Raw genomic sequence first — 115,343 nt, forward strand, 5'->3', positions numbered from 1 at the left:
ATTTTGGCTACGCAAGGCAATGAGGCCGTGATTCGCCCAGTGACAGCACTGTGGTTAATCGCCATTCCCTTAATGGATATGGTAACGATTATGGTACGTAGAGTTCGTAGAGGGGATAGCCCGTTCAAGCCTGACCGAGAGCATTTGCACCATATATTGATGCGCGCAGGCCTAACGCCAAGACAATCGCTCTTGGCGATTATTATTGTCGCAGTGACTTTGGCCGCTATTGGTATTGTTTGTGAGTTAAGTGGTATAACCGAATCCGTTATGTTAAGCGCATTCCTTGTCGTTTTTGTTGGCTATTTTTGGGCGATTACACGCATATGGCGCTTACTGACGTGGATAAGGCGAGCCGATCATGAGACGCTTAGTATTGCGGAGAAAATGGAACAACGGCGCTAACAGATAAATTAACAATTTTTTACGCTTTAGATTGTAGGTTTGCTTCACTAAACGTCCTATATAATGACTTAATATTTTGTAGGGATTTGCACGATTTTTAATCAAAAAGATGGCATGAACAGGATGATAAAGCACAAATTTAAATTGATACCAATGATGGTATCACTCGCTTTGCTGAGCGGGTGTACCTTAATTCCAGGTAGCCATCTTTCTACGAGTGGCAAAGAGGTTATTGAACAGCAAGACGCTGATTTTAATATTAATAAATTGGTCAATGTCTATCCGCTAACGCCTTATTTAGTGGATAAAATGCGCCCGAAACCGCTGATTGCGCAAACTAACCCCGCGCTAGAGCGTGAACTGCAACAGTATGAATACCGTATTGGCATCGGTGATGTCATCATGGTCACCGTGTGGGATCACCCTGAACTCACTACGCCAGCAGGGACATACCGCACCGCCGCAGATACGGGGAACTGGGTGCATTCCGATGGCACTATCTTCTACCCCTATATTGGTAAGGTGAAAGTTGTAGGTAAAACGGTTACTGAGGTACGTGAGGAAGTTACGTCCCGCTTGGCTACTTATATCGAATCCCCACAGGTTGATGTAAGTATTGCCGCTTTCCGTTCTCAAAAGGCGTATGTGACGGGGGAAGTGAAAACCTCTGGTGAACAGTCTATTACTAATGTGCCACTAACCATTCTCGATGCGATTAATAAAGCTGGCGGGTTAAGTGACGATGCAGACTGGCGTAATATTGTGCTGACGCATAATGGTCGAGAAAAACGCATCTCTCTTCAGGCGCTGATGCAAAACGGCGACCTCTCTCAAAATACGCTACTGTACCCTGGCGATATCCTTTACATCCCCCGTAATGATGACCAGAAAGTGTTCGTCATGGGCGAAGTCAAGAAACAAAGCACGTTCAAAATGGACCGTAGCGGTATGACTTTGACAGAGGCCTTGGGAAATGCTGAAGGCATGGATCAAACGCTGGCCGATGCAACAGGCGTGTTTGTTATTCGTCCTCTTCGAGGAACTCAAGGGCCAAAGTTGGCGGATATCTATCAGCTCAACGCTGCTGATGCCACTTCGCTTGTTATGGGGACTGAATTCCAGCTTCAGCCTTATGATGTGGTTTATGTCACCACTGCACCAATTTCACGTTGGAACCGCCTAATTTCACAGCTTGCACCGACGATCTCTGCGTTTAACGATTTGAGTGAGGGTAGTCTGCGAGTTCGCACCTGGCCATAGAGATAACTATGTTTGATTCTATATTAGTTGTTTGTGTAGGTAACATCTGCCGTTCCCCTACGGGAGAGCGGTTATTAAAACAGGCATTGCCTAGCAAAAAAATTTCATCCGCGGGGTTAGGCGCGCTGGTTGGAAAACCTGCAGACGCGGTCGCAGCAGATGTAGCGAACCAGCATAATCTTTCTCTTGATGGTCATGAAGCACAGCAACTGACTTCAGCGCTATGTCGACAATATGATCTTATTTTGGTTATGGAGAAAGGACACATTGATGGTGTGTGCCGTATTGCGCCAGAAGTCCGAGGCAAGACAATGCTGTTTGGCCGTTGGCTTAATCAGCAAGAGATTGCGGATCCATACCGAAAAAGTCGTGAAGCATTTGAATTCGTTTACTTGCAACTTGAGCAGTCTGCCCAGAAATGGGTGCAAGCATTAAGCCGTTAACAAGTCAGGGAAACCCATGGCAGAGAAAATTTCAGTAAAAGCATCCGAAACGAATACGGATGAGATTGATTTGGGTCATTTGTTGGGAATATTGCTGGATAACCGTTGGTTAATTATTGGTGTTACTGCAGTTTTCACAATCATTGGTATTCTTTACGCAACCTTTGCTACGCCGATTTATAAAGCAGATGCGCTCGTTCAGGTGGAACAAAGTTCTGGTAACTCTTTGCTGAAAGATATTTCCAGCGTGTTGCCCGATGCGAAACCGGAGTCGGCTGCTGAAATTGAATTGATTAAATCTCGTATGGTGGTCGGTAAGACGGTTAACGATCTTTCTTTGGAGATTGTAGCACAACAAAAATACTTCCCTGTTTTTGGTAAGGGCTTTGCTCGTTTAATGGGTGAAGAATCTGGAAGAATCGCAGTATCGAGATTGGAAGTTCCCAAATCATGGGAAGATGAGACAATCAACCTTCATGTTATTGATGACCAAAATTATTTAATCGAAGCAGGGGATTCTATAAAATTTAATGGAAAGGTTGGGCAGATAGAAAAAAATAACGGCCTTTCTTTATTAGTTAGTGATATTAAGGCAGATGAAGGCACCGTTTTTCGTATTAAGAAGTTAAATACAATTACAGCAATTAATAATGTATTAACCAGCCTCACCGTCGCTGATAAAGGTAAAGATACTGGGGTTCTGTCTCTAAGTTATGAAGGTGAAGATCCAGAGTTAACTAATAAAGTATTGAATAGCATCAGTAAAAATTATTTGCAACAAAATGTTGAACGTAAATCGGAAGAAGCAGGGAAAAGTTTGGAGTTTCTCAAAGAGCAACTTCCAAACGTACGGTTGACGCTTGATGAAGCGGATAATAAGTTAAACAACTATCGGCAAAAGAATGAATCGGTTGATTTGTCACTAGAAGCTAAAGCAGTTCTTGATACGATGGTATCAGTTGAATCTCAGCTTAACGAATTAACATTTAAAGAAGCCGAAATATCAAAACTATACACCAAAGAACACCCTGCTTACCGTGCGTTGATGGAAAAACGAAAAACGTTGGAAGAAGAGCGAGAAAAAGTCAATAAGCGTGTAGGTGTGATGCCGAAAACTCAGCAGGAAATATTGCGCTTAACGCGTGATGTCAATGTAGGGCAAGAAGTGTATATGCAGTTACTGAATAAGCAGCAGGAACTGAGTATTAACAAAGCGAGTACGGTCGGTAATGTCCGTATTATTGATGCTGCAGCACTTCAGCTTAAGCCTGTAAAACCGAAAAAACTTATTATTGTTTTACTTACGTTAATCATCGGTGCTGTGATATCAACGGTATTTGTTCTATTGAAAACTTTTTTACACAAAGGAATTGAAAGCCCAGAGCAACTGGAGGAGATGGGTATTAATGTTTATGCCAGCGTTCCTTTATCTGAATGGCAGCAGAAGAAAGACAGAGCGTTATTAGGGAAAGGAAAGAAAGGCAATACCCGCTCTACAGAGCTGCTGGCTGTGGGTAACCCTGCTGATATTGCTATTGAAGCGATTAGAAGCCTGCGCACTAGTCTGCATTTCGCGATGATAGAAGCCAAGAATAATGTATTGATGATCTCGGGGGCTAGCCCGGCAATTGGTAAAACGTTCGTCAGTGCAAACCTTGGTGCAGTTATCGCGCAATCAGGACAGCGTGTATTGATCATTGATTGTGACATGCGAAAAGGGTACGCACATGAATTGATGGGAACTCATGGCACGGATGGTCTATCTGATATATTGTCTGGACAGACGGCAGTAGAGAAGAGTGTCCGTAAAACTGCTGTAGAGAATATGGATTTTATCCCTCGTGGGCAAATCCCACCTAATCCTTCTGAGCTATTAATGCATAGCCGTTTTTCTCAGTTTATTGACTGGGCTTCTGAACATTATGATATCGTGTTATTAGATACGCCACCAATTCTAGCTGTTACTGATGCCGCAATTATAAGTCGTAATGCAGGAACCTCTCTTTTGGTTGCTCGGTTTGAAGTAAATACACTGAAAGAGATAGAGGTGAGTGTTCGTCGATTTGAACAGAATGGGACAGAAATTAAAGGTGTTATTCTGAATGCGATTGTAAAACGTGCAGCTAGCTATTACGGTTATGGGAATTATAATTACTATACCTATGACTATAAGTCAGAGAAAAATAGTTAGTAATTTTAAATATGCAGTTATCCGTAGTAAGTGTCGAGTTTATATCTATTCGATACTTACTACCTGACGCTGAGTTTATATAACTGATATATCAATAAATAACTATTTCTTAAATTGATCGTGAAATCGTTTCTCCCGCCGATAATGCAAAACATGATTTAGTTTAGTGTTGGGGTTCATAATAACTCAATTAGCCTTCTATATTTTAGATATAGAAGGAAAAGGCTGAGATGAAAACTGCCTTTCTAGGGTACATCATCTGGCCTGAAATTTTTTGATAAAGTTACAAGTTATCAATCCGTCTAATTAAAAATCAATGTGATTAATATTTAGATATCTTAGCGCAGAATGGTGGAATTGATTTATGCAAGTAAAGATTATACAACTGCAAACATACGGTGACGACCGTGGTGCATTAGTTGCGCTAGAGCAAGGGAAAAACATTCCATTTGAAATTAAGCGTGTATACTATTTGTTTAAAACTAAAGAAGGTGTTCGCCGAGGGTTTCATGCTCATAAAACCTTAGAACAAGTAGCTATTGCTGTTCGGGGTTCATGTCGATTTTTATTAGATGATGGGAATGAAAAAGTTGAATTAGTATTAGACAATCCAGCACAAGGCGTTGTTATTGAGCCCCATTTTTGGCATGAAATGTATGATTTTTCTGAAGACTGTGTACTGATGGTATTAGCCAATCAGCCTTACGATGAATCAGACTATATTCGCGATTATGATGCATTTATTCTTTCTATCACAAAGTGAAGAAATAATATGTTAAAACTCATTGAGTACGATAGAAGTTTTCTAGACTTAAGTTGGATATGGCTAAATGATCCAGAAATAAAAAAAATGACAATGACACCATCTTTTACGAAAGAACAACAAGATGAGTTTTTTAATACATTAAAACAACGTGATGATTATATTATCTATGGTGTTGTGTACGGTGACGAGAAAATTGGTGTTGCAGGGATAAAAAACATTCACAATACTGAAGCTGAATATTGGGGATATATAGGGGAAAAAAAATTTTGGGGGATGAAATTAGGTGAAGTAATTATTGATAAAATGTTAGAGGTTGCGAACGTTAAAAGTATAGAAAGGCTAACATTGAAAGTCGTTGAATCAAATAAAAGAGCTATAGCGCTCTACCATAAAAAGGGATTTGTTGTTTATGATTATAAATGTGGAATTTTTTATATGGAAAGGAGAGTGTTAGCACTATGATCTCACTGTCAAAACTAGACGTAAATAATTATCTTGATTGGGATTTTGTTGTTGAAAATTCAAAAAATGGGACGTTTATTTTTTTGATTGATTATTTTAAATATCATGAAGATAGATTTAAAGATGAATCAATAATCGCATACAAGAATGAAAAACCAATTGCTGTTTTTCCTGCAAATGGAATTGATAATGTGATTTTTAGTCATTCAGGATTGACGTATGGTGGGTTGATATATAATAAATCATTACATGCAAACGATGTATTGGATATATTTTCATTAATCAAAGCATATTATGCTAACAGAGGTTTTGAAAAAATAACATACAAATGTATTCCATCTGTTTTTAGTACGTATCCTGCTGAAGAAGATTTATATGCACTCTTTAGAAATAATGGTACGCTAGTTAGGCGAGATTTATCATCGGTTATTGATTTAAAAAACAGACCTAAGTTTTCTGATTCACGGAAAAATGTAATAAAAAAAGCAATAAAAAATGATGTTGTTATTGAGAGCTCAGAAGACTTTAGTGGTTTTCATTCTTTATTAAGTGATGTCCTTTTGAAATTTGATTCAAAGCCTGTCCATTCTATAAGTGAGTTAAAACTATTAGCATCTAGGTTTAAAGATAATATAAAATTATATGTAGCCTTTAAATCTAGTCAATTGATTGCCGGGTGTATAATTTATGATTTTGGGCATATAGTCCATACTCAATATCTTGCTTCCAGTACTGAGGGAAGAAAGTATGGTGCATTAGATTATATTCTTAGCTACCTGATTACCGATGTATATTCTGAGCGCAGTTATTTTAGCTTCGGTATTTCTACAGAGAAAGCTGGAAGTTATCTTAATGAAGGCCTTGTGGCTCAAAAAGAAGGGTTCGGTGGGCGAGGAATTGTTCATGACTTTTATGAGTGGGATTTGAGAGAATGATAAATTTTTTAGATTTAAAGGATGTAAATGGTAGATATCAAAAAGAATTCATTGAAGTGGCTAGTCGTGTAATTTCATCAGGATGGTATATCTCAGGAAATGAGCTTTCTGAGTTTGAAAAAAAATTTTCAGCTTATTGTAATACAGAACATGCGATCGGTGTTGCTAACGGCTTAGATGCTCTTATTCTTACGCTCAGAGCATGGAAAGAATTAGGGAAACTAAAAGACGGTGATGAAGTTATTGTACAAGCAAATACTTATATCGCTTCTGTGCTTGCTATTACCGAAAACAACTTGACTCCTGTTTTAGTGGAACCAAATCCAGAAACTTACAACTTGTGTCCCGCTACTATAAAAGCAGCAATCACATCGAATACCAAAGTTATTCTACCTGTTCATCTTTATGGTCAGATTAGTCCCATGGATGAAATTATGGAGATTGCTAAAACACACAAACTCCTTGTTCTTGAAGATTGTGCTCAGGCTCATGGTGCGCTTTTCAATGGCAAGAAAGCAGGGGCGTGGGGTGATGCAGCAGGTTTTAGTTTTTATCCTGGTAAGAATCTTGGCGCATTAGGTGATGCTGGTGCTATTACGACTAATAACGATGAATTGGCAGATGCATTAAAAGCTCTGAGAAATTATGGTTCACACAAAAAATACGAAAATCTTTACCAAGGCGTAAATAGCCGACTTGATGAGCTTCAGGCAGCGTTGTTGGCAGTAAAGTTAAAATATTTAGATGAAACTAATAATAGAAGGCAGGAAATTGCTAAAATTTATTGTTCTGGTATCACTAATGAATTGATTTTATTACCTCATTTCCCTGAGCAGATTTCTGAACATGTATGGCACCTTTTTGTAATTCAGTGTGATAGTAGAAATAAGTTACAAAAGTATCTTTCAGATAAAGGGATTCAGACATTAATTCATTATCCTACTCCCCCACATCTTCAGCAAGCCTACCGGGAATTAGGTCTCAGAGAAGGATCTTTGCCTATTACTGAATCTATTCATAATAAAGTATTAAGTTTGCCGATGGGGCCAACATTATCTAATACAGAAGTACAAACCGTTATTACGGCGCTAAATGAGTATCAAGGATGAAAAAACTACTTTCAGTAACTCTTCTTAGTGGGTTATTGACATTGGCAAAAATGGGATGTGGGTTTGTTATTGCCAAGATAGTTGCCATATATACTGGCCCGTCAGGAATGGCTATGTTGGGCCAGATTCAGAGCATTGTGATAAGTCTTAATGGTATTGTGAACGCTCCTGTCAGCAGTTGTGTTGTTCGTTATACTGCTGAGTTTGAAAAAGAAGGAATAGAGGCATGTGCTCCTTGGTGGAAAGCTAGCCTGTGGTGGTTGGTAGTTATACTGTGTATTTTAATGCCTACCTGCTTTTTATTAGGGCATGAATTATCTGGTTGGTTGCTGAATAACTCGAGTTATGCTTGGGTTATTTGGATTATCACCGCGTCATTACCTATTGCAGCTCTTGGTACGTTAGTTAATTCTGTAATTAATGGATATCAGCAATATCGACGTTTTGTGGCATTAGGCGCAATATCGACGGCCCTCTCATGTATATTAATGATAACATTGATAATTAATTTTGGCATAAAAGGTGCGCTATCAGCTGCAGCAGTCCAATCAGGGCTCATTGGATTAATTCTTACTTTTAGTGCTCTACGCCAACCTTGGACTAAATTAAGCTATTGGTGGGGGGAGGTAGATAAAGAACATAAAAAGAAAATCGGTAACTATGTTCTAATGGCTTCGACCACTGCTTTGACAGCGCCAATAGCATTAATTGGAATTAGAAATATTCTAATTAGTCATGTTGGCTGGGAGGCAGCAGGGCAATGGCAAGCCGTTTGGCGGATCTCGGAAGTCTACCTTGGTGTTATTACTATTGCGTTAAGCACTTATTACTTACCTAAATTATCAACACTAAAAGATGTTAAAAGTATTCGAACTGAGATTAACCAGACTGTAAAAATTATGGTTCCTATTGTTTCAGTTATGGCGCTTGGTGTGTATTTTTTTAGAGATATTGCAATCAGTTTGCTTTTTACCGAGGAATTTAGGGCGGCTAGAGAGTTATTTGCTATCCAACTTGTTGGGGATGTAATAAAAATTACCAGTTGGCTATATGCATATCCGATGCTGTCACGTGGCGCTACTAAGTGGTTTGTATCAACTGAGATCGTTTTTTCTGTCACCCTAGTTACCTTAACCTATATTCTTGTACCCTTGTATTCTACTCAAGGGGCGAATATTTCTTATTTTATTAACTATTCCTTTTATCTTTTATTTGTTGTGAGATTTTTTGGCCGTTATTCTCGGTGATGTTAATTTATTATGAGGCCTCCCTTTTTGGGAAGTATTGTACCTCGGTCGTAGTTGAAAATAAATTGTATTGGAAGTATATGGAAAATATAAAAGATGAGAAAAGATGATATATTAAAAATTCCGTTTATATCGGTATTGGCATTAGTGTTATCAGGTGTCGCGGGGAGTAGGTTTTTTGGTCCCGACCCTGATTTTTCAAATTATGTTGATATGCTTACTTATCCAAATTATATTGAAAGGGTTGTGGATTTATTTTTTCAATTTATGATTTTCTTGAATGCTAATGTTTTCCCTAATTATTGGTTTGTCTTTTTTATTTATGCAACATTAGGTGTTTCAATAAAAATTATTGCTATATTTAAATTTTCTGAACATCCAGGTTTGAGTTGTTGTGTCTATGTGATGATGTTTTACCTGCTTCATGAGTATACACAGATTCGTGGTGGTGTGGCTGCAGGGGTTTTATTATTTTCGTTTTATTATATTTATGCTGGGGATTTTAAAAAATTCTTAGCATCACTTTTGATTGCAAGTTTGTTTCATTTATCTTCTTTAATTGTACTTCCTTTTTATTTTCTGGTGAGGAAATATAATCTTCGTTATTTTTTCTTTGTTACTATTATTGTTTTTTTATCTGCCGTTTTCTCCTATGTCTCGGGGGATTTCGTCAGGTCTATTGTCCATGCTTATATGTCTACCAATGATAGTGGGATTAATTTAGGTGCAGTTATTGATTTTAATTTACTGAATAAAATGAACCTGTCACATTTTATTATTTCACTGGTATGTTATTTTTTTTATACGAGAGGAGTAGCCTTTAAACAGAGCGAATTATCAGTTGTATATATAAAGTTGTTGTTTGTTGGTGTTAGTTCGTTTTATTTTTTTGGGGCGTTGGGATTAGTTGCTACGGCATATAGAATTAGTTATATTTTTTTGCCTGTTCTTATTTTTATTATTCCGATGTTAGTCTACGTAATAAAGCCAAGAGTTATACCTTTGGTTATTGTTCTTTTATACCTTTTAATAAATTTATTCTATCTTATAGATAATGTGATTTGGGTAAATCAATGACGTATGATATATGTATTATTTGTGTCCTGTATTCTAAACAACCAATAGAAACTGCAACTGTTAAATCTTTATTGGAAAATCAGCATTACTTAGAATCAAAAAAAGTTACTTTATGTTTCTGGGATAATTCAATACAGGGTTTTAGTGCGTCATCGTTGTCCAATTTTACTGTGCCGACAGAATATTACCATACTGGGGTTAATACATCTTTGTCTGAAGTGTATAATAAAATAATATCTGATATTGATGCTAGTAGTTATATTATTTTTGATGATGATTCTGATTTTAGTATTGAATATTTTACTTGTTTAGATGGTTTTTTTCAGTCTGATGAGAAAATAGCTTGCCCTATTATATATAATGGTGAGCATTTAATTTCCCCTGGAGTTGTTAGAGGAGTTAGAGGTGCTGAAATTACTGAGTCTTGTCTAAAAAAATCTACTGGCAACCCTGATTTGATTTCTATAATGAGCGGCACGGTTATTAAGAAGAGTGTACTTGATTTTATAAAATTTGATGAGAGACTCTCTTTGTATGGAATCGACACTAAATTTTATCTTTCTGCTAAAAAAAATAAAATTAATATCTACATTCTTCCTTATCGTATGAATCATAATAGTGCGTTACATGAAGTTACTGATGTGGAAAATCATATAAAACGCTTGATTGTTATGCTGAAGAGTAAGTGGGTTGTTTTTGATGATGTGCCTTTTTATAAAATCAAATTAGTGTTATACATTAGTGCGTTGAGTCTTTATTTGTCTATTAAAAAGGATGTTAGATATATTAAGCTACTAAAATCCATTTCTTATTTTAAATGACCTCAATGTTGCCGATTGATAATCATCCAGATGTATATGTGAAAAAAATTCCTGCTTTTCTTATTTCCTAGTGCTTTTTTAAATTTTATGTGGCGCAAGTATGGTTGTTTATATTTTCCCTTTTTATGTATAGGAGTTTTGTTTTGAAAATATTGATTCCAATTCTTGGTTTTGGTAAATCTGGCGGAGAGAGAGTTTTATCTAAACTAGCAACAGAGTTGGTGAATAAAAATCATGATGTTATCTTTGTTGTGCCAGAAAAGAAAGCTACGCCGTATTATCCAACAAAAGCTAAAGTGGTTACTACAAAGCAGGTAACTAATAGTAATAGATATATTAATCTAATACTATCGATGTACTATATGCGAAAATGTTGCCGAAATTTAAACCCGGATGTTGTTATAGCCAATTTTAATATTACGGCCTATATAGTTGCTTTTTTACCAAAAAAAATAAAGAAATTCTACTACGTACAAGCATATGAGGTTATATTTTTTAAAAATAAATTTCTCAAGTTTTGCGCTTATATGACTTATTTTTTACCATTAAAAAAAATTGTTAATCATGAGTTCATTTTACCAAGGGAAGTTAATAATTATGTATCTATAGTTCCTGCTGGAATCGATACCGGTGTTTTTTATCCTAATATAAAAAAACAGTATGGAAAAAAAAATGCAATAGGAATTATAGGCAGGGAGGAACGGCATAAAGGAACATCAGATATGATTTCTGCATTGCTAAAATGGAATGGTCGGGAAAATATTCATTTGAATGTGGCTGTATATTTAAGTGATATAGATAAAAGGAAGCTAGAAAATAGTGGTGTCGAGTTTTCATTTTTCCCTATCTCTAATGATGAGGAATTAGGCGAATTTTATCGTAAAAACGACCTAATGTTGGCAGTTGGTCTTGTTGAAGATGGAGCATTTCATTATCCATGTGCTGAGTCGATGGCTTGCGGGTGTATTGTTATATCTAATTATTCACCTTTAGCATATACAAAAAGTAGATTTAAAATAGACACTTTCAACGAAAATGTGATAATCGAGAAATTAAATGAATTTAATCAACTTACCATTTCTGAAGTTGAAAATGAAATAAAAATTAATTCTTTTGAAATAAATAAGATTTCTTGGGAAAAGATAGGAGATAAGTTCAATAAAGCATTGCTTGATTAGAACTGCTAAATGGATTGTAGTTTAAATTCTGTAATTGCATTTTCGATATAAATTGACATTGTTATGACATTAGAATTTGAACTGATTTTTACCAGTGCCACACCAATATTGAAAAGAATTTCACATGACAACAATCTTTTTTGTACATTTATTTAATGACTATAGTGGTAGTCCCAGGGTATTGCGTGATGCAATCGATGCAATACAAGATGAATGTGAAAGTGACGTCCATATTATCAGCAGTGATACGTCTGGTTTTTTGAGTGAAGCTGGTCGTTATCATGTGGTTCCATATCATCCACATGACAATAAATATATGCAACTTTTTCGGTATATAGTTTCGCAGATAGTTACGTTCGTATTACTCTCATATTTGCTGATAAGAGAGCGTTTAAAAGGTAATACTACTATTGTTTTGGTGAACACATTGCTACCGTTTGGTGGTGCTATCGCAGCTAAATTACTGGCACGTCGAACTATAATTTATATACATGAAACACATATTCGTCCTCGTGTATTAATGTCGTTTTTATCAATGATAGCTGATTGGTGCGCAGATCAAGCTTTATATGTATCTCGTTACGTTCAGCAGACGGTTGACCTAAAAAAAACACTAAATAATGTAGTCTACAATGGTCTAAGACGCGATTTTAAAGTGCCTGAGTTACAGCCAATGATGAAATTTGAAGGGAAAAAAGTTCTCTTTGTTGGTTCTCTTAAAGCTTATAAAGGTATTTTTACTTTTGTTTCATTAGCTAAGCGATTACCTACTGTGAATTTTATTGCATTGTTAAATACTTCTGAATCGAGCTTCAAAAAATTTCAGGATGAAATAATAGATATACCCAATTTCTCTGCTTATCGCTCTCCTGAGAATATAAATGACTTTTTTGCTAATGCATTCATGGTTGTAAATTTGAGTAATCCAACCCAATGGGTTGAAACGTTTGGGCTAACTTTACTTGAAGGAATGAGTTTCGGGGCTCCGGTGATCGCTCCACCCTATGGTGGACCAGTTGAATTGGTGAATGATGAGGTTGGACGCTTGATTGAACCCAGCAATTTGGATGAAATCACTGCTTTTATTTCAGAGTTGTCGATTGATTTTGAGCGTTGGAATATTTTGTCAAAAAATTGTCTTCGCCATGCTACTGCATTTTCATCGGATAACTACAAAAAAAATATTCTCAATATTATTCGAAATATTTAAAAGTAACATGGGATTAAAATTGAAAACAAAAAAATTACATATTGCTGTTGTTGGCACTGTAGGCTTGCCTGCCTGTTATGGTGGCTTTGAGTCTTTAGTTGAGAACTTAGTTGATAACTGTTCTCGAGATGTCTCCTATACGGTTTTTTCGTCATCTAAAGCCTATTCTGAGAAAATAACAACGTATAAAGATGCAAGTATTTGTTATGTACCACTTTACGCCAATGGTATACAAAGTATTCCCTATGACATACTGTCGCTGGTGAAGGCATTATTTATTCAACCAGATGTAACGCTTATTCTTGGTGTGTCCGGCTGTATTTTTCTCCCTATTTTTCGTTTGTTTTATCGGGGGAGAATAATTACTAATATTGATGGTTTGGAATGGAAGAGAGAAAAATGGCAGGGATGGGTTAAACGATTTCTACGATTAAGTGAACGCTGTGCTGTACGCTTTTCCGATGTGGTAATTGCGGATAATCAGGCGATTACTGATTATGTGGCTAATGAATATAAAGTTAACGCATTAACTATTGCTTATGGTGGTGACCATGCGTTGGCGGTTAAAGAACAGTATAGTAAAATTAATGTTACTCCTTATTTTTTGTCAGTCTGCCGCATTGAGCCAGAAAATAATGTTGAGATGATATTAGATAGTTTTTCTCGATGCCCTCAATATCGAATTAAATTTGTCGGAAATTGGGATAATAGCGAATATGGTCGTAGGCTGAAGAGTAAATTTAGTTCATGTGCTAATATTGAAATCATTGATCCTATTTATAATGTCGATGTCTTATATGAATTGCGTAGTCAGTGTATTAGTTATATCCATGGACATTCTGCTGGAGGAACTAATCCCTCATTAGTCGAAGCTATGCATTTTTCGAAAATTATTTTCGCTTATGATTGTAGCTTTAATCGTTTTACAACTGAGGATAGTTGTTATTATTTTTCAAGTGCGGAAAATTTAGCACGACAAATCGCCGATATTACTGGTAGTCATCATTGTGCTATGGCTGAAAAAATGAAAAGCATTGCCATGCGTCGTTATACGTGGAATGTAGTGCGGGAACAGTATGAGTCCATCTATGTTCTTCGTAAATCAGGCGCGGAAGGTATAAGTGAAAAAAATAAAGAAACAATTTGATTATTAGATAGTGAGGTTGTATTAAATATTTTCTATTTCAGGAAAGAATCTCCGCTGTGTCTTTCCGCTTATGCGGAAAGACAGGTAGAAATGACCCCATATTAAGACGATAACATAACAGCAAGAGCTTTATTCCAATCGGATAACTTGATGCCCAAACATTGAATTTTTTCACACTTCAACGTGGAGTAAGCTGGTCGATGAGCGGGAGTAGGGTATTGTTCTGTAGAAATTGACGTCAACTCTGGTTCCTTGTTGAATATCGATTCACGCACTGCTGTAAAAAAAATCGCCTGTGCAAATTCATACCAACTCACCTCTTTATCGCCGCTGTAGTGATAGATCCCCCCTGCTGCGTTCCGCTGCAATAAGGCAATAATTGCCTGCGCTAGATCGCCTGCATAAGTAGGGCAACCTCGTTGATCACCTACAATGCTTAACGTATTCCGTTCTTTCCCAAGCCGTAGCATAGTTTTAACAAAATTGTTGCCATATTCACTAAATACCCAAGCGGTGCGAACAATTATTGCTTCTGACGAGGTTTTTATTACTGCCTGTTCACCAGCAAGTTTAGTTTTACCATAAACACTTAGTGGATTTGTCACACTGTCTTCAGCGTAAGGCTCTGTTGCGTCACCATCAAAGACATAGTCGGTGGACACATGGACTAGCTGGATATCTAGTTTGCTGGCGACAATCGCTAAATTTTTCGGGCCTGTAACGTTAATTTTTTCTGCTATTTTAGGCTCTGATTCTGCCTTATCTACAGATGTATAAGCTGCGGCATTAACGATAGCATTCGGTTGGAAATCTTTTACTACTTCTTCAACGCGTTCTAAATTCGTAATATCGAGTTCATTAGAATCGGTTGCTAAAATGTTCCAGTTTGCGGGGAAGCGATCCTGGAAACAGCGCCCCAATTGGCCGTTTGCGCCTGTCAGTAATATTCTCATTTCGTGAGATCCTTGAATAACTTCCCTAATTTATCTTTCTCAGATAGCAACGGATGAGATATTGGCCATTCAATACCAAGATCGGGATCGTTCCATAACAGGCAACCCTCATCGCTGGGGTCATAATAATCTGTACATTTGTATTCAAAATCTGCGATATCAGAGAGTACAACAAATCCATGTGCCAGCCCCGGCGGCAGCCAAAACTGCGCTTTGTTTTCTTCCGATAGTATCAGGCCATGCCATTTCCCGTAGGTAGGGGAATCCTGACGAATATCTACGGCAACATCAAACACCTCGCCGCGTACAACACGGACGAGTTTGCCTTGTGGATTTGTTTTTTGGAAATGTAGACCTCGTAAGACGCCTTTACTTGAGCGAGAATGATTATCTTGAACAAAGTCCAAATCGATATCCAGCATCTCCTGATAGCGTTTCTTTTCAAACGTCTCCAGAAAAAAGCCTCTTGCATCACCGAATACTTTTGGCTGAACGATTTTTGCGCCGTGAATAGCAGTATCAATGATTTGCATGTTATTTCTCTGCGATGAGTTGGGTCAAATATTGTCCATAGGACGTTTTGAACATCACTTTAGCTTGTTCGGCAACTTGCTGGCGGGAAAGCCAGCCTTTGCGAAGTGCGATCTCTTCTAGGCAAGCAACCTTCAGCCCCTGACGCTTTTCGATCGTATGAATAAATTGCGACGCTTCAATTAGACTATCGTGGGTGCCAGTGTCCAGCCAGGCGAAGCCTCTCCCTAGTAGCTCAACTTCCAGTGTGCCTTGTTCAAGATACATTTGGTTCAGTGTGGTAATTTCTAATTCGCCACGGTGTGATGGTTTTACCTGTTTTGCCATCTCCACGACATTTTTATCATAAAAGTAGAGTCCGGTGACGGCCCAGTTTGATTTCGGTTCGGTAGGTTTCTCTTCAATAGATAATGCTCTGAAATCCCGATCAAATTCGACAACACCAAAACGCTCAGGGTCAGTGACCTGATAACCGAAGATCGTTGCCCCTTCTTCTTTTGCCGCCACGGCTTCGAGTTTCTTACCAAAACTTTGTCCGAAATAAATATTATCACCGAGTACTAGCGCACAGCGTTCCCCATTAATGAATTCTTCACCGATGATAAAAGCTTGAGCGAGCCCATCAGGGCTGGGTTGGACCTCGTAGCTAAGTTCAATGCCGAAACGACTGCCATCGCCTAAAAGGCGTTTAAATGCTGGCATATCCTCGGGGGTGGTGATTATCAGTATTTCACGAATACCCGCGAGCATAAGAACTGAAATAGGATAATAAACCATCGGTTTGTCATAAATCGGCAGTAGCTGTTTAGAAACGCCACGAGTAATCGGATATAACCGAGTACCACTTCCACCTGCCAGCACGATCCCTTTCATCAATAACTCCGCTTTTTCATTAGAAATTGTCTTCAAGTAGTCGTTCTAGTATATCACTCTACTCTGACAGAATTTCCTGATGAATCAGAAAAAGTCGATACCTGAGATCGCTTTAGCACTCATTAGGTGTAATCTTAGTGTCATGTGTAGCGTTGTAGCAGTAGGCTACCGAAATAAAAGTGATCGGTCAGATCAAGACTGTTATATAAAACCATCAGATTGAAGAGAGTCAATCCATGACATCATTGAAAGCGATTATCCCCGTAGCAGGCTTGGGGATGAATTTGTTACCGGTGACCAAGGCCATTCCGAAAGAAATGCTACCGCTGGTCGACCGCCCTGTGATTGAGAAGATCGTCAACGAGTGTGTGAGGGCGGGGATTAAAGAAATTGTTCTGGTGACGCATGCGTCAAAAAACGCGATCGAAAACCATTTTGATACCTCCTTTGAGCTTGAATCTTTATTGGAAGAACGTGCAAAGCGACAACTGCTGGCAGAAGTTCAGGCTATCTGTCCGAAAGGCGTGACGATCATGAACGTCCGCCAAGGAGAAACGCTAGGGCTAGGGCATGCGGTCTCCTGTGCTCGTCCAATCGTAGGCGATAATCCGTTTGTGGTGGTATTACCTGATGTCGTGCTGGATGAAAGCACGTCTGATCAGACGCAGGAAAACCTCGCGCTGCTGATTTCCCGTTTTGAAGAAACAGGGCGCAGTCAGGTGTTGGTTAAACATCGACCTTATGAGGTGTTGCCTGAGTATTCTGTTGTTGATTGTGAAAAGCCGTTGGTGAATCCGGGCGATGCGGCCGCGATTACTTCAATGATTGAAAAACCCGAGGCACCTTCCGAAACGGGATCCGACCTTTCTGCTGTAGGCCGCTATGTATTAACTGCCGATGCCTGGGCACTGCTGGATAAAGCGGTACCCGGTGCATGGGGACGCATTCAGTTAACGGATGTGATTGCCGATATGATTGCGACTCAGCAGGTTGATGCGGTGCAGATGTCGGGTAAGAACTTTAACTGCGGCCGTAAGTTGGGTTATGCGCAGGCATTTGTGTCTTATGGGTTACGCAATCCTGAATTTGGTGCCGAATTTAAAGAAAGTATTAAGGTGCTGCTGAAAAAGTAGTATCGAGTGATAACTCGCTGTAAGCCGCAGATCGCTGAATCGTTCTGCGGTTTTTTCTTTTCCTCGCCATATGTTCATGTTGGCGGGAATTTTGCTATCAAACCAATCACTACCCACCCAGGCAAAGCTGAGTTACCATGTTGACCTGTTTTTAAATTGCTTGCGAGGTCGCAACGCGAGACGTTGTCACCGTTGCAGGCAGGTTATCCTTCAGACAGGAGTTGCTTTAATGTCCAAACAGCAAATTGGCGTTGTCGGTATGGCGGTGATGGGGCGCAATCTGGCGCTGAACATTGAGAGCCGTGGCTATAGCGTTTCCATCTTTAACCGTTCTTCCGATAAAACCGATGAAGTTATCGCGGAAAATCCGGGCAAAAAACTGGTGCCTTCTTACACCGTTGAAGCGTTTGTTGAATCCCTGGAAAAACCCCGCCGTATTCTGCTGATGGTGAAGGCTGGTGAAGCAACCGATAAAACGATTGAATCGCTGAAACCTTACCTGGAAAAAGGCGATATTCTGATCGATGGCGGTAATACCTTCTATAAAGATACCATTCGCCGTAACCGCGAACTGTCCGCTGAAGGGTTTAACTTCATCGGGACAGGCGTATCCGGTGGAGAAGAGGGCGCGTTGAAAGGGCCTTCCATCATGCCGGGTGGTCAGAAAGAAGCTTATGAATTGGTTGCACCGATTCTGGAACAGATTGCCGCACGTGCTGACGGCGAAGCCTGTGTGACCTACATTGGCGCGGATGGTGCCGGTCATTATGTCAAGATGGTGCATAATGGCATCGAATACGGCGACATGCAGCTTATTGCCGAAGCCTATGCTTTGCTCAAGCAGGCGCTGAATCTGGACAACGATGAGCTGGCAGCAACGTTCTCTGAGTGGAACAAAGGCGAGTTAAGCAGCTACCTGATTGAAATCACCGCCGATATCTTCAAGAAAAAAGATGAAGAAGGTAAATATCTGGTTGACGTGATTCTGGATGAAGCGGCTAACAAAGGTACCGGTAAATGGACCAGCCAAAGCTCTCTGGATCTGGGCGAACCGTTGTCTCTGATCACGGAATCCGTTTTTGCCCGCTACCTTTCTTCACTGAAAGATCAGCGTGTAGCTGCATCCAAAGTGCTGACTGGTCCAACGGCTCAGCCATTCGGTGGTGATAAAGCTGAGTTTGTTGAGAAAGTGCGCCGTGCGCTGTATCTGGGTAAAATCGTTTCTTATGCTCAGGGCTTCTCACAGTTGAAAGCGGCATCAGACGAGAACAGTTGGGATCTGAACTACGGTGAAATCGCCAAGATTTTCCGCGCGGGTTGCATCATTCGTGCGCAGTTCCTGCAAAAAATCACCGATGCGTACGATCAGAAAGCGGATATCGCTAACCTGTTGTTAGCGCCTTACTTCAAGAAAGTGGCGGACGAATACCAGCAGGCACTGCGTGACGTGGTCTCTTACGCTGTTCAGCAAGGCATTCCGACGCCAACGTTCTCTGCTGCGATCGCCTATTACGACAGCTACCGTTCCGCTGTGCTGCCTGCTAACCTGATCCAGGCTCAGCGCGACTATTTTGGCGCGCATACTTATAAGCGTACGGATAAAGAGGGTGTATTCCATACTGAATGGTTGGAATAATCGTTTCTTATGCCTAAATAATGTAATTGTTTAATAAAACGTCAGATTAGGAAATATCTGGCGTTTTTTATACTATTGAATTAACACATTGATCTCATTGTGATATTTTCGATTTTTTTCCTGATGTACTGTAAGTTTTATTAAAGAAATCTGCTTTTTTACCGAGAACATTGCTGTTTATTACGCTGGGATCTTGCTATTTTTAACTGTGTTGCAAAAATTGAGTTATAGTTTTGTGTCCTGATCTTGCTTATCAGGGGTAGTTTTATCGCCATTGAACTGTAACGCATTACTGGGAGGATCCCGGTAACGGTCATGCATAAGGCAAAATGAATGTGTTTGCTATGCTGCTGGCTGGAATGAAGGACGGGGTATGGCTTTTTTGGCGGTACTCCACCCTGAAGTACTTCATGTTAAAAAGGAAATCGTAATGAAGAAAACGTTAATCACGCTGGCCGCTGTTCTGGCCATGTCGTCAAACGCGTTTGCTGTTGATGGCGTCTCTAGCGCAACGGCTGCGGGTACCACGACTACCAGCGCAAGCGTTGGTGTTGCTGCTGGTGCTGCGGGTGCCGGTGCTGCTGCGGGTACTACTGCTCTGATTGCAGTTGGTGTTGCTGCCGCTGTTGCTGTTGGCGTGGCTGTTGCTGTTGCTAGCAATGACAATGATAACACTGGCACGACATCAGGGACCTGATGTTCCGCTAATTCCAAGGCCACTTCGGTGGCCTTTCTTTATTTCAGGCTACGCTGTTCAACGAGAATTTCATCGCATGACAAGAATAAAACGAATAGCAGAAATGAAAGCGCTGATTGCCGCCCCTCTTTTATCTATTGTGCTCGTCGGCTGTTCCCAAAATGTGGATCAGGTAGGGAAAACGTTCAAACTGGCGTTTTTCGGCCAGGATGATACTCACGTAACGGCCAAACAGGTTGCCAGTACGCCCTATGCGTCTGCCTATCTGAAAGTGGGTAAAGCACCGCAGGCGTTTGTCGTGCTGGCTTTTGCTGAGCAGAATCAGTTGAAATGGATCGGGGCCGATAAAAATATGATCGCGACCCAACATGGCCGTTTAGTGAAAACGCAGGGCTTTGGTGAAGACATTACCTATGTGGATAATCTGCAACAAGATCCCCTGACGTTAGGCCTATTGAAGACATCGACACCGATGACGTGGAAAAGCCGGGTTGAGTGGGCTCAGGTCTTCCGCGGTGGTTACGATACTACGTCCGTTTTCCAGGCCCGTGGCAAAGAGACGGTAAAAATTCTGGATACCCCTCGTGAGCTGCTGCGCTTTGATGAGCAGGTGACCGTCTCTGCCTTGAATGAGTCTTACACCAATAGCTACTGGCTTGATCCGACTAACGGAAGTGTGGTTCAGAGCCAACAGTATATGGGGCCGGGTATGGCACTGGTCACATTCAACGTATTAAAACCCTACGCACAATAAGGGGCTGCAATGTTGGCACTTAATCGTATCGCGACTTTGCTGCTGCTGGTTTCCAGCGTCGCGATGTCTGCACAATTGACGGTGAAATCGCCTCAAGAAACGATCGCCGTTATTAAACAGGGCGACGGTACGCGTCTTGAAAAATTTTACGAACAAGTTTCCTGGCCGCAGAACATTAATTGGCAAACGGCATTGATTTCTGATTTTGCGACGACGCAGAAAGTTCGGGCACAGGGCGATGCCTTGTTGCAAACGCTGGCAGAACTGGAAACACGCTGGCGTAACTCTGGTGATGGCGATTTAGCCATTTCCGCTTGGTTGCTGAGAAAGACGATTAGCCCGATTAATGTTGCGGGTCGCATCCGTACCGATCTGGATCCCGACCGCGTGCGCGTGTATATAGAAAATAATCGTCCTCTGGTGGGGGAATATGCACTGTATGTGGCTCCCCATGATGACAGGCTGTCTCTGATCGGTCTGGTGAATACTTCCTCCGATGTGGGAGAGCTGGAAACGTCGGGGAAAGTGGCGCTGCGTGCCGGATGGTCGGTTGAGAATTATCTCTCTGGGCGGCGGCTTTTAGCGGGAGCGGATAACAGTTATGGCTATCTGATTGGGGGAAATGGCAAGTGGCGTAAAGTACCGCTGGCGCTGTGGAACCGACAGCATAGTGAACCCGCTGCGGGTGAAACGCTTTTTATCGGCTTTGATCCCTCAGCTTTACCTCAGGATATGTCATCACTCAACGATCAACTTGCTGACTACCTTGCTAACCGGATCCCATTCGAATGACAAAGAACAGAAACGTTAAACTAGGCTGTCTGTCGTTAGCGATTGGCGGCATCCTGAGTGCGCAGGCGATGGCGGCTGAAACAGAAAATAGCCGTGCTGCGACGAACCCGAATTTGCGTTTTCAGCCTGCGGGCGTATCGCAGTATGACTTCGGTGGTGTGGGGTTGTTGCAAATGCCAACCGCGCGTATGGCGGAAGTGGGCGAATTTAGCCTGAACTACCGTGATAATGAGGAATATCGGCGCTATTCCATATCCCTCCAGCTCTTTGACTGGCTGGAAACGACGGTACGTTATACTGATACTCGTACAGCACCGTATAGTTTCAGCACTGATTTTAGTGGTAATCAAACCCATAAAGATAAAGGTTTTGATGTAAAAGCAAGACTGTGGCAGGAAAGTTATTGGTTACCGGATGTATCGTTGGGATTACGTGATATTGCAGGGACAGGATTATTTGATAGTGAATACCTGGTTGCCAGTAAACGTTTCGGCCCATTTGATTTCACTCTCGGTATGGGGTGGGGCAATATGGCTGAGAGCGGTAATATTAAGAACCCCGCTTGTTCATTAAAAGCTGGTTTCTGTCAGCGCAGTGAGGGCTATTCTGGTAAAGGCGGGCAATTTGAAGTTGGGAATTTTTTTCACGGCCCAGCTGCATTGTTTGGTGGGGTCGAATATCAGACTCCGTGGGATCCTCTTCGCCTGAAGCTTGAATATGATGGTAATGACTACAGTCGCGAATTTGCCGATCGTTACCGTATTGAAAAGATCAAACAAGACTCTCCTTTCAACATTGGTGCGGTCTACCGAGTGGGGGATGTGTTGGATACCACGCTATCGTGGCAGCGTGGCAATACCCTGATGTGGGGCTTCACCCTGCGCACCAACTTTGACAGTCTGAAGCCGAACTATTTAGACGATGCACCGCCCGTTTATGCGCCAGTGCAGGATGGCAAGGGTACCAACTGGCAACTCGTTTCGAAAGAGCTGAATGATAAGGCCGGCTTTAAGGACGCTGATATTTACGCGGACCAAAAACAGGTTACCATTGTTGCCGATCAGACGAAATACCGTAACAGTGAAGAGGCAACGCAGCGTGCAGCCACGGTGTTGGCGAACCATGTACCGGGCAGTATTGATGAGTACCACTTCGTTCAGCGCAGCCAGCGTTTGCCTATTGCCAGTACGGAAGTGGATGCCAAAGCTTTCCATCAGGTTAAACAGGCTGCCACCCCGCTTGGTCAACCGGAACCAGAAACGCATCGCAAAGAGCCGGTATCCGACGTGCGTGGTCAGCGGGTTCTACTTGCGGAACCCGATCGTCTGACGTATTCATTAGATCCTGCATTGACGCAGTCTTTCGGTGGCCCTGAGTCCTTCTATATGTATCAGATCTCGTTGAAAGGTAATGTGGACTATCGCCTGAGCGATCACTGGAGCATCGGGGGAACCGCGACGCTGAACTTGTTGGATAACTACGATAAGTTCAACTATAAAACACCGCCAGCGGATGGTGCAGCGCTGCCACGCGTCAGAACCTGGGTGCGTGAGTACGTCACTTCTTCCGATCTGTTGTTGACCAATCTGCAATTGACCCGCAGGGATAATCCCGCTCAGGACTGGTATACTCAGGTTTACGGCGGCTATCTGGAAATGATGTACGCGGGTGTTGGGTCTGAGGTGCTGTATCGCCCATTTGGTAAAAGTTGGGCGCTGGGGATGGATGTGAACTATGTTAAACAGCGTGACTGGAACGACATCATGAGGATGACCGACTACGATGTGGTGACTGGCCATCTGACGGCGTACTGGGAGCTTCCGTTTGTGGAAGGTGCGGTAGCGAAGGTCAGCGTGGGTCGTTATCTGGCTGGAGATAAAGGGGTGACGCTCGATCTGTCTCGCCGCTTTGACAGTGGTATTGTTGCGGGTGCTTTTGCCACTAAAACTAACGTCAGTGCGGCGGAATATGGTGAAGGCAGCTTTACCAAAGGCTTCTATGTCTCCATTCCGTTTGATCTACTGTTCACTGAACCAACGGTGAAACGTGGCACTGTCGGTTGGGTGCCGCTGACGCGTGACGGTGGGCAGCAACTGCAACGCCGTAACCCACTGTATGACGTTACCGATCACTAATCGTTCCCCGTTCGTTTAGCGTTAAATCAAGCCCGTCATGGCCGAGTGCCACAGCGGGCTTTTTTGTGCGTCTTTACTTTACAGGTCAGCATTGTCATTTGATAACCAGTGTGAACTATTTCATTTGGTCATTGTTTGTATCTTAATTATCTGATGTCGAGGGTTACGATTCAGGGAGGTGATTCCTAAGCCGCTTGTAATTTAGCGACTTAATAGTGGGTGTCACAACAGATTGGGTAATTTTTAATAAAAAGTGTTTCCTGTGAGTAATGATTGAAATATTTACGTCATGGAAGATTCATATCGCGAAACCTATTATCTCCTGCCGCAGTGGCGAAATAAAAACATAGCCATAGATTTTCATGATAGTACTGACAGGAGTGTGCAACCCGATGAATTTGCCTATTTCCGCTGTTATCTCATTAGTGATGAGTTCTGCCTGGTGTCTTCCTTTGCACGCGGCCGTGCAGGATAACTCTCTTGGTATCTATCAGTTAATTCAGGAGAGGATGGTGCTCATGAAAGATGTTGCGGGGTATAAGGCTCGTCAACATCTGCCGGTTGAGGATCTGAAACAAGAGGAACGTATTTTGAGTAAGGTGCGGGAGCAATCTGTTGCCGTTGGTTTATTCCCTCAGAGTACACAGTTGTTTTTTACTTCATTAATGAATGCCAGCAAAGCCATTCAGTATCGCTACATGGCGGACTGGCTTTCGACACCGGAGAACGGCTGGACGCCCCTGTCGTTGAACGACACGATCAGACCCACGCTACTCACGATTGACGACCAACTCTTAGTTAGTATTAAACGTTACCTCTCGGATGGCGGACATTTTGCGCCTCAGCAAGAGGATGCTTTTCTTTCTTCTATTAATGTTGAGCATCTGTCACAGAACGACAAACGCCAGATTTATGCGGCATTGAGTCACATTGAACCAGACGGCAAATAGCTGAGTGGGAGAGAAGACGATGACTTACCAATTATTGAAAGGGAGCGAGCGCGGAAATATCGCTGATGCCGCGTATCTCGAACGCTGTAATGTTAATGAAAGCGTCAGAGTCATGCTGGTGCTGCGTTTTACTATGCCAGATGATGAGTATTATACCGAACTACACGATAGCATCGATCCGCAGTTTGGCGGGATCAATGCCAATAGACCGCTGTCGAGAGCCAGTTACGCCAGAAAGTTCAGCGCTGACGATGCTGATATAGAACATGTCCGTGCGTTTGCCCGCCATTATCGGTTATCTATTGAACGTGAACATCCTGCCAGCCGTACTGTCTTTTTGACGGGGAGCGTAGGGCAAATGGAGCAAGCGTTTCGCGTGAGCTTAGCCCAGTATGACCATAAGCATGGAGCATTTCGTGGGAGAGTGGGAGGAATTTATCTGCCGGAATATCTACAGGGCGTAGTGATTGCCGTACTCGGCCTTGATGAGCGTCTGGCAACGAACTGCTGCCTGCATGTGAATGACACGTTCTCTAATGCAGCAACGCGTCCGTCAAGTTACACGCCGCTAGAGCTGGCGGAGCACTACCACTTCCCGGAACATGATGGGGCGGGGCAGTGCATCGGTATTATTGAACTAGGGGGCGGATATCACTTACCGCAATTGGAGCACTATTTTAAACGCATGGGCGTCAACCCACCGCAGATTGTCGATATTTGTGTAGGAGGTGCGACGAATGCCCCTACGCCGCCAGACGGTGACAGCGAGGTGAACCCCATTGATATCGAAGTGCAGATGGATATCGAAATTGCGGGTACGCTGGCTCCAGCCGCCAAAATTGTGGTGTACTTTGCTCCGAACACCGATGCCGGATTTTTAGAAGCGATCAACACCGCGATCCATGATGAGAGAAACGCACCCTCGGTGATTTCGATTAGTTGGGGGGGCAGCGAGTCAAAATGGACGGCGCAGTCATTACAGGTGTTCAATCAAGCCTTTCAAACGGCGGCGGCATTAGGTATTACGGTGTGTGTAGCTTCTGGCGATCAGGGGGCGAGTGATGGTGAGCCGCATGGGGCGCATGTGAATTTTCCTGCTTCCAGCCCCTACGTTTTAGCCTGTGGCGGCACGAGATTGCAAAAAGCTCGGGAGGAAACTGCGTGGCACAACCGAGATGGTAGTGCTACGGGGGGCGGTGTTAGCCAGTACTTTGCATTGCCCAGTTGGCAGTTAGGGCTGTCTCTGGTCGATAAATATGGCGGCCAGCACGCCCTGCAATACCGCGGTGTACCCGATGTCAGCGGCAATGCCGATCCCGAAACGGGCTATCTGGTAGAAGTCAACGGACGGGAAGGTGTGGTTGGGGGGACCAGTGCGGTTGCGCCGCTATGGGCCGGTTTACTCGCGCGTATGCTCGCGTTGACCGAGTCGGTATCGTTGTTTATTCCTCCACTGCTTTATCGTAACCGTAATAGCTGCAAGGATATCGTGCGGGGAAATAATGGGGCATTTGTGGCCTCTGAAGGCTGGGATGCCTGTACTGGGCTGGGGTCGCCAGATGGCGTGAAATTGCTGAGGCTGTTGAAGCGGCTTGTCAGGCTTAATGGCGCACGAGAGGACGAAGGCGAAGGTGGGCACTAAACTCGTCGTTAGGTAAAGGCGCTCGTGGACTAAAATACAATGAAACCTGATATGATGCGCGATGTAACCGCATTCATATCAGGTTTTTATCCCCTCAGATCAGCGGTTGTTAAGGTTTAGAGTATAATGCTGTATTAACCTGCGTTTTTCCTCCGATCGGAATATGAATATATGGGGCAGGAAAATCAAACCATGTTGCATTCATGTAATCATCCATATAAGGGAGCCGCGGATTCGACGCCTCGCTGAAATGAAGAAAGAGTAACTCCCAGCCTATATTGGCTGTCTCCAACCCTGCATGCCAGCACTTTGCATTGAAAGCATAGAACGTTCCATCTTCAAATCCATCGAACGAGGGCTCTGCACCCAGCTCCAGAGCATAAGCGCCGCTACCATTCCCCCACAAATGCCTGGAATACGCATCAAAACATCGCATGAACGGAAATCCCTGGCTGTTACGATCGGGGGAAAGGTACTATTGCAGGCTTTGACAGCACGTAAATAACGGGTAAGACCACCGTGGGTTAACGTTCGTGTTACTCTGTTTAGCCGTTACAACGCCAGTTCGTTATGTAACACAATGAATGTAAAAATTACTCATTGTTGCTGACATGCTCTCAGCCATAATATTCTTTTCTCGCTATTAGTTAGTGAACCGCATAGGGGTCGTTATGTCAGCCTTGCCGCCGACGTTTTTGACGGTAGATGTACGTCGCTCAGGGTTACGCTTTTCCCAGCGTGTCTACATTCCACGTATTGCCGGTACGATACTGTGTGCTCTCTTTATATCCTCGGTGCTGATTACCAAGCTTACGCCAGTGTTATTATGGGGATTACTCTTTGTGAACGTTTTTGTCTGGCCTCACCTGGCTTACAGATTATCCCAGCGGTCACGTGATCCTATGCGGTGTGAGAGACGCAATCTATTGATTGATGTGGTTTTTGGTGGTATTTGGATAGGATTTATGGGCGTAAATCTTTTGCCCAGCGCACTGATTGTCGCGATGGTGGGGATGAACGGCACGGCTGGCGGTGGAATCAAGCTGTTTGTTCAGGGCATCGTATTACAGTGTGCCACAGGCGTACTGGTTCTGGTGCTGTTTGCGGTGCCTATCTCGCTGGATACGACGCTGATACAGCTTTATGCCTGCCTGCCGATGCTGTTGATCTACCCGATTTCCCTAGGCTATGTGACCTACACTACCGCGCTGAAACTAGCGGAACACAAACGTATGCTGATGGAAGTTAGCATTCATGACGGTATGACGAATCTCTATAATCGTCACCACTGGGAACACCTGTTGAAGCACGAGTATGACATTTGTCAGCGTTATAAGCGTACTGCGACGTTGGTTCTGTTCGATATCGACCATTTTAAAGCTTTTAACGATAATTTTGGGCACAACGTCGGCGATCAGGCGATATTGCTGTTGGCGCGTGAACTGACGTCTGGCTTTCGGGAAACGGATGTGATTGGGCGGTTCGGTGGGGATGAATTTGCTGTAATTTTACCGCAAACCCGTGCGGGGGATGCGCTGGATGCGGTGAATCGCATTCGAGAGAGTTTATCGCTGAAGTTCCTGAGCCAGACACCCCAGCTCGCGGTTTTTGTCAGCGTCGGTATCGCAGAGATCTCGCTGGACATGGGGCAGTATATTGACTGGTTAAAAGCGGCAGATATGGCACTTTATCGAGCAAAAAATAAAGGTCGCCGCCGAACCGAAGTGGCCTGATCGCGCAAGATAATCGCGTGGTATGTGGCTATCTTTTCGGTGATAGACAAAAGCCCTTATGCCATAGAATGGTGATAAGGGCTTTGTCTTTTTGATTCCACTGTGTTGTGGAATCAATCGGGATCAGACTACAGGTCGTACATTAATGTGGTAATGCTTCTTTTGGATGCAGCCCTAAGTGACCGGGAGAGGGTTCACCTTTCACTTCGCCAAGATACAGACCGATTTGGGTACGGAATGATTCTACCGCCGCACGATCGCTCATGAAATCGGCAAAGGCTTGCGGGCTGGTATTTTTATATTCCCAGATAGGTTTATAGCCAGCAGGTGGCGCAACGTCAGTACGAACCGACCACATATACCAAACATTACTTTGGGTTTCTTTATCCAACAGCCAGCTCAGATACAGCTTGGCGCTTTCCGGATGTTTAGCCTGTTTGAAAATGGCCGCACGCTGTGCCCAAGAGACGAATGGATCGTTTTTAGGCAGAACAAAACGGGAATTGGCATTTTGATCGGGAGCAAGCGCGCCGTCGGTTGAGAATGTCGCCGCAGATTTACCGCTTTCCACATCATCTGCGGGAGCCTGTGTACCACGCACGTAAACGGGGTTCTGCTCTTTGAACTTAGCAACATATTCCCAGCCATATTTATCCACGACCTGCTTGAACCAGAACAGCACGGCGTCGTCATCGTTCGGGTAGGTCAAAACAATGCTGCCTTTCAGATCGGGACGCAGGTAATCATTGGCTTCTGTCGGCCAGGCGTTTTCGGCAATCAGCTTGGTATTGACCACATTGCTGAACGCATCGACAAACACGCCAGTCCAGGCACCATCTTTGTCTTTAAACGCCGGGTATACTTTATCCCAGCCGATGGGTTTGTAATTCAGCAACACGCCATCTTTCTTCCAGCGCGGGTAATCCTGCAAGGTTTGCAACTGCACGACATCTGGCACCAGCGTATTGGTCGCCAACTGGTTATCAATACGGGCATCGTGGAATTTACTGTAGTCCACAATGACGTTGAGTTTCATGCCCGGAAAGCGTTTTTCAAACGCCTGTTTGATGCCATCCTGCTGACCCGGTGTGTCACCGCCTGCATAGACGGTCACAATACCGCCTTCCCGAAGCGCGTTCTGATAAAGCTCATTGATTGGACGCTTATCGGCCTCTACTGCCGCATAGCTAGCCGCTGCCGTCGCCATCAGCGCCGTAAATGCGACCACCTGTTTTATTGTAAACATCGATTCCTCCTGAATGAGAGCCGATACCTACCGACACATTCTTTATTCCTTGAGATTGTTGGTTGGATAAGAATGTGTTGGCGATATTATTAGAATGATTATCAAATTATTTAATTTGTTTGATATTCATTATCCTGCTGAGTTAACAGTTAAATGGCCTGTTGTCAGAGGATTTTTGTATGTTATCTGGTTGTAAAAAATGTTAAACAGGAAAAAATTGAGATTTTAATTCAAAAAAAATGAATTAAATGTGAAGGTGAAAAAAAGCAAAATGAGGAAGGCGTTGTGACGATATATAGGCCGCACGGCGACCTAAAATTAGATTGATTCACACTGTGGGGATGTTGCCGTCAAACGGATCCATCAGCAGAAACGTGCACTCGGCTCGCTGGTGGCTATTTATCATGGGAACCAGACGCTGGAAGTGTTCGGTCTGGCAGTGAATGTCCAGTGCCGCTCTATCCGGCCAGGTTTCGATAAAGGTGAAATGCCCCGGATCTTTCTGATTGATAAAAAGCGCGTAGGAGATGCACAGCGGCTCTTGTCGTGTTTTCTCTACCAATTCGCGGTACAGCGGCATGACGATCTCAATACTCTCAGGCTTAATAAAATCCTGTGCGATGACTTGAAGCATAAAACGGGTCTCCCTATATGTTCATCCTGCTAAGTAAATAGTTCCGGCTAGCCGCGCCGCTGTTTTTCGCTCTGTTCTGTGCCGTTTCCCTGCCGGTAGGCCAGCGATACCATCAGCGACTGTACCAGACACAGCGTAGCGGACTGTGAACGGAATGCATCAACCTGGGCTTCCTTCACCACAAAGCACACATCGCTGAGCGTCGCCAGCGGGCTGATCTGGCTGTCGGTAATCACGATTTGTCGTGCGCCAGCTTTTGCTGCCATCTCGCTGACCATCACGGTTTCCTGTGAATAGGGTGAGAAGCTGATGGAAACCACCACGTCACGCGAGTTGACGCGGCTGAGTTGTTCGCGAAACATGCCACCCAGACCGTTGACCAGAATTGGGCTGCTTTCCAGATGGCTGAGCGCGTAGGTGAGGTAAGTGGCAACGCTAAATGAGCGCCGCAGCCCCACGATATAGATCGTTTCTGCCTGCGCCAACAGATCGACGGCTTTTTGCAGATCGTCTTGAGGCGTGCGTGCCGCTAGTTGTTGCATTGCCTGTGCATTTGAGCGGGCAAACTCATGCAGAATATCCAACGGCGTTTCTGGTACGGCGTCGGCTTCCATCGCCCGAAACAGTCGTGCCCGGTCGGTATAACTGGCAGTTTCCTCCACCAAATTCATGCGGAATAGCTGTTTCATTTCGTTGAAGCCGCTGAAATCAAAGGCGTTAGCGAAGCGAATTAACGTTGAAGGGGGAACGTCAGCCCGTTCGGCGATCACTGCGACGGTATCGAACGCGATGCTGTTGGTATTATCCAGCACATAATGCGCGACCTGCTGTAGTCGCTTGCTGAGCGAATCATAACGCTCGCGGATCTGTTCCTGTAATTCTCTCAGGCTGGTTGCCATGGGCATATCGGGTCATCTCCCAAAGTCTCATCTCACTATTCTGTCTGTCCTTCGTCATGCCTTTCATGATCGGCACCTGAAATGGAACAGAAAATTCATTTCTGAACACCGCTGTTTTATCTGAACGACATTTCCGACGGCACACCTTTTAGGGATGCGGCTATTTTCAGAGGCTGCTCGCCTGTCTTTGAGGACAGTTGTCTTCAAGTTTACATAAAAATTCGCAGCGGATCACAATAATCAATATTTATTTTATTTTTCCATTAAATGGAATATTCATTTCATATACTGTAATTCGGTATCAGCCGTTTGTCTCCTCAAAACCCACAAAGGTGTAAACATGGAAACCGTATCTAGCTTCATTCAGGGGGCGATTGTCTCCAGCCGCAGTCAGCGCTACGCGGCGGTGTATAACCCGGCGACGGGCGAGCAGATTCGCCAGGTTGTGATGTCTGATAAGGCGGACGTCGAGCAGGCGATTGCCAGCGCGGCGGCGGCATTCCCTGCGTGGTCAAAGCACTCTCCGCTACGCCGTGCGCGCGTCCTGTTCCGTTTCAAGGCGCTGCTGGAAGAGCGCATGGATACGCTGGCTCGGCTGATTTCACAGGAGCATGGCAAGGTCTATTCCGATGCCGTGGGTGAGGTGACGCGCGGGCTGGAAGTTGTTGAATTTGCCTGCGGTATCCCGCATCTGCAAAAAGGCGAACACTCGGCGAATGTAGGTACGGGTGTGGATAGCCATTCGCTTATGCAGCCGCTTGGCGTGTGCGTCGGGATTACGCCGTTTAACTTCCCGGCGATGGTGCCCATGTGGATGTTCCCGATTGCCTTGGCGACGGGCAATACCTTTGTGCTTAAGCCGTCGGAAAAAGATCCGTCACTCTCGCTGCTGTTGGCGCAACTGCTGAAAGAAGCGGGCTTGCCGGATGGCGTGTTTAATGTGGTTCAGGGTGACAAAGAAGCAGTGGATGTGCTGTTGACCGATCCGCGCGTGCAGGCGGTGAGTTTTGTGGGATCGACGCCGGTGGCGGAATACATCTATCAGACGGCATCGGCGCACGGCAAACGCTGTCAGGCGCTGGGCGGAGCGAAAAATCACTGCATTCTGATGCCGGATGCTGATATGGGCATGGCTGCCAGCGCGATTATGGGGGCGGCATTTGGCGCGGCGGGCGAACGCTGCATGGCGCTGTCGGTAGTGGTCGCGGTGGGTGATGACACGGCAGAGGCGTTGCATCAGCGTCTGAATGCGCAGATAAACGCGATGCGCGTTGGGCCGGGTCTGGTAGATGGGCAGGAAAATGAAATGGGCCCGGTGATCAGTGCACCGCATCGGGCGAAAATTGCCGACTATATTCAAAGTGGCGTTGAGCAAGGGGCGACGCTGCGTATCGATGGCCGCACGCTGTCCGTACAAGGGCACCCGCAAGGTTACTTTATCGGGCCGACACTGTTCGATAACGTCACGCCGGAGATGAAAATCTATCAGGAAGAAATTTTTGGCCCGGTGCTATCCGTTGTGCGCGTGCCAGATTACCAGACGGCGGTGACGCTGATTAATAACCATGAATACGGTAACGGCACTGCTATCTTTACCCGCGATGGCGAAACGGCGCGCCAGTTCTGTGAAGAGGTGCAGGCGGGCATGGTTGGCGTGAACGTACCGATTCCGGTGCCGATGGCGTTCCACAGCTTCGGCGGCTGGAAGCGATCCATTTTTGGACCGCTGAATGTTCATGGTAGTGACGGCGTGCGCTTCTACACTCGAATGAAAACCGTCACCAGCCGCTGGCCCGCCAGCGTCCGTTTGGAGCACCACACCAGCAACTTCGTCATGCCCACGCTGGAGTGAGGCGCGTAAGTGTTTTGTGCTGCGTTTGTAACGATAACAAGTGCTGAAAATGTGCTGTATCAATAATGTGTAGTTTTAGGGGGAACACGGGGATGAGGTTCCCGTAGGGACGCCTCGCCCCGTGGTATACCCGTGTATCTCGATATTGCAGCAGGGATCAGTCGTTTTAATCCTCCCTTACGTGAAGGAGTAGCTCAATGGATACGTGTCGCATCACCATGGCGCAAGCGCTGGTCAGGTTTCTCAACCAGCAATACATCAGCGTAGACGGTGAAGAATCCCCTTTTGTGCAGGGTGTCATGACCATTTTTGGTCACGGTAATGTGCTGGGCATCGGCCAGGCGCTGGAGCAGGAGGCGAACCGCCTCACCGTCCATCAGGGGTGCAGCGAACAGGGAATGGCGCACATCGCCGTTGGGTTTGCTAAACAACACAAGCGGCGGAAAATCTATGCGGTGACTTCTTCAGTAGGGCCGGGGGCGGCAAATATGGTGACCGCTGCGGCGACCGCCACCGCCAACCGCATCCCAGTACTGCTGCTGCCCGGCGATCTCTTCGCCTGCCGCCAACCGGACCCGGTGTTGCAGCAGGTTGAGCAATACCACGATCTGTCGATTAGCACCAATGACTGCTTTAAACCGGTTTCCCGCTATTGGGATCGTATTAATCGCCCCGAACAACTGATGAGCGCGCTGATTAATGCCATGCGCGTCCTGACCGATCCGGCAGACACCGGTGCGGTAACGCTGTGCTTACCGCAGGATGTACAGGCGGAAGTCTGGGATTATCCGATATCGTTTTTCCGCAAGCGCGTCCATCACCTCGAACGGCGTCCGCCGGATGCCACGCGACTGGATGAAGCCGCGGCGTTGATTGCGAGAAAAAATCGTCCAATGCTGATTTGCGGTGGCGGCGTTCGTTATTCCGGCGCACATGATGCGCTGGCACAGCTTGCTGAGCAGTTTGCGATCCCGTTTGGCGAAACGCAGGCGGGCAAGGGCGCGATCGTTTCATCACATCCACTGAACTGCGGCGGTATTGGCGTGACGGGGGGGCTGGCGGCGAATCGGCTAGCGCACGAGGCAGATCTGATTATCGGCGTCGGGACGCGTTTAACCGATTTTACCACCGGCTCCAAATCGCTGTTTCAGAACCCGAGCGTCGAGTTTTTACTGCTAAACGTTGCCGAGTTCGATGCGTTAAAATTGGATGCACTGCCTCTGATCGCCGATGCCCGTGTCGGGCTTGAAGCGCTGAGTGAACGGCTGGCGGTGGCATCGTATCGTAGCGGCTGGCAGCAGGCTGTTGATGAGGCGCGTGCGGAATGGGAACGCGAGCTACAGCGGCTGTTTACCGTGCAGGATAAGGGGGAACTGGTGCCCGAAGTGGTGGATGGTCTGGAAGACAAGCTGGATGAATACCGCCAGACGCTGAATACCCACCTGACGCAAACGCGCGTGCTGGGCATACTGAATGAGGAGCTGGAGGATAATGCGATCGTGGTGGGTGCAGCGGGCTCACTGCCGGGTGATTTACAGCGCGTGTGGCAGGTGAAGACGCCGGACAGCTATCATCTGGAATATGGTTACTCCTGCATGGGGTATGAGATTGCGGCGGCGATTGGCGCACGCCTTGCGGCACCGCAACAGCCTGTCTACGCGATGGTCGGTGACGGCTCCTATTTGATGCTGCATACCGAACTGCAAACGGCGGTGCAAGAGGGCATCAAAATCACCGTGTTGCTGTTCGACAACGCGGGCTTTGGTTGTATCAACAACCTGCAAATGAGTCAGGGAATGGGCAGCTTCTGTACGGAAAACCGCTACCGCGATGCGGAGTCGGGGCAACTGCGCGGTGCGCTCATTCCGGTAGATTTCGCCAAAAATGCGGAAAGCTACGGCTGCAAAGCGTGGCGGGTGCATGATGAAGCCTCACTCAGGCAGGCGCTGACGGAATCACGCCAGCACGCGGGACCGGTGCTGCTTGATATCAAGGTTCTGCCGAAGACCATGACGCACGGCTATGAATCCTGGTGGCGCACGGGCACGGCGCAGGTCGCCGACAATCCAGAGATTGAGACTGCGGCCAATAGCGTGAAAGCGGCGCTCTCCCGCGCACGGCAATACTAGGTGATCTCCCCTGCATCACTGTCTCTTAGTCGCATTTTTTATGAAAACTAAGAGACGGTTTCGTGCGCGATAGTACCGTCACTTTCATGCTACCCCGTAGCACGCGCCCGACAAGGGACGGCTCAAACGCCGCTCGCCCCTTGACCCCAGGCTTTTTGGCGGAAATTATGCCGCTGACGCGGTTCCTTCGTCGGTATCAGGCTTAACGGACCGCTTGCGACACGTTCCCTACGTGGCGCAAGCTTTCGCCGCGTCCTGCGGCTCATCCTAAGCCTGCTATCTCCTCAGCATAATTTTTTACGCCGGATAAGGGCAAAATTCGTGGTGACACCCTGTAGTTGCATCTCCGAGATGGTTGAATGCAATGGGAGGGAATAAGTTGAAATATTCATTTCATTTTCAAACCGCAGTTTCATTTTTCCTACTGCTATACGCCAGCACCTGACCGATCCCCTGATAGTCATGTCTATCCCCATAAACGTTCTCACGTGATGTGTGATTGGGGTTGCAGAAAACAGCGAAGATGTCATGAAAATGTTAACTGACGCGCAAAAATATAATTTTCAATTTATACAAAATTGAAATAAATGTTTTATTTTATCTATCAGGATTTGCGGTAAAAGTGGGTGATGGGACTGGAGAGAATGAAATTCACCGTTATCCCGTCACTTTATCCGTCTGGCGTTAAATATCACTCAGGTAGCAAGGGAGCATCTATGTTTAACATCGCTTTACTGGGCGCGGGCCGTATCGGTCAGGTCCATGCAGTGAACATTGCGGCACACAAAGAAACCAACCTGTACGCGGTGGTCGATCCCAACCCCGCAAATGCCACCGCGCTGGCCGAACGTTACCATACCAAAGTACAAACGGTTGACGAGGTCATGAACGATCCCGCCGTGCACGCTGTCCTGATTGCCTCCGCGACCGACACGCACGCTGACTTGATTGAGTTGGCCGCCAAGCATGGCAAAGCCATTTTCTGTGAAAAGCCGGTGCATCTGGATATTGCTCGTGTTCGCGACTGCCTGACCGTCGTCAAACAGCAGAACGTGCCGCTGTTTGTTGGGTTCAACCGCCGCTACGACCCACAATTCCGCCGCGTCAAAACGCTGGCTGGCGAAGGCAATATCGGCAAACCGGAATCCCTCCTGATTATCTCCCGCGATCCTTCGCCACCGCCTGCTGAGTATGTCCGCGTTTCCGGCGGAATGTTCCGCGATATGACGATCCATGATTTCGATATGGCGCGCTTCATTATGGGCGAAGAGCCGGTGTCGGTCTTTGCACAAGGCAGCAATCTGGTTGATCCGGCGATTGGCGAGGCGGGCGACATTGATACCGCATTTATCGTGCTGAAATTTGCCTCAGGCGCGATGGCGACTATCGTCAACAGCCGCCGCTCCGGCTACGGCTACGATCAGCGCCTCGAATTGCACGGCGCGAAAGGTGTGCTCACCGCAGGCAATATCCGTGAAAACGTGGTCGAGCAGTGGACAGATGACGGTTGCTTGTCCGCGAAACCTGAATATTTCTTCCTGCAACGCTATCACGCGGCTTACGCGGCGGAATGGCAGCACTTTGTTGATGTGCTGAATGGTCGGACGCAGCCGGAATGCTCCGGGCTGGATGGTGAGAGGGCGTTGAATCTGGCGGATAAAGCCTTTGAATCGCTGGCTCAAGGCAAGGAGGTCGCCGTGTAACCGTATCGGCACTCCGCGTTTTACCTGCTTTCAACCCTACACCGATTCTATAGCAATCGATCCATAACAACAGAAGCAGAGAAAAGACATATGAAAAAGCTCATCAGCGTTACCGCAATCGCCATCGCACTGGGTCTGTCTGGTTTTGCTCAGGCCCAAAATGAACAAATCGTTTTCAGTACGCCGAATCTCGCTATGCCGTTTGAAGTTCACATGCAGCGCACCGCCGTCAAAGCCGCCAAAGAACTGGGCGTGAATTTGCAGGTGCTGGATGGGCAGGGTAGCTCGCCGAAGCAGGCCGCCGATTTAGAGAATGCCATCACGCGTGGTGCGCAGGGCTTTGTGGTGTCACCGAATGACGTTAATGCGGTTTCCAGCGCGGTGACCGAAATTCAGGATGCCAAGCTGCCGGTGGTGACGCTGGATCGTTCGGTGAAAACGGAAAAAGCGGTGCCGCATTTTGGCGCTAACAACTACAAAGGCGGTCAGGCGATTGCCGATTATGTCAAAACCAAATTCCCGAACGGTGCAGAGATCATTCTGCTGACTGGTCAACCGGGCTCTTCTTCCAATATCGAGCGGACGCAGGGGATCCGCGACAGCCTGAAAGCGGGTGGCAGTAAATACCACATTGTGGCTGACCAGACGGGGAACTGGATGCGTTCAGAAGGGATGCGCATCGTTGAAAGTGTTTTTCCTTCGCTGCCTAAACGTCCGCAGGTGATCCTCTCCGCGAATGACGATATGGCGCTGGGCGCGATTGAAGCGTTACAGGGCCAGGGGCTGAAACCCGGTGAGGTGATGGTGACGGGCTTTGACGCTGTGCCGGAAGCGTTGGCTCGTGTACGTGACGGCTGGCTGGCGGTGACCGCCGATCAGCGTCCGGGCTATGCGGTAACCACGGCGTTAACGCAGTTAACTAATAACATCCGCAGTAAAGCGCCGATCACCGGGGCTGACTACCAACCGACCATGATTACCAAAGATAACCTGAACGATGCCGAGCGCATTGGCGAAGCGGGTAAATAAGTCGTTTTCCACACCATTATTAAATCATAAAAGGTATTCAGCAGGCCGCGACTGCGCGGCCTTGCGGGAGGAAGGTACGCATGACGGAACCCCTACTGAACATCACCGATCTGGCAAAGAGCTTCTCTGGCGTCTGGGCGCTGAGTAATGCGCAACTGACCGTACAGCCGGGAGAGATTCATGCGCTATTGGGAGAAAACGGCGCGGGTAAATCGACGCTGTTAAAAGCGCTGGCAGGGGCGCAGCCGCAGACCAGCGGTGATATCTGGTTTGGCGGTCAGCAACTGTTACCGCTCGAATCGCCGGTTGAACGCCAAAAACGGGGAATTATCACCATTTATCAGGAATTCAATCTGCTGCCGAATATGAGCGTGGCGGAAAACATGTTCCTGGGGCGTGAACCTCAGAGCAGTGGATTATTTGTCGACGCGCTGGCGGTCAATCGCGAGGCGAAAGCGGTACTGGATTACCTGAAATTGAACATTGCGCCGACGACGCAGGTGGCGCGTTTGAGTGTAGCGCAGCAGCAGATGGTGGAGATAGCCAGAGCGCTGACGCTGAACGCCAAACTGATTGTGATGGATGAACCATCGGCAGCGCTGAGCGATAGCGAAGTCGACAGCCTGCATCGCGTGGTTCGTGAGCTAAAAGGTCGTGGCGTGAGCGTGGTGTATGTGACGCACCGACTCCATGAAGTTTTCCAACTGTGCGATCGCTTTACCGTGTTTCAGGATGGCCGCTACACCGGTTCCGGGGATGTCGCCAGCACCAACGTGCAGGAGATTATTCGCCTTATGGTCGGGCGTGACGTGGTGTTTAACCGTCGTCCGCCTTCCGAGACGCATCATCAGGATAAACCGGTACGTCTGGCGGTGAAGGGCTTAAGCCGAGAAAAGCCGCCGCTGGATGCACACGGCATCGCGCTGAAAGATATCAGCTTTCAGGTGCATGCGGGCGAGGTGCTCGGCATCGCCGGGCTGGTTGGTGCAGGGCGCACGGAAATCGCACGCTGCCTGTTTGGTGCCGATGCGTTCTCTAGCGGTGAGTTTGTGCTGGATGACGCGCCTTATCATCCGTCCACACCCCTACATGCGCTGTCGCAGGGTATCGCGCTGGTGCCGGAAGATCGCAAGAAAGAGGGCGCGGTACTGGGATTGTCAATCAGGGAAAACATCTCGCTCTCCAACCTCTCGTCGCTCATGCGCTGGCGCTGGTTTGTGAACACCCGTAAAGAAGACGATCTCATCGACGCCTACCGTCAAGCGCTGCACATCAAGATGGTGAACAGCGATCAAGAGGTGCGCAAGCTGTCGGGTGGTAACCAGCAAAAGGTGATTCTTGCCCGCTGTATGGCGCTGAACCCGAAGGTATTGATCGTGGATGAGCCCACGCGCGGCATCGATGTCGGCACTAAGTCCGAAGTGCATCAGGTGCTGTTCGATATGGCGAAACGGGGCGTCGCCGTGATTGTGATTTCCTCCGACCTGCCGGAAATCATGGCGATTTCCGACCGTATTATCACGCTCAGCGAAGGGCGGATCAGCGGGGAAATTCATGGCGATGACGCCACAGAAGAAAAACTGATGACGATGATGGCCATTTGCCACGACGCATTACACGCAGCATAACGGAGGTGACGCATGTCCCAGCAGCCGCTTTCTAAGACCATTACGCCGTCCAATCCGCGCGGACGTTTTGACCCGATTGCCTTTTTTGAACGCTTTGGCGTGTTTATTTTCATGATTTTGCTGCTGATTTTCTTTCAGTCGCAGAATGGCAACTTTCTGTCCGAACGCAACATCACCAACATCCTTACCGAAGTGTCCATCTACGGCATCATGGCCGTAGGGATGACATTCGTCATTTTGACTGCCGGGATCGACCTGTCCGTCGGCTCGATTCTGGCGGTATGTGCGATCACTGCTGCCTCGGTGATTAAAGGCGACAACTTTACTACCGTCGATCCCGATGCCTGGTACGGCCTGAGCTGGCTGGTCGCGTTAGGCGTCTGTCTGGCAATGGGCACCTTTATTGGTTTCCTGCATGGGTTAGGGGTGACCAAACTGCGTCTGCCGCCGTTCATCGTCACGCTGGGCGGGATGACGATCTGGCGTGGATTAACGCTGGTGATGAACGACGGTGCACCGATTGCGGGCTTTGACCCCGGCTATCGCTGGTGGGGACGGGGCGAGATCCTCGGTATTTCGGTGCCGATCTGGATCTTCGCCTTGGTTGCCTTGCTGGGCTATCTGGCGCTGCATAAAACCCGCTGGGGTCGCTTCGTCTACGCCATTGGCGGCAACACCGAAGCTGCGCGACTGGCGGGGGTGAATGTGCAACGTGTATTGGTCAGCGTCTATGTTGTGATTGGCTGTCTGGCCGGACTGGCGGGATTTATTCTCAGCGCCCGTCTCGGTAGCGCAGAAGCGGTCGCGGGGATCACCTTCGAACTGCGCGTCATCGCCTCGGTGGTAATCGGTGGCACCTCGCTGATGGGCGGCTATGGCCGGATCAGCGGTACGATTATCGGTTCGATCATCATGGGTATTCTGATTAATGGACTGGTGTTGATGAACGTATCGGCCTACTACCAGCAGATTATCACCGGGTTGATTATCGTGCTGGCCGTGGCGTTCGACACCTATGCCAAGAGCCGTCGCGGCGCTATCTGATCCGCGCCTGTACCGAATCTTTTTTTACACCGAGGTGGATATGAAGAATGTACGCATTGGGTTAATCGGCACGGGCTATATCGGGCGTGCACATGCTATTGCCTACGCGCAGGCACCAACGGTCTTCCCGCTGAAAGGCAATCTGGTGAAGGCCATGCTGGCGGAAGTGTCGCCAGAACTGGCGGCTAAACGGGCGCAGGAGTTCGGCTTTCAGCGCTCAACCGGGAACTGGCGTGAACTGGTGGCGGATCCCGACATTGATGTGGTGGATATCTGTGCGCCGAACTTTCTGCATAAGACGATGGCGATGGCGGCCATCCAGCACGGCAAGCATGTTTACTCGGAAAAACCGCTGGCACTGAACGCGCGTGATGCCAGAGAAATGGTCGATGCTGCGCAGCGGGCGGGCGTGAAAACGCTGGTGGGCTTCAACTATATGAAGAACCCGACCTCACAGTTGGCCAAAGAGATTATCGCTAGCGGAGAAATTGGCGAGGTGGTGCATTTTTACGGTACGCACAATGAGGATTATCTGGCCGATCCGAACAAACCCGCAGACTGGCACTGCTTTAAAGAAACCGCAGGGCTGGGGGCGTTAGGGGATCTGGCGGCGCACATCGTCAACATGGCGCAGTATCTGGTGGGCGATATCGCCAGCGTCTGCGGCGATCTGCAAACGGTGATTACGCAGCGTCCGACAGCGCTGGGCAGTAGCGAGTGGGTTCAGGTGGAGAACGAAGATCAGGCGCATGCCATGGTGCGGTTTGCCAGCGGCGCACGCGGCGTGATTGAAACCTCACGCATCGCCTGCGGCCGCAAAATGGGCCTGACCTACGTGGTGACCGGCACCAAAGGTACGCTGAGTTTCACACAGGAACGCATGGCGGAATTGAAACTCTATCGGCATGACGAACCGGAAAATCGGCAGGGATTTAAAACGCTGCTGACTGGGCCACAGCATCCTGATTACGCGGCCTTCTGCGCCAGCGCTGGACACGGCATTGGATTTAACGATCAGAAAACGGTGGAAGTACGCGATCTGATCGACGGTATTGCGGCTGACGTACCCATGTGGCCGGATTTTGAAGAAGGCTGGAAAGTCTCGCGAGTTCTGGATGCGATAGTGCAGTCACACGAAACGGCGCGTTGGGTGAACGTGGACGAGGTGGGCTGATTAAGGCTTTTTTACGCGACTTTTTTTACAGGGTTTGCCGCTATGAGTAAGGAAAAGACGTTTGATGTGATTTGCATGGGGCGCGTTGCTGTCGATCTGTACGGGCAGCAAATCGGCGCGCGTCTGGAAGATATGGGCAGTTTTGCCAAGTATCTGGGCGGGTCGTCCGGAAACGTGGCTTACGGCACGGCGCGACAGGGGTTACGTTCTTCGATGCTGGCGCGGGTAGGCGACGAGCATATGGGACGTTTCCTGCGTGAAGAGCTGAATCAGGTCGGCTGTGACACCAGCCATTTGATTACCGATAAGGAACGCCTGACAGCGCTGGTGCTGTTGGGCATCAAAGATCGCGATACCTTTCCGCTGATTTTCTACCGTGACAACTGCGCTGATATGGCGATTTCACCGGAGGATTTCACCGAAAATTACATCGCATCGTCCCGCTGTCTGGCGATTACCGGTACACATCTCTCTCACCCTAACACGCGTGCCGCGGTGCTGACGGCGCTGCAATATGCACGGCGCAACGGGGTGAAGACGGCGCTGGATATTGACTACCGTCCGGTGCTGTGGGGGCTGACGTCGCTGGGCGATGGCGAAACCCGCTTTGTTGAAGCGCAGGCGGTCACGGCGCAGTTGCAGCAGGTGCTGTCGCTGTTCGACGTGATTGTCGGCACCGAAGAAGAATTCCACATTGCGGGCGGCAGCACGGATACCTTGCAGGCGCTGCACTCGGTACGGCAGTACACGCAGGCGGAGCTGGTGTGCAAACGTGGAGCGCTGGGCTGCTCGGTGTTTAGCGATGCCATTCCCGACCATCTGGATAAAGGCATTACGATCAAAGGTGTGCGCGTGGATGTCCTTAACGTGCTGGGCGCGGGCGATGCATTTATGTCCGGCCTGTTGCGTGGCTATCTCAACGGTGAAGGTTGGGAGAAAGCCTGTGCTTACGCCAATGCCTGCGGAGCGCTGGTGGTATCACGCCACGGCTGCGCACCAGCCATGCCAAGCAAGATTGAACTGGATAACTATTTAGCGCGGGCGGCGAGCGTTCCGCGTCCCGATCTGGACGAAGAGCTTAACCATCTACACCGTGTTACGACCCGCCGTAAACAGTGGCATGAGCTGTGCGTGATTGCCTTCGATCACCGCAGCCAATTGGAAGACATGGCGCTGAACTGCGGCACGGAAATCAGTCGTATTCCGGCGTTGAAGAAACTGATTCTGCGTGCGAGCTATGATGCGGCGCAGCAGGCAGGGCTGGAGAGCAAAGCCGGTCTGCTGTGTGACGGTACGTTCGGACAGGATGCGCTCAACGACATCACCGGAAAAGGCTGGTGGATTGGCCGACCGATTGAGCTACCGGGATCGCGCCCGTTAATCATGGAACGCGGCAACATCGGTTCACAACTGGTGAGCTGGCCGCTGGAGCACGTGGTGAAATGTCTGGTGTTCTTCCACCCAGAAGATGCTCATGCGCTGCGGCGCGAGCAGGAAATGAAGGTGATGGAGGTCTATCAGGCCTGCCGTCAATCGGGTCATGAACTGCTGCTTGAAGTCATTCTTCCTGTAGGGATGGCGCACAGCGATGCGCTTTATCTGCGCGCCATTCAGCGCTTCTACAATCTTGGCGTGCGACCAGATTGGTGGAAGTTGCCACCGCTGTCCGCCGAAGGTTGGGAACAGCTCACGCCGCTGCTGGCACAGCGCGATCCTTACTGTCGCGGCGTGGTCATCCTTGGGTTGGATGCGCCGCTGGAAACGCTGCAACAAGGCTTTAGCGCCGCCGTCAATTTCCCGATTGTGAAAGGGTTTGCCGTCGGGCGCACGCTGTTTGCCCAGCCTGCGCAAAAGTGGCTGCGCAACGAAATCGATGACGCCGAATTGATTGAGCAAGTTAAACATAACTACCTGCAACTGATCGCCGTCTGGCGTCAGCGCGGTTAACCCATTTCTCTGTGTTTGAATAAGGGACATAACATGACTGTTCAACTTGGTATAAATCCACTCACTTGGACAAATGACGATCTGCCTTCTCTGGGCGCGGACACACCGCTGGAAACCTGTTTGAGCGAAGGGCGGCAGGCGGGCTTCGTCGGTTTTGAATTAGGTAACAAGTTCCCACGTCAGGCCAGCGTGCTGGGGCCAATCCTGCAAACGCACGACTTGCGCTTAGTTTCTGGCTGGTATTCCGGTGAGCTGCTGACCCGCTCGGTTGAAGAAGAGATCGAAGCGGTACAGGGGCATCTGGCGCTGTTGCGCGACCTCGGCGCGACGGTGCTGGTGTTTGCAGAAGTGACAGGCGCGATTCACGGCGACCAGCAGAAACCCGTTCATCTGCGTCCGCGTTTCCCCGAAGAACGCTGGCCGGAATATGGCAAAAAGCTGACCGAATTTGCGCGCTACACGCAAAGTCAGGGCGTGCAGATTGCTTACCACCACCATATGGGCACGGTGATTGAAAGCGCGCAGGACGTGGATAATTTGATGGAGCACACCGGGCCGGAAGTTGGGCTGCTGCTGGATACGGGTCACCTGACGTTCGCGGGGGCCGATCCGGTGGCGGTGGCGAAACGCTGGATTAATCGCATTAATCACGTTCACTGCAAAGATATCCGCCCAGACGTGCTGAAAGACGTGAAAAACCGTAAAACCAGCTTCTTGGATGCGGTGCTGAGCGGCGTCTTCACCGTACCGGGCGATGGCTGTGTGGATTATCCGGCGGTGTTCAGCATCCTGAAAGCCAATAGCTACAGCGGATGGCTGGTGGTCGAAGCGGAACAGGACCCAGCCGTCGCGCATCCGTTAACCTATGCAACGCTGGGCTACAATAACTTGCAACGTTTCGCCCAGCAGGCGGAATTGATCTGATTTGTGGTGATATAGGAGGCAAAAGATGTCCCGACTCTTATCTCGTCATCGTGATCCTGACGAACACGGACGGACGCAGCACATTACGCCGGAAACGGCGGGCTGGCGATACGTGGGATTCGATGTGTATCAACTGGCATCGAAGCAGGTGCTATCGCTGCCCGCCAGCGATAACGAACGCTGTCTGGTGCTGGTCGGCGGCAAAGCTACCGTTGTCACGCCGAGTGAGCGTTTCGAGCAGATTGGTGACCGAATGAGCCCGTTCGAGCGCAGGAAGCCTTATGCGGTTTATGTCACGACTGGTGAAACGATTACGGTGACGGCTCACTCGGCGCTGGAGCTGGCAGTGTGCGCCGCACCGGGGTTCGGCACGCACCCAACTCGGCTGATCGCGCCGCCGAATATTGATGCCGAGCAGCGTGGCGTCGGCAATAACCAGCGCTATGTACATAACATTTTGCCGGAAAATAAAGCGGCGGATAGTCTGCTGGTGGTCGAAGTGTACACCGACGAGGGCTGTACCAGTTCCTATCCCAGCCACAAGCATGATGTCGATAATCCGCCGCAGGAAACCTATCTGGAAGAAACCTACTACCATCGGTTGAATCCAGAGCAGGGGTTCTGCCTGCAACGCGTCTATACCGATGACCGTTCATTAGATGAATGTATGGCGGTGTACGATCGGGATGTAGTGCAGGTGCCGCGCGGCTACCATCCGGTCGCCACGATTGCGGGTTATGACAGCTATTATCTGAATGTGATGGCCGGGCCTACGCGCCAGTGGCGTTTCACCTGGGAAGCGGATCACCAGTGGATCAATAGTCCGGAATATGCGGATAAGCACAGGTAGGGCAACGCGTTGAATACTGACAAATGTGCTTAATAATGGGCAGTGGCTTATGAGCGTCTGTAGGCTGCTGCCATATTATTCGAGGATGTGTATTGTTGAAAAATATTAAAATTCAATATGTTAGTTTTATTTATCTGTCTGCAAGTCGCTTTCATAATCTTGTCCACCATGCCAAATGCCCAGAACGGTTACTATTCTTTTTTCTTTCTCTACCATAAAAGCGATGAGTGTTCGTTTGCTGTGGTTAGTGACACGCAGTCCAGGCAAGATATCGTTGCGCTGATTTCCTCTTTCAGGGAATAGCTCAAGTGATTCACAGTAACTGATAATGCTTTCTGTATAGCTGAGTGCGGTTTTGGGGGACGCAACTTTCGCTATGTAGCGGTACAGTGCCGCGAGTTGCTCTTCCGCTTCCGGTGCGAACACTACCCTGTAATCCATTACTCTTCTCCGGTCATTTTCCTGAACTCGGTTTTTAATCTGCTTCTGATGTCGTTGCTGCTTAGACTTTCTGTTTCACTGCGTTGTAGCGCATTCCAGGCGGGAACGACTTGTTCCTGTAGCCAGTTCTCTACTGCATTATCACGAGCAATGAGTGCTCGAAGCCCTTCCCGAATGACCTCACTTTCTGACGCATATTCACCGCTGGAAACTCGTGCTTTCACCTGCGCCGCCATTTCATTCGGTAGCGTTATACTCATCTGTTGTGTTGTTCTCATTGCTTACCCCTTTAACATGCTGATAGGATTTAATCATACTCACTATTTCCCATCTTGTCAGGGGTGAACCACCGAATCAGGCGTCTCAGTTCACCGAAATATTGTCGAGTTTGCCTTCTTTCAAATAACCAATGTGATTGGCCATGAGTTCAGCTTCCTGCTCGCTATGCGTAACCAGGAGTGCGGTTTGTCCGGCGTCTCGCAGGATATCGCGGACTTCCTGCCCGAGTCGTTTGCGGCTGTCGGGGTCGAGGCTGGATAGCGGCTCGTCGAGCAGCAGCACGGCGGGTTGAGGCGCTAATGCGCGTGCTAGCGCGATTCGCTGCTGTTGTCCGCCGGACATTTCATGTGGGTATCGCTGTGCCAGCGCGGTGAGATCGACCAACTCAAGCATGGCGCGAACGCGCGATTGTTGCAGATCCTTCGGCTGTTTTCGCAGGCCAAAGGCAATATTCTGCGCGGCGGTCAGGTGGGGAAACAGCGCGTAGTCCTGAAACACCATCCCGACGTTGCGCTGTTCCGGTGGCAGATGCAGGTCTGGGCTTGCTACACAGCATCCGCCAACGTGAATCGTTCCCTGACTCACGTGCTCGAAACCTGCAATGGCGCGCAACGCTGTGGTTTTGCCGCATCCAGATGCACCCAATAGACAGGCGAGTTCCCCCGCGACAACCTGCATGGAAAAACCGTTCAGCACATGATGGAAATTATGCTTGTGCCCGTAGGCGACGTGGACATTATTCAGAACGAGTGTAGCCTCAGACACCTTGACTCTTCCTCATGTTTTTCATTCTTTCTCAACCGACGTTTTTAACTGGCTGCGTGCCAGCAGCACCACCGGAAGCGTGCCGGCCAGCACGATCAGCAGTGCGGCAATCGCGCCTTCCTCATAGGTGCCTCTGGCCGCTTCGGCATAGAGGACGGTCGCTAGCGTCTCGAAATTGACGGGCCGCAGCAGCAATGTCGCGGGGAGTTCTTTCATCGCATCAGCAAACACCAGTAGCGCACTGGTCACCAGCGCTGGGCGCAGCAGGGGAAGATGCACGCGGAAAAAAGTGACCAGCTCGCTTTCACCTAGCAGACGCGACGCCTGTTCCATTACGGGGGGAATTCGTGTCAGCCCAGCATCAAGCGCACCTATCCCAATCGCCATAAAGCGAATAGCGCAGCAGATAACCAGCAGGATCCCAGCGGAAAGTAGGGGCAATCCCTTATAGCCGCTCAACTCGGCGAGAAAATTATCTGTCGCCATACCGGGCGTTAGCAGGCCAATCGCCAGCACCGTACCGGGAACGGCGTAACCTAGCGAGGCGATTCTCAATACGGCGCGGCGTCGTTCTGGCGATCGGTCGGTGATGGCCGAATGACGGGCATACCACGCAATAATCAGGCTAACGACGGTGACGACCAGCGTGACGCCAACGGCCAGCAGCAGCGAGTTTTGTAATGACCGTATCAGACCAGCGGAGATCGTCACGCTATCCCCCAGCCGTTTGGTGCTTTCCCATGCGAGAAAGAGGGCAGGGGCGATGAAGCCGAGCAGAATCGGCAGCAGGGTTGCGCAGGTCGCCAGCCCAGCGCGAACGCCTTTCAACGGCGCGGGTATGATGCCGCGCATCTGTCGGCTGGTGCCGTAACGCTGGTTTTTTCGGCCGTAATATTCCAGCGTCAGCAGCAGAATGACCACTGTTAGCATCGTGCAGGCAATCTGCGCCGCGGCGGGCAAATCCGAACGGGTGACCCAAGTGGTGTAGACTGTCACGGTCAGCGTATTCACCCCAAGGAATTCAGACGCGCCAATATCATTTAACGTTTCCAGTAACGCCAGGCTGGTGCCGACCGCCAGCGCAGGGCGCGCCATCGGCAGGGCAACGTGCAGGAAGGTGCCTGTGGCGCTCAACCCTAGTGTGCGTGCCGCTTCCAGCAGGTGTGCGGGTTGACTGATAAACATGGCACGCATGGTTAGGTAAACGTATGGATAGAGCACCAGCCCGAGTAGCAGAATAGCGCCTGTCATTGAGCGCAGATCCGGCAGACGGAACTGACGAGGGCTGTCATAGCCGAGAAGACTACGGATCACTTCCTGAATCGGGCCGATGGGGTGCAGTAGATCGAGCCAGGCAAAGGCAACAATGTAGGTTGGCATCGCCAGCGGTAGCAGTAGTGCCCAGCTAACGAACTGTCTGCCAGGGAAATCAAATGCGGTGACCAGCCAGGCGCAGCCCGCGCCAATCACCATCACTAATGTGCCGACGCCGATCAGCAGAATCAATGTATTGAGCGCGGCATCGGGTAGCACATAGCGCATCAGGTGATCCCAATGGCCGACACCTGCGCCAGCCGCTAGCCACAGCAGGGAAACCAGCGGAGCCAGTACGCCAAGCGCAATGACAACGGCAGTGATGCGAAGTGGAGAAAAAAAGAGGCGCGGCCGCCTGAAGGCGCCGCGCAGGGTTGACGAACCGGTCTTATTGATCGAATCCAACTTTATCTACCAACTGACTAGCCTGTTTACGGAATTTAACGATGTCAGTCAGCGGAATACTATCCACATTAACTTCACCAATCGCGCTGCCGATAGTGGAATCCAGCGTGACGCCTTTGCGTACTGGGTATTCATAGTTCGCCTGAGCGTAGAGCTGCTGGGCTGGTGCAGAAACCAGATATTCCATCAGCTTCACGGCCTGATCTTTATGCGGTGCATGGCGTGCCACAGCAGCACCAGTGATATTGACGTGCGTGCCGCCGTTTTCAAAGTTCGGTTGAACCACCTTGATGGCATCGCCCCATTTACGGGCATCGGTGCCTTCTTTGGCATTCTTCATGTGGCCGACATAATAAGAATTCGCCAGACCCACATCACAGATACCGCCGAGGATATCGCGTGCGACGTCGCGGTCACCGCCAGTGGCCTTACGTGCCAGATTGTCTTTCACACCACGCAGCCAAGTTTCGGTTTTAGCTTCGCCATGGTGTGCGATCATCGCGGCAACCAGTGCGGTGTTGTAAGGGTGTTGACCCGCACGGATACACACTTTGCCCTTCCATTTCGGATCGGCCAGATTTTCGTAAGTAATGCTGGTCAGCGGCAGTGATTTTTCCGCATAGAGCACGCGGGAGCGCATCGACAGGCCAAACCACTGGTTGTCTTTATCGCGCAGCGCGGCTGGGATGACATCGGTTAACGTGCTGGACTGAATCGGCTGGGTTATGCCAGCTTCCACCAGATCGATCAAGTTGCCGGCATCGACGGTCATCAGCAGGTCAGCCGGTGAGTTTTGGCCTTCCGCCTTCACACGCTCCAGCATGCCATCCTTGATGAACACGGTATTCACGTTGACAGATGTCTCTTTAGTGAAGGCATCAAGCAGTGGCTGAATGAGTCCAGGCTCGCGCGTGGTGTAGAGGGTCAGAGAATCCTCTGCGGCGGCAGGCAATGCATAGGCCACCATCAGCGATGAGGCCAGCGTGAGCAGGCGCGCTTTTTTGCGCAGAACAGACAGCGTTTTTGACATGTTATTATCTTCTCCAGAGTGAATGTGATGCGTAAATTAATAAAATAAGGAGATATTTTCGGCAGGTAACTAAAACAGTATATGATAATAACTCTTGTTTGCAATCTCATTGACGCAGTTTGTTCACTATCGTGATGGGAGTCAACATACCGGCTCCTCTGGAGAGATCGCGGATCTCTGTGTCGGTATATCGTGGTGGTTGGTGGCTTTGAGTAGGGCTATTGCTACGGCGTCTGGCTTACGGATAGCCTGCTGATATGAATAGTTAATCCGGTAAACTATTCTTTCGGTAAGGATCGTGGATTTGCCATTCTCAACAATAAAATGTTGCTTCTGGTCACGAGCGTAAAGTTCCAGCAGAGAAATTTTCAGCCCGATGTTGTCAATTCTACCGACTAACGTAATGACTGTTTCTGCGCCAATGTATGTCAGCGAAAAAAAGATCAAATCCGCATTTTTGACGTCATTACCGCACATTAGTGAATTCTTATGCTGGTGTAATCATCTGGTTATTATCTGATGAGCGCGATCCGGCATTTTTGGCTGTATCCAGAGTGAGTTTGCCATCTTCTAATTTCAGTCCAGTAATGGGAGAGAGTAGATCAAACAGGGGTTTTAGCGGATCTGAATTTTTTCCTGATTCCCCAGTCATAAAATTGAAATCCATTTCTATCATGTACTTCAGGCGGGGACATAACCTTCAGGTGCCTGTGCTTGCTCGATTAATGGCAGGCTTTCATGGTGTGCTAACACCATTTTAAAAAATTCAGTTTGTTTAAACTCACCGCGATTCCACTCCATCTTACTTTGGGCTATGGCCATTGTGCGCCAGACTTCTTCTTGATCGTAAGCTTCGCTCCAGGCTGCTCTTCGCTCATTTACGGTAAAAGTTCCACTGTTGTCATAAGTAATCAGCGCTAGTTGTTCACGAGATAAGCCTCTGAAAGGGTTGCTTCCTTGGCGGTTATTATACGCCGTAGCTTGTTTCGCTCTGGCTAATCGCTCAGGATCATCGCTATCAGGTATTTCTGCATCGTGCGCTTTTTTGTTATTGGCGTAATTCTCGCCGAGGATCTCATTATTCGCGCTTTTGGCTTTGGCTGCCAATGTACTGCGGTCACTAGTGGCATCTCTGGCCTCGGCTCTGATGGCGGCATCGCTCAATTGCCTTGCGAGTGTTGATATTGAGCTGGTTTTACCCGATTTATCTGGGTCTACGGAGGATGAAAACAACTGAGCGTTTGTTGAGGGGGCTTTTGCTTTAGCGGTACCCGCTTCTGTCAGTTGATTAACAGTGGATGTTGTTGATGCTTTCTGTATATCAATCATTTAGTGCCTCGTTGTTCTCGGAGGACGGGATAACCCCATCATGCGGAATACGAAGCTGCATTCTGTCGCTGTAAAAGCTAAGTAAACCGATTCTCGTATAGCAAATCGGCATTTTATTGAGAAAGTTTAATTGTTTATGGTTATTTTGATGATGGTCTACGGCTGATGAGGAGGTATCCTCCAGCGTGTTTTAATCGCGAGTGACATTGCTTAGCTTGGTAATTACTTGTTGCTGTAAACAGTTACGCTGAGTAATCAAATGTAGGGTACAGGGGCGCTTGTTAGGTCAAAAGACATCCAGCGCCTGTTTTTTAATTAGAATGGGTACTAAAATCCTAGGTTAAATAATTCGAATCGCGGAAAAATCGCACGGATTTATCTTGAATTATTTAAAGTATATATTGATTTACCAGCCGCAGACGTTGGTTTCTTCATCTGCATCGTAACCACGGACGATATTAACCAATTCCTTCACCGCTTCAGCAGAATTTGTTTTGTCTTTTAATTCATCAAGCGTGGAGAAATCTTTGTCAACGGATACACCATTATTATTATTTGTTACCGTCAGTAAAAAACCTTTTTTATTTTCACTGGCTAATGGCAGTTCATTAATCAGTTCTGCGACTGCGCCTGCGGCAAAGTCTGGCACATAAAAAGCCATCGGTTTAAGATAAACTTTCTCTTTTTTTTCATTATTATCGCAGTTCAGCAGTGTTAATGAGTATCCTTTGTTTTCACTTGTCATGATATTTACCTCAACCTTCTATCAGGATTTTTGGATCGACATAAAAATCTACATTGAATAGCGTATCATCAGATAACGCTTCAATCCTATGCCATTTTTCCGCAGGAAATACGCCAAATTGTCCGGCTTCGATCGTTAGTGTTTCGACGGGCTCAGAGCTTGTCTCATCAGCATACCCATAATAACGAATCGTCCCTTGCATCACACACAAACGCGGGTAAACACCTTGACGTGTTCCTGCGTCTAAATGGCGCTGCCAGATCGACGCTGGTGCCGTCTCTTTTGTCCAAAAAGGCGTTGTACGGGTATGAACATAATTTGCGGGTATGACAATTCGTTCCATGTTTAAACCTCATGCTTTACCCAGTCACACTGTGGACTGGAAGGAAAAAACCATATAGTGCATATCATATACCTCTTTTGAAACTTGTGAATTATTTTTTGCTAATTAATTTTTTACAATACCGAAACACTTCGTAAAAAGGCTCTATTATCAGGGATCGGTGTTTCGCATTCCGGTTATTTTTCTCCGTTGCTGAGTTGAGAGGACGCTCACACTAAGGAATAGTTACATTAAGTTATTTATTAATGACCTACTTATTTTGGATAGTACATTAGCAAAATACCCTCATCGCTACTCAATTGTAGTTATTGTTAAGTGTAAATCAAAAGAGTAAGAATAAGAAAGTATAACGCTAGTCTATGATGAGGTTTTAACTCAAATGAAAAAGAACGTGAAACTCAGTTCATTTTATTACGGCTTCCCTGTTTTTCTTGTTACAACGACGGATAATAGCAACGGGAATATTAATGTCGCTTCTATCTCATCGTCAATTTCTCTCGGTGATAAAATTATTATCGGTGTCAGTAAAGGAAGCAAAACATACGATAATTTATTATCTGGATCTGATGTTGTTATCAATATCCCTGATTACAAACTTTGGGAGAAGGTTGAAGCACTCGGTAAGTTGACCGGAAGCGATACGCTATCTGAAGGCCAGATAAAATGGGGTGTTCAGATATGTCACGATAAATTTTCCAAAGTTGGTCTTCATACTGAATCCTCTACAGATATTACGCCACCTCGGGTTATTGAATGTCCTATCCAGGCAGAGTGTAAGACGGTTAGCACGACAGATAAAGGTCGTTTCATTCTTGTCGAACTGGATATCGTTAATGTTTGGGTGGACAGTGAGTTATTAGGTTCAAATGATGTTATCGACTCGTCGAAATGGAAACCCCTGATATATAACTTCCGCGAGTACGATACTACGGGTGATGCATTAGGCTTTAATTTTAAATACGGCCATTAATGTCCTAAATAACTTTGCATATTATCGCTCCACTTTAGCCAGACCATGATGATTGCCGGGGAACGGTGAGGCCGCATTCATAAATTGATTTACCCGACCCAGCAATTGCCACATATATCGGCACTGATGGTTACGCGTTATGGTTTCGTGCAACGACAGCCACAGCAATTCTATTGGATTCAGCCACGGCGAATACGTTGGCAGGAACAACAACCGGAACTTCTTATTTTTCTCCAGCCAGCGCTCCACCTTGTGGCTTTTATGGATAATGTAGTTATCTACCACTATCGTGAGCGTTTTTGCTCGCCGGTATGTGCGCCGTAATGCCTCTAACAGGTTGATAAATAAATCAGTGCACTTGCTGTTACCGCCGACATAATGGACTCGCCCCGTGTCCGAATGCAGTGCACCTGCCAGATAATGTTTTTGGTTATGTCCCGGCGTAGTAATACGCTTCTGTTGTCCTTTGAGCATCCAGTCCGCGCCGATTTTCGGGTTCAGGTCGATATCGACTTCATCCTGATAGAATACCGGATGGTCTGTCTGCTTCCGGGCGACAGCGTGTTCGATAGCGAGTCGCTTTTCCTCATAGTGCGGGTCTTTGATTTTCAGTGTCGGTGCGGCTCTGCGCCAGACAATACCCGCTCGTCTCAGGTAGCGGTGCAACGTGGCGGGATGAAGCGCTACATTAAAAAGCCGATTAACGATAAGTGCCAATAACTCAGTGCTCCAGCGGGAACGCAGCCAGCCAAAGTCCTGAGGGGAACGCTGAACCAGAAGCGGCAAAATATGCAGGATATCCGCGACTGGCCAACGTGGTTCTCGTCCAGACCTGAGGCTCTTTAATCCTTCAACGCCATGTAAAGTAAACCAATTTATCCATCTTCCGACGGATGAGCGAGCGGCACAGAGCAGTCTTGCGACGTCGGTGACGGTCATTCCCCGATGCAGCATCAGTATGGCGATGAGTCGTCTGGAATGGTTTTTATCGCGAGTCTGCTGGGCTTCTTTACGCATTAGTCGTCGTTCTTCATCAGGGATTGCTGCTATGATCGGCATCGCTCAGTCCGGTTGGTGATTTGTTTTGATTTGGCGATTGATCAGATCGCATAACTCGGACTGAGTTCCCTTCAAGTGATCTACTATTTGGCGAAGCTATTTAGAGTACAGGTTGTCGCTGTGTTAGCAGTAGGCAACCGCTCTATTGGCTGGAATAGCTTTGCTGAATAAATCGAATTTTTGTCGGATTGCCGGTTCAGATCGTTAGGTTGTACTTTAATAATTCTAGGTTCCTGCCAGATCCACGATGGAAAAATAAACGTTTTAAATCACCCACTCTTACTGTCTGAGTATCATTAAATGCCCATGTTTGTCATTCTGTGAATGTCGCTGTATTCGTCATACTTCAACCTGTTTGTGCATTAGCTGCGTTACCTGACACACTTCTCCCTAACGAGTCAGCGCATAGCGTTGTTAAAAATGCTAACGTTTTGTCATGCCACCCGGATTATTTTGGGCATAGGTGAAGTATGGCACAATAGTATAGGGTATGATAACGTTAGGAAAAGCGTCTGTGTTGTTCGCTATATTATGTGGTAGAAATAAACCACACCGAATATTGATGAACTTAATTATCAATAAAAATATCGAATTAATGCATTGCGGATATTATTTTAATTATTGTTAATAATCACTGCCAAGGATGAGAATGATGAGTTGGGATATATTTTTACAAGCGCATGAAGATGGCGGGGTTGGGTATTTTCCTCTATCGATTTTTTTTGAGTCATTCGGTACTGCTATTACCTATTCTAAGATAGAAGGAAATGGATGCTGTATCGTTTTAGAATACCACAATCCAGATGCGGAAAAATATAACATTGTACCAATCAGTAGCGCGGAAATTGATATTGAAATTGAACTTATTGACAATATCCAGATGCTATCTGCTTTTTCCGTGAATCGTCCACCGGGGCATGATGATTTTTGGCAAGGATTATGTAATATATTAAAAGTAACATCGTCTGCGCTTTTCTGGGGCGGTGATGGTAACTGTTTAGCTGTTGGGAGAGAAGAGACGATTAAACATCTTCCAGAGTCGATGATTGAGGCATTAGGTGCACCAACCGTTGTATCAAATTATCAAGATATTTTTAGAATGATACGATCGTGATGCGGATAAACCTCGTTGACGTTCTTCTTGACCGATTAAAGCCAGATTTGAATTGTTAAATCTGGCTTTAATCATCACTGTCAGGAGAAGAATATTCTTATTTCTGATCGCTATTTCACAATAACATCGCGGAAAGTAAAGCGTTGTTTCTGACCTGATTTTTGGTAGCCGATACGCACGAAGATACCTAAATTTTCGATGTAGGCATAATCACTGCTCATTGGCACGCCATCTCCACGGTTATCTGTACAAATGATTTCAAGATAACGCCCTGTGAACGCTGAACTCATATCTTTAGCATTGGACCATTTTTTATCAGCCTGACACTGCTGACTTGTTGATTTATTGTCGCTGCCCATGCTTTTCCATTGATATTCAGCCCCTTCTTTTGGGGGAAGGGAGAAGGTATTCTCGAGTTTTTGGCTAACAACGGGGGAGGGGGCGATGGAATCCCATTTCTTTAATTCAACAATATTAAATAAGCGTTGATGTTGTGTATAAAATGGAACACCACCAAGCGTTAATTTATCCAGCGTCAATGTTGTCCCATCCGGTTGACGAGCGATTATCGTGGCTGAGTGCATGCTAATATTCATTTCTTCGTCGTCGGGTGATACTTGAGTATAAGCCAGTTGCTGGAAGGCCTTAGGTTGGGGAGCATTGGCTAACGCTTTCTCAATGACCGTCGTTACTTCTTTGGCGAGAGGATAATTTTGTAAGTACGTAGGATCATTTTTTTCAAAATTGGGTAACGTGAGTTGATTATCCGCCAGTGCTTTTTCGCGAAGCATTAATGTCCCTGTGCTTTTAAGTTGATGAATATCGCGAATGGCACAAAGTTTTTTTGATATTTCAACCTTTTCTTGACCAAGGGGGATGAAATTATCTTCAGCCGTAGCTGTGTAGTCTGTAATCAATCCTTGGTTATCTATGAAATAACTGTTTATCTCTTTACCTTGGTTGTTTTTACAGTTCAGGATCATGTCCTGAATCTTGATAGAATATGGCGCGGCATATTTTTTATCTTTATAGGTTAAGGCATAGTCGGTTGCCAAACGTATTTTCAGGATTTCCCCTTCGCGTTTACTCTTGCTAACGTCAACAAAATATTGATCTTGTAAGTCATTTTTAATGGAAAGATCAACCCATTGCGGGGCTGGAATAGTTTGATGGCAAACATCCAATTCGGGCTTTGTCTTGAGTAAACTGTTTTCATCGGGCTCAAAAGGTACACCGGGGATGTAACGAAGAAGGGAGTTTGTCCCATAAACTCGAATATCCGATCGGGTTGATGAGGTCACTGTAGAAAATAATAGCGTTTTCTTATCCGTTGTACAGTCAGCGTTCAACCATGATTCGTTAACTTCGCCTGTGTACATTGCTATGCGATAAAGCACATTAATGCTTTTTCCTACCTGAACCGTGCTATCGGGGACCCAGTCTACGCTTTTTAACATTTCTTGTGGCGAGGGAAGGGCGAAAGCCGAGGAAGATAGCATCAACCCGACAGAAATTGCGGTTAACCGATTCATTTTTAATTCCTTTTCACTAACCCATAGACGCGAAGATGTTACCCGAAGAGTAAATTTGAAAGCCAGTCATTCATCCACTTCACAGTAATATACCCAATTTCAGGTGCACATACGCTGAGCGAGGGAGCCTGTGAAGGCGAGTTTCATTTGTCCCATTGAGTACAATAGGGTAAGTGTGGAACCTTTCCAGAATCCCTACTCTTTTTACGTAGCTGAACATTTGAGCAAGCTGAAAATGACGACGCTATTCCATCAATTAAAAAAGGATGTTTTCATCGAAAATCCTATGTTAGGGCGTTTTTGCCTAGAGGCATTGAATGTTTGCAACGACAGAGAGGGAAAGATATGAAAATTGAGAGTGGAGAAAATAACCTTTTTACGCATCGTTCTTCGATGGCTAATTCAACGGTTCAGACCGGTAGTCGAGCCTCGTTTGCTGCTATTTTGGCGGGGAAAACACAGGAAACGAGCGTAAATAACGCCCCTGCCTCTTCTGCTAAGACTAAGCAATACGATTTCACAAATATGACGCCACAAGAGCTGAATGAAACGGTCAATAGCCTGATTCAGAGTGGGCAGATGGATCTTGATGAATCATCATCACTATTGGGTTTTATGGCTCCAACGGCATTGTCTAAAGTTGTTTACGACGGCACTGCACCCGCTTCGCCACGCCAACCGATGAACGTGTTCTCCAAAATTCAAGAAGGCATTGATGGGGCGTTATCGCGTAATGAAAAGGCGAGCGCAGAAAGCCTGCAACGAGCTGCTGATGCTTTGCTTCGTTTTCAGGATAAAGCCGTAAAAGTTACTCTTTCCGCGTAATGAATAAGGCCAAATGTAACAATTTGGCGGCGAGTGCGATACACTTCGGCTATCTTATCAATGGAGTACGATAGCGAATCATTCGGCGTGAGCGTTAAACGAGTAGCCGCCTGGCTGGCCATTTTTTCTATGATGATGCTGTTTATTGCTCCTCTGATTTCAAAATCACTGGTGCAGTTATCAGCCTGTCAGGTATCGACTCACGCTATGCCTATGTCGCAGCAGCATCATGCCGCACATGAGCATGATGCATGCCATCACGGCGGTACGCCACATAATCTGATGATGTCTAGCGTTGGGCTTTCGCCGATGGAGGATATTGCCTGCGGATATTGCCAACTGTTGGTGCATTTGCCGCTTATTCTTTCGGTCGTATTGCCGCTGCTTTGGCTGCTATTGTCCGCTCACCGACCGACGTATTTCCCTGATTTTGTTTGCCCAACGTTATTCCGACCTTATTGCTCACAACGTGCTCGTGCGCCTCCTGAGGCGGTTTCTTTGTTTTGACTTTTTTTAATTAACGATATTTGTCGGCGTACTCCCTTATGGTCGAGCGATCTCCCCATAGGTGTTTTGCCGTGCGTCGTTATGGCATAAGAAACCGTAAGGCAACACGATGAAAAAAATTGAACTGATATACACGCCCGCCGCTTCTCTAGTGCTGGTGGCGTTATCTTCTTTACCTGTGATGGCACAGGGCGATCACGATCATTCCGCGTCTCACGCCACGCTAAATGAGGATGCCGTGATGGTGGTAACAGCCCCTGAAATTTCTCCGCTCACGCTGGTGACCTCACCGAAAACACCGCGCCAGCCAGTACCTGCCAGCGATGGTTCGGATTATCTGAAAACCATTCCTGGATTCTCACAAATACGCAACGGTGGAACGAATGGCGATCCTGTTTTCCGGGGTATGTTTGGATCACGACTGCGTATTCTTTCCAATAATGGTGAGATGTTGGGCGCCTGTCCGTCACGTATGGATGCACCGAGTTCGTACATCTCACCCGAAAGCTATGATCTGTTAACGTTAACCAAAGGGCCGCAGACCGTATTGTGGGGGGCGGGAAACTCAGCGGGAACCGTGCGGTTTGAGCGGACGCCGCCGCGTTTTAATGAGCCAGGAATACAGGGCAATGCCAGCGTGTTGGCGGCATCAAACGATCGTCATGATGAAAATGCCGATATTAGCTTCGGGAGTGAAGAGGGCTATGTTCGACTGATTGGTAATAAATCACAGTCGGGTGATTACAAAGATGGCGATGGAAAACGCGTGGCATCAAAGTGGGATAAATGGAATGCGGATGTGGCGCTCGGTTGGACGCCAGACAGCGATACCTTGTTGGAACTGACCGCAGGCAAAGGCGATGGGGAAGCACGCTACGCCGGACGTGGCATGGATGGTTCGCAATTTAAGCGTGAGAGTTTGGGTATCCGCGCCGAGAAATCAAATATAGGGAGCGTGTTCGAGAAGCTTGAGGCGAGTGCGTACTATAACTATGCCGACCACGTTATGGATAATTACACGCTGCGATCACCAAGCGGCATGGGGATGATGGGGATGCCTATGGCCAGTCAACTGGATAGAAAAACGGTTGGCGGACGGATGATGGCGACGTGGATATGGTCCGACTACGAGCTGAAAAGCGGAGCGGATATGCAAACGAATACGCATCGCCGCTGGCGAAATGATAGCTGGAAGAAAGATGCGCAATTTAACACCTATGGCGTCTTCAGCGAGCTCACCTGGCAGGCCACTGGTCAGAGTAAGGTCATAGGAGGAACGCGCCTTGATAAAACCAAGGTCGAGAATGACACGGGCACTGGTGCGAGCGAACGTCATGATACGTTGCCAGCAGGTTTTATCCGCGTTGAGCATACGCTGGCCGATAGCCCGATAATGCTGTACGCAGGTGTTGGTTACACCGAGCGTTTTCCTGACTATTGGGAGCTTTTCTCGCCGACCTACGGGCCAGGCAGAACGCAGAGTGCATTTGATCATGTTAAAACCGAGAAAACGACTCAGCTCGATATCGGCGCACAGTACAGCGGCGAACGACTGAACAGTTGGGTTTCTGCCTATGCGGGACGGGTTAATGATTTTATCCTGTTCCGCTATGATCCGATGAATGCCAGAGTCAGCGAGGCGGATAATGTTAATGCGACCATCATGGGGGGAGAAACGGGATTCAGCTATAAATTAACGGATAGCTGGAAAACGGACGCCAGTCTAGCGTATTCCTGGGCGAAGAATACCGATGACCATCGACCGCTACCGCAAATTCCGCCGCTGGAGGCGCGGTTGGGATTATCGTGGGAAAAAGGGAATTGGAGTAGCACGGGTTTGCTACGTCTGGTGAGTCAGCAAAATAGGGTCGCGATTAGCGAAGGTAATGTTGTCGGGAAAGACTTTGATAATAGTCCTGGCTTCGCGATTTTTTCGGCCAATGCGACGTATCGCGTCAACCAATACGTTAAATTGAGTACGGGTGTCGATAACCTATTTAACACCACTTACAACGAACACCTCAACCTTGCTGGTAATAGCAGTTTCGGTTATTCGGCCAACACGTCCGTAAATGAACCGGGTCGAACCTATTGGGCGAAGGTGAATGTCACCTTCTGATTCGTTGTAGCATTCGGATAAACTGCACCGTAATCATTCTCTGACGGATTACGGTGCGGTTCGGGTGGCGATACGCCGCGTGAAACATGCACTTTCATTCTCTCTGCGAAGATTAGTCTCAATTATTTCGACACATGCTGACAAATCCCGGGTGCTGAACTATTTTCATAAGTAATTATCACGTTACGGAGGTTGATATGGGATTTTGGCGCATCGTACTGACTATTCTTCTGCCACCGCTGGGCGTGTTATTGGGGAAAGGGATTGGTTGGGCATTTATTCTGAATATTATTTTGACGCTGTTAGGCTATTTTCCCGGTTTGGTGCATGCGTTTTGGGTGCAGACAAAAGACGATGGGATTTAATGGCTGAAAAAGCTGAACGACGATTGTGACGAAATAATGGGGAGGCATGTTGGCCTTCCCATTATTTTTTACGTACGTGCAAGATTGGCAATTAATAATAACCAATCAGTTTCCACCACACTAAGCCGACGATAAAGATCAGAGCGACGTTAAACGTGACGATGCAGAAATTGATTTTATAGAAACGGTGGCGTTCAAAATATCCCTGAGCAAAGTAGATAGGGCCGGGGCCGCCACCGTATTCGGTATTTCCCCACATCAGGTTACTAAAAATCCCAAAACAGATGGCGACCATCATGGGCGGTGCGCCTGCGGCTATGGCGGTAGCGGCGAAGGGCGCATAAAGCGCGGCGACGTGACCAGAGGCGGTAGCAAACAGATAATGCACATAGATATAGAGAATGCCGAGAATAACAAAGGTTTCCATCGCGCCGAAGCCCTGTATGGAATTACCCAGCTTGACGGTCATCCACTTAATGAAGCCAAGGTCAGACAGCCCCGCGGCGAGGCTGATAATGACGCTGAACCAGATTACAGTATCCCAGGCTGCGCGATCGCTTAGAACCTCTTTCCACTGGACGGCCTGAGTGACGAACAGATAGGCAACTAGTGCCAGCCCGACGGATGTAGCAGAGAAGCCCGTGATTAGGCTGGTGCCCCAGCCAAGCAGCGCAAGCACAAAGCCAAACGCCACTTTTTTCTCTGCCGATTTCATGTTCCCCAATTCCGTCAGTGACCGGCGTCCCATCTCCTTGGCTTCTGGCGTTTTTTTCAATTCCGGGTTCAGTATTTTGTAGACCAGCAATGGCATCAGACAGAAGCAGCACATGGCTGGCACGACAGCCGCAATAAACCAGCCGCCCCAGGTAATATCCACGCCTAATGAGGTTTTTGCCAGGCTGCCAACGAGCGGGTTGGCGGCCATGCCAGTGAGGAAAATCGCGCCAGTGATCGGCGTAAACTGAAAGCAGACCATGATCAGAAAATCCCCGATCTTTTTACCGCTAACGCCGGGTGTTGAGCCTAATACTTCATTAATTGAACGTGCGATGGGAAAGATAATTCCGCCCGAACGCGCGGTGACGGATGGCATGGCAGGCGCCATGATCAGGTCGGATACGCCCAGTGAATAAGCGATCCCCAAACTGCTTCCACCGAATAGCGACAGCATTTTGTAGGCGATACGTTTTCCCAACCCGGATGTGACAAAGCCCAGCGAGAGGATATAGGCGCAGAAGATGAGCCAGACGGTGCCGCTGGAAAAACCGGCTAGTGCTTTCGCTTCTGTTAATGTTCCCGTGAAAATGGTGATGCAAAGGACAAGTAGCATAATCGCGCCCGATGGCAGAGGCTGCGTCAATATCGCTGCGATAGTGGCGGCAAAAATCGCAAACATATGCCATGCCTGTGGCGTAAGGCCATCAGGAACCGGAGAAAACCAGATAATCAGGCCCAGCAGGAGAGGAATAATAACCGCGACTATTTTTTTCTTGGTGGAGGATTCGGATGACATAGCGTCTCCTTAATCGTGCAAGCAATGGTTATCCGCCATCGTTCCCGGCAACAGAGAGCCTGCCCAGACGCGTTATTATCTTGCGTCTGGGGGATATCGATCTCAGCCTGTGAATTAGGGAGATACCGGATAATTACCGGTGATGACTATTTTCTTTCCGTTTTATTTACTACCTGATCAACCATTTGAGGGGCACTCCCCAAGTAATTGACGGGGTTGGTCAGGTCTTCGATTAATTTGGGATCGAGGCGACTGGCGACGCTTGGCATTGCATTGAGAACATCGGCCAGCGTGCCGCCTTTCTCATTTACGATACGGCAGGCATCGTAGACGATGTCATGCGCTTCCTGACGACCAATATACGGTGCCAGCCCCATCATCACGGCTTCTGCCACAATCAGGCCATTGGTCATATTGAGGTTTTTCAGCATCATCTTCTCATCAACAATGAGACCATTTAGCATGAACTTAGCCTGATGAAGTGCGCCCGCGGAGAGAATGAAACTTTCCGGGATGGCGATCCACTCTGCATGCCAAGGGCCTGTGGCGCGTTCCAGATCTTGCACCATCGCATCCAGCATTAACCCAGCCTGTTGGCGAACGCCTTTAGAACAGGCCAGCATTAGCTCGCTGGAAATGGGGTTACGCTTTTGCGGCATGGTGCTGCTGGCTCCACGGCCTTTGACAAACGGTTCATACAGTTCGCCGAATTCGTTGGAGGCCATCAGCATGACGTCATAGCCAATTTTCCCTAGCGAACCGGTGATGACTGCCAGCAGGTTGACGGCTTCGGCAAAGCCATCACGAGCCACATGCCAGGTTGAGGTTGGTACGCCCAGACCCAGTTCTGCCATCAGTGCTTTTTGCACCGCGAGTCCTTTGTCACCCAGTGAGGCCAATGTTCCAGCGGCACCCGCGAACTCACCCACCAGCACGCGAGGGCGCAGTTGGGCGAGGCGCTCGGCATGACGGTCAAACATATCCAGCCAGATGGCCGCTTTGTAGCCGAAGGTAATCGGTAGTGCCTGTTGTAAATGAGTACGCCCAGCCATTGGCGTATTACGGTAACGCACGGCCAGTCCGGCCAAAATAGAACGCAGTGCCTCGATGTCAGCTTCAATTAACGCGAATGCATCACGGATTTGCAGCACTACGGCGGTATCCATAATGTCCTGAGTCGTTGCGCCCCAGTGAACATAACCGCCAGATTGACCAGCCTGCTTGGAAATCTGGTGCACCAGCGGCAGGATAGGGTAGCCCACAATTTCTGTTTCGTGGCGCAGTAGCTCAAAATCGAGTGTGTCGGCGTTACAGCGGGCTGTGATTTCTGCAGCAGCCTCTTCTGGAATCACGCCACAACGCGCTTGCGCATTGGCCAGTGCGATCTCTACTTCCACATATTTACGAATAAGTTCCCGGTCATCGAAGATCGCCCGCATTTCCGGGGTACCAAATGAATCACGGAATAGAACTGAATCAAGCACATTCGAAGCCATAACGCCTCCTGAAGCGGATGTATTGGTGATAAGATGCAGACCATATCCGCGATAAGATGAAGCGTGCTTACCTTGATGAGCGGCATGGCCTGAAAAATCAAATATACGGACATGTTTAAATGTCCGGACATGTTGTATTTATAACATCATGTCCGGACAAGTTAGGGAAGCAGTGAAATGTTATTTTGTGATGCAGGGCATCAATATTGATTAAGAGCGTGAGCCGATGAAAGAACCCTTGTATAAGCGCATTGCCCGTGAACTCAGCCAGAATATTACGCTAGGCCAGTATCCGGCGGGTTCGTTGATCCCCTCCGAGCTGGAACTCTGTGAGCAGTATCAGGTTAGCCGTCACACCGTTAGGGAGGCGCTGCGCGATCTCACGGAGGCGGGTTTGCTATCCCGTCGCAAGGGGGTGGGTTCCGTTGTTGTCGATAATGATGAAAAGCGGGAACGCAATCATCCTCTGGCTAGCCTTGAGGATCTGTTCGTGCTGGCAAAAACCAACCTGCGCGTAGTGAAGAAGATTGATGAAGTCGTGGCGGATGTTGAGCTGGCACAGATTATCGGTGGCAAGCCGGGCGACCGCTGGCTGCATATTGCCAGTATTCGTGAAGACAGCCAGAAAAAGGACTCCCCGATATGCTGGACTGATAGCTACGTTAGCCCGGATTATGCCAAGGTCAAAAGTCTGGTACGCAGCGATCCGTTTGCTTTGATTAGCGATTTGATTGAAAAGCATTACGGCGTGCAGGGGGAAGAAGTACGTCAGACGATTTCTGCCGTTGGCGTTCCAGCCAAAATAGCGAAAACGCTGGGTGTTGACGTCGGTTACCCGGCATTAAAAATCGTACGTCATTATCTTGATCGCTCGGGAAATGTCTTTGAAACCACGGTATCGATCCATCCGGCAGACCGATATACCTGTTCCATTACGCTGAAGCGCCAAACGGGCAACCGAACGTAATCCGCTTGATGCCTTCGTGAAGTCTGTTGGTTTCCCGTCTACACGTGCCTGCGTGAATAACGCAGGCACAACCCTTGTTGTTCGTGTTTCTGTTGTCATTGCTGTTGTTACGCACGCACTACCTGATTGCGTCCTTGCTGTTTGGCCTGATAAAGCGCGATATCGGCGCGGTTTATCAGCATGCTGAGTGTTTCACCAGCCCGATATTCAGCAACACCACAACTAACGGTCACCTGAATGGTTCCTTCACGGTAGGGAAGGTGGGCTATTTCTATACTCTGGCGTAGTGCCTCGGCGCGCTGTTGGGCGGCGTTGATATCGCAATCATCGAGCAGAATAACGAACTCTTCACCTCCCCAACGGCAGGACTGATCGCTGGAGCGGGTATTGGTGGACAAGAGAGCGGAAATTTCTTGTAAAACCAGATCTCCCACATTGTGCCCATACTGGTCATTGATTTTCTTGAAGTGATCAATATCAATGAGAAGAATGGAAAGCGATTTGTGCTGTAAGGCACTTTTCGTACCAAGACGATGGAATAAATAATCAAATGCCTGACGGTTCATGAGGCCGGTTAATTTATCCGTTGTCGCCATTTGTTCTAGGCGGCGTTGGTATCCGCCAATGGTCAGCCACAGCAGAAATAAGAAAAGGACACTGACGAACGTGCTGATACCCAGGTTTTTTAGCAGCGTGGAGAACAGTCGCTTTTCACTGGGGTGGCTGATTTGTTCTACCATCAAATACCAACCGAATTCGGGGAGTAGTCGGGTGTTAAGGAAAATATGCTCCCCGTTTGATTGATATTCATAAGCGCCACCGGGAGCGGTTAGGATCATGGTCGCAATATTGCTCAACCCCGGTTGTTGCTGGATCTTGAGCGGACGGCGATAGGTTTCGCTATGTAAGGTAATGTTGCCTTCCTTATCAACGAAATAGATCGTTCGGTTATAGCGTTGCTCATATTTATCAATGAGGTGTTTAACCCGCTCCACGGGAATACCTACGCCAGTAATACCGATAAAATTGCCGTCATAATCCACGACTTTGTGATTGATTAAAATATCAAGGCGCGTGCGATTCTCAGGATCGAACGAGATATTGATGGCATAAGGCATCTCGTCCGATAGCGTTCGGTGTTGAAAATACCACTGATCGTCTGGTGAATCCTCTGAGACGGTTTTCAGGATGCGTAGTGGGTCGTAGTAGCGCTTGGATTTATCAGAAATGAAGAAAGAAAATACGGTATCGAAGCGACGATCGATTTCTCGCAGGTAGCGAAACATGGCTTGCGGATCGTTTTCATCGTTTAGCACCCAGTCGCGTAAAAAGGTATCGTGTGCCATCAGCGACGAAATAAAGATAGGTTTTAACAAGTCTTGTTGGATTTCTGAATAGACGTTATCACTGGTCAGCGGCAGGGTATTTTCTTCAATTTCTTCTTCCAGTGATTCCTTAGCCACTTCATAACTGGTCCAACTGATAACGAGAAAGGCGGCGAGCAGCATGGAGCCAAGTATTATGATTGCGCGCGTTTTGTCCAGCCAGCGTGCATTATTGATGAATCCAGTCTGCAAAATAATCTCCCCAGAGAACCCTTTATGAGGTAGGTGAATAAACCTCTGTTTTCACCTAAAAATAGTGGTGCAACATTTTACTGGAATGACGGTGTGGCACAATCGGGTGAGTGAATCACTGACGCATCGGGTTCAGTATAGTGGTTCCGCGGTGGAAGTATTAGAGCGGATTGCTGAAACGTCAGGCTTTGGATTGTGGACGTGCCTTTGTCGGTTTGATTCTCCTTCCCACGTTTTCATGCTGTACATAGGTTTGTAAACAAACAGGGCACCATGTGGTGTCCTGTTTGTTTATAAGGATGATTCAGCGGATTACTTAAATACGCGGAAACGCTCTTCAAAGGCGATATAAGTTTTCTCACCCGCAGGCTGCTCGATTGAGCCGAATGGCATTTGAGCACGCAGCTTCCAACTGGCGGGCAGATCCCACTGTGCTTTGACGTCATTGTCGATCAGCGGATTGTAATGCTGGAGTGAGGCACCGATTTTTTCCTGCGCCAGCGTGGACCACACGGCGGACTGAGCGATACCGGTTGAGTGTTCTGACCAAACCGGGAAGTTATCGGCATAAAGTGCGAATTTTTCCTGCAGCGCTTCAATTACGCTGGTGTCTTCAAAGAACAGGACGGTTCCCGCACCGGCAGCAAAGGAGGCCAGTTTGTTTTCTGTCGAGGCAAACGCGTCCGCAGGCACAATTTTCTTCAGTTGCTGTTTAACGATATCCCACAGCTTGTGGTGTTGCTCACCGAACAGAATGACAACGCGGGAGCTTTGCGAATTAAAAGCGGAGGGGCTTTCATTAACGGCTTCAGTAATGAGTGCGGTAACCTGATCTTCTGGTATCGGCAATTTGTTGCCGATGGCATAGATTGAACGACGGGCCTTGATTGATTGCAAAAAAGCATTACTCATGGTGTGTTCCTCAGTTTACGTGATGACTAACCTTGATACTGTGTCACTGATTTTTCTTGTGTTCAACGGTTTATGTGCCGGACATGAATCTTTCCCACTTCGCGGTTACCCGCCGCAGACGTCGCAGCGTGGGTTTTTTGGCAGCGTTATTTCACGAAATTGCAGCGTCATCGCATCAAACATCAGCAACCGTCCGGTGACGAGTTTACCGTAACCTGTTAGCCATTTAATGGCTTCCATCGCCTGCAAGCTCCCGATGGTGCCGACCAGCGGCGACATGACGCCCGCTTCGACACAGGTCAGCGCATTGGCACCGAACAAACGGCTGAGGCAATGGTAGCAAGGTTCATCAGGCTGATAGGTAAAGACGCTGATTTGGCCTTCCATCCGAATTGCTGCACCGGAGATCAGGGGTTTCTTGAGCTGAAAGCCAATACGGTTCAGGCGGTTGCGAATGTCGACGTTGTCGGTACAGTCCAACATGGCATCATGCTTGCTAACCAGTTCCTTTAACGCCTCGTCATCAAGATTGCCATCAACCGTGTCGAGCGAAAGATGCGGATTCATGTCGGATAGCGTCAGGCGTGCTGATTCGACTTTTGCCATCCCGATACGGGTATCGCGGTGTAGAACCTGACGTTGCAGGTTAGACAGAGATACGGTATCAAAATCCAGCAGCGTCAAGTGGCCTACGCCCGCCGCAGCCAGATATTGCGCGGCGGCACAGCCCAGACCGCCCAGCCCGACAATCAACAGGCGCGATGCTTTTAGTTTTTCCTGTCCGTCAAAATCAAAGCCGCGCAACACAATCTGTCGATTGTAGCGCAGCATTTCTTCATCGCTCAGTTCCGGCAACATACTTAGTGCCCCAGCAAGGCGTTGAAGGGCTCGATTTCTACCCATTCGCCAGCGGCGACGCGGCCTCGATCTTGTTCAAGCACGATGAAACAGTTCCCGAGACTGAACGAGCTGAAAACGTGCGAACCTTGATGTCCGGTAGTTCTCACTTCCAGCTCTCCCTGCGCATTTCTGCTGAAAATGCCGCGCTGGAAATCGGTGCGCCCCGGCGTCTTTTTCAGTGCGCTGGTGGTCTTGACGCGCACTCGTGGCGGCTGGTGCCATTGTGTATAGCCAGACAGACGCGCTAACAGCGGCTGAACCAGTTGATAGAATGTCAGCGCAGCGGACACCGGGTTCCCCGGCAGGCCGCAGAACCAGGCGTGGTGTAACTTGCCGAAGGCGAAGGGTTTGCCAGGTTTGATTGCCAGCTTCCAGAAATGGATATCACCCAGTTCATCCAGCATTTGTTTGGTGTAATCCGCTTCGCCAACGGAAACACCGCCGCTGCTAATCACCAGATCGGCACGTTGGTCTGCCTCATGGAATGCGGCACGTAGCGCGTCTGGATCGTCGCGGATGATGCCCAGATCGTGCACGTCGCAGCCCAGTTGTTCCAGCATCAAACGGACGGTGAAACGGTTAGTGTCATAAATTTGGCCGTCTTCCAGCGGTTCGCCAACCGGTTGCAGTTCATCTCCGGTTGAAAACACCGCGACTTTCAGGCGGCGTACCACGTCAACCTGCGCAATTCCCAGCGAAGCCAGCAGCGGCAATTCTGCTACGCCCAGTTTGCAGCCAGCGGGTAGCACAGTGGCACCCGCCTGAATATCTTCTCCTGCCAGACGAATATTCTGACCGGGTTTGACCTCATGGGAAAAACGGATGCCAGTCTCGCTAACGTCGGCCTGTTCCTGCATGATCACGGCGTCGGTTCCTGCGGGAATCGGTGCACCGGTCATGATGCGAATGCAGGTTCCCGTGGGCCATGCGCCAGTGAAGGGCGCGCCAGCGAAGGCCTTTCCTGCTAGCGGCAGCGGTGTGGTAACCGACAAATCGGCGCAGCGTACCGCATAGCCATCCATTGCGGAATTAGCGAAAGGCGGGACGTTAATCGGCGAGGCGATAGCATGGGCGGTGATCCGTCCTGCGGCGTCGAACAGGGATACGCGCTCTGTCTCGGTAAGGGAAGGAACCTGAGAAAACATGTTTTCCAGAGCTTGTTCAAGAGTCAGTAAACCTGAGTTAACGCTTTCCATCTTCACTCCACCGTTTTTTCATCAATACAGATTGTTTCATTCATATGGCGTGTTTCATTAGCACGGTATGTTCCACCAACATGTCGCTCATGAGCGGAAACCCGTTTCTTATGCCAGTATTAATTATGTCAGAGTTCGTAACGTGGGTGAATGTATGCAAGTCAAGGAATCCGGCTTTTGGCATGTGAACTCCGATTAGAGGCTAAGCCACCAGATAGGGTTCAACGCAGTCATTTTTTCTTCAACTCGACTCATTTCGGGTGAAAGTGATCGCATCTGCGGGAGATATCGTGCTTTATTAAGTTGCTTTATAGTGATTAACTTAATGTTATAAAAAGAAATTTTTCATTGCACGGATTTCAGTTTCCGCTTTACATCATACCTTGCGCTAAATATAGTCGAAAACCGCTGATAATTTGTTCCTGACCGCGTTGCGCTGATTCCAGCCGCATTTATAGGGAGATTCGCCGTTCATGTCGCTCACACAGGATCATTATGCCTCGCTGTCTTCCTCTGTTCCGGGGCTGGTTTTGCCTGAAAAACGGGTAGTGGAGGTGCGCAACCTGAGTGTCTATTTCGAACAACAGGGGCAGCGGACGGACGCTGTACGCAATTTGACGTTCTCTGTCGATCGCGGTGAAACGCTGGCTATCGTCGGGGAGTCGGGATCGGGTAAATCAGTGACGTCTCTGGCGCTGATGCGTCTGGTCGAACACGCGGGTGGGGTGATCCATCAGGGGGATATGTTCTTTCGCCGCCGCGATGGGCACGTGCTGGACCTTCGTGGTGCCCGTCAGCGGGTGATGCGCAGGTTACGCGGTGCGGATCTCGCGATGATTTTCCAGGAACCGATGACGTCGCTCAATCCAGTTTTCCCGATCGGCGAGCAGATAGCCGAGTCGATTCGTTTACATCAAGGTATGAACCGGCAGGCTGCGCGTGCAGAAACCTTGCGCATGTTGGATCTGGTCAGAATACCGGAAGCGCGCAATGTGCTGGATCGCTACCCCCACCAGCTCTCTGGCGGAATGCGCCAGCGGGTCATGATTGCAATGGCGCTCTCCTGCAAACCGTCGCTGTTGATTGCCGATGAACCGACGACCGCGCTGGATGTCACCATTCAGGCGCAAATCCTGCAACTTATCCGTGTGCTACAGCGTGAAATGGACATGGCCGTGATCTTCATCACCCACGACATGGGGGTGGTGGCGGAAGTGGCTGAACGCGTATTGGTGATGCATCGTGGGGAAAGCGTTGAAGCGGGAAGCGTGGGACAGATCTTTACCGCGCCACAGCACCGGTATACGCAGGGGCTGTTGGCGGCAGTTCCGGCATTAGGATCCATGCGCGGGCAACCGTTCCCGGCAAAATTTCCGCTACTGGATCAAAACACGGCACGCCTTGCGGACAATGTGCCGCAGGACACAATTCCCGCGCAGGCGGGACCGATCTTGCAGGTTAATAATCTGGTGACGCGTTTTCCGATTCGTAGTGGGTTATTGAACCGCGTGACCCGGCAGGTGCATGCGGTAGAAAATGTCAGCTTCGATCTCTGGCCGGGCGAAACGCTTTCGCTGGTTGGCGAATCGGGGTGTGGCAAGTCCACCACGGGCCGGGCGCTGCTCCAACTGGTTGAAAGCCAGAAGGGCAACATTATCTTTAATGGTCAGCGTATCCATCAGTTGAAAGGGACTGCATTACAGCATTTGCGGCGTGATATTCAACTGATTTTTCAGGATCCTTATGCGTCTCTGGATCCTCGTCTGACGGTCGGCTTCTCAATTATGGAACCGCTGCTGGTACATAACATTTGCCGTCGGCAGGAGGCAGAAAAGCGGGTTGAATGGCTCTTGTCGCGCGTGGGGTTGGAGCCGGAACATGCCCGACGCTATCCGCATGAATTTTCCGGTGGTCAGCGTCAGCGCGTTTGTATTGCCAGAGCGTTGGCGCTGAATCCTAAAGTGGTGATTGCGGATGAGGCCGTATCCGCGCTGGACGTGTCGATTCAGGCGCAAATCATCAATCTGATGCTGGAACTACAACGTGAGTTTGGCATTGCATTTTTGTTTATTTCACATGATATGGCGGTGGTTGAGCGTATCAGCCATCGCGTAGCGGTGATGTACATGGGGCAAATTGTCGAGATTGGCTCACGGCAAGATGTGTTTGAACGTCCCCGGCATCCTTATACCCGCAAACTGATGTCGGCAGTTCCTATTGCCGATCCCTCGCGCCGCCAGCGTGAGCAGGTTCTGCTGGTTGATGAAATACCCAGCCCGATCCGGGTGATTGGCGATGAGCCAACCACAGCGCCCTTGGTTCAGGTTGGTGAGCGACACTTTGTTGCTCACCATCCGATAGCCGGTGCTTATTAACAAGGATTCACAAGGAGAACGTAGCATGAGCGTAATGACGATAAAGCGGCGCTGGTTCGTGGCCGCAGGGGTAACCGCAGTCATGGCAGCCTCACCCGTCTGGGCAGCTAAAGATGCGGTTATCGCCGTAGGTTCCACGTTTACCAGCCTGGATCCGTATGATGCCAACGATTCACTATCGCAGACGGTGGCGAAGTCATTTTATCAGGGGCTTTTTGGCTTCGATAAAGACATGAAGCTGGTAAACGTACTGGCGGACAGCTACGACGTCGGCCCGGATGGCCTGACGTATACCGTCAAGCTGCACCCTGGCGTCAAATTTCACGATGGATCGGCGTTTAATGCCGCCGCTGTCAAAGTGAATCTGGATCGTGCCAGTAACCCAGACAGTCGTCTGAAGCGGTATAACCTGTTCAAAATGATCGACAAAACCGAGGTGGTGGACGATCTGACGGTGAAAATCACGCTGAAGACGCCGTTCTCGGCGTTTGTTAACAATCTGGCGCACCCGGCGGCAGTGATGATCTCTCCGGCGGCATTAACGCAGTACGGCAAGGAAATTGGCTTCCATCCGGTTGGTACGGGTCCGTACCGCTTTGTGGCCTGGAATCAGACCGATTTTGTCAAAGTTGAGAAGTTCAACGGCTACTGGAAGGCTGGCTTGCCTAAGCTAGACAGCATTACCTGGCGTCCGGTAGTGGATAACAACACGCGTGCGGCACTACTGCAAACGGGTGAAGCGCAGTTTGCTTACCCGATACCGTTCGAACAGGCCAAGGTGTTGGAGAAAAATGACAAGCTGGCGCTGGTGGCATCACCATCGATTCTGCACCGCTACATCAGTATGAATGTCACGCAGAAACCGTTCGATAACCCGAAAGTACGACAGGCGCTGAACTACGCCATTAACAAAGAAGCGCTGATTAAAGTGGCATTCTCCGGTTACGCGACGCCAGCCGAAGGGCCACTGCCGGGCAGTATCGATTATTCGGTAAAATATCACCCGTGGCCTTACGATCCAGCCAAAGCGCGTGAGTTGCTGAAAGAAGCGGGCTACCCGGATGGTTTTACTACCACGCTTTGGTCGTCACATAACCACAGCACGGCGCAGAAAGTCTTGCAGTTCACGCAGCAACAACTGGCACAGGTTGGCGTGAAAGTGCAGGTGACTGCGATGGATGCGGGGCAACGCGCGGCTGAAGTGGAAGGTAAAGGCGTGAAAGAAACGGGCGTCCGCCTGTTCTACACCGGCTGGTCGGCATCGACGGGCGAGGCAGATTGGGCGCTGTCGCCACTGTTTGCTACCGCTTCCTGGCCACCGGCGCAGTTCAACACGGCGTTTTACAGCAACCCGCAGGTTGATGCGGATCTGGCTGATGCGTTGAAAACGACGGATCGAGCGGAAAAACAGAAACTGTATAAGGATGCACAGGACAAAATCTGGGCCGATGCGCCGTGGATTTTTCTGGCGACCGAACGCTTAGTGTCGGCTAATAGCAAGAAATTGACCGGATTTTATGTGATGCCGGATACCTTATTTAGTTTTGATGATGCCGACCTGACGGAATAATCCAGTGCGAAAGTATGACCAGGGAGTCGGGTGGCCGCGAGGCTACCCGCAGTGGTCAATGCAGGTTCACTCATAGGAGAGTTTGACGCATGTCTGTGGAAAATCGTTCATGCTGAATTATTTTATTAAACGGCTACTGGGGCTGGTCCCCACGCTCCTGATTGTTATGGTGCTGGTGTTCCTATTCGTTCATCTGTTACCCGGCGATCCGGCGCGTTTAGCCGCCGGGCGCGAAGCCGATGCCGCCGTTATTGAGATGGTAAGGCAGGACTTAGGATTGGATAAACCGCTACCCTACCAGTTCTGGCACTTCTTCACGAATATCCTGCAAGGGGATCTGGGAACGTCGATAGTGTCGAAACGGCCCGTTACGGAAGAGATCGCCATGCGCTTTATGCCGACGTTCTGGCTGACGGTTTGCAGCATGGCGTGGGCGGTAATTTTTGGCATGGCGATCGGCATCGTGTCTGCCGTATGGCGCAACGGCTGGCCGGACAGGATCGGGATGACGCTGGCGGTATCTGGCCTCTCTTTCCCCGCCTTTGCGCTCGGTATGCTATTGATGCAGATCTTCTCCGTTGAGTTAGGCTGGTTGCCGACAGTTGGTGCGGATACCTGGTTGCACTACATCTTGCCCTCGCTGACGTTGGGGGCCGCGGTGGCTGCGGTGATGGCGCGGTTTACCCGTGCGTCGTTTGTTGATGTATTGCAGGAAGACTACATGCGCACGGCGCGGGCAAAAGGCGTGCGTGAGTCGCTGGTTGTGGTGAAGCACGGGCTGCGCAATGCGTTGATTCCGGTGGTCACGATGATGGGATTGCAATTTGGTTTCCTGCTCGGTGGCTCCATCGTCGTGGAAAAAGTGTTCAACTGGCCGGGCTTAGGGCGGTTGCTGGTGGATGCGGTGGAGATGCGCGACTATCCGGTAATTCAGGCTGAGGTGTTGCTGTTTTCACTGGAATTTATTCTGATCAATCTGCTGGTTGACATGCTGTATGCCGCGATTAACCCAGCTATTCGTTATAAATAAGGAAAGGGAATGAGACACTGGCGACGTAAAGCGATGCTGGCGACGCTCCCTGTCATGAGGGATAAACCGGTTCGTACGCCGTGGCGTGAATTCTGGCGGCGTTTTCTTCAGCAACGTGTGGCGGTCGCCGCTGGTCTGTTTGTGCTGCTGTTGATTGTGGTCGCGTTTCTGGCCCCGTATCTGGTGCCCTATGATGCCGAGAACTATTTCGATTATGAACGCCTGAACGAAGGTCCCTCTTCGGCACACTGGTTGGGTGTCGATTCATTAGGGCGTGATATTTTTAGTCGAATCCTGATGGGGACGCGGATTTCGCTGGCGGCGGGTATTCTCTCGGTGCTGGTCGGGATGATTGTCGGCACGACATTAGGCCTGTTGGCGGGGTATTACGAAGGCTGGGCGGACCGGATCATCATGCGCATAGGCGATGTGCTGTTTGCCTTTCCCGGTATTTTGCTGGCCATTGCCGTGGTGGCGATTATGGGCAGCGGAATGGCGAATGTGGTTGTCGCCGTCGCGATTTTCAGCATTCCGGCATTCGCCCGTCTGGTGCGGGGCAACACGCTGGTACTAAAGCAACTTACCTACATCGAATCTGCTCGCAGCATCGGTGCTAGCGACCGGACGATCCTCTTTCGGCACATTTTGCCCGGTTCAGTGTCTTCCATCGTGGTGTTTTTCTCGATGCGCATTGGGATGTCGATCATCACCGCCGCCAGCCTGTCATTTTTAGGACTGGGTGCTCAGCCGCCAATGCCTGAGTGGGGCGCGATGCTGAACGAAGCACGATCGGATATGGTGATTGCCCCGCATGTTGCCATCTTCCCGAGTCTGGCGATCTTTCTGACGGTATTGGCGTTTAATCTATTGGGTGACGGTCTGCGCGATGCGCTCGACCCGAAATTGAAAAGCTGAATAAAAAAAGCGCGACAACGAGTGCCGCGCTTTTCAACAGTCAGACCGTTAGCGTTTAGAACGAAGTTCGTTTGTAGCTGCGGTACTGTGGCTGCCAGAAGTTATGGTCAATCGCTTTTTGCAAGGCATCGGCAGAGGTCACAACCGCCACACCTTGTAGCTGCGCGGCCTTACCCACTTCCAGAGCAATACGCTTGGACACCTGCTGGATATCGGACAGATCCGGCAGCAGAGCGCCTTCACCGTTATTCGCCAGCGGCGAGCAGTCAGCCAACGCACGGCTAGCGGCCATCAACATGCCGTCAGTGATACGCTTGGCACCCGACGCCAGTACACCTAACCCGATACCTGGGAAAATGTAGGAGTTGTTGCACTGCGCGATAGGGAAGACGTTATCCTGATAGTGAACCGGAGAGAACGGGCTACCGGTTGCAACCAGAGCGGTGCCCTCTGTCCAGCGAATGATGTCTTCTGGACGCGCTTCCACACGAGATGTCGGGTTAGACAGTGGCATCACGATAGGGCGAGCGCAGTGTTTGTACATTTCACGGATGATTTCTTCCGTGAACAGACCCGGCTGGCCGGATACACCGATCAGGATGGTCGGCTTGGCATTACGCACCACTTCCAGCAGTGAAATTGCATCGCTGCTACAATCCCAATCAGCCAGCAGTTCGCTTTTCTGTACCAGCTTGCTCTGGAAATCGAGCAGGTTTGGCAGTTTGTCCGTCAGCAGACCGAAGCGGTCAACCATGAAGACGCGTGCGCGAGCTTCTTCTTCACTCAGCCCTTCGGATTTCATCTGTGCGACGATTTGCTCAGCGATACCACAGCCTGCGGAGCCCGCACCCAGGAAGGTGACGGTCTGATCGCGTAACTGTGTGCCTGCTGCACGGCTGGCGGCAATCAGGCTGCCGATAGCGACGGCGGCGGTGCCCTGAATGTCATCGTTAAAGCTACAGATTTCATCGCGATAGCGGTTCAGCAGCGGGGTCGCATTTTTCTGTGCGAAGTCTTCAAACTGCAACAGCACGTTCGGCCAGCGGCGTTTTACGGCCTGAATGAACTCGTCAACGAAGGCATAGTATTCGTCGTCGGTGATGCGTGGATGACGCCAGCCCATGTATAACGGATCGTTTAGGCGCTGCGGGTTGTTAGTACCCACGTCCAGAACGACGGGCAGGGTGTAGGCTGGGCTGATGCCGCCACAGGCGGTGTACAGCGACAGCTTACCGATTGGAATTCCCATCCCGCCGATACCCTGATCGCCCAGACCGAGAATACGTTCGCCGTCGGTGACAACGATGACTTTCACGTTCTGCTTGGTGGCGTTTTGCAGCATATCGTCGATATTGGCGCGGTTAGGATAGGAGATAAACAGGCCACGGGCGCGACGATAGATATCAGAGAAGTGTTCACAGGCTTCGCCGACGGTCGGGGTGTAGATGATGGGCATCATCTCATTGAGGTGACCGTCCAACAGGCGGTAGAACAGCGTCTCGTTGGTATCCTGAATGTTGCGTAGGTAAACGTGTTTTTCAATATCGTGTTTGAATTCCTGATACTGACGCCAGGCGCGTTCTGCCTGTTCTTCGATGGTTTCAACGGCTTCTGGCAGCAGACCTGCGAGATTAAAATCAGCACGCTCTTCTTCAGTAAACGCGCTGCCTTTATTCAGCAGGGGAAATTCGAGCAAGATCGGACCAGCATAGGGGATGTAAAGAGGACGTTTGCTTTCGTATTCTAATTCCATGACTTTTTACTCTTCGGGTAACAGAAAAGAAATTCAGGTGTTGTCGATGAGAAACTGCTGCGGATCTTAAATTACCCAGAGAATATGTACAGGGAATGTTAATTTAAATAGTTACAGATGGCTTGCATATTAAGCAAAAGACAGGCTTTATCGATTCACCTCTCTTTTTTTCACCTTCACGGCGCCGATTTTTTGCGCTTCTCGCCGCCATCATTCCTCAATAAAGTGGTGCTCAACGTCGGTGCAACCCAGTTCGGCCAGCATGATTTGTGAGATCGCCCAGTGGCTGACAGTCGCATTGCGGCGTTCAACGATAGCGGCATGTGTAATGGTACGAGGATCTTCGCCGGCAAGGTTCATCAGATTTAACGCGGTTTGCAAGGGCGGTAGGCTGGGATTGAATGCTGCATTTTCTGCATAGCGGCCGGTATAAAGGTTGCCACTCGCGGTTTCCAACGCTATTCCGCTAATCGCTTTGCTGTAAGGCGCGTGGCTACGGTTAGCGGCATCCAGCGCCTGACGCGCTAGCGTATTCACATTCTGCAACGTCGTGCCGTGGTTGATGTCATCCATCAGCAGGGTGTCAATATTCAGATCGACAGGGCCAAAGGCATCGGGCAGATAGTGACTAAGCACCGCAGGCTGGCGACCCGGCAGTTGAATACGCAGCGATGCCGCATTGCGCAATTCATTCATGAACTGGCGACAGTGGCCGCATGGCGTATAGTTCACGGTCACTGCCCGCAACCCACGTTCATTGCGCAGCCAGGCGTGGCTGATGGCACTCTGTTCCGCGTGAACCGTTTGTTGAAGCTGAACGGCGGTGAACTCCATGTTTGCGCCAAAGTAGAAATTCCCGCTGAGCCCTTGTGCAACCGCACCAACCTGAAAATGCGAGATGGAGGCTTGCGCGCAGGCGGCTGCCAGGGGTAATAGCGCAAAGGCTAACGTGTCGGTATCTATTTGGCTGGCTTCGCAGATTGCATTCACGTCGTCAGCGGTTAGCATCGCGGCAAAATCGGGTTTATCGAGCACGGGACCGAGTGCGGTTTGCAGGTTGGTAGGTAATTGCTGAAAGGCGTTTTCAAATCGTGGATGCATGTCGGTTTACTCTTTTTTGCCCGTCAATGACGTCATGTTAGAAAGCAGAGTAACAATAAATTGTGATCAAAGTCTCTTTGTTGAATGAAATGACTGCAACTTGATCATTAAATGCGAGATGTATCTCAATTTTTATCCCTGTGCTGCTCCCTTATATCGGTTTCCTCTCCTACAACTGCAATCGGTGAGACAAAAAAGCGTACAACCGGGGGCTTGTTATGCTCTGTTGTACGCTTTTGTATCGTTGGACTCGCAGGTTTAATTAAGAACGATCTTTTTCTCTCTGGCTGTTTCCAGCAGTTTTCCAATCTTTTGGAGAAACTTCACCGTTTCCTCGGCAATAGTTTGTGTTGAGATACCTTCTTTTTTGGCCGCAATTTTCCACTGTCGGCGCTGTTTCTTTTCCAGATTGGGATAATGAGAGCGCAATAACCGATGTAGTTCTGGAACATCGCACAATTCTTTCGATATGTTGTCTTCGTAGTAAACCAGCGAAAGGGTAAACGGAGAATTAGGGCCATTTTCGCGGACGACACTGACATAAATTGGCCAATAGCCATTATCTGGGTGCCTCAGCGCGAGTATGGCGGGCATCGTGACATTCAACCAGGTTCTGCCTATTTCCAAATGATCTTCTGCCAACAGTGGGAATGATTTGCGCAGAGTAACCAAAATACCGGAAATGCCTTTAGCCTGAATGAGTTGATCGCACAGTTGATCGTTTTGCTGCATAAAAAGCAGGGCTTCACCCTCAACCCCTTCCAGGTGCGTCGGTTTCCACTCTGTTGGTTTTAATTTTTTTAGCTCAGACAGACGATCAATCACCGATTCATACTGTGCGGCTAGTTGAGCGGACAATTCAGAAATATGTTTTTCATTTGGATCTTGCCACTGTGCCTGTTTCTGACAGTAGGCCATGAGTAGCTGTGCCGCAGCGTTGTTATTTTGCAATTGCAGACGAGCACGCCGAGCGGCTTGCTCCAGCCATTGGTAGCTTAATAATGCCCATTTATCGCCCAATTCTGCCAGTTTCTCTTCGCTGTAGGTTTCCAGCTTTTTATCCATAACGATATAGGCAAAATCGTAGCCTTTGAACACGGATTTACGTGAGAACGCTGTATTGACCGCATCGCAATAATCATCGAGTTGCTCACAAGATAGCGATGCTTCCACTTTGTTCTCAATGGTAACAATGAACTTATTTGCCATATCGATTAAAAAAAGATCGAGGCGGCGTTTCGAACCTGCACTGTCATTAATACCAAATTCACGCGTCATAAAAGCCGAGCCAAAACTTGTCGACTGGATACGGCCCGGCGTCCATTTTGCAAAGAACTTTTTATTGGCGGATTTATTTGTTTCATGACCAGCCTGATAAGCCGCGGTCAGAAAATCTTTGATGACGGCATCGCCCTGACAGTGTCCTTCATTGGGGTTCAGGCACCACGCGAGCATGCTGGAATTTTGATTTTCGGTAAGGTTGATGACATCAAGGATATTATCTGAAGTGCGTAGTTTTTCTCGTAACTCGAGTAACCGATCGTCCATGAGAAAGTCGTAAAATTCCTGCATTTCCATATCTTGTTTCTCCGTTTTCATTTATGAAAAATTCAATAACCAACAATATTCAGTAACAGAGGGAATACCAATGGTGCAATCAGCGAGGTGATGATCCCACATATCACCAGCGCCAGTGAACTGAACGCCCCTTCCTGATAATCCATTTCAGCGCAGCGTGCCGTGCCGAGTGCGTGCGAAGCGGTGCCCATCGACAACCCACGTGCGGCTTTGGTTTTGATGCCCACTCGATTGAACAGGCTGTGGCCGAATACCGCACCGAGAATACCAACAAAAATCACGCAGACGGCGCTGATAGCAGGAATGCCGCCGATGGAACTGGCTACCGCCATCGCAATCGGTGTAGTGACGGACTTCGGCAGTATTGAGGCCGCAATTTCCGGCGATGCTCCCATCCACAGCGCCACCAGCGTACCGGAGATTATCGCCGTCAGGCTACCGATGAAGCACACGCTGATGATCGACTTCCAGCGGGCGCGAATTTGGTGCAACTGTTCATAAAGTGGAAACGCTAGCGCGACGACTGCGGGTTGCAGCAGGTCGTTAAGGACTTTGCTGCCTTGAAAATAATGCTCGTAGGGGATTTTCAACACCAGCAGCAGCGGAATAATAATCGCCATCGACACCAGTAGTGGATTCAACAAGGAGAGCTTGGTCAGCACGGCCAGCTTACGCGCGGCGAAAAAAACCAGCAGAGTCAGCGGCAGTGACCACCATAAATAGCTGAACATTATTCATTATCCTTCGGGGGCGAGCGATCGCTGGCTAGGGCGCGTTCACGCTGCATAATCTGGGTACTAAAACCGACAACCAACATCACAATAAAGGTACTAATCAGACAGGAAACCACGATAGGGCCAAACTGTTGGCTGACCAGATCGTAATAATTCATGACGCCGACCCCAATGGGAACGAATAGCAATGCCATATGGCGAATAAGAAGGTGGCAGCCCGGTTTCACCCACTGCGCGGGCAGAACCTGTGAGCAGAGCAGGGTGAACAGGACCAGCATACCGATGATACTGCCGGGGATAGTGAACGGAAGTAACGCGGATACCGCATTGCCTGCCAGCAGGCAGAGATAAATCAATGCGAAAGCGCGTAAATACTGCCAGCAAACGATGAACGTATTACGCATGGGAAATTCCTGATTAGCCGAGGGGATTATCATAACGCTAATGAAATTTACGTGCCACAGCTCACGAATTTTGTTGTGGGGGGAAGGTGTTCCTGCCTAAAGAATAGGCAAAATCGGTCTGAACTGAAAATGAAAAGAGAACGTTGATGAGACCAATCCGGTTCAGCCCTACGTTAACGTATTTATTGCGGCTGGGCGGGGAGGAATAGTAACGCCAGAAGCTCTATTTTACGTCTACACGCCATTCGGTGATGTCGATCTGTCCATCGCCGCCAAAGATCTCGGTGCCAAACTCAACGCTGCTGATGTATTTTTCATCGCTCATCCATTGCTTTGTCTCCACTAAATAGTCGGTGAAGTGACGAATATTGAGTGACGCACTGTTGGTGCTGGAAGTATGGACAAAGGAAAAGACATTCCACCCTCCACCATTATCCGCGTTGATCCAGCCTTTGAATACGTTCCAACTGCTACCGCCGATGAAAACGGTTTCAATATAATCACCCGCAGGGCCTGCATTGGTATCATTGAGCCAAATCATCAATTCGTCGGTAGGGGGCGAGTCCCAGTTAGCTTTATCGGTAGTATGGAACCAGATGTCGTAAGCGGCGTTGTAAGTACCCATAGCCTGGATAGAATAAGTGACGTTGCTGGTGATACTTTTATTACTGGATAATTGTATCGGCAATCCGCTATTTTCCGTATAGCCCGCCGTCCAGTGCCAGCCGCTCACCAGTGAAGGATAGGCTTTAACACTGTGGGTGCTGCTTGGCCAGTGCCAGTTCCACCCCATGCTGGTTGGACTATTATAGAAAATCGTTTGCTGCCATCCTTTTATTTCATCTTTTCCCCATACGTTATTGAATAGGTAATATTTATTATTCTCGAAATAGAATTTATCCGCATCGTTTGATGAACTGGCGGCAGACGCCGTTAGTGATGAGAGTAGCAACGAAGAAAATACTGCGGGCAATAATACGCAGAAAATACGGTGTGGCTGGGTATTCACAGTCTGCATAATGAATCTCTTTTTAAATATATCATTGAGATATTTTAATCTAAAAGTTAACACATCGTTATCGCGTGTCTATGATTAAATCTGAGATGGAGTGAGTTTAACCGTTTATGTTATTTCTACTCTGTCGGAATAATCCAATTCATGGGAAAATGATTAAAATCGTAATAAATATAAATAATGTGAAATAAAATCAGGGCGTTATTTTAAGGCGCACGTAAGTGTGCGCCTTAGTTTACTGATTATTCAAATAACTGTGCGTTGTGGATGGCCGCGCAGACGGCATCGGTCAGTTTACGCAGTTCATCAGGCTGAATGATAAACGGCGGCATCAGATAAATGAGCCGACCAAAGGGGCGGATCCAGACGCCGCGTTCGACGAAGAAGCGCTGTAGCCGCGCCATATTGACCGGGCGCTGCGTTTCTACCACGCCGATAGCACCGAGTACGCGAACGTTCGCCACCAGCGGAGATTCTAAACAGGGGCGCAGTGCTTCTCGCAACTGCTGCTCAATATGTTTTACCTGATTTTGCCAACGGTTTTCCGCCAACAGCGACAAACTGGCGTTGGCTGCCGCACAGGCTAGCGGATTACCCATAAATGTAGGGCCGTGCATAAAACAGCCTGCCGGACCGTTGCTGATGGTTTCAGCCACGATCCGGGTGGTCAGCGTGGCGGAGAGTGTCATGTAGCCGCCAGTCAACGCTTTTCCCAGGCACATAATGTCGGGGGAAATTCCCGCATGTTCGCAGGCAAACAGTTTGCCGGTGCGGCCAAATCCGGTCGCGATTTCATCGGCAATCAACAACACGCCGAATTGATCGCACAGTTCCCGCACTCGGCGCAGATAGGCCGGATGGTAAAAACGCATTCCACCTGCGCCCTGCACGATGGGCTCCAGAATGACGGCGGCGATCTCACGAGCGTGTGCCGACAGCATCGCCTGTAATGGCGCGATATCGGCTTCCTGCCACCTGTCGGCAAAACCGCCTTCGTTGATAGCATCACAGGGTGGCGCATCGACAAACAGGTGGGTGGGCAGATAGCCCTGATACAGGCTGTGCATTGAGTTCTGTGGATCGCAAACGGACATCGCCCCGAAAGTGTCACCGTGATAGCCGTGGCGCAGGGTGAGAAAGCGCTGGCGAGTTTCACCGCGCGCTTGCCAATACTGTAGTGCCATTTTCATCGCCACTTCTACGGCCACCGATCCGGAGTCCGCCAGAAAAACACATTCCAACGCATCCGGTGTGATGTCCACCAGTTGACGACACAGCGCCACCGCCGCCGGATGGGTGATCCCGCCGAACATCACATGCGACATCTGGCTGAGCTGAGCCTGCACCGCCTGATTGATTACCGGATGGTTGTAACCGTGGATCGCCGCCCACCACGATGACATCCCATCAATCAGGCGACGTCCGTCATCCAGATGTAGCTCGACTCCGCTGGCTGATATGACCGGATAGCAGGGTAGCGGTGTAGTCATCGACGTGTAGGGATGCCAAATATGGCGCTGGTCAAAAGTGAGGTCTTCCGGGCTCATGATGATCTCTCGTAAACCAAAATGGATTCTATTTGGTTGACAGTATATCGGGTTAATTTACACTGGCGAAACGTTTTTAGTTTGGAGATGCCGAGATGGCTAGCCGCATTTACTGGACGCTTGAGCAAGCGCAAGACTTATTTAATAAACCTTTTCTGGAACTGATGTTTGAAGCCCAGCAGATCCACCGGCAGCATTTTGACCCCCGTCAGGTACAGGTCAGCACGTTACTGTCGATAAAAACCGGTTCCTGTCCTGAGGACTGTAAATATTGCCCGCAGAGTTCCCGCTATCGGACAGGGATTGATACTGAACGGTTAATGCAGGTCGAACAGGTTTTGGATTCGGCCCGTCAGGCGAAAGCGGCGGGATCGACGCGCTTTTGTATGGGGGCCGCGTGGAAAAACCCGCACGAGCGCGACATGCCTTATCTGGAACAGATGGTACAAGGCGTTAAAGCGATGGGGATGGAAACCTGCATGACGCTGGGGACACTGCACCACGATCAGGCGGAACGTCTGGCTTCTGCTGGGCTGGATTTCTATAACCATAACCTTGATACCTCGCCGGAGTTTTACGGCAGCATCATCACCACTCGCACCTATCAGGAGCGTCTGGATACGTTGGATAAAGTGCGCGGTGCAGGTATTAAAGTCTGTTCCGGCGGCATTGTTGGGCTGGGGGAAACTGTGCGTGACCGCGCCGGGTTACTGGTGCAACTGGCTAATCTGCCGACGCCGCCGGAAAGTGTGCCGATCAACATGTTGGTGAAAGTAAAAGGAACGCCATTGGCGGAGAACGAGGATGTCGATCCGTTTGATTTCATTCGTACTATTGCCGTCGCACGTATCATGATGCCTGCTTCCTATGTGCGTCTGTCCGCCGGACGCGAGCAGATGAGTGAACAAACGCAGGCGATGTGTTTTATGGCCGGTGCGAACTCCATTTTCTACGGTTGCAAACTGTTAACGACGCCAAACCCGAAAGAAGACAAAGATCTGGCGCTGTTCCTGAAGTTAGGTCTGAACCCACAGCAAACAGGAACCGAATTTGGAGACAACCAACAGCAGCAGCGCTTGGCAGAACAGTTGATTAACGCCGATAGTGAGCAGTTTTATAATGCTGCGGTATAACGTGCGGTGTGTAAACCGCGGGATAAGGCGTGTTGAATTATGAGCTGGCAGCAACGTATTGATGCCGCACTGGTACAGCGTCAGCATGATGATGCTTATCGCGTGCGGCTGGCTAATCAAGGCGGTAGCGGACGCTGGCTGATGCAGGGCGACCGCTGCTATCTGAATTTTTCCAGTAATGATTATCTGGGGCTGAGCCATCATCCCGAGATTGTGCGTGCCTGGCAGCAGGGTGCTGAGCAATTCGGCATAGGCAGTGGCGGTTCCGGGCATGTGACGGGGTATACCAATGCGCATGCCGCGCTGGAAACTCAGCTTGCCGACTGGTTGGGTTACCCGCGTGCGCTGCTGTTTATTTCCGGCTATGCCGCGAATCAGGCCGTGGTGGCTGCGCTAGCACAGGCGGAAGACCGGATTTTTGCCGATAAACTCAGCCACGCTTCATTGCTGGAAGCAGCCGCACAGTCACCCGCAACGTTGAGACGCTTTAAACACAATCAGGCCAATAGTCTGCAAGCACTGCTGGAAAAACCTACGGACGGTCAGACGCTGGTGGTGACCGAAGGTGTTTTCAGCATGGATGGTGATACTGCGCCGTTGCCTGCGCTACAGGCACAGTGCCGCGCGCACCATGCCTGGCTGATGGTGGACGACGCACACGGGATTGGCGTGCTGGGTGATGAAGGACGCGGGAGCTGCTGGCAGCAAGGCGTTAAACCGGAGCTGCTGATCGTCACGTTCGGCAAAGCATTTGGCGTCAGCGGTGCGGCGGTGCTATGTGCGGAGCCGTTGGCCGAGTACTTTCTGCAATTTGCCCGTCATTTAATTTACAGCACCTCGATGCCCGCGGCACAGGCCTGTGCGCTGAGCGCGGCAGTCAATTGTGTCCGGCAGGGAGACGCGCGGCGTGATGCGCTACGGCGCAACATCGCGCAGTTTCGCGCGGGCTTTTCCAATTCGTCGTACCAACTGATGGATTCACAGAGTGCGATTCAGCCGCTGATTGTCGGTGAGAATGCGCGGGCGCTGGCATTGATGAGCCATCTGCGTGAACAGGGCGTGTGGGTCAGTGCGATGCGGCCGCCGACGGTGCCGCCGGGCAGTGCGCGTCTGCGAATTACGCTGACGGCGGAACATCAGTCGGAAGATATCAGCCGCTTGCTTACGGTGTTGCACCATGCTGACAGAAAACTATAACAAGCAGGCGATTGCACAGGCGTTTGGGCGGGCGGCGGGGTGCTATGACCGCTTTGCCGAACTGCAACGCACTAGCGGAGAACGTCTACTGACGCTGATGCCAGCACACAGCGGTGTAGCAGTATTGGATGCGGGGTGCGGAACAGGGCACTTTAGCCGCCACTGGCGTCAGATGGGGAAAACGGTCACCGCGCTGGATTTGTCGGCGGCGATGCTCGCACAGGCGCGTGAGCGGCACGCTGCGGATCGTTATCAGGAAGGGGATATCGAAAATCTGCCGCTGGCGGATCGCTGTGTGGATATCAGCTACAGCAATCTGGCCGTGCAGTGGTGCAACTCGTTACCGCGTGCGTTGGCAGAGCTATATCGGGTGACGCGGCCGGGCGGCGTGATTGCGTTTGCCACGCTGGCGGACGGCTCCTTAAGCGAACTGTCGCAGGCATGGCAGCGGTTGGACGACACGCAACGGACGAATCGCTTTCTACCGTTCTCCGCGATTAACGCGGCCTGTCAGCCCTATCGACATGATCTGGTGCAGGAGCGTGAAGTGTGCCTTTTTCCCGATGTGCTAGCGCTGATGAAATCATTAAAGGGGATCGGTGCGACCTGGCTGCATGACGGGCGCACGCCGGGACTATTGAGCCGGGCACGTTTGGCGGCACTGTCTGCCTGTTACCCGCAAGCACAGGGCGGCTATCCGCTCAGCTATCAACTGGTTTATGGAGTGATTTATCGTGACTGAACGCTGGTTTGTGACGGGCACAGATACTGAAGTTGGGAAAACGGTCGCTAGCATGGCGTTGCTCCAGGCCGCTCATCAGGCTGGATATCGTACCGCAGGCTACAAACCTGTGGCGTCTGGCTGTGAGATGACGGCTGACGGCATTCGCAACAGCGACGCGCTGGCGCTTCAGGCTAATAGCAGTATCCATCTTGATTACCCGATGGTAAATCCGCTGGCGTTTATGGAACCGACGTCACCGCATATTATTAGTGCGGTGGAGCAGCGGCCTATTCATCTCTCGGTCCTGTCGGCAGGGCTCCGCGAATTAGAAATGCAGGCTGATTGGGTGCTGATTGAAGGCGCTGGCGGGTGGTTTACGCCGTTGTCGGAGCAGGATACGTTTGCCGACTGGGTGGTGCAGGAACAGCTTCCAGTGATTTTAGTGGTCGGTATCAAACTAGGCTGCATTAACCATGCGATGCTTACCGCCCATGCGATTCAACATGCAGGTTTGCACCTTGGTGGCTGGATCGCTAATGACATCATGCCGCGAGGAAAATGGCATCAGCCGTATCTACACACTTTGCAGCAACGCTTGCCTGCGCCGATGCTGGGTGAAATTCCTTATTTATCGACTCTTCATCAGCATAATCTGGGGCAGTATATTGATATTGGGTTATTAGCCTATCCGTAGGCCTCTTAGGGCCTATCCCAATAACGTTTATTCCAGACAACAATGCCGCAGGAAAAATGTAATATCGCTTCATCGTTTCCAACTTTTTGATGGTGATCGTAATATGTACAGTGTAGATAAGAAGATAACACCGCCTAAAACAATTTATAGTCATTATGTCTTGTTTACCTTTTTAGCCTTGTCTCTATTGTGTCCCCCTGACGCCAAAATCCTACCACTATTTATCCTCATAATTACGCTGATTGTTATTTCAATTTTTATGTTTCCTCGTTTCTGGATAATAAGCAATATGTCTAGAGTTGGGGCGAGTAGAAGAAAAAGAGTGAGAAGGTGGAGTAGATATAAAACGACTCTTGTGTTGATATATGTGGCAGGAATTTTAACACTGTTCTTCTTGTTTTTCACAGAAGTGGTTGGTAATTATAACATTGCAATGTCATTTCTTATTGCTTCTGCTTCTTTAATGTTCATTTCAATTTATTTTTATATCTCTAACTCTAATTGGTATTTCGAGAAAGATAAAGGGGGAGTTATTTGGGGGGCTCGATTTATATCAATTTTCATCGCCTATTGTATACTTTTTTTTGCGAAAAATAGTACGATGAATTATATGGATTTGACTTATGGTGACGCTTCTTCTCGAACTATAATATATGCTTATTTTATTATATTAATGATTGTCTTATCATTTGTTTTTTCTGGTTTTATTTATATTTTCATAACTTTCTTTGAAAGTAAAGTGATTGATAGGAAATTTAATTCGATCGTTGGGGGAAATGTTAAGTTATGTATCAGATACGATTCAATGCCCGTTGCCATTCCTTTTATTTTATTTATTGCCATGATTTTCTTTTGTTATTCTAAACACCGTATGGCTGTTGATAGTTATTTCATTAGGCAATCGATAGAATTTGATTCTTCAGAGGGGTTCTATTGTGCCGGTGGATACAAAACATTTGGTAGTGACAAAGAGGCCAGGTTTATTAAAGTCTCGGATAATGATTACAGAGCGTTTATTTTCGATGGTTACAATATAAGTTCATATCGTTTGTCATGTATGGATGCATATCCTTATTATAAAATGAATTTTATTTTAAATACGGCTGAAAGTATAAGAGTAAAAATGAAGCTTGATGAGCTTAATGATGATTTAAATCATATTATTAAAATAAAGAGATGAATTTTCAGTAATGCCTACTAATTAGTAGAGCATGTACTTTTCAATGAAGGCTCCGATGACCTTTCGTGTCGCTCTACATAACGTGAGAAACAGAGAGGTTACGGGCCAACCCTTTTATTTTGGTTCTCAGCGTCAGCAGTTCATGACAGGCTTCATCCGTTCGTGGACCAACGGTGTAGGCCAGTACGCCACCCGTTTTTGTACTAGAAGGAGGTTGATCGCGTTTTTTCCTGGATACAGGTATAGATCAATAGATAAAACCTTCTTGAGTTTTTCTCTACCCCACGAGGTGCCTGAATGGTGGCATGGGAGCCTCCGGCTGTTTTTAGTCTTTTTCCGTCTAATACTTATGCGATAAATCACAGAAAGCGTGTGAAGAAAATCCATATCAGGAGGGATCGTGAATGAAGCGGGTATTTCCCTAACTCAGGGCTGATGCGGGGTTGTGGGAGTTATCCACCATTTCTGTGGATAACTATGTGCATTATGGATAGACAACGCGTCCTAAGCGAGAGTTGGCGCGGGTTGACGCTAGGTTGGCGCTATTCTCCACGCTTTTGTTAATCTATTTATTATCATATGGTTAAGTAAAATCAAGCATCTTGAACATCAACAGTGCGTCGTTGCATAAATTAACATCGCTGGTCATCCCTGTATGTTACATCTTTATCCAATCTGGGGATAAATCATGATTATTTTATCTGGTAGATTCCAGATGGATGTGCTAGCAAATTGATTTGTCGATTAATCATCCAATCCAGCGATAATTTTCTTGATGCTGTTTTTATATCCAGTATCATGACGGTGGCAAATTTCATCATTGGCATTCAGAATAAAGCATCGTGCGTCACAGGTAGTGAGTACGATAGCTGTACTTCTGACGACATCATTGCCGTGCCAGAAATCGTCAGCCTGTATCTTTTACCTGCCTCCGTGCGTCCATCCACGAACATCGTATTTAGCGATGAGTAATAACGATAAGTAGCGTGCTTAACGATGAGTAAAGTATTTACACTGCATTCCGACTTTAAACCGGCAGGCGATCAGCCTGAGGCTATTCGTCGTTTAAAAGAAGGCCTGGAGGACGGGTTAGCACACCAAACGCTGCTCGGAGTAACAGGTTCAGGTAAAACGTTCACGATAGCCAACGTGATTGCCGACCTCAATCGGCCGACGATGATGCTGGCGCCGAATAAAACGCTAGCCGCTCAACTGTACGGCGAAATGAAAGAGTTCTTCCCTGATAATGCCGTCGAGTATTTCGTCTCTTACTATGACTACTATCAGCCAGAGGCCTACGTTCCAAGTTCGGACACCTTTATTGAGAAGGACGCGTCGGTTAACGAACATATCGAGCAGATGCGTCTTTCCGCGACAAAAGCGCTGCTGGAGCGGCGTGATGTGATCGTCGTGGCCTCGGTGTCCGCTATCTATGGTCTGGGCGATCCCGATCTCTATCTGAAAATGATGCTGCATCTGACACAGGGGATGCTGATCGACCAGCGTGCTATTTTACGGCGTCTGGCAGAATTACAATATGCCCGCAACGATCAGGCATTTCAGCGCGGTACGTTTCGCGTGCGTGGCGAGGTGATCGATATTTTCCCTGCGGAGTCTGACGAAATCGCGCTGCGCGTTGAATTGTTCGATGAAGAAGTGGAGCGGCTGTCGCTGTTTGATCCGTTGACGGGTCATGTTCTCCAAACGGTGCCGCGCTATACCATCTACCCGAAAACGCACTACGTCACGCCGCGTGAGCGTATTTTACAGGCGATGGAAGACATTAAAGTTGAATTGGCCGATCGCAAAAAGGTGCTACTGGCCAACGATAAGCTGGTGGAAGAGCAGCGATTGAGCCAGCGCACGCAGTTTGATCTGGAGATGATGAACGAACTGGGTTACTGCTCCGGTATCGAAAACTACTCACGCTATCTTTCAGGTCGTGGCCCCGGTGAGCCACCGCCGACGCTGTTTGACTATCTTCCTGCGGATGGGCTGCTGGTGATTGATGAATCCCACGTTACTGTGCCTCAGATCGGCGGGATGTATCGCGGCGACCGTGCGCGTAAAGAGACGTTGGTTGAATATGGTTTCCGGCTGCCTTCGGCGCTGGATAACCGACCGATGAAGTTTGAAGAATTTGAATCACTGGCCCCGCAGACGATCTACGTGTCTGCGACGCCGGGTAACTATGAGCTGGAAAAATCGGGCGGTGAAATTATCGATCAGGTGGTCCGGCCCACCGGATTGCTCGACCCGCTCATTGAAGTACGGCCTGTCGCGACACAAGTGGACGACCTGCTTTCCGAAATTCGCCTGCGTGCGGCGATTAACGAACGCGTGCTGGTGACGACGCTGACCAAGCGGATGGCGGAGGACCTGACGGAATATCTGGAAGAGCACGGCGAGCGGGTGCGTTATCTGCACTCGGATATTGATACTGTCGAGCGTGTGGAAATCATCCGGGATTTACGCCTTGGTGAGTTCGATGTGCTGGTCGGTATCAACCTGTTGCGTGAAGGTCTGGATATGCCTGAAGTGTCGCTGGTGGCGATTCTGGATGCTGACAAAGAAGGCTTCCTGCGTTCCGAACGTTCCCTGATCCAGACGATTGGCCGCGCGGCACGTAACCTGCGTGGCAAGGCTATTCTTTACGGTGACAGAATCACAGCGTCAATGGCGAAAGCGATTAGCGAAACAGAGCGGCGTCGCGAGAAGCAGGAAGCGTACAACACCGAGCATGGGATTGTGCCGCAGGGAATTAATAAGAAAATCTCCGATATTCTGCAACTGGGCCAATCGGCGAATAAAGGCAAAGGGCGAGGTAATCGTAAAGCGGCAGAACCCGCAGCGCGTTATGAACTCATGACGCCGAAGGCGCTGGAGCTGAAAATCCGCGAGTTGGAAAGTAAGATGTTAACGCACGCGCAGAATCTTGAATTTGAAGAGGCTGCCGCCTTGCGCGATGAGGTGCAGGCATTACGCGCACAATTTATTGCCGTCTCTTAGTGCTCGCTGCCTCCTCGCGATCGCAGCATGATAACGACGTAGCACACTGCTAAGGAATCATGATGACCCCTATTATACCGGGCGTAGAGGTATTGTTTGTGGCAGGTTTCGGGCCGATTGTGAAATCACTATCGGCCAGCCACGCACTCTATGTCGATACGCTGAAGTTACCGCTGAAACCGGTAGCGGAAGGGAGTGACTATCTGGTGACCGATGCGATGGATGGGGTGAAGCATTTCGCCCTGTGGCCGCTGTCACAGGCCAGCGAATCCTGTTTCGGGCAGGGAAGTTGGCCAGTGGATCTTCCTGAACCGCAAAGTTGGTTGGAATTTGAAGTAGCGGATATGGCGCAAGCGACGGCGGCACTGAAAGTGCAGGGCTATGCGCTGCTGGTCGAAAACCGTCTTGAACCTTGGGGACAGCAGGTAACTCGTTTCCTGAGTCCAGAAGGGATGCTGATTGGCGTGACTTATACGCCGTGGCTGCGAGATTGAAGGGGCGCACGATTAATGATTTCTTTTTGATGTGATGCCTCATTGTCAGGGGGCACGAGAAAATACGGCAGTCGTGAACGACATTTGAGAACGGCTGGCTCCTGAAGTAAGACGAGGTTTACGGGATGATTGATAGGGAATTGATCAAAAATAACGCCAAAACATTTCTTATTGTTGTTGCAGCGCTGTCTGGCTGGACGATATACAACTATCAGCAAAAAATGCAGTTTGAGGATTATCGCAATGAGCAGCTTAATCAAATTCGCGAAAGGGAACTCGCGCTGGTGAAGCAAACGTCGGTTGTGGATTTCCGTGAACAGCAGTTGGCAACGCGTGAAGAGACATTTAATAGCCAGATTCGACAACTCGCTGAGCGTGAAGGGCGGCTTGACTTGCGTGAGCAGAACGTTGCGCTTTCGGTTAAGTCGCTGGAGCCTGAATTAAGAATCAACAAAGTACGCGATGAGCTTTCTGCTTTGATGAGTAAGTTCTCCGATTTAGGCGTAAACCTTGCTCATCTTCCACCGTGCAATGACGCTGATATGTTGAAACGCTATTTTCAGGCTGAGGCAGTTCTGCATGAGATTGGCAGCCGTGCTCAGGCTGCGAAAATATACGAGGAATACCGTCCGTTCATCAGCATGAATACCCCAATGCTGGTGAACATAGAGCGCTGTGAAAGCCCGAAAGTCTTGCGGTAGTCGGTGCCGAAATATTCTATCCTAGCTGTTGCAACACGACGTCTATGGCTTGACGCAGCAGTTCGCGATCGTGATGGTGTGGCACATCATCAGCGGCCAGCGGCTGCTGTATAACCAGACGGTTATTAATCTGGCTGACATCGACTTTCGGACCGACGATGACGGCATCAACCACCGGTTTCCCCACTTTGTGTTCGATCCAGGACAGCTTCTCCACCAGCGTCAAACGGGCAGCCGGATTGCTTTGTTCACTGCCCAGGTTGCCGATATATACCATGGGCGCGGGCGTGCGGCGGAGTGCTTGTGTTAGATCTTCCAACAGAAGCAGCGGCATGAGGCTGGTCAGGAAACTGCCAGGGCCGATCAAAATGAGATCGGCTTTGGTGATGGCGTCAATGGCTTCGCCCGTGGCCGGTACGGTCGGGTAGAGTTGCAAATCTTGCGGTAAGGCCGCCAACTGATCGATCTCAACTTCGCCATAAACAGGGTTGCCCTGTTCATCAATCGCCATTAAATCGACAGGATGCTCGGACATCGGAATTAAAAAGGCGTCCACCTTGAGCAGATTGCGAATCAGGTTGATGGCTTCCAATGGACGCACGCTCAGGTGATCGAGCGCTTTTAGCATCAGGTTACCCAGATTGTGCCCGGCAAGTTCGCCGTTACCGTTAAACCGATACTCAAACATCGCCGATGCCACGCTGGGTGTAGTGATCAGTTGGTTCAGACAGTTGCGGGTATCGCCCCAGGCAATGCCGCCTTCGGAGCGACGGATACGGCCAGTAGAACCACCGTTATCCGTGGTCGTGACAATGCCAGTCAGCCGTGAATCTAGGGAAGAGAGCGAAGACATAACACGACCTAAACCGTGTCCGCCTCCTAATGCGACAACCCTGTCAAGGTCGGCCAACGTGCGATTGCGCATAGAAACCTTATGAATAAGCCAGAGGAATATAAATAACGTGTGACGATCGCCGCTAAGGTAGCCGATTTCGCTTTAAAAGGCGAAAAATCCTCACACAGGCATGACCTAAGACAATTTCTGTCGCGTATTTTTCCGTATGCTGTGCAACATAAGATATTGAAAATACGTTATATATTTATTTATATACCGGTTTTGAGAGTGGTTAGCTGTGCTTTTTCGCAGTAGACTACTCAGTGAAATCACGATTCTTCACCGGTTATTCCGCCACGGTTTAACGGATAAACGATGAGAATCAAACTCCTAGCCTTGGTGCCTAAGTGATGCGCTTATTGCGCGTGATACGGTACTTTGGCCGTGGCCTTCGCGGTCACCAGGGTGCGAGGTAGAAATGCCTGCATCTCCCGTATTTGGAAAGGTGTTTATGGTGAGTCAACTGACTGATGCGTTTGCGCGCAAGTTTTACTATTTGCGTCTGTCTATCACAGACGTCTGCAATTTTCGCTGCACCTACTGCCTGCCTGATGGCTATCAGGCCAATGGCACCAATCCACATCGTTTTTTGTCACTCGATGAGATTCGTCGTGTCAGCCGCGCCTTTGCCGAATTAGGAACGGAAAAAGTCCGCCTTACTGGTGGTGAACCGTCTCTGCGTCGTGACTTCGTCGATATTATTGCTGCAATTCGAGAAAATCCGGCGATCCACACGCTGGCGGTGACCACTAACGGTTATCGTCTGGCGCGGGATGCTGCGCAATGGCGTGAGGCCGGACTCACGGCGCTGAACGTGAGTGTAGACAGCTTGGATGCACGCCAGTTTCATGCGATTACCGGGCAGGATAAATTCCGCCAGGTAATGGATGGTATTGATGCGGCATTTGACTGCGGTTTTGCCAAGGTAAAGGTCAATACCGTGTTGATGCGCGATGTGAACGCGGGCAGCCTGCAAACCTTTCTCGACTGGATTAAACACCGCCCGATTCAACTCCGCTTTATTGAACTGATGGAAACCGGTGAAGGAGGAGAACTCTTTCGTCGCCACCACGTTTCCGGCGAGGTGATTCGTCAACAACTATTGCAGCAAGGGTGGCAACAGCAGCAACGTGCACGCAGCGATGGCCCAGCCCAGGTGTTTTACCATCCTGATTATCAGGGGGAAATCGGGCTGATCATGCCGTATGAGAAAGATTTCTGCCTGAGCTGCAACCGTCTTCGTGTGTCTGCCATCGGTAACCTGCATCTGTGCCTCTTCGGTGAACAGGGTATTCCACTGCGTGATTTGCTGGCTGACGATCGCCATCTTGATGATTTGAAAATGCGTATTTCGGGCGGGTTGTCGACGAAGAAGCAGACTCACTTCCTGCATGACGGCAATAGTGGCATGACGCAAAATCTGTCATTTATCGGCGGTTAATCCGCGACATCACTGATTATTAAAGGAACCTGACATGAGCAAAGTTAGCAGCGAATTCGTTTCTCTCAATCTTGCGGTTCTGACCGTTTCTGAACGCCGTTCGGCGGAAGACGATACCTCCGGCGATTATTTGCGCGAAGCGGCACACTCTACAGGACACCGCATTGTCGCCAGCGCCATCGTGAAAGAGAACCTGTACCAGATTCGAGCACAGATCTCGGCGTGGATTGCCAGCGACGAGGTGCAGGGCATTCTGATTAATGGCGGGACGGGTTTTACGGCGGGGGATGTGGTGCCGGAAGCCATTAGCGTCTTGTTCGATCGGGAAATTGAAGGTTTCGGCGAACTGTTTCGCATGGTGTCGTACGAAGATATTGGTACTGCGACACTGCAATCCCGTGCGCTTGCCGGTCTGGCTAATCAGACGGTGATTTTTGCGATGCCGGGTTCGACGCGCGCCTGTCGAACGGCATGGGAACGTATCATTCAGGAACAGTTGGATGCGCGTCAGAAGCCGTGCAATTTTTATCCGCACGTGAAAAAACCCTCTTAACGGTAAGCCTTATTTATTATGTCATCATCTAAGCCACAACTGACCCACATTAACGCCGCTGGCGAAGCCGCGATGGTGGATGTTTCCGCCAAAGCTGAAACCGTGCGCGAAGCGCGTGCGGAAGCCTTCGTTGAAATGGCACCGCAGACGCTAGCGATGATTATTGCCGGCAGCCACCATAAAGGGGATGTGTTCGCTACCGCGCGCATCGCCGGGATTCAGGCCGCAAAACGTACCTGGGAGCTGATTCCGCTCTGCCATCCGCTGTTGTTGAGCAAAGTTGCTGTCGAACTGGAAGCGCAGCCTGAGCACAATCGGGTTCGCATCGAATCCGTCTGCCGCCTGACAGGGAGAACCGGCGTGGAGATGGAGGCGCTGACGGCCGCCTCTGTTGCTGCGTTGACCATCTATGACATGTGTAAGGCCGTACAGAAGGATATGGTGATTGGTCCGGTGCGCCTGCTGGCGAAAAGCGGTGGCAAATCCGGCGACTTTACAGCGGAGGGATCATGATTAAGATTCTGTTTTTTGCACAGGTGCGTGAACTGATCGAAACAGACAGCCTGTTACTGCCTGCCGATTATGCCACCGTGGAGGACGTGCGACAGGCGTTGTGCCAGCGTGGCGCGCGTTGGGAATTAGCATTGGAATCCGGCAAGTTGTTGGCAGCGGTAAATCAAACACTGGTTGAGTTGTCGCACCCGCTACAGGACGGTGATGAAGTCGCCTTTTTCCCACCGGTAACAGGAGGTTGATCGTGGCAGAAACGCGAATTCAGGTCGGCGAAGAGAATTTCAACGTAGGTGATGAATATCAGTGGCTAGCGCAGTGTGATGAAGACGGTGCGGTGGTGACGTTTACCGGTAAGGTGCGTAATCACAATCTGGCAAAAAATGTCAGCGCGTTGACGCTGGAGCATTATCCCGGCATGACGGAAAAGGCGCTGGCGGAGATTGTCGATCTGGCTCGCGAACGTTGGGAATTGCCGCGCGTGAGCGTAATTCATCGGGTAGGCGCACTCTATCCAGGGGATGAAATTGTGTTTGTCGGCGTCAGTGCTGCCCACCGCAGTGCCGCATTTGATGCCGCCGAATTCATCATGGATTACCTGAAAACGCGCGCGCCGTTCTGGAAGCGGGAAGCGACGCCGGAAGGTGAACGCTGGGTCGAATCGCGCGACAGTGATAAACAGGCTGCGCAGCGCTGGTAGTCGATTTCTGTGTTAGGATAAAAGGATGGCGGGGAGAGTATTTTCAGCCTCGATCCCCCAAACAGGCGGTTCGCGCCGCGTTAATCAGATAACTTTATGCAAAGGTAACATCATGGATAGATATCCACGCTCGGGTTCAATCGTTGAACGCACGCAGTCTGGTCTTCAGGCTTATATGGCACAGGTTTATGGTTGGATGACCTGTGGCCTGCTGCTGACGGCGTTTGTCTCCTGGTATGCGGCGCATACGCCAGCCGTATTTGATTTTGTTTTCTCCAGCCGCGTTACGTTCTTCGGACTGATCATTGCCCAATTGGGGTTGGTCTTTGTCATTTCCGGCATGGTACAGCGCCTGAATGGTGCGGTTGCCACATCACTATTTATGCTTTATTCCGCGCTGACGGGACTCACACTTGCCAGTATTTTTTTTCGTTACTCTGGCGCATCCATAGCCAGCACCTTTGTGATTACGGCGGGGATGTTTGGGGCGATGAGCCTGTACGGCTACACCACCAAGCGTGATTTGAGTGGCTTTGGCAGCATGCTGTTCATGGCGCTGATCGGGATTATTCTGGCCTCGCTGGTGAATCTGTGGCTGCAAAGCGCAGCGCTAATGTGGGCTGTGACCTATATCGGCGTGGTGGTGTTTGTCGGCCTGACCGCGTATGACACCCAGAAGCTGAAAAACATTGGTGAGCAGTTGTCTGTCGATGATAAAGATAGCTTTCGTAAATACGCCATCGTAGGCGCGTTGACCCTGTACCTCGATTTCATCAACCTGTTCCTGATGCTGCTGCGTATTTTCGGTAATCGTCGTTAAGGACAAGGCTGTAGCCTAAATGCCTCACTGCTTTATGTTAATGAGTGCAAAGATTTCGGGCGTGTCAAACACCGTGTTTTTTGTGCCTCATCACACGCCCGACAAGGAGCGCTCAGTCGCCGCAGCTCCTTGACCTATGGCTCTTTGGCGTTAATTGTGCCGCTACGCGGTGCCTTCGGCGCTTGTGTCCGCTATTCGTGCCGCCAGTGACGCGTTCCCGACGCGACACTGGCTTTCGCGGCGTCCTGCCGCTCACACGGCGGCCACGTCACCTCAGCACAATTTTTTACGCCTCTAGCTATCTGTTTCCCTTACTTATCTGCTATTAAGCGATATTCCGTCGGAAAATCGCGTAGGCCGCTGAACCGGTGGTTAGCGTGATGATAAGCAGCGGCCATAAACTGCCCCAGATAATGCGGAAATCTGCGTCCTTGAGGTAAATCTGCTTGGTGATATCCGTGAAATGGCGGATGGGGTTAATCCAGGTGATGTGCTGTAACCAGACTGGCATATTCTCGACCGGTGAGACATAGCCGGAAAGCAGGATCGCGGGCATCAGGAAGACGAACACCCCGATAAACGCCTGCTGCTGTGTGGCACAGAGCGAGGAAATCAGCAGACCAAAGCTGACCAGCGACAGGCCGTAAATGAGCATCGTGGTGTAAAACAGCAGCAGCGATCCGGCGAAGGGGATATGAAAAATCAATATGCCCGCCAGCAACACGATTGTGGCCTGAAATGTGGCGACAATCAGCGCGGGTACCGCTTTTCCAATGAAGATCTGGCTAGTAGAGAGCGGCGAAACCAGCAACTGTTCCAGTGTGCCCTGTTCCCGCTCGCGCGCGACGGAGAGCGCCGTAACAATCAACACGCCGATAGTGGCGATCATGGCAATCAGCGACGGCACCACAAACCATTTATAGTCCAGATTTGGATTATACCAGTGGCGTACCACCAGTTCGCTGTTGTTATGAAATGAACTGCTCTGGTTAGCGCTGTTTTGAGCCGGTCTGGCTGCCAGTAATTCCAACTGATAATCACGCACAATGTGCTGCACGTTGCTGGCGGCGATTTGGGCGCTGTTGGAGCGTCTGCCGTCCAGAATAAGCTGAAGTGAGGCGCTGTTCCCGCTGGCAATATCACGCGAGAACTGCGATGGGAAACGTAGAATCAGCAGTGCCCGCTGATTATCCAACGTCGGTGCCACGTCCTGCGGGCTATGTAGCATCAACACGTGAGAAAAGGATTTCGCCTTGGCAAAGCGCTGCGTCAACTCTACTGCGTGAGGGCCGCTATCTTCGCTGTAAATCGCAATGGTTGCATTGGTTACGTCGAGCGTGGCGGCGAAGGGGAATAGGGAAACCTGAAGGATAACGGGCAGCACCAGAATGGAACGCGTTTGCGGATCGCGCAGCAGCGATTGTAGTTCCTTGATAATCAACGTCCACAGACGATGTAGCATTGTCGCTCCCTAATCCAGCCTGCGCCGGGTTCGCCAGGCCGTCAGACCAATAAAGATAATCGCAGAGAGAATAAGGAACAGCAGGTTAGTCATTAGCACTGTACCGATATTTCCCGCGAGAAACAGCGTTTGCAGCGTGCTGACAAAATAGCGTGCCGGAATGATGTACGACACACCACGGACAAACTCCGGCATGCTGTCGATTTCAAAAATAAATCCGGACAGCATGATAGCCGGCAGAAATGCTGCATTCAGCGCCACCATGGCGGCGTTGAACTGGTTGCGGGTAAGGGTGGAAATCAACAACCCCATGCCCAGCGTGCTGGCAAGAAACAGGCTGCTGATAATAAACAGTAAAATCAGTGAGCCGCGATAGGGCACCTGCATGATGAAGGTGGAGACCAGAATGCACAGCGTCATGGCGATCATCCCAAGGACGTAATACGGGATGAGTTTGGACAGCAGCAGTTCTGCACGGGTGACCTGCGTAGAGAGCAGGGCTTCCATCGTCCCGCGCTCCCACTCACGGGCAATCACCAGCGAGGTGAGGATAGCCCCAATCACCGTCATGATGATGGTAATTGCGCCGGGAATGATGAAATGCTGGCTGATGGCGGCCGGATTAAACCAGTAGCGAGATTGTATTTCAATAAGTTGCTCGAACGTATCGCCGCGATCTTCCGCTCTCTGCTGTTGCCAAAGCAGCCAGATGCCTTCTGCGTATCCCTGAACAAAGTTTGCCGTATTGGGTTCGCTGCCGTCGGTGATGACTTGTATCGGCGCACGATCGCCCGGCCGCGCCAGCCGCTCGGCAAAATCAGTTGGGATCACGATCAGACCACGGATGCTGCCTGCCTGCATTTGTTGAATCAACTGCTGGCGGTTATTGCTGATAGTCGGCGTGATAAACGGTGAGGCTGCAAAGGTATTCGCCAGATCGTGCGCCTCTTCACTCTGCTGTTCCAGCAGGATGCCAACGTGTAGGCGGCTGGAGTCCAGATTGATGCCGTAGCCAAAGATAAAGAGCAGCATTAGCGGAATCACGAACGCAATCAACCCGCTGCTGGGGTCACGCAAGATTTGACGCGTTTCTTTCAGACACAGCGCCCGCAGACGACGCCCGGAAAAATGCGTGCTGCCGTGCTGACTCGCGCTGTCCTGTTTAACGCTATTCTGTTCAACCATGTCCGGCTTCCCCGTCGTAAGCCTGAATCAGCGTAATAAACGCCTCTTCCATCGTCGGTGATGGTGTTTGTTGGCTGGCGGCCTGATGCTTCAGCTCGTCCGGCGTACCGCTGGCAATCAATTTGCCGCGATACACCAGTCCAATGCGGTCGCAGTATTCAGCTTCGTCCATGAAGTGGGTGGTGACCATGACGGTGACGCCGCGATTGACCATACCATTGATGTGTATCCAGAATTCGCGTCGGGTAAGCGGATCGACTCCAGAGGTGGGTTCATCGAGAAACAGAATATCGGGTTCGTGCATCAGCGCACAGGCCAGCGCCAGACGCTGTTTGAACCCTAATGGTAGGGCATCTGGCGTTTGGCGGTAAATCGGCTGAAAGTTGAAGGCGTTGGTCATACCGGCCATTTTATCGCGTTGTGCTTTGCCCTTAAGTCCATAGACGCCGGAGAAAAACCGCAGATTCTGTTCGACGGTCAGGTTGCCGTAGAGCGAGAATTTTTGTGCCATGTAGCCTAAATGCTGGCGTGCTTTACCGGAGCTGGTTTTCAGATCCATATCGAGCACCAGTGCTTTGCCGTCGGTCGGCACCAGCAGGCCGCACATCATCTTGAAGGTAGTTGATTTTCCCGCACCGTTCGGGCCGAGTAGACCGAAGATTTCACCTCGCTTCACCTGAAAGCTGACATGATCGGTTGCGGCGAAATCGCCAAATTTTTTCGTCAGCGCCTGTGCCTCAATAACCGTTTCACCGCCGCTGACGTCAATCTGCGGCATGATGCTCGCCAGTGATGATTCGCTGGCTGGGCCGCCGCCTAACAGGTCAATAAACGCATCTTCAAAGCGCGGATCGATATCGTGCAGACTACTGGCTTCCAGATGCAAGGCGGAGAGCAGTGCTGTCCGATCGGCGTCGGGTGTTAGCATCAGTCTAACGTACTGCCCCTGAATCACGCCGTCGCTGACCTGCGGTAGACGCAGTGCTTCCTGCAACACATCCCGATGTCGTCGCGTTCCGGTGTCAATCAGAATACAGCGTCCCGCCATGCGTGCGGTCAGATCGCGCGGCGCACCGCGATATAATAATTCGCCCTCGTTCAGCAGTAGCACATCCCGGCACTGTTCCGCCTCATCGAGATAAGACGTGCTCCACAGGATCAACATGCCATCGTCGGCCAGCTCATGCACCATGTGCCACAGTTCACGGCGAGAAATGGGATCGACGCCCACGCCTGGCTCATCCAGCAGGAGCACCCTAGGTTGCCCCAGCAGCGTACAGGCCAGCCCCAATTTTTGTTTCATACCGCCGGACAGCTTGCCTGCTAGCCTGTCGGTAAAGCGGGTCAGATCGGTAAATGACAGCAAGCGGTCAAAGGTGTCTTTGCGTACATCGCCAGTGATACCACGTAAGTCGGCATACAGCGTCAGATTTTCCATCACCGTCAGATCTTCATACAAACCGAATTTCTGCGGCATATAGCCCAAAATGGCATGGAGCTGACGATCCTCTTTAATAGGGTCAAAATTGGCGACGCGTAGTGAGCCGTGGCTGGGCGTTAATAGTCCCGCCAGCATACGCAGCAGGGTGGTTTTCCCCGCACCGTCAGGGCCGACCAGTCCGGTCACGGCACTGCTGTGTATTTCGGCGGTGAGGCTGGCAAGCGCGGGCTTTTCCTGTCCGGCAAAGCGCTTTTCCAGCCCGTTCAACACGATGTGTGCGAGTGAATCAGTCATGGCGAGCGGGCTCAGTAGCGCGATTGGCCTCCTCGCTGCGCACATCCTCAAAACGCAGTGTGACCGGCATCCCTTGCCGTAAGCCGTCATCGGGGTCGTTAACCACAATACGCAGGCGATAAACCAGATCGGTGCGAAGATCTTCGGTTTCGACACTCTTTGGTGTGAATTCGGCACTTGGTGAAACAAAACCAATTTTGCCGTGATAAGGCTGGTTTGGGCGAGCATCGGTGTAAATCAGCATGTGGTTACCGGGCACGACGCGACCGAGATCCTTCTCGCTCACATAGGCGCGAACCCAAACGGGGCGAGTCAGGGATAGCGTGAAAACGGGACTACCTGTCGCCAGCATACTGCCTTTTTCGGCGGCGCGGGTGAGGATCACGCCGGGAGACGGCGCAAGCAGTTCGGTGTCCTGTCTATCCAATGCCGCTTGTGCCAGTCCGGCTTCGGCCTGTGCTACCGTTGCCTGCGCGGCGGCAATTTCCTGCGGTCGGTTGCCGCGTTCAAACTGGATTAATTTGTCTTTCGCGGCCTGTAGTGTTGCAAGCGCCTGATTACGTGCTGTTCTAGCATCATCCAGCATGTCGGCGGAAATAGCGCGTTTGTCCCACAGTCCCTGTTGACGCTGATAGAAACTATTCGCGTAGTCATAGGCAGCCTGACTCTGAACAACCTGAGAGCGCACCTGCGCGATCTCTTCCTGGCGGTAGCCTTCCTGTGCCAGTTGAAGCTGTGCCTGCGCACTGGCGAGATTCGCCTGCGCCTGATGTTGTGCATTCACGTAAGGTGTGGCGTCGAGCATTGCCAGCGGTTGGCCTGCCTGTACGGTATCCCCTTCGTCAACCTTCAATTCAGCGACTCTGCCGCCGACGCGGAAGGCCAGATTGACGGTGCGGATATCCACATTGCCGTAGAGCGTGAGCGGTTTTTGCTGCTGTTGTTGGTGGTGATAAAAACCGTAACCTGCACCGAGCAGGACGAGAACGAGGGCGGCGAACGCCAGTTTTCTCTTGTTCATCACGCATAATTCCTTGTTTATCAGCGGTGAGCTTGTCAACGGTAGCGATCCCGCAGACCGTTCAAAAGACGCGTCGTTTCTTATTTCTATAAGCTCTTAATCATATGACGGGTTACAGAGGTTTATGGTGATTTATAGCGATCTGTCTCACAAAAATACATGTCTCCAATCGATGGCTCCCACGTATTACCGCGTGTATCCGGCATAACACCTTATTTTTTTTAAGGAATTGAAAATGAGCTGTAGCTATTGTAATTAATTTAATTGAATGATAATAATTGTTATTAGCAATTACATTTGTATTGGTGCTGATATCGTGGCTTGGCAGCATTGAGGTTATGCCACAGGGGATAACTCCAGCATTCATTGTCAGAACCAATAGCAATCCGCCAAAGTGTTTCGCGTAAGGCGAAGCATTTTGGCGTTTTTTTGTCTGTGCTGCGGTGAATGGTCGCCACAGATGATGGCTTTTATTCACGGTGGATACTTAACCAAAGGGGGAAGGATAGTGAACCAGATGCGCACTTTACTTGCATTGATGCCATGCGTGCTGATTGCTCCGACGTATGCACAGGATGACACGACGAAAAAGGGTGAGGCGAGTGGCGATGAGATGGTGATAACCGCCTCACGTTCGAATATCCAGCAGCAGAAAGCGCCGCAGGTGGTTACGGTGATTACCAAGGAGCAAATCGAGCAGCAGATGCAGGTTACCTCCGATTCGTCGCAAATCCTGAGCAATCTGCTGCCTTCGTTCTCCCCTAGCCGTCAGAAAATGAGCGGCAGCGGCGAAACCTTCCGCGGTCGTGCGCCGCTGGTGATGATCGACGGTATCCCGCAATCTAACCCGCTGCGTCCGACTTACCGTGAGATGCATACGATAGATTACTCGATGGTGGAACGTATCGAAGTCATTCACGGTGCCAACGCCACCAACGGAATGGGCGCGACGGGCGGGGTGATCAATATCATCACCCGTCGGCCGGAAAACGGTTCGTTTAATCAGTACGTCAACGTACAGACGACGCTTCCGACTGAAAAAATTCGTGGTGAAACCGCCGGTTATAAAACCACCTATCGGGTCGACGGACGTCAGGACTATCTCGACTACTTGTTCTCGATTGGCTATGAGAATCAGGGGTTATATCTGGACGGTAATAATCGCCCCGTCGGCGTGGATAACACCCAGGGCGATACCATGGACTCCCGTTCCTACGACCTGTTAGCGAAAGTTGGGTACTGGCTGGATGACTATCAACGCATTCAATTGAGTGTGAATCGCTATAACATTAAAGGTGAAAATAGCTACCTCAGCGTGGATGGTGTGCGCAGGCTAGGTATTCCGACAACGTCGGTACGCGGCACGCCGCCGGGTGACGCGCCACATAACAGCGTATGGACAACGGGGCTGACTTATGAGCACCACGATCTGGCAGGGATGAAGCTATCGGCGTTGGTGTTTAATCAGCGTTATGAAGCGTTGTTTGGTGCAACTTTGTCGGATACTTTTCAGGATCCGTCTATTGCGCCAATGGATACGCTTTACGATCAGTCGCGCGCGATTTCCAATAAATACGGCACCAAGCTGGCGCTGACCAAAGATGATCTGCTGGATGACACGCTGAAAGTCACGGTCGGTTTCGATACGCTTTACGATAAAGGGAAGCAGGATCTCTACCTGACCAAGCGTACCTATGTGCCGGAGATGGAATACACCAACTATTCACCATTTATTCAGGGTGAATATCAACTGCTGGATAACGTCACATTGCACGCGGGCGTCCGCCATGAAATCGCTAAGCTTCAGGTTAACGATTACCAAACGCTGGCGTACTACAAAAATGTGACTGTACAAGGTGGTAGCCCGAAATTTAATGAAACGTTGTATAACGCGGGTATCGTCTATGCGGCAACGGACTCCCTGAGCCTGTTTGCCAACTATTCGGAAGGATTCGGTATGCCAGATGTGGGGCGTACGCTACGTTCCATCAACCGTGCGGACGTTAGCCTGAAGAATTTTGACGGCTTTAAGCCGATTGTGACAGATAACGTAGAAACGGGGTTCCGGTTCAAGAAAGATCGTTTCGATCTCGAAGCCAGCTATTACCAATCCAACGCGAAGCTGGGTGAACGTGTGGTGCAGAGTGGGGATGTCTTTACTTCCCAACGTCAGCGAACGCGTATTCAAGGCGTAGAGGTCACGGCGGGTTATCAGATTAATGAGCAGCATAAAGTCAACGCGTCTTACGCCCATATGGAAGGAAAATATGACAGCAATAGCGACGGTAAGCTGGATAAGAAGCTTAACGGTTTGAACAATGTTGCGCCGGATCGCGTTATCGCCAGTTGGTCTGCGAACTGGAACGATAAGTGGAGTTCATTCGTGCAGGCGAATTATGCCTTCGGCCGCAGCTTTGACGATGCGGGATTGGCGTTTGATGGCTACCTGCTGATGGATGCGGCTGTGGGGTACAAGTTGCCGTATGGTCGCCTCAATGTGGCGGTGGCGAATCTGCTGGATAAGCAGTACATCACCTACTATTCGCAGGCGGCGCAAGCCAATGATACGCGCTATTTCTCCGGGCGCGGCCGCACGGTGACGTTGGGTTATTCGATTGATTTCTAAGTTTACCCTGTTTAGCGATGTCCAAAAATCAGCAATACGGCAACGTTTTACGCTGGCTGTGTTGTGGTCTTTTCTGCTGGTGACGCTGGCGCAGGCGGCAGAACCGTCGCGTCAGATTCAGCATGCGCTAGGCGTGACCACCGTGACAGGGACGCCGCTGCGTATTGTGACGCTGTTTCAGGGCGCGACCGACTCCGCTGTCGCGTTGGGAATCAAGCCGATTGGCGTGGTGGAATCATGGACAGAGAAGCCGATTTATCGCTACCTGCGCCCCGCTTTGCGGGGCGTAACGCTGGTCGGGCTGGAAACGCAGCCCAGTCTGGAAACCATCGCGCTACTCAAGCCCGATCTCATCGTGGCGTCTACGTTTCGGCATGAGAAAATCTACGGCCTGCTGTCGCAGATCGCACCGACGATTGCGCTGGACAGGGTGTCTGAATTTAAGGATACGGTCCAGATGATGGGCGTCGCGCTAAACAGGGAAGATAAGGCGAACGAGATGTTATCCCACTGGGATCGGCGGGTGGATGTGCTGCGTGACCAGTTGAAAGCCCGATTCAGCGCACGCTGGCCGCTCAGCGTGTCTATTCTCGAATTCCGTGAAGATCACATGCGCACTTATCTGCCCGCTAGCTTTGCTGGCTCGGTGCTGTCGGAAATCGGCTTTGTCTGGTCGCGACCGGAAAGCGATACGGCAGGCGTGATGCAAAAACTTACTAGTAAGGAGAGCATTCCGGTGGTGGATGCCGATCTGTTCTTCGTTTTGCTGCGTTCGGACAAACCAGCGGTGGCGCAGAACTACCGGAATTGGCAAGCTCACCCGCTCTGGCAGCGGCTGCGGGCACCTCGGCAGCAACAGGTTTATCCGGTGGATAACGTTGCCTGGAGCCTGTCTGGCGGTATTTTGGGGGCGAATCAGATGCTGGACGACATCGAACGACAGTTTGCCGATCCTGCGGGTAAAAAAAGTGATATTGCAAGGGAGAGCACGACACGATGAGACAGAGCATCGTGACGGCTGCGGGTATCGCATTATTGCTGCTGAGTATCGTCGCCAGCCTGATGCTAGGGCAAACCACGATTTCGTTGGGGGCCGTGTTCAGCGCGCTGTTCCATTACGATCCGCAGCAGATCGACCAGATACTGGTGTTAACGACCCGCCTGTCGCGGACGGTGATTGCGATCGTTGTCGGTGCCAGTCTTGCGGTTGCCGGAGCGTTAATGCAGGCGTTGACGCGTAACCCGTTGGCCTCGCCGGGAATATTCGGCATTAACGCGGGAGCCATGTTTTCCGTCGTATTGTTGTCCTCGCTGTTGACCTTTTCCTCGCAGATCGCACTGGCGTGGACAGCCTATTTGGGCGCCGCTGTTGCTGGCATCATGGTGTATGTGCTGGGAACGTTAGGGAATGCGCGTTCGAGCCATTTACGCATTGTGCTGGCTGGTGCCGCGATTAGCGCGCTGTTTATCTCGTTTACGCAAGCGCTGCTAGTGATCAATCAGGACGGGCTGGATAGCATGCTGTTCTGGCTGGCCGGTTCGGTATCTGGGCGCAGCCTGTCGATGCTGTTATCGCTGCTGCCGTACTTTGTTATCGCACTCTTCCTTGCGCTGCTACTGGCGCGTCACCTGAATATTCTGGTGGCGGGTGATGAGATCGCCAAAGGGCTGGGACAGCGTACCGCGCTGGTGCGTTCGCTATCCGGGCTGTGCGTGATCGGGCTGGCTGGCGGCGCGGTGGCGATAGCCGGAAATATCGGTTTTATCGGGCTGATCGTGCCGCATATTGTGCGTCGCGTACTGTCTGCCGATCACCGTTGGCTGTTGCCCGGCTGCGCGATTTTCGGTGCTACGCTGTTGCTGCTGGCTGATGTTGCTGCGCGCTTGCTGATTGTGCCGCAGGAAGTGCCGGTTGGGGCAATGACCGCGCTGCTGGGCGCGCCTTTCTTCATTTATCTGGCGAGAAGGGGAATGCGGCATGGGTAAGGTGTGTACCGTGCGCGTAGGGCGTTTTTCGCGCCAGATTGATCTGCACACGTCTGTGGTGGCGCTCTCGCTCCTGCTGGTGCTGTTAGCCGTGGTGTTCCTCTCGCTGTCGCTGGGACAGGTGGTGCTGTCGCCTACGCAGGTGATGTCGGCGCTGCTGGGAAAGGCAGACAGCGGCGTGCATTTTATCGTCAACGACCTGCGTTTGCCGCGTGCGCTGCTGGCACTATTGGTCGGCGGCGCGCTAGCGATATCGGGCTTGATTCTGCAAAGCATTGTGCGCAATCCGCTGGCCTCGCCGGATATTCTGGGGATTACCAGCGGCGCATCGGCGGCAGCGGTATTCTTCCTCTCGTTTCTGGCGGCGGTGATAAGCCAGCGTTGGCTTCCGCTGGCGGCAATGGGCGGGGCGTGGGTTACCGCGATTGCCATTTATCTACTGGCCTGGAAGCAAAGCGCATCGCCACTGCGCTTGGTGCTGGTTGGGGTTGGGCTGTCCGCTATTATGGGGGCGGCGGTCACGATGATGCTGGTGTTTAGCCCGATTGGAACGACGTTGACGGCGTATGTGTGGCTGACGGGCAGTATTTACGGCGCACAGTGGCAGCATGTATCGGCGCTGGCGGGCTGGTTGCTGCTTGGTGCCCCGTTTCTGGTGGGGCTGGCGCGGCATGTCAACGTGCATGAGTTGGATGATGCGCTGGCCTGCGGCGTCGGCCAGTCTGTCGGGCGTATCCGGTTTGCGCTGTTAACGTTAAGCGTTGCGCTGGCAGGGGCGGCGATTGCCTATGCCGGTGCGATGGCATTTGTCGGCCTGCTGGCACCGCATATTGCGAAAAAGCTGGCAAACCGTTCATTCTCCGGCTTGGCGCTGGTGTCGGCGCTGACGGGCGGTTTATTGGTGATGGTGGCTGATTTGATTGGCCGCACGGCGTTCCTGCCGCTGGATCTGCCTGCTGGCATTTTTATCTCCGTGCTCGGAACGCCTTTCTTTATCTATTTATTGCTTCGGCAACGTTATTGAGATCGCAAGATTATGCCAGAGAATGTGCAGCCAACACACGTCCCCCCAACTGACCGCGAGGCGATTGCCAGCCAGTCGCTGACGCTGAGTTACGAAAAACAGGTCGTGATTGATGCGCTGGATATCACGCTGCCAGCCGGGAAAATCTCGGTGCTGGTGGGGAGTAACGGCTGTGGCAAGAGCACGTTACTGAAGTCGTTTGCCCGTCTGCTGAAACCGACAAGTGGGACGATTATTGTCAACGGGGCGGATATCCATCGGCAATCCACCGTTGAGGTGGCGAAATCTTTGGCGATTTTGCCGCAAACGCCAACCGCACCGGAAGGGCTAACGGTGTATCAGTTGGTGAAGATGGGGCGCTACCCGCACCAATCGTGGCTGAAACAGTGGTCGGCCACGGATGAAGAAAAAGTGCTTCAGGCGTTGCGCAGTACCGGTGTGCTGGCGTTAAAGGATCGCGCGGTGGATTCGCTATCCGGTGGGCAGCGTCAGCGCGTCTGGATCGCCATGACGCTAGCGCAGGATACCGATATCGTCCTGCTGGATGAGCCAACGACCTATCTCGATCTGGCACATCAGATGGAGGTCCTGGATTTGCTACGGGCACTGAACGCTCAGCAGCAGAAAACCATCGTCATGGTGCTGCACGATCTGAATCTGGCGTGCCGCTACGCGCATCACATGGTGGCCGTGCATAACCGGACGGTGTTTGCACAAGGCAATCCACGCGACATTCTCACCGAAGCTACGGTAAAAACGGTGTTTAACCTGAACTGTCGCATCATCGACGATCCATTTTTCGGTACGCCGTTGTGCATTCCGTTTGGGCGCGAGGCGGTGGAGGTTGCGACTGATGTCGGCTAACCACCTGACGGCACCGCAGTGGGCGATGCTGTCCGGCACGCTGCAACTAACGGATGCTTCGCAGCGGGTAGGCTCTGACCGTTGCCCAAGCTGTAAGGTGCTGGAACCAAACTATTGTCGTTGGCTGCTGGATACCCTGACGCCGCCGCTATTGTCGCCATCGATCAAGATTACCGCGTCACTACTGGCGAAGCGGATAGGGTTCTTAACCACGGCCGCCAGCCTGTACGCAATGTCGGTGTATAACAAAGGGCTGAACATGACGCTGGATAACAGCGTATTGGAATTCGGACACCAGCGTTTATGGACATCGACCATGCCACTTTACGATCTCACGGTGTCTCAACCAGAAACCGGGTTGCGAGAGGTATGGCGCGATAGCCTGTTCGACACGCTGTTTGCTCAGCACCTGTCGCCGATCTTACATTCGCTGTCTGCGGTGTCGGGTGTGCCGCTGCGTATCCTGTGGGAGAACGTCGCGGTGCGGGTGTTTTCGTTATATGAACAGCGCATTGAGTGGGACGATCCGGCGGCGGAGTGTTCACCAGGAATGACGTTAGCGCAGCAGGTACAACAGGATTTCGACGCCTTGCTGGCTGCACCTGGCGAGCGTTTTGGCTGTGATGATAATCCGTTAAGGCCGTTCTTTCGTGCGAAAACGCGGGTTCCTGCGGTGGGGAGTGCTGTGAGCTTTCGCAACATACGTTTTCGCCGCACCTGCTGTTTTTATTACAAAGCGTCGCAGCCACAGGAATATTGCAATAACTGTCCCTTATTGCGCCCTACCAGAGAAACGGGCTGACACAGATAAAAATCCCTTAGTGGTCAGAATCTCTGCTACAATCGTCGGCAGTCATGCACCGTAGTTGTGCTCGTTCATCGTGGTTGTTGCGTATGTCGTTGTTACGTGAAGTGTTACGTGAGTTGTTACGTAAATAGTGGCCCAGCAAACCCGTCTTATTGACCCTCTGAAAACTACACCGGCTGCTGTCCGGTCAGAGCGGATCTGGAGTTGTTCTTTTTATGTCATTTGATTCTCTCGGCCTGAGTGCCGATATTCTGCGCGCGATTGAAGAGCAGGGTTATCGCGATCCTACCCCTGTTCAGCGTCAGGCGATCCCTGTCGTGCTGGAAGGGCGCGATTTAATGGCCAGCGCCCAAACGGGAACGGGCAAAACGGCAGGTTTTACGCTGCCGCTATTGCAACTGCTGACCAGCCGTGAAGCGCAGCATAAAGGGAAAGGTCGCCGTCCAGTACGCGCGCTGATCCTGACGCCAACCCGCGAATTGGCAGCGCAGATTGATGAGAACGTGAAGGCGTATAGTAAATATTTACCCCTGCGTTCACTGGTCGTATTCGGCGGTGTGAGTATTAACCCGCAGATGATGAAGCTGCGCGGCGGTGTGGATATTCTGGTGGCGACGCCGGGGCGTCTGCTCGATCTGGAACATCAGCGCGCCGTTGACCTGTCACAGATCGAAATTTTGGTGCTGGATGAAGCGGACCGTATGCTGGATATGGGCTTCATTCACGATATTCGTCGTGTATTGGCGAAGCTGCCGGCTAAACGCCAAAACCTGCTGTTCTCCGCGACCTTCTCGGACGAGATCAAAGCGCTGGCGAACAAACTGCTGGCTAATCCAGCCTCGGTTGAAGTCGTGCGTCGTAATACACCGTCTGAACTGGTTACGCAGCACGTACATTTTGTCGATAAGCGCCGCAAGCGTGAACTGCTATCGCAGTTGATTGGTGAAAATAACTGGCAGCAGGTGCTGGTCTTTACCCGAACCAAGCACGGGGCTAACCACCTGGCTGAACTGCTGGAAAAAGACGGTATCACCGCTGCGGCTATCCACGGTAATAAAAGTCAGGGCGCGCGTACTCGTGCGTTGGCAAACTTCAAAGACGGCAGCATTCGCGTGCTGGTCGCGACGGATATTGCTGCGCGTGGTCTGGATATCGACCAACTGCCGCACGTGGTGAACTATGAGTTACCGAACGTGCCAGAAGATTACGTTCACCGCATCGGCCGTACCGGCCGTGCAGAAGCGACGGGCGAAGCGCTGTCGCTGGTGTGTGTAGATGAACACAAACTGCTGCGTGACATCGAACGTCTGCTGAAGCGTGAGATTCCACGTATCGCTATCGAAGGCTACGAGCCGGATCCGTCCATCAAGGCCGAGCCGATTGTGAATGGTCGTCAGGGCAACCGTGGCGGTGGCGGCGGTGGTGCGCGCAACGCCTCTCCTCGCGCACAGTCTGGCGCGCCACGCGGTCAGTCTGAGCGTAGCCAGGGTCAGGGCGAACGCCGTCCGGCCGATGGCAATCGCCAGCCGCGTAAAGCGGGCGGTAATAGCGATAGCCCGTGGGGTACTGGCGGAAAAGGGAATGGCGGCAAGAGTAGTGGCGAAGGCCAACGCCGCGCGCCGCGTCCGCAAAACCGCAGTAAGCCAGCGGACAAGTAACAGCGAAAGGGAGCCAGCGGTTCCCTCAGACCGTTGACAAACCTATTTGCCGAATGAAAACGGGAGTAACGGAATAGAAGAGTAAAGCGTTTGCGCCAGGGATGGCGCAAGCCGAGCTTACATGGACGTACTTGCAGCGTCTTTACGATCTATCCGTTACTCTCGCTCTACGGACTTTGTCAGCAATCTCAGGGAACCAGCGGTTCCCTTTTTTATCGCGTTATTTCGCCGTGGCAGGCTGTGCGGTTAGATGGCGTGGCCGATAGAACATCACCGCGTTGCCCGCCAGAATCAGCAGCAGGCCGATAAGCGCGTTGGGTCGCCAGTGATAGTCTTCAAATAGCGTCGAAATCGACAGCGCCACCAGCGGAAAGAGCAGCGTGGTGTAAGCCGCCTGACTGGCACCAATGCGGCCGATCAGGGTGAAATAAGCGCCGAAGCCGATGACTGAACCAAAGATAGCCAGATAGAACAGTGAACCCAGATAGCTGGTGCTGTACTCCGGTGCGAAGCTATATCCCTGAATCAGACTAAACAGCCCCATCCAGAGCGCCCCATATCCCATGCCCCAGCCGTTGGTCGTCAGAACATCTCGCCCTTGTCGCTGATGCTGGGCGCTGATCATATTGCCGAGCGAGAAGCAGTATGTGCCCAGAATGCTCAATCCCACACCCCACAGCAGATAGGGTTGCGCGTCGATTAGCGTCAGGTCATGCCAGAACAGCGCAATGATGCCGATAAGCCCTAGCGGTGTGGCGATCGCCACGTTGCGTGTTAACGGCTGTCCGAAGAAAAGACGGCTGTTAAAGGCATTAAACAGCACCGCCATCGAGAAAATGATGGATTCCAACCCGCTCGAAATCCAGGCGATGGCGTGGTAAAAACAGAGAAAGTTGACGCCGAATACGCATAGTCCTTGTACCATACACAGCAGATGTGCGCGTGGAGAAAGTGAGTGTAGGCGGCGCGTTAGGGTCAGGAACGCCAGTAAAACAGCCGATGCTAGCGCAAAGCGCCAGAAAACGGAAACTTCAGCCGCGACGTTGCCTTGTTGCAGGCTAATCGCGATCCAGGTCGTCCCCCAAATCAGGACGATAGAAAAGTAGAGTAGGGTATTCATTGAGTGATTCCGCATGAGTTCATGTCGGCAGTATGGCGCATGCGTTTGTTGCGGGCTTTCAGCACATTGCGGTGAATAACAGAATCTTGCGGCTAAATGAAAAACGGAGGCAGCCATGCATCGTTATAAAGCGTTCGATACCATGCTGCATCACAAAACCGAGTTGCGTGACACCGTCGAATTGACATCCGGCGTGCGGCTGGCTGCATGGTTTAACCGCCACGACCGCGTCACGATGGAAAATACGGAGCACCATACGCTCAGCCTTTATATTGCGGGTGGCTATGAGAGCTACCATCAAACGGCAGACGGCTGGCATAACGGCGGGGGCCGGATCGTTTCTGCCTGATGCCGAAACAGAGCGCATCGACCTGGGATATCCGTGGCGATCTTGATTTTGTGCATCTGTATTTTGACGATGCGCACCTGCGACAGTTAGCTGAGCAAACCTGGGATCGCAGTCCGGCATCGATCTGCACAGAAGAGCGTATATTTGGTGACGATCCGCTGATTACGTCGCTGTATCGACAGTTTCTGCTCAGCAACCGCTGGGACGATCCAGCAAATCAGCTTGTTTTGGGCAGCGCTGCAACGCTGCTGATGATTCAGGTGCTGCGCGGTTACACCCAATTACAATGGGAACTGCCGACGGTGCGTGGCGGGTTGGCACCCGCAGTGCTGCGGCGTAGCAAGATGCAAATTGACGCCAATCTCGATCAACCGCTAACACTACAGGCGCTGGCGGCAGAAGCAGGGCTTAGCGAGTTTCACTTTGCGCGCATGTTTCGTCAGAGTGTGGGGATGGCACCGCATCAGTATGTTCTCAAGCAGCGGCTGATCCGAGCTGAAGCGCTGGTGCGGCAAGGTGCGTTGCCGATCACAGACATCGCGCTGGCCTGCGGGTTTAGCTCCGCCAGCCACCTGAGCCACCAATTCAAAAAGGAATATGGCCTGACGCCATCGGCACTGCGTCTGGCGCAGAAATAGAGCGGAAAACGTAGACGGGCAAACAGTCAGTGAGGCGTTATTGAGGCGGACGAGTGTCCGCCTCACGCTTTTCTGGATGCGATTATTTCGCCGCCAGTAGGCATAAATTCAATGCCACTTCATACGATTTCACAAACGATGGCACAGGAAGAAACTCAAAGCGTGAGTGGAAATTGTGTGCGCCAGTGAAGAAGTTCGGCGTCAGCAATCCCTTGGCCGACAGCGCCGCGCCGTCCGTGCCGCCACGCATTGGTGTCACTTTGGGTTCAATGCCCAGCGTGTCTAGTGCGGCAAACAGCAGGTCGATAGCCCGCCGATCGTCGGTAATCGCATTGCTGATATTGCTGTAGATATCGGTGAGACTGTAGGTCACGCCGCCGGTCGGGTACTGCGCGGCAATCTTCTCTGCGATCGCTGCGATCTGCTGCTTCCGCTGTTCAAACGTGGCTAAATCGAAATCGCGAATGGACGCTTTAAGCTTCGCTTCATTGGCATTTGCCGTCAGATCGTTAAACCAGACATAGCCTTCGCGTCCTTCCGTATGTTCCGGCGTCTGCTGGCGATCGAACTGACTGATAAAATCGTGCGCCATCAGTAGCGGGTTGACCAGCACGCCTTTCGCCGACATCGGATGTGCTGGCACGCCGGTAAAGCGAATTTCCGCTGAGGCCGCATTGAAGTTCTCATACACCACTTCACCCAGCTCGCAGCAGTCGATGGTATAGGCAAAATCAACATCGAAGCGTTTGAGATCGAGCGCTTTCGCACCGCGCAGCCCAATTTCTTCATCCGGCACGAAAGCCACCACGATATCGCCGTGTGGTGTCGCGTCGGTCAGATTCTCCATCAGCGTCATCACTACGGTAACGGCGGCTTTGTTGTCTGCACCCAGTACGCTGGTGCCATCGCTAAAAATAATGTCCTGCCCGACATATGGCCGTATTTCCGGGTGTTTTGCCGTGCGCAGCCAGATGTCCTGTTCGACATTCAGGCACAGGTCTTCACCGGTAAAGCGCAGCGTTTGCGGGTGAATATGCGGTGACAGGCCTACGTCAACCGTATCGATATGGGTAATAAAACCGATGCGCGGTGCGGACGGACAGTTGCCCGGCTTTACGGCTGTCACGGTGGCGTGCTCATCAATCACGATATCCTGTAGACCCAACTCACGCAGTTCGTCCGCCAACAGACGCGCCATCTCATGCTGTTCCTGTGTGCTGGGTAACGTTGTCGAGCTGGCATTGCTTTGGCTGGTGACGGCGAGATAACGGTAAAAACGGTTACTGAGTTGATGAGCCAGATTGTCTGTCATAACGAATCCTTTTTGTTCTGCAATGCCGATGATGGCTATCCTAACGTAGAAATTATTTCATTTGAGGGTTTTATTTGTCATTTTATCGTCATGATTTTTATAGCGGTGTGGTGGAACATAAATAACAAGCGAGGACTGGGATGAAAAAAGCAGGAATACGATTCACATTGGCTGCGTTGACGCTGGCGGTTGCCTCTGCGGCATCGGCGAATACCTTGGTGTATTGCTCTGAAGGATCGCCGGAAAACTTTAACCCGCAGCTTTATACCTCCGGCACCAGCGTGGATGCCAGTGCGGTGCCGATTTATAACCGTCTGGTGGATTTCAAGGTCGGCACCACAGAACTGGTGCCGAGTCTGGCGGAACGCTGGGACATTAGTGCGGATGGTCGTGTGTATACCTTTCATTTGCGCAAAGGGGTGAAGTTCCAGAGCAACAAATCTTTCAAACCCTCACGTGATTTTACCGCCGATGACGTCATTTTCTCTTTTATGCGGCAAAAAGACCCGCAGCATCCTTACCATAATGTTTCGAAAGGGACTTATGCCAATTTTGAGAGTTTGTCCTTCAGTTCACTGATTCAGAATATCGAGAAAGTGGATGACCACACGGTGCGCTTTACGCTTTCCCATGCGGAGGC

Annotated in this window: 106 protein-coding genes, 3 pseudogenes and 1 riboswitch (2 of these 110 running past the window's edge); of the genes and pseudogenes, 69 read left to right on the forward strand and 40 right to left on the reverse strand. The window is 49.8% G+C overall.

Annotated elements, in window-relative coordinates:
* The 14 genes from wecA to A7983_RS15715 form a co-directional block, all read left to right on the forward strand.
* Nucleotides 1–405, forward strand: partial view of a UDP-N-acetylglucosamine--undecaprenyl-phosphate N-acetylglucosaminephosphotransferase gene (gene wecA, locus A7983_RS15650; RefSeq protein WP_005974048.1) — the final stretch only. Its footprint begins 675 nt before the window's first position; only the last 405 of its 1,080 coding nucleotides appear in the window; the start codon falls outside the window, past its left edge; it ends in the stop codon at nt 403–405.
* A gap of 123 nt (nt 406–528) precedes the next feature.
* Nucleotides 529–1,665, forward strand: a complete 1,137-nt coding sequence (locus A7983_RS15655; RefSeq protein ID WP_039477464.1) for a polysaccharide export protein — start codon at nt 529–531, stop codon at nt 1,663–1,665.
* Between the two features lie 8 nt (nt 1,666–1,673).
* Nucleotides 1,674–2,108, forward strand: coding sequence for an arsenate reductase/protein-tyrosine-phosphatase family protein (locus A7983_RS15660; protein ID WP_005974054.1), 435 nt, complete (start codon nt 1,674–1,676; stop codon nt 2,106–2,108).
* A 16-nt stretch (nt 2,109–2,124) separates the two neighbouring features.
* A complete protein-coding gene (gene wzc / locus A7983_RS15665; RefSeq protein WP_005974055.1) occupies nt 2,125–4,299 on the forward strand; it encodes a tyrosine-protein kinase Wzc in 2,175 nt (724 codons plus the stop codon).
* A 364-nt stretch (nt 4,300–4,663) separates the two neighbouring features.
* Nucleotides 4,664–5,062: a sugar 3,4-ketoisomerase gene (locus tag A7983_RS15670; RefSeq protein WP_005974056.1), complete on the forward strand. Its 399-nt coding sequence runs from the start codon at nt 4,664–4,666 to the stop codon at nt 5,060–5,062.
* Nucleotides 5,063–5,071: 9 nt separating this feature from the next.
* Complete coding sequence (locus A7983_RS15675) at nt 5,072–5,527, forward strand: GNAT family N-acetyltransferase (RefSeq protein ID WP_005974057.1); 456 nt, start codon at nt 5,072–5,074, stop codon at nt 5,525–5,527.
* A complete protein-coding gene (locus tag A7983_RS15680; RefSeq protein WP_005974058.1) occupies nt 5,524–6,462 on the forward strand; it encodes a GNAT family protein in 939 nt (312 codons plus the stop codon). The genes A7983_RS15675 and A7983_RS15680 overlap by 4 nt, the downstream gene beginning before the upstream one ends.
* Entirely contained in the window at nt 6,459–7,571 is a 1,113-nt protein-coding gene (locus tag A7983_RS15685) for a DegT/DnrJ/EryC1/StrS family aminotransferase (RefSeq protein WP_005974059.1), read from the forward strand. The genes A7983_RS15680 and A7983_RS15685 overlap by 4 nt, the downstream gene beginning before the upstream one ends.
* Nucleotides 7,568–8,818, forward strand: coding sequence for an O-antigen translocase (locus A7983_RS15690; protein ID WP_039477462.1), 1,251 nt, complete (start codon nt 7,568–7,570; stop codon nt 8,816–8,818). The genes A7983_RS15685 and A7983_RS15690 overlap by 4 nt, the downstream gene beginning before the upstream one ends.
* 96 nt (nt 8,819–8,914) lie before the next feature.
* Nucleotides 8,915–9,895, forward strand: coding sequence for an EpsG family protein (locus A7983_RS15695; protein WP_005974067.1), 981 nt, complete (start codon nt 8,915–8,917; stop codon nt 9,893–9,895).
* The gene (locus A7983_RS15700) at nt 9,892–10,716 is read left to right on the forward strand and encodes a glycosyltransferase family protein (RefSeq protein WP_005974071.1); all 825 of its coding nucleotides are present in this window, start codon (nt 9,892–9,894) and stop codon (nt 10,714–10,716) included. Before A7983_RS15695 ends, A7983_RS15700 begins: the two co-directional genes overlap by 4 nt.
* A gap of 143 nt (nt 10,717–10,859) precedes the next feature.
* A complete protein-coding gene (locus A7983_RS15705) occupies nt 10,860–11,894 on the forward strand; it encodes a glycosyltransferase family 4 protein (RefSeq protein WP_005974074.1) in 1,035 nt (344 codons plus the stop codon).
* A 124-nt stretch (nt 11,895–12,018) separates the two neighbouring features.
* Nucleotides 12,019–13,104 (forward strand): glycosyltransferase family 4 protein, encoded by a 1,086-nt coding sequence (locus A7983_RS15710; protein ID WP_005974077.1) that lies wholly within the window; start codon nt 12,019–12,021, stop codon nt 13,102–13,104.
* Between the two features lie 7 nt (nt 13,105–13,111).
* A complete protein-coding gene (locus tag A7983_RS15715; protein WP_005974080.1) occupies nt 13,112–14,251 on the forward strand; it encodes a DUF1972 domain-containing protein in 1,140 nt (379 codons plus the stop codon).
* 101 nt (nt 14,252–14,352) lie between these two features.
* On the opposite strand, the gene rfbD is transcribed toward A7983_RS15715, so the two are convergent.
* The 3 genes from rfbD to rfbA are packed head-to-tail and all read right to left on the reverse strand — an operon-like array spanning nt 14,353 to nt 16,608.
* Entirely contained in the window at nt 14,353–15,204 is an 852-nt protein-coding gene (gene rfbD / locus A7983_RS15720; RefSeq protein WP_005974082.1) for a dTDP-4-dehydrorhamnose reductase, read from the reverse strand.
* On the reverse strand, nt 15,201–15,737 hold the full coding sequence (gene rfbC, locus A7983_RS15725; protein ID WP_005974084.1) for a dTDP-4-dehydrorhamnose 3,5-epimerase: 537 nt from the start codon (nt 15,735–15,737) through the stop codon (nt 15,201–15,203). The genes rfbD and rfbC overlap by 4 nt, the downstream gene beginning before the upstream one ends.
* A gap of 1 nt (nt 15,738) precedes the next feature.
* Nucleotides 15,739–16,608, reverse strand: coding sequence for a glucose-1-phosphate thymidylyltransferase RfbA (gene rfbA / locus A7983_RS15730; RefSeq protein WP_005974085.1), 870 nt, complete (start codon nt 16,606–16,608; stop codon nt 15,739–15,741).
* Between the two features lie 236 nt (nt 16,609–16,844).
* On the opposite strand from rfbA, the gene A7983_RS15735 reads away from it, so the two are divergent.
* The 8 genes from A7983_RS15735 (at nt 16,845) to A7983_RS15770 (ending at nt 26,347) form a co-directional block, all read left to right on the forward strand.
* Nucleotides 16,845–17,741 carry a sugar phosphate nucleotidyltransferase gene (locus tag A7983_RS15735; RefSeq protein ID WP_005974087.1) on the forward strand — a complete coding sequence of 299 codons (897 nt, stop codon included), beginning with the start codon at nt 16,845–16,847 and terminating at the stop codon, nt 17,739–17,741.
* A 229-nt stretch (nt 17,742–17,970) separates the two neighbouring features.
* On the forward strand, nt 17,971–19,377 hold the full coding sequence (gene gndA, locus A7983_RS15740; RefSeq protein WP_005974091.1) for an NADP-dependent phosphogluconate dehydrogenase: 1,407 nt from the start codon (nt 17,971–17,973) through the stop codon (nt 19,375–19,377).
* Between the two features lie 430 nt (nt 19,378–19,807).
* The gene (locus A7983_RS15745; protein ID WP_039477461.1) at nt 19,808–20,074 is read left to right on the forward strand and encodes a hypothetical protein; all 267 of its coding nucleotides are present in this window, start codon (nt 19,808–19,810) and stop codon (nt 20,072–20,074) included.
* 76 nt (nt 20,075–20,150) lie between these two features.
* Entirely contained in the window at nt 20,151–20,828 is a 678-nt protein-coding gene (locus tag A7983_RS15750; protein WP_005974096.1) for a YjbF family lipoprotein, read from the forward strand.
* 9 nt (nt 20,829–20,837) lie between these two features.
* Nucleotides 20,838–21,620: a capsule biosynthesis GfcC family protein gene (locus A7983_RS15755; RefSeq protein WP_005974098.1), complete on the forward strand. Its 783-nt coding sequence runs from the start codon at nt 20,838–20,840 to the stop codon at nt 21,618–21,620.
* Complete coding sequence (locus tag A7983_RS15760) at nt 21,617–23,755, forward strand: YjbH domain-containing protein (protein WP_005974101.1); 2,139 nt, start codon at nt 21,617–21,619, stop codon at nt 23,753–23,755. Before A7983_RS15755 ends, A7983_RS15760 begins: the two co-directional genes overlap by 4 nt.
* A gap of 392 nt (nt 23,756–24,147) precedes the next feature.
* Entirely contained in the window at nt 24,148–24,705 is a 558-nt protein-coding gene (locus tag A7983_RS15765) for a chorismate mutase (protein ID WP_005974104.1), read from the forward strand.
* Nucleotides 24,706–24,724: 19 nt separating this feature from the next.
* Nucleotides 24,725–26,347, forward strand: coding sequence for a S53 family peptidase (locus A7983_RS15770; RefSeq protein ID WP_005974107.1), 1,623 nt, complete (start codon nt 24,725–24,727; stop codon nt 26,345–26,347).
* A 109-nt stretch (nt 26,348–26,456) separates the two neighbouring features.
* Here the strand turns inward: A7983_RS15770 and A7983_RS15775 are convergent, their stop codons facing one another.
* Nucleotides 26,457–26,783 (reverse strand): hypothetical protein, encoded by a 327-nt coding sequence (locus A7983_RS15775; RefSeq protein WP_005974110.1) that lies wholly within the window; start codon nt 26,781–26,783, stop codon nt 26,457–26,459.
* Nucleotides 26,784–27,018: 235 nt separating this feature from the next.
* On the opposite strand from A7983_RS15775, the pseudogene A7983_RS24885 reads away from it, so the two are divergent.
* Nucleotides 27,019–27,291 (forward strand): annotated as a pseudogene (locus tag A7983_RS24885) (MASE2 domain-containing protein); the annotation flags it as partial.
* Between the two features lie 21 nt (nt 27,292–27,312).
* On the forward strand, nt 27,313–28,080 hold the full coding sequence (locus A7983_RS15780) for a diguanylate cyclase (RefSeq protein WP_235778029.1): 768 nt from the start codon (nt 27,313–27,315) through the stop codon (nt 28,078–28,080).
* Nucleotides 28,081–28,222: 142 nt separating this feature from the next.
* Here the strand turns inward: A7983_RS15780 and A7983_RS15785 are convergent, their stop codons facing one another.
* The 3 genes from A7983_RS15785 to A7983_RS15795 all read right to left on the reverse strand — a co-directional run bounded on the left by A7983_RS15785 (nt 28,223) and on the right by A7983_RS15795 (nt 30,865).
* Nucleotides 28,223–29,326 (reverse strand): ABC transporter substrate-binding protein, encoded by a 1,104-nt coding sequence (locus tag A7983_RS15785; protein ID WP_005974116.1) that lies wholly within the window; start codon nt 29,324–29,326, stop codon nt 28,223–28,225.
* 328 nt (nt 29,327–29,654) lie between these two features.
* Entirely contained in the window at nt 29,655–29,960 is a 306-nt protein-coding gene (locus A7983_RS15790; protein WP_005974118.1) for a putative quinol monooxygenase, read from the reverse strand.
* A gap of 47 nt (nt 29,961–30,007) precedes the next feature.
* Nucleotides 30,008–30,865 carry a MurR/RpiR family transcriptional regulator gene (locus tag A7983_RS15795; protein ID WP_005974121.1) on the reverse strand — a complete coding sequence of 286 codons (858 nt, stop codon included), beginning with the start codon at nt 30,863–30,865 and terminating at the stop codon, nt 30,008–30,010.
* Between the two features lie 334 nt (nt 30,866–31,199).
* Between A7983_RS15795 and A7983_RS15800 the strand changes: the two genes are divergently transcribed.
* The 10 genes from A7983_RS15800 (at nt 31,200) to iolB (ending at nt 45,139) form a co-directional block, all read left to right on the forward strand.
* On the forward strand, nt 31,200–32,711 hold the full coding sequence (locus A7983_RS15800; RefSeq protein ID WP_005974124.1) for a CoA-acylating methylmalonate-semialdehyde dehydrogenase: 1,512 nt from the start codon (nt 31,200–31,202) through the stop codon (nt 32,709–32,711).
* A 197-nt stretch (nt 32,712–32,908) separates the two neighbouring features.
* Nucleotides 32,909–34,840, forward strand: coding sequence for a 3D-(3,5/4)-trihydroxycyclohexane-1,2-dione acylhydrolase (decyclizing) (iolD, locus tag A7983_RS15805; protein ID WP_005974126.1), 1,932 nt, complete (start codon nt 32,909–32,911; stop codon nt 34,838–34,840).
* Between the two features lie 716 nt (nt 34,841–35,556).
* A complete protein-coding gene (iolG, locus tag A7983_RS15810; protein ID WP_005974129.1) occupies nt 35,557–36,543 on the forward strand; it encodes an inositol 2-dehydrogenase in 987 nt (328 codons plus the stop codon).
* Nucleotides 36,544–36,633: 90 nt separating this feature from the next.
* Entirely contained in the window at nt 36,634–37,572 is a 939-nt protein-coding gene (locus tag A7983_RS15815) for a substrate-binding domain-containing protein (protein WP_005974132.1), read from the forward strand.
* Nucleotides 37,573–37,652: 80 nt separating this feature from the next.
* The gene (locus A7983_RS15820) at nt 37,653–39,200 is read left to right on the forward strand and encodes a sugar ABC transporter ATP-binding protein (protein ID WP_005974135.1); all 1,548 of its coding nucleotides are present in this window, start codon (nt 37,653–37,655) and stop codon (nt 39,198–39,200) included.
* A gap of 12 nt (nt 39,201–39,212) precedes the next feature.
* Entirely contained in the window at nt 39,213–40,244 is a 1,032-nt protein-coding gene (locus tag A7983_RS15825; protein ID WP_005974138.1) for an ABC transporter permease, read from the forward strand.
* 40 nt (nt 40,245–40,284) lie between these two features.
* Entirely contained in the window at nt 40,285–41,418 is a 1,134-nt protein-coding gene (locus A7983_RS15830) for a Gfo/Idh/MocA family protein (protein WP_005974141.1), read from the forward strand.
* A 42-nt stretch (nt 41,419–41,460) separates the two neighbouring features.
* A complete protein-coding gene (locus A7983_RS15835) occupies nt 41,461–43,365 on the forward strand; it encodes a bifunctional 5-dehydro-2-deoxygluconokinase/5-dehydro-2-deoxyphosphogluconate aldolase (protein WP_005974143.1) in 1,905 nt (634 codons plus the stop codon).
* A 33-nt stretch (nt 43,366–43,398) separates the two neighbouring features.
* Nucleotides 43,399–44,289: a myo-inosose-2 dehydratase gene (gene iolE / locus A7983_RS15840; protein WP_005974145.1), complete on the forward strand. Its 891-nt coding sequence runs from the start codon at nt 43,399–43,401 to the stop codon at nt 44,287–44,289.
* A gap of 25 nt (nt 44,290–44,314) precedes the next feature.
* Nucleotides 44,315–45,139, forward strand: a complete 825-nt coding sequence (gene iolB, locus A7983_RS15845; RefSeq protein ID WP_005974148.1) for a 5-deoxy-glucuronate isomerase — start codon at nt 44,315–44,317, stop codon at nt 45,137–45,139.
* A gap of 126 nt (nt 45,140–45,265) precedes the next feature.
* On the opposite strand, the gene A7983_RS15850 is transcribed toward iolB, so the two are convergent.
* The 10 genes from A7983_RS15850 to A7983_RS15895 all read right to left on the reverse strand — a co-directional run bounded on the left by A7983_RS15850 (nt 45,266) and on the right by A7983_RS15895 (nt 51,790).
* Entirely contained in the window at nt 45,266–45,580 is a 315-nt protein-coding gene (locus tag A7983_RS15850; RefSeq protein ID WP_005974155.1) for a type II toxin-antitoxin system RelE/ParE family toxin, read from the reverse strand.
* Entirely contained in the window at nt 45,580–45,858 is a 279-nt protein-coding gene (locus tag A7983_RS15855; RefSeq protein ID WP_005974158.1) for a ribbon-helix-helix domain-containing protein, read from the reverse strand. Before A7983_RS15855 ends, A7983_RS15850 begins: the two co-directional genes overlap by 1 nt.
* A gap of 85 nt (nt 45,859–45,943) precedes the next feature.
* On the reverse strand, nt 45,944–46,624 hold the full coding sequence (locus A7983_RS15860) for an ABC transporter ATP-binding protein (RefSeq protein WP_005974163.1): 681 nt from the start codon (nt 46,622–46,624) through the stop codon (nt 45,944–45,946).
* Nucleotides 46,625–46,645: 21 nt separating this feature from the next.
* Nucleotides 46,646–48,343: an ABC transporter permease gene (locus A7983_RS15865; protein WP_039477457.1), complete on the reverse strand. Its 1,698-nt coding sequence runs from the start codon at nt 48,341–48,343 to the stop codon at nt 46,646–46,648.
* Nucleotides 48,327–49,373: a Fe(3+) ABC transporter substrate-binding protein gene (locus A7983_RS15870; protein WP_005974168.1), complete on the reverse strand. Its 1,047-nt coding sequence runs from the start codon at nt 49,371–49,373 to the stop codon at nt 48,327–48,329. Before A7983_RS15870 ends, A7983_RS15865 begins: the two co-directional genes overlap by 17 nt.
* Before the next feature lie 141 nt (nt 49,374–49,514).
* On the reverse strand, nt 49,515–49,850 hold the full coding sequence (locus A7983_RS15875; protein WP_005974171.1) for a hypothetical protein: 336 nt from the start codon (nt 49,848–49,850) through the stop codon (nt 49,515–49,517).
* 10 nt (nt 49,851–49,860) lie between these two features.
* The gene (locus A7983_RS24755) at nt 49,861–50,049 is read right to left on the reverse strand and encodes a hypothetical protein (RefSeq protein ID WP_322788152.1); all 189 of its coding nucleotides are present in this window, start codon (nt 50,047–50,049) and stop codon (nt 49,861–49,863) included.
* A gap of 5 nt (nt 50,050–50,054) precedes the next feature.
* The gene (locus A7983_RS15885) at nt 50,055–50,702 is read right to left on the reverse strand and encodes a hypothetical protein (RefSeq protein ID WP_069704150.1); all 648 of its coding nucleotides are present in this window, start codon (nt 50,700–50,702) and stop codon (nt 50,055–50,057) included.
* Nucleotides 50,703–51,108: 406 nt separating this feature from the next.
* Complete coding sequence (locus tag A7983_RS15890) at nt 51,109–51,447, reverse strand: DUF1869 domain-containing protein (RefSeq protein WP_005974176.1); 339 nt, start codon at nt 51,445–51,447, stop codon at nt 51,109–51,111.
* Nucleotides 51,448–51,457: 10 nt separating this feature from the next.
* Nucleotides 51,458–51,790 carry a DUF1971 domain-containing protein gene (locus A7983_RS15895; RefSeq protein ID WP_005974178.1) on the reverse strand — a complete coding sequence of 111 codons (333 nt, stop codon included), beginning with the start codon at nt 51,788–51,790 and terminating at the stop codon, nt 51,458–51,460.
* A 379-nt stretch (nt 51,791–52,169) separates the two neighbouring features.
* Between A7983_RS15895 and A7983_RS15900 the strand changes: the two genes are divergently transcribed.
* Nucleotides 52,170–52,760 (forward strand): flavin reductase family protein, encoded by a 591-nt coding sequence (locus tag A7983_RS15900; RefSeq protein WP_005974181.1) that lies wholly within the window; start codon nt 52,170–52,172, stop codon nt 52,758–52,760.
* A 21-nt stretch (nt 52,761–52,781) separates the two neighbouring features.
* On the opposite strand, the gene A7983_RS15905 is transcribed toward A7983_RS15900, so the two are convergent.
* A complete protein-coding gene (locus A7983_RS15905; protein ID WP_005968447.1) occupies nt 52,782–53,819 on the reverse strand; it encodes an IS630 family transposase in 1,038 nt (345 codons plus the stop codon).
* Between the two features lie 649 nt (nt 53,820–54,468).
* Between A7983_RS15905 and A7983_RS15910 the strand changes: the two genes are divergently transcribed.
* Complete coding sequence (locus A7983_RS15910) at nt 54,469–54,933, forward strand: hypothetical protein (RefSeq protein ID WP_005972924.1); 465 nt, start codon at nt 54,469–54,471, stop codon at nt 54,931–54,933.
* A 110-nt stretch (nt 54,934–55,043) separates the two neighbouring features.
* On the opposite strand, the gene A7983_RS15915 is transcribed toward A7983_RS15910, so the two are convergent.
* Nucleotides 55,044–56,465 carry a hypothetical protein gene (locus A7983_RS15915; RefSeq protein WP_005972915.1) on the reverse strand — a complete coding sequence of 474 codons (1,422 nt, stop codon included), beginning with the start codon at nt 56,463–56,465 and terminating at the stop codon, nt 55,044–55,046.
* A gap of 345 nt (nt 56,466–56,810) precedes the next feature.
* On the opposite strand from A7983_RS15915, the gene A7983_RS15925 reads away from it, so the two are divergent.
* The 4 genes from A7983_RS15925 (at nt 56,811) to A7983_RS15940 (ending at nt 60,281) form a co-directional block, all read left to right on the forward strand.
* Nucleotides 56,811–57,290: a hypothetical protein gene (locus A7983_RS15925; RefSeq protein WP_005972910.1), complete on the forward strand. Its 480-nt coding sequence runs from the start codon at nt 56,811–56,813 to the stop codon at nt 57,288–57,290.
* A gap of 87 nt (nt 57,291–57,377) precedes the next feature.
* Nucleotides 57,378–57,797 carry a DUF2946 domain-containing protein gene (locus A7983_RS15930; RefSeq protein ID WP_235778023.1) on the forward strand — a complete coding sequence of 140 codons (420 nt, stop codon included), beginning with the start codon at nt 57,378–57,380 and terminating at the stop codon, nt 57,795–57,797.
* Between the two features lie 109 nt (nt 57,798–57,906).
* A complete protein-coding gene (locus A7983_RS15935; protein ID WP_005972904.1) occupies nt 57,907–59,916 on the forward strand; it encodes a TonB-dependent copper receptor in 2,010 nt (669 codons plus the stop codon).
* Between the two features lie 197 nt (nt 59,917–60,113).
* Complete coding sequence (locus A7983_RS15940; RefSeq protein ID WP_005972902.1) at nt 60,114–60,281, forward strand: YqaE/Pmp3 family membrane protein; 168 nt, start codon at nt 60,114–60,116, stop codon at nt 60,279–60,281.
* Nucleotides 60,282–60,372: 91 nt separating this feature from the next.
* Here the strand turns inward: A7983_RS15940 and A7983_RS15945 are convergent, their stop codons facing one another.
* On the reverse strand, nt 60,373–61,794 hold the full coding sequence (locus A7983_RS15945) for a DASS family sodium-coupled anion symporter (protein WP_005972900.1): 1,422 nt from the start codon (nt 61,792–61,794) through the stop codon (nt 60,373–60,375).
* A gap of 146 nt (nt 61,795–61,940) precedes the next feature.
* Entirely contained in the window at nt 61,941–63,290 is a 1,350-nt protein-coding gene (locus tag A7983_RS15950; RefSeq protein ID WP_005972898.1) for a class-II fumarase/aspartase family protein, read from the reverse strand.
* A 226-nt stretch (nt 63,291–63,516) separates the two neighbouring features.
* Here A7983_RS15950 and A7983_RS15955 point away from each other — a divergent pair, with 226 nt between their 5' ends.
* Entirely contained in the window at nt 63,517–64,257 is a 741-nt protein-coding gene (locus A7983_RS15955) for a GntR family transcriptional regulator (RefSeq protein WP_005972896.1), read from the forward strand.
* A 107-nt stretch (nt 64,258–64,364) separates the two neighbouring features.
* On the opposite strand, the gene A7983_RS15960 is transcribed toward A7983_RS15955, so the two are convergent.
* From A7983_RS15960 to moeA, 4 genes are all read right to left on the reverse strand, one after another.
* Nucleotides 64,365–65,834, reverse strand: coding sequence for a sensor domain-containing diguanylate cyclase (locus A7983_RS15960; RefSeq protein WP_005972893.1), 1,470 nt, complete (start codon nt 65,832–65,834; stop codon nt 64,365–64,367).
* A 312-nt stretch (nt 65,835–66,146) separates the two neighbouring features.
* Entirely contained in the window at nt 66,147–66,746 is a 600-nt protein-coding gene (locus tag A7983_RS15965; RefSeq protein WP_005972890.1) for a nitroreductase family protein, read from the reverse strand.
* Nucleotides 66,747–66,851: 105 nt separating this feature from the next.
* Entirely contained in the window at nt 66,852–67,604 is a 753-nt protein-coding gene (moeB, locus tag A7983_RS15970) for a molybdopterin-synthase adenylyltransferase MoeB (RefSeq protein WP_005972888.1), read from the reverse strand.
* Between the two features lie 2 nt (nt 67,605–67,606).
* A complete protein-coding gene (moeA, locus tag A7983_RS15975) occupies nt 67,607–68,842 on the reverse strand; it encodes a molybdopterin molybdotransferase MoeA (protein WP_005972885.1) in 1,236 nt (411 codons plus the stop codon).
* A 473-nt stretch (nt 68,843–69,315) separates the two neighbouring features.
* Here moeA and A7983_RS15980 point away from each other — a divergent pair, with 473 nt between their 5' ends.
* The 4 genes from A7983_RS15980 to gsiD all read left to right on the forward strand — a co-directional run bounded on the left by A7983_RS15980 (nt 69,316) and on the right by gsiD (nt 74,732).
* On the forward strand, nt 69,316–71,217 hold the full coding sequence (locus tag A7983_RS15980) for a dipeptide ABC transporter ATP-binding protein (RefSeq protein WP_005972880.1): 1,902 nt from the start codon (nt 69,316–69,318) through the stop codon (nt 71,215–71,217).
* A gap of 25 nt (nt 71,218–71,242) precedes the next feature.
* A complete protein-coding gene (gsiB, locus tag A7983_RS15985; protein WP_005972878.1) occupies nt 71,243–72,787 on the forward strand; it encodes a glutathione ABC transporter substrate-binding protein GsiB in 1,545 nt (514 codons plus the stop codon).
* Between the two features lie 109 nt (nt 72,788–72,896).
* Nucleotides 72,897–73,817 (forward strand): glutathione ABC transporter permease GsiC, encoded by a 921-nt coding sequence (gene gsiC / locus A7983_RS15990; RefSeq protein WP_005972876.1) that lies wholly within the window; start codon nt 72,897–72,899, stop codon nt 73,815–73,817.
* 9 nt (nt 73,818–73,826) lie between these two features.
* Nucleotides 73,827–74,732: a glutathione ABC transporter permease GsiD gene (gsiD, locus tag A7983_RS15995; protein WP_005972874.1), complete on the forward strand. Its 906-nt coding sequence runs from the start codon at nt 73,827–73,829 to the stop codon at nt 74,730–74,732.
* Nucleotides 74,733–74,787: 55 nt separating this feature from the next.
* Here gsiD and A7983_RS16000 read toward each other — a convergent pair whose 3' ends face one another.
* From A7983_RS16000 to bioA, 7 genes are all read right to left on the reverse strand, one after another.
* Nucleotides 74,788–76,485: an NAD-dependent malic enzyme gene (locus A7983_RS16000; protein WP_005972871.1), complete on the reverse strand. Its 1,698-nt coding sequence runs from the start codon at nt 76,483–76,485 to the stop codon at nt 74,788–74,790.
* A 210-nt stretch (nt 76,486–76,695) separates the two neighbouring features.
* Entirely contained in the window at nt 76,696–77,586 is an 891-nt protein-coding gene (gene cdd, locus A7983_RS16005) for a cytidine deaminase (RefSeq protein WP_005972868.1), read from the reverse strand.
* 258 nt (nt 77,587–77,844) lie between these two features.
* Complete coding sequence (locus A7983_RS16010) at nt 77,845–79,185, reverse strand: PDDEXK-like family protein (RefSeq protein WP_235778022.1); 1,341 nt, start codon at nt 79,183–79,185, stop codon at nt 77,845–77,847.
* 11 nt (nt 79,186–79,196) lie between these two features.
* On the reverse strand, nt 79,197–79,895 hold the full coding sequence (locus A7983_RS16015) for a CidB/LrgB family autolysis modulator (protein WP_005972860.1): 699 nt from the start codon (nt 79,893–79,895) through the stop codon (nt 79,197–79,199).
* On the reverse strand, nt 79,895–80,302 hold the full coding sequence (locus A7983_RS16020) for a CidA/LrgA family protein (RefSeq protein ID WP_005972858.1): 408 nt from the start codon (nt 80,300–80,302) through the stop codon (nt 79,895–79,897). The genes A7983_RS16015 and A7983_RS16020 overlap by 1 nt, the downstream gene beginning before the upstream one ends.
* A gap of 223 nt (nt 80,303–80,525) precedes the next feature.
* Complete coding sequence (locus tag A7983_RS16025) at nt 80,526–81,320, reverse strand: GH12 family glycosyl hydrolase domain-containing protein (protein WP_005972856.1); 795 nt, start codon at nt 81,318–81,320, stop codon at nt 80,526–80,528.
* 239 nt (nt 81,321–81,559) lie between these two features.
* Nucleotides 81,560–82,864: an adenosylmethionine--8-amino-7-oxononanoate transaminase gene (bioA, locus tag A7983_RS16030; protein ID WP_005972854.1), complete on the reverse strand. Its 1,305-nt coding sequence runs from the start codon at nt 82,862–82,864 to the stop codon at nt 81,560–81,562.
* A 95-nt stretch (nt 82,865–82,959) separates the two neighbouring features.
* On the opposite strand from bioA, the gene bioB reads away from it, so the two are divergent.
* The 5 genes from bioB to A7983_RS16055 all read left to right on the forward strand — a co-directional run bounded on the left by bioB (nt 82,960) and on the right by A7983_RS16055 (nt 87,792).
* Complete coding sequence (bioB, locus tag A7983_RS16035) at nt 82,960–83,997, forward strand: biotin synthase BioB (protein ID WP_005972852.1); 1,038 nt, start codon at nt 82,960–82,962, stop codon at nt 83,995–83,997.
* Between the two features lie 39 nt (nt 83,998–84,036).
* Nucleotides 84,037–85,194, forward strand: a complete 1,158-nt coding sequence (gene bioF / locus A7983_RS16040) for an 8-amino-7-oxononanoate synthase (protein WP_005972850.1) — start codon at nt 84,037–84,039, stop codon at nt 85,192–85,194.
* The gene (gene bioC, locus A7983_RS16045) at nt 85,175–85,936 is read left to right on the forward strand and encodes a malonyl-ACP O-methyltransferase BioC (RefSeq protein ID WP_005972849.1); all 762 of its coding nucleotides are present in this window, start codon (nt 85,175–85,177) and stop codon (nt 85,934–85,936) included. The genes bioF and bioC overlap by 20 nt, the downstream gene beginning before the upstream one ends.
* Nucleotides 85,929–86,612, forward strand: coding sequence for a dethiobiotin synthase (bioD, locus tag A7983_RS16050; RefSeq protein ID WP_005972847.1), 684 nt, complete (start codon nt 85,929–85,931; stop codon nt 86,610–86,612). Before bioC ends, bioD begins: the two co-directional genes overlap by 8 nt.
* Before the next feature lie 289 nt (nt 86,613–86,901).
* On the forward strand, nt 86,902–87,792 hold the full coding sequence (locus tag A7983_RS16055) for a hypothetical protein (RefSeq protein ID WP_235778021.1): 891 nt from the start codon (nt 86,902–86,904) through the stop codon (nt 87,790–87,792).
* A 21-nt stretch (nt 87,793–87,813) separates the two neighbouring features.
* On the opposite strand, the pseudogene A7983_RS23530 reads toward A7983_RS16055, so the two are convergent.
* Nucleotides 87,814–87,997: pseudogene (locus A7983_RS23530) on the reverse strand (IS1 family transposase); the annotation flags it as partial.
* Nucleotides 87,998–88,596: 599 nt separating this feature from the next.
* Between A7983_RS23530 and A7983_RS16060 the strand changes: the two are divergent.
* From A7983_RS16060 to A7983_RS16075, 4 genes are all read left to right on the forward strand, one after another.
* A complete protein-coding gene (locus tag A7983_RS16060; protein WP_156105174.1) occupies nt 88,597–88,764 on the forward strand; it encodes a hypothetical protein in 168 nt (55 codons plus the stop codon).
* Between the two features lie 24 nt (nt 88,765–88,788).
* Complete coding sequence (uvrB, locus tag A7983_RS16065) at nt 88,789–90,801, forward strand: excinuclease ABC subunit UvrB (protein WP_005972841.1); 2,013 nt, start codon at nt 88,789–88,791, stop codon at nt 90,799–90,801.
* 62 nt (nt 90,802–90,863) lie between these two features.
* A complete protein-coding gene (locus tag A7983_RS16070; RefSeq protein WP_005972840.1) occupies nt 90,864–91,295 on the forward strand; it encodes a VOC family protein in 432 nt (143 codons plus the stop codon).
* Between the two features lie 125 nt (nt 91,296–91,420).
* Nucleotides 91,421–91,996 carry a hypothetical protein gene (locus A7983_RS16075; RefSeq protein ID WP_005972838.1) on the forward strand — a complete coding sequence of 192 codons (576 nt, stop codon included), beginning with the start codon at nt 91,421–91,423 and terminating at the stop codon, nt 91,994–91,996.
* Nucleotides 91,997–92,012: 16 nt separating this feature from the next.
* On the opposite strand, the gene yvcK is transcribed toward A7983_RS16075, so the two are convergent.
* Complete coding sequence (gene yvcK, locus A7983_RS16080; RefSeq protein ID WP_005972835.1) at nt 92,013–92,921, reverse strand: uridine diphosphate-N-acetylglucosamine-binding protein YvcK; 909 nt, start codon at nt 92,919–92,921, stop codon at nt 92,013–92,015.
* A 285-nt stretch (nt 92,922–93,206) separates the two neighbouring features.
* Nucleotides 93,207–93,355: riboswitch (molybdenum cofactor riboswitch) on the forward strand.
* Between yvcK and moaA the strand changes: the two genes are divergently transcribed.
* From moaA to A7983_RS16110, 6 genes are all read left to right on the forward strand, one after another.
* A complete protein-coding gene (gene moaA, locus A7983_RS16085) occupies nt 93,343–94,332 on the forward strand; it encodes a GTP 3',8-cyclase MoaA (RefSeq protein WP_039477316.1) in 990 nt (329 codons plus the stop codon). Its footprint overlaps the riboswitch before it by 13 nt.
* Before the next feature lie 34 nt (nt 94,333–94,366).
* A complete protein-coding gene (moaB, locus tag A7983_RS16090; protein ID WP_005972830.1) occupies nt 94,367–94,885 on the forward strand; it encodes a molybdenum cofactor biosynthesis protein B in 519 nt (172 codons plus the stop codon).
* Between the two features lie 18 nt (nt 94,886–94,903).
* Nucleotides 94,904–95,398 (forward strand): cyclic pyranopterin monophosphate synthase MoaC, encoded by a 495-nt coding sequence (gene moaC / locus A7983_RS16095; protein ID WP_005972828.1) that lies wholly within the window; start codon nt 94,904–94,906, stop codon nt 95,396–95,398.
* A complete protein-coding gene (moaD, locus tag A7983_RS16100; RefSeq protein WP_005972826.1) occupies nt 95,395–95,640 on the forward strand; it encodes a molybdopterin synthase sulfur carrier subunit in 246 nt (81 codons plus the stop codon). The genes moaC and moaD overlap by 4 nt, the downstream gene beginning before the upstream one ends.
* A 2-nt stretch (nt 95,641–95,642) precedes the next feature.
* Nucleotides 95,643–96,095, forward strand: coding sequence for a molybdopterin synthase catalytic subunit MoaE (gene moaE / locus A7983_RS16105; RefSeq protein ID WP_005972824.1), 453 nt, complete (start codon nt 95,643–95,645; stop codon nt 96,093–96,095).
* A gap of 112 nt (nt 96,096–96,207) precedes the next feature.
* Nucleotides 96,208–96,915 carry a Bax inhibitor-1/YccA family protein gene (locus tag A7983_RS16110; protein ID WP_039477296.1) on the forward strand — a complete coding sequence of 236 codons (708 nt, stop codon included), beginning with the start codon at nt 96,208–96,210 and terminating at the stop codon, nt 96,913–96,915.
* Nucleotides 96,916–97,240: 325 nt separating this feature from the next.
* On the opposite strand, the gene A7983_RS16115 is transcribed toward A7983_RS16110, so the two are convergent.
* Genes A7983_RS16115 through hlyD form a run of 4 tightly spaced genes read right to left on the reverse strand, consistent with a single transcriptional unit; the run spans nt 97,241 to nt 102,318 of the window.
* Complete coding sequence (locus tag A7983_RS16115; RefSeq protein WP_005972819.1) at nt 97,241–98,377, reverse strand: ABC transporter permease; 1,137 nt, start codon at nt 98,375–98,377, stop codon at nt 97,241–97,243.
* A 9-nt stretch (nt 98,378–98,386) separates the two neighbouring features.
* Nucleotides 98,387–99,562: an ABC transporter permease gene (locus tag A7983_RS16120; protein WP_005972817.1), complete on the reverse strand. Its 1,176-nt coding sequence runs from the start codon at nt 99,560–99,562 to the stop codon at nt 98,387–98,389.
* Nucleotides 99,555–101,297, reverse strand: coding sequence for an ATP-binding cassette domain-containing protein (locus A7983_RS16125; protein WP_005972815.1), 1,743 nt, complete (start codon nt 101,295–101,297; stop codon nt 99,555–99,557). Before A7983_RS16125 ends, A7983_RS16120 begins: the two co-directional genes overlap by 8 nt.
* Entirely contained in the window at nt 101,290–102,318 is a 1,029-nt protein-coding gene (gene hlyD / locus A7983_RS16130; protein ID WP_005972812.1) for a secretion protein HlyD, read from the reverse strand. The genes A7983_RS16125 and hlyD overlap by 8 nt, the downstream gene beginning before the upstream one ends.
* 517 nt (nt 102,319–102,835) lie before the next feature.
* On the opposite strand from hlyD, the gene A7983_RS16135 reads away from it, so the two are divergent.
* The 7 genes from A7983_RS16135 to rhlE all read left to right on the forward strand — a co-directional run bounded on the left by A7983_RS16135 (nt 102,836) and on the right by rhlE (nt 111,284).
* Nucleotides 102,836–104,944 carry a TonB-dependent receptor gene (locus A7983_RS16135; protein ID WP_005972810.1) on the forward strand — a complete coding sequence of 703 codons (2,109 nt, stop codon included), beginning with the start codon at nt 102,836–102,838 and terminating at the stop codon, nt 104,942–104,944.
* Entirely contained in the window at nt 104,934–105,944 is a 1,011-nt protein-coding gene (locus A7983_RS16140; RefSeq protein ID WP_039477293.1) for an ABC transporter substrate-binding protein, read from the forward strand. The genes A7983_RS16135 and A7983_RS16140 overlap by 11 nt, the downstream gene beginning before the upstream one ends.
* On the forward strand, nt 105,941–106,930 hold the full coding sequence (locus A7983_RS16145) for a FecCD family ABC transporter permease (RefSeq protein ID WP_005972802.1): 990 nt from the start codon (nt 105,941–105,943) through the stop codon (nt 106,928–106,930). The genes A7983_RS16140 and A7983_RS16145 overlap by 4 nt, the downstream gene beginning before the upstream one ends.
* Nucleotides 106,923–107,954: a FecCD family ABC transporter permease gene (locus tag A7983_RS16150; RefSeq protein ID WP_005972800.1), complete on the forward strand. Its 1,032-nt coding sequence runs from the start codon at nt 106,923–106,925 to the stop codon at nt 107,952–107,954. The genes A7983_RS16145 and A7983_RS16150 overlap by 8 nt, the downstream gene beginning before the upstream one ends.
* A gap of 12 nt (nt 107,955–107,966) precedes the next feature.
* Nucleotides 107,967–108,818: an ABC transporter ATP-binding protein gene (locus A7983_RS16155; protein WP_005972798.1), complete on the forward strand. Its 852-nt coding sequence runs from the start codon at nt 107,967–107,969 to the stop codon at nt 108,816–108,818.
* Nucleotides 108,808–109,620 carry an IucA/IucC family C-terminal-domain containing protein gene (locus A7983_RS16160; RefSeq protein WP_005972797.1) on the forward strand — a complete coding sequence of 271 codons (813 nt, stop codon included), beginning with the start codon at nt 108,808–108,810 and terminating at the stop codon, nt 109,618–109,620. Before A7983_RS16155 ends, A7983_RS16160 begins: the two co-directional genes overlap by 11 nt.
* Before the next feature lie 221 nt (nt 109,621–109,841).
* Nucleotides 109,842–111,284, forward strand: coding sequence for an ATP-dependent RNA helicase RhlE (gene rhlE / locus A7983_RS16165; RefSeq protein WP_005972795.1), 1,443 nt, complete (start codon nt 109,842–109,844; stop codon nt 111,282–111,284).
* A gap of 220 nt (nt 111,285–111,504) precedes the next feature.
* Here rhlE and A7983_RS16170 read toward each other — a convergent pair whose 3' ends face one another.
* Nucleotides 111,505–112,404 carry a DMT family transporter gene (locus A7983_RS16170; RefSeq protein ID WP_005972794.1) on the reverse strand — a complete coding sequence of 300 codons (900 nt, stop codon included), beginning with the start codon at nt 112,402–112,404 and terminating at the stop codon, nt 111,505–111,507.
* Between the two features lie 115 nt (nt 112,405–112,519).
* Here A7983_RS16170 and A7983_RS16175 point away from each other — a divergent pair.
* Nucleotides 112,520–113,391 (forward strand): annotated as a pseudogene (locus A7983_RS16175) (helix-turn-helix domain-containing protein).
* 82 nt (nt 113,392–113,473) lie between these two features.
* Here A7983_RS16175 and pepT read toward each other — a convergent pair.
* Nucleotides 113,474–114,703, reverse strand: coding sequence for a peptidase T (gene pepT, locus A7983_RS16180; protein WP_005972790.1), 1,230 nt, complete (start codon nt 114,701–114,703; stop codon nt 113,474–113,476).
* Between the two features lie 140 nt (nt 114,704–114,843).
* Here pepT and A7983_RS16185 point away from each other — a divergent pair, with 140 nt between their 5' ends.
* Nucleotides 114,844–115,343, forward strand: partial view of an ABC transporter substrate-binding protein gene (locus A7983_RS16185; protein WP_005972789.1) — the 5' portion only. It continues 1,096 nt past the right edge of the window; only the first 500 of its 1,596 coding nucleotides appear in the window; it begins with the start codon at nt 114,844–114,846; the stop codon falls past the right edge of the window.

Origin of the sequence: Pectobacterium wasabiae CFBP 3304 (assembly GCF_001742185.1) — a bacterium.
Taxonomy (GTDB): Bacteria; Pseudomonadota; Gammaproteobacteria; order Enterobacterales; family Enterobacteriaceae; genus Pectobacterium; species Pectobacterium wasabiae.

What these genes read in the sequence shown, in the direction of transcription:
- A7983_RS15655 (WP_039477464.1), top strand. Translation starts at nt 529, where the DNA reads ATGATAAAGCACAAATTTAAATTGATACCAATGATGGTATCACTCGCT.
- A7983_RS15660 (WP_005974054.1), top strand. Translation starts at nt 1,674, where the DNA reads ATGTTTGATTCTATATTAGTTGTTTGTGTAGGTAACATCTGCCGTTCC.
- wzc (WP_005974055.1), top strand. Translation starts at nt 2,125, where the DNA reads ATGGCAGAGAAAATTTCAGTAAAAGCATCCGAAACGAATACGGATGAG.
- A7983_RS15670 (WP_005974056.1), top strand. Translation starts at nt 4,664, where the DNA reads ATGCAAGTAAAGATTATACAACTGCAAACATACGGTGACGACCGTGGT.
- A7983_RS15675 (WP_005974057.1), top strand. Translation starts at nt 5,072, where the DNA reads ATGTTAAAACTCATTGAGTACGATAGAAGTTTTCTAGACTTAAGTTGG.
- A7983_RS15680 (WP_005974058.1), top strand. Translation starts at nt 5,524, where the DNA reads ATGATCTCACTGTCAAAACTAGACGTAAATAATTATCTTGATTGGGAT.
- A7983_RS15685 (WP_005974059.1), top strand. Translation starts at nt 6,459, where the DNA reads ATGATAAATTTTTTAGATTTAAAGGATGTAAATGGTAGATATCAAAAA.
- A7983_RS15690 (WP_039477462.1), top strand. Translation starts at nt 7,568, where the DNA reads ATGAAAAAACTACTTTCAGTAACTCTTCTTAGTGGGTTATTGACATTG.
- A7983_RS15695 (WP_005974067.1), top strand. Translation starts at nt 8,915, where the DNA reads ATGAGAAAAGATGATATATTAAAAATTCCGTTTATATCGGTATTGGCA.
- A7983_RS15700 (WP_005974071.1), top strand. Translation starts at nt 9,892, where the DNA reads ATGACGTATGATATATGTATTATTTGTGTCCTGTATTCTAAACAACCA.
- A7983_RS15710 (WP_005974077.1), top strand. Translation starts at nt 12,019, where the DNA reads ATGACAACAATCTTTTTTGTACATTTATTTAATGACTATAGTGGTAGT.
- A7983_RS15715 (WP_005974080.1), top strand. Translation starts at nt 13,112, where the DNA reads ATGGGATTAAAATTGAAAACAAAAAAATTACATATTGCTGTTGTTGGC.
- rfbD (WP_005974082.1), bottom strand. Translation starts at nt 15,204, where the DNA reads ATGAGAATATTACTGACAGGCGCAAACGGCCAATTGGGGCGCTGTTTC.
- rfbC (WP_005974084.1), bottom strand. Translation starts at nt 15,737, where the DNA reads ATGCAAATCATTGATACTGCTATTCACGGCGCAAAAATCGTTCAGCCA.
- rfbA (WP_005974085.1), bottom strand. Translation starts at nt 16,608, where the DNA reads ATGAAAGGGATCGTGCTGGCAGGTGGAAGTGGTACTCGGTTATATCCG.
- A7983_RS15735 (WP_005974087.1), top strand. Translation starts at nt 16,845, where the DNA reads ATGACATCATTGAAAGCGATTATCCCCGTAGCAGGCTTGGGGATGAAT.
- gndA (WP_005974091.1), top strand. Translation starts at nt 17,971, where the DNA reads ATGTCCAAACAGCAAATTGGCGTTGTCGGTATGGCGGTGATGGGGCGC.
- A7983_RS15745 (WP_039477461.1), top strand. Translation starts at nt 19,808, where the DNA reads ATGAAGAAAACGTTAATCACGCTGGCCGCTGTTCTGGCCATGTCGTCA.
- A7983_RS15750 (WP_005974096.1), top strand. Translation starts at nt 20,151, where the DNA reads ATGACAAGAATAAAACGAATAGCAGAAATGAAAGCGCTGATTGCCGCC.
- A7983_RS15755 (WP_005974098.1), top strand. Translation starts at nt 20,838, where the DNA reads ATGTTGGCACTTAATCGTATCGCGACTTTGCTGCTGCTGGTTTCCAGC.
- A7983_RS15760 (WP_005974101.1), top strand. Translation starts at nt 21,617, where the DNA reads ATGACAAAGAACAGAAACGTTAAACTAGGCTGTCTGTCGTTAGCGATT.
- A7983_RS15765 (WP_005974104.1), top strand. Translation starts at nt 24,148, where the DNA reads ATGAATTTGCCTATTTCCGCTGTTATCTCATTAGTGATGAGTTCTGCC.
- A7983_RS15770 (WP_005974107.1), top strand. Translation starts at nt 24,725, where the DNA reads ATGACTTACCAATTATTGAAAGGGAGCGAGCGCGGAAATATCGCTGAT.
- A7983_RS15775 (WP_005974110.1), bottom strand. Translation starts at nt 26,783, where the DNA reads ATGCGATGTTTTGATGCGTATTCCAGGCATTTGTGGGGGAATGGTAGC.
- A7983_RS15780 (WP_235778029.1), top strand. Translation starts at nt 27,313, where the DNA reads ATGGGCGTAAATCTTTTGCCCAGCGCACTGATTGTCGCGATGGTGGGG.
- A7983_RS15785 (WP_005974116.1), bottom strand. Translation starts at nt 29,326, where the DNA reads ATGTTTACAATAAAACAGGTGGTCGCATTTACGGCGCTGATGGCGACG.
- A7983_RS15790 (WP_005974118.1), bottom strand. Translation starts at nt 29,960, where the DNA reads ATGCTTCAAGTCATCGCACAGGATTTTATTAAGCCTGAGAGTATTGAG.
- A7983_RS15795 (WP_005974121.1), bottom strand. Translation starts at nt 30,865, where the DNA reads ATGCCCATGGCAACCAGCCTGAGAGAATTACAGGAACAGATCCGCGAG.
- A7983_RS15800 (WP_005974124.1), top strand. Translation starts at nt 31,200, where the DNA reads ATGGAAACCGTATCTAGCTTCATTCAGGGGGCGATTGTCTCCAGCCGC.
- iolD (WP_005974126.1), top strand. Translation starts at nt 32,909, where the DNA reads ATGGATACGTGTCGCATCACCATGGCGCAAGCGCTGGTCAGGTTTCTC.
- iolG (WP_005974129.1), top strand. Translation starts at nt 35,557, where the DNA reads ATGTTTAACATCGCTTTACTGGGCGCGGGCCGTATCGGTCAGGTCCAT.
- A7983_RS15815 (WP_005974132.1), top strand. Translation starts at nt 36,634, where the DNA reads ATGAAAAAGCTCATCAGCGTTACCGCAATCGCCATCGCACTGGGTCTG.
- A7983_RS15820 (WP_005974135.1), top strand. Translation starts at nt 37,653, where the DNA reads ATGACGGAACCCCTACTGAACATCACCGATCTGGCAAAGAGCTTCTCT.
- A7983_RS15825 (WP_005974138.1), top strand. Translation starts at nt 39,213, where the DNA reads ATGTCCCAGCAGCCGCTTTCTAAGACCATTACGCCGTCCAATCCGCGC.
- A7983_RS15830 (WP_005974141.1), top strand. Translation starts at nt 40,285, where the DNA reads ATGAAGAATGTACGCATTGGGTTAATCGGCACGGGCTATATCGGGCGT.
- A7983_RS15835 (WP_005974143.1), top strand. Translation starts at nt 41,461, where the DNA reads ATGAGTAAGGAAAAGACGTTTGATGTGATTTGCATGGGGCGCGTTGCT.
- iolE (WP_005974145.1), top strand. Translation starts at nt 43,399, where the DNA reads ATGACTGTTCAACTTGGTATAAATCCACTCACTTGGACAAATGACGAT.
- iolB (WP_005974148.1), top strand. Translation starts at nt 44,315, where the DNA reads ATGTCCCGACTCTTATCTCGTCATCGTGATCCTGACGAACACGGACGG.
- A7983_RS15850 (WP_005974155.1), bottom strand. Translation starts at nt 45,580, where the DNA reads ATGGATTACAGGGTAGTGTTCGCACCGGAAGCGGAAGAGCAACTCGCG.
- A7983_RS15855 (WP_005974158.1), bottom strand. Translation starts at nt 45,858, where the DNA reads ATGAGAACAACACAACAGATGAGTATAACGCTACCGAATGAAATGGCG.
- A7983_RS15870 (WP_005974168.1), bottom strand. Translation starts at nt 49,373, where the DNA reads ATGTCAAAAACGCTGTCTGTTCTGCGCAAAAAAGCGCGCCTGCTCACG.
- A7983_RS15875 (WP_005974171.1), bottom strand. Translation starts at nt 49,850, where the DNA reads ATGTGCGGTAATGACGTCAAAAATGCGGATTTGATCTTTTTTTCGCTG.
- A7983_RS24755 (WP_322788152.1), bottom strand. Translation starts at nt 50,049, where the DNA reads ATGATAGAAATGGATTTCAATTTTATGACTGGGGAATCAGGAAAAAAT.
- A7983_RS15885 (WP_069704150.1), bottom strand. Translation starts at nt 50,702, where the DNA reads ATGATTGATATACAGAAAGCATCAACAACATCCACTGTTAATCAACTG.
- A7983_RS15890 (WP_005974176.1), bottom strand. Translation starts at nt 51,447, where the DNA reads ATGACAAGTGAAAACAAAGGATACTCATTAACACTGCTGAACTGCGAT.
- A7983_RS15895 (WP_005974178.1), bottom strand. Translation starts at nt 51,790, where the DNA reads ATGGAACGAATTGTCATACCCGCAAATTATGTTCATACCCGTACAACG.
- A7983_RS15900 (WP_005974181.1), top strand. Translation starts at nt 52,170, where the DNA reads ATGAAAAAGAACGTGAAACTCAGTTCATTTTATTACGGCTTCCCTGTT.
- A7983_RS15905 (WP_005968447.1), bottom strand. Translation starts at nt 53,819, where the DNA reads ATGCCGATCATAGCAGCAATCCCTGATGAAGAACGACGACTAATGCGT.
- A7983_RS15910 (WP_005972924.1), top strand. Translation starts at nt 54,469, where the DNA reads ATGATGAGTTGGGATATATTTTTACAAGCGCATGAAGATGGCGGGGTT.
- A7983_RS15915 (WP_005972915.1), bottom strand. Translation starts at nt 56,465, where the DNA reads ATGAATCGGTTAACCGCAATTTCTGTCGGGTTGATGCTATCTTCCTCG.
- A7983_RS15925 (WP_005972910.1), top strand. Translation starts at nt 56,811, where the DNA reads ATGAAAATTGAGAGTGGAGAAAATAACCTTTTTACGCATCGTTCTTCG.
- A7983_RS15935 (WP_005972904.1), top strand. Translation starts at nt 57,907, where the DNA reads ATGAAAAAAATTGAACTGATATACACGCCCGCCGCTTCTCTAGTGCTG.
- A7983_RS15940 (WP_005972902.1), top strand. Translation starts at nt 60,114, where the DNA reads ATGGGATTTTGGCGCATCGTACTGACTATTCTTCTGCCACCGCTGGGC.
- A7983_RS15945 (WP_005972900.1), bottom strand. Translation starts at nt 61,794, where the DNA reads ATGTCATCCGAATCCTCCACCAAGAAAAAAATAGTCGCGGTTATTATT.
- A7983_RS15950 (WP_005972898.1), bottom strand. Translation starts at nt 63,290, where the DNA reads ATGGCTTCGAATGTGCTTGATTCAGTTCTATTCCGTGATTCATTTGGT.
- A7983_RS15955 (WP_005972896.1), top strand. Translation starts at nt 63,517, where the DNA reads ATGAAAGAACCCTTGTATAAGCGCATTGCCCGTGAACTCAGCCAGAAT.
- A7983_RS15965 (WP_005972890.1), bottom strand. Translation starts at nt 66,746, where the DNA reads ATGAGTAATGCTTTTTTGCAATCAATCAAGGCCCGTCGTTCAATCTAT.
- moeB (WP_005972888.1), bottom strand. Translation starts at nt 67,604, where the DNA reads ATGTTGCCGGAACTGAGCGATGAAGAAATGCTGCGCTACAATCGACAG.
- moeA (WP_005972885.1), bottom strand. Translation starts at nt 68,842, where the DNA reads ATGGAAAGCGTTAACTCAGGTTTACTGACTCTTGAACAAGCTCTGGAA.
- A7983_RS15980 (WP_005972880.1), top strand. Translation starts at nt 69,316, where the DNA reads ATGTCGCTCACACAGGATCATTATGCCTCGCTGTCTTCCTCTGTTCCG.
- gsiB (WP_005972878.1), top strand. Translation starts at nt 71,243, where the DNA reads ATGAGCGTAATGACGATAAAGCGGCGCTGGTTCGTGGCCGCAGGGGTA.
- gsiC (WP_005972876.1), top strand. Translation starts at nt 72,897, where the DNA reads ATGCTGAATTATTTTATTAAACGGCTACTGGGGCTGGTCCCCACGCTC.
- gsiD (WP_005972874.1), top strand. Translation starts at nt 73,827, where the DNA reads ATGAGACACTGGCGACGTAAAGCGATGCTGGCGACGCTCCCTGTCATG.
- A7983_RS16000 (WP_005972871.1), bottom strand. Translation starts at nt 76,485, where the DNA reads ATGGAATTAGAATACGAAAGCAAACGTCCTCTTTACATCCCCTATGCT.
- cdd (WP_005972868.1), bottom strand. Translation starts at nt 77,586, where the DNA reads ATGCATCCACGATTTGAAAACGCCTTTCAGCAATTACCTACCAACCTG.
- A7983_RS16010 (WP_235778022.1), bottom strand. Translation starts at nt 79,185, where the DNA reads ATGAAAACGGAGAAACAAGATATGGAAATGCAGGAATTTTACGACTTT.
- A7983_RS16015 (WP_005972860.1), bottom strand. Translation starts at nt 79,895, where the DNA reads ATGTTCAGCTATTTATGGTGGTCACTGCCGCTGACTCTGCTGGTTTTT.
- A7983_RS16020 (WP_005972858.1), bottom strand. Translation starts at nt 80,302, where the DNA reads ATGCGTAATACGTTCATCGTTTGCTGGCAGTATTTACGCGCTTTCGCA.
- A7983_RS16025 (WP_005972856.1), bottom strand. Translation starts at nt 81,320, where the DNA reads ATGCAGACTGTGAATACCCAGCCACACCGTATTTTCTGCGTATTATTG.
- bioA (WP_005972854.1), bottom strand. Translation starts at nt 82,864, where the DNA reads ATGAGCCCGGAAGACCTCACTTTTGACCAGCGCCATATTTGGCATCCC.
- bioB (WP_005972852.1), top strand. Translation starts at nt 82,960, where the DNA reads ATGGCTAGCCGCATTTACTGGACGCTTGAGCAAGCGCAAGACTTATTT.
- bioF (WP_005972850.1), top strand. Translation starts at nt 84,037, where the DNA reads ATGAGCTGGCAGCAACGTATTGATGCCGCACTGGTACAGCGTCAGCAT.
- bioC (WP_005972849.1), top strand. Translation starts at nt 85,175, where the DNA reads ATGCTGACAGAAAACTATAACAAGCAGGCGATTGCACAGGCGTTTGGG.
- A7983_RS16055 (WP_235778021.1), top strand. Translation starts at nt 86,902, where the DNA reads ATGTCTAGAGTTGGGGCGAGTAGAAGAAAAAGAGTGAGAAGGTGGAGT.
- uvrB (WP_005972841.1), top strand. Translation starts at nt 88,789, where the DNA reads ATGAGTAAAGTATTTACACTGCATTCCGACTTTAAACCGGCAGGCGAT.
- A7983_RS16070 (WP_005972840.1), top strand. Translation starts at nt 90,864, where the DNA reads ATGACCCCTATTATACCGGGCGTAGAGGTATTGTTTGTGGCAGGTTTC.
- A7983_RS16075 (WP_005972838.1), top strand. Translation starts at nt 91,421, where the DNA reads ATGATTGATAGGGAATTGATCAAAAATAACGCCAAAACATTTCTTATT.
- yvcK (WP_005972835.1), bottom strand. Translation starts at nt 92,921, where the DNA reads ATGCGCAATCGCACGTTGGCCGACCTTGACAGGGTTGTCGCATTAGGA.
- moaA (WP_039477316.1), top strand. Translation starts at nt 93,343, where the DNA reads ATGGTGAGTCAACTGACTGATGCGTTTGCGCGCAAGTTTTACTATTTG.
- moaB (WP_005972830.1), top strand. Translation starts at nt 94,367, where the DNA reads ATGAGCAAAGTTAGCAGCGAATTCGTTTCTCTCAATCTTGCGGTTCTG.
- moaC (WP_005972828.1), top strand. Translation starts at nt 94,904, where the DNA reads ATGTCATCATCTAAGCCACAACTGACCCACATTAACGCCGCTGGCGAA.
- moaD (WP_005972826.1), top strand. Translation starts at nt 95,395, where the DNA reads ATGATTAAGATTCTGTTTTTTGCACAGGTGCGTGAACTGATCGAAACA.
- A7983_RS16110 (WP_039477296.1), top strand. Translation starts at nt 96,208, where the DNA reads ATGGATAGATATCCACGCTCGGGTTCAATCGTTGAACGCACGCAGTCT.
- A7983_RS16115 (WP_005972819.1), bottom strand. Translation starts at nt 98,377, where the DNA reads ATGCTACATCGTCTGTGGACGTTGATTATCAAGGAACTACAATCGCTG.
- A7983_RS16120 (WP_005972817.1), bottom strand. Translation starts at nt 99,562, where the DNA reads ATGGTTGAACAGAATAGCGTTAAACAGGACAGCGCGAGTCAGCACGGC.
- A7983_RS16125 (WP_005972815.1), bottom strand. Translation starts at nt 101,297, where the DNA reads ATGACTGATTCACTCGCACACATCGTGTTGAACGGGCTGGAAAAGCGC.
- hlyD (WP_005972812.1), bottom strand. Translation starts at nt 102,318, where the DNA reads ATGAACAAGAGAAAACTGGCGTTCGCCGCCCTCGTTCTCGTCCTGCTC.
- A7983_RS16135 (WP_005972810.1), top strand. Translation starts at nt 102,836, where the DNA reads ATGCGCACTTTACTTGCATTGATGCCATGCGTGCTGATTGCTCCGACG.
- A7983_RS16145 (WP_005972802.1), top strand. Translation starts at nt 105,941, where the DNA reads ATGAGACAGAGCATCGTGACGGCTGCGGGTATCGCATTATTGCTGCTG.
- A7983_RS16150 (WP_005972800.1), top strand. Translation starts at nt 106,923, where the DNA reads ATGGGTAAGGTGTGTACCGTGCGCGTAGGGCGTTTTTCGCGCCAGATT.
- A7983_RS16155 (WP_005972798.1), top strand. Translation starts at nt 107,967, where the DNA reads ATGCCAGAGAATGTGCAGCCAACACACGTCCCCCCAACTGACCGCGAG.
- A7983_RS16160 (WP_005972797.1), top strand. Translation starts at nt 108,808, where the DNA reads ATGTCGGCTAACCACCTGACGGCACCGCAGTGGGCGATGCTGTCCGGC.
- rhlE (WP_005972795.1), top strand. Translation starts at nt 109,842, where the DNA reads ATGTCATTTGATTCTCTCGGCCTGAGTGCCGATATTCTGCGCGCGATT.
- A7983_RS16170 (WP_005972794.1), bottom strand. Translation starts at nt 112,404, where the DNA reads ATGAATACCCTACTCTACTTTTCTATCGTCCTGATTTGGGGGACGACC.
- pepT (WP_005972790.1), bottom strand. Translation starts at nt 114,703, where the DNA reads ATGACAGACAATCTGGCTCATCAACTCAGTAACCGTTTTTACCGTTAT.